Here is a 110569-nt window from a genome sequence, read left to right on the forward strand (position 1 = left end):
CTGTGCCGCTCGCGCCCGCCTGCTTGGGGGCACCGTATGCTGTGCCTCGCGGACAACGCCGGCTACGGTCCGGGATATTTAGCGCTTTGGCGGTTACACGAGTACGAAAACCAAAAAGACTTACACGCCAATGCGTTGTAAGCCTTTATCTGCTTGGTTGCGGGGGTAGGATTTGAACCTACGACCTTCGGGTTATGAGCCCGACGAGCTGCCAGACTGCTCCACCCCGCGTCCGTCGAAGAAAAGATTATAGAACAACGCCGAAGCCAATGCAATAGCTATTTAAGAACCGGCTCTACGTCGCACCTAGGGCACGCGGTAAATCGCTCGCGGCAATCCAAAGTCCAAACTTCCAGCCCGGGGCATGCATTAACCGCGCTGGCCCGCCTCACAAGCCCAAAGCCAAATGCCCCCACCAAACGCTGCGCTAGAATTCAGGTTCTCTTCACGCTCGCCGTCAAGCATTCACAAACAACGGACAGCGAGCGCTCCAACCCTCACCTTGCTCTGAACCCCCCATGGATATCGCTCACGACCTGCAGGTCATTGCCGCTCAGGAACAAGCGCTGGTGTTCCCTCAATTCGACGCCGACCGCGCCTGGCAAATCGGCGCCTATCTTCACGAGATCGCAAAGGCGCGTGGTATCGCCGCGGCCATCGACGTTCGCACCTTCGGTCAGCCGCTGTTCTTCAGTCTGCTCGGCGGCGCGACGCCCGACAACGTCGATTGGGCGCGTCGCAAGGGCAACACGGTCGCGCATTTCCGCCGCAGTTCGTATGCGATCGGCCTGAAGATGCAGCAGGCGGGCAGCACGCTCGCCGACAAGCACGGCCTGCCTGCCACGGAATACGCGTCGCACGGCGGCGCGTTTCCGTTGACGGTGGCAGGCGCGGGCGTCATTGGTTCGATCACGGTGTCCGGCCTGCCGCAGCGCGCCGATCATGAGCTGGTGGTGGAGGCGCTATGCGCGCATCTCGGCCACGACTACAGCAAGCTCGCGCTCGCAAAGGCCTGACGCGATGCGGGTGCCTTCCTATGCATTGCTCGCCATCTCCATCGTCGCCGAAGTGATTGCGACCTCGGCGATGCGGGCGTCGGACGGCTTCTCGCGACTGCTACCCTCAGCGGTTGTCGTGCTCGGCTACGGCGTCGCGTTCTATTGCCTGTCGCTCACGCTCAGGAGCATTCCGGTCGGCATCGTCTACGCCGTGTGGTCCGGCGCGGGCATCGTGTTGATCACGCTGGTCGCGCTGGTGCTCTACCGCCAGGTGCCGGACGTGCCCGCAATTATCGGGCTTGGACTGATCGTGGCCGGCGTCGCCGTGTTGAACATCTTTTCGAAGATGCAGGCGCATTGACGCGGCGTTCAGCCATGCGATGCGCCTGGCGCACGCTCACTTGCAGCGCACGATCATTGAACGGTTTTTCACGTTGGCCGATACGACGTTCGTGACGCTGCCGCCTGCCGTGCCGCCTTCGTCGTTATCTTTCGACACGATCTCGTAGCCGGTCGCGCCGCAGGCTTTGCCGGCCTGCACGTAGCAGGAAGCCCAGCTGGACGCCGCGTCGGCGCCGCTGCAATTCACCGCGAAGCCGGTCTGGCCGTTCGGCAGGTTGATCAACGACGTGGTGTTCGACGATGCGCAGCCGGCGAGGCCCGCGCCCAGCAGCACTGCAGCGGGCAGGGCGGCCGACAGGCCCATTCTGCGGACCAGGGCAAGCGCGGCACTGGAGCGCAAGGGGCCAGGGCGGCGCGGTCGCGTCATGAGATGCATCGTGGTAATTCCTTTCAGGTAGGTATATGGAGGCTTGCCGCTCGCGCGTGAGGTGCGCACCGAAGGCTAGGGTGGTTCGATCGTGATGCCGGCCGCGCCGACCTGGCGGCGGCTTTCCGCGCCGCTTTCGGTGGCTGCGTCTTCCCAGATGCTGATGGCTTTCGGAATGTCGATGCCGTGGCTTTCGGCGTACTCGAACCATACGTTCGCCGCATCCGGCTCGGGAAGTTGGCGGTTCTGCAGAAAATATTTTCCCATATTGCGCTCGCGGGTCTCGAAATGGCGTCTTGCGGCAGCACGGACCGTGCTGATCACCGGGTTCGACCGGCGCGGCGCAAGCAAGTGCAATCCGCTGCATGTCGTGCGTGGTGCGTCGGGGCAGAACTTATCCGCGCGCGGCGCGCCTTACTGACGTGTGGTTCGCCGCGAGTGCATGCGGGCGACCATGAATCGCAATGAGGAGAAAGACTATGGCTGAACGGGTCAGCGGCCCCTATCGCGGCTATTACATCAGCGCCGCCGCGCGCCTCGTGCCGGCAATCGACACGCCTGGTGCGGCCGCGGGCGGCACCTACGTCGGATCGGTAAGCCTCGCCGAACTCGGCCCGGACGATCCGCACCGGATCGAAACCTTGCTCGACCTCGGCGGCGAGCAGCGCTTCGGCGGTGAAGAGGAGGCGCTGCTGTTCGTCGAGCAGGCGGCGCGCGATTATGTCGATCGTCTGCTGGGCGGGCATTGATGGCGATGCGCGGCCCGCACAAATCCCCCGCCAGATGTGCTGACGAAAGCAGCCCATGCGCTGGACCGCGGTCCGGACGCGCGAGTACCATAGCGGGGTCGACGGCGGCGGGCTTGACGGCTCTCGCCGGCGCCGCTCTCCTGCACGAACCTTCTGATGAGGCGACCATGGAAATACGGTTTCCCGCGGACGCGCCTGCTTACCGCGGTTCCAATCTGACCGTTGTCTTTCCCGCGCTGGTGGACGGCGAGCCGGTGCCGTGCGCGATTTCAGTGGAAGCGCTCGAAGATCACTTCGGCGCCTACTCCGAGGACCGTGAAGGCTGGCTGCGCGCGTTCGACGCCGGGCGCACGCGCATCGAGGCGGTGGCGCGTGAGCACTTGCAGATCAGCAACGGTACGCCCGTGCTGCTGAAGAGCGGCCACTTTCCGCCCGGGAAGGTGGCGCGGCAGGTCGGGTCCGGCTAGTCCTGTTCGTCGGCTGGCGCACGTTTGTACGCGTGTGCGGCGACGATAAAGTCCCATCGAACAGCGTGGTTTGCGAAGATCGTTCGCCAACGTCCGCGAACCGCTAGCCCTCATTCAAGCCGTTTTCGCGGCGCTTCGCCCTGTGGCGCCACGAGCCGATGCCGCGCTGCGCGCGGCTTCGAAACAACGCCGGATCCCTTCCTCATACGGCGTTTTGACGATTGGACCAAGCAACTGCGTCAGCGCGGAGTCGTCGAGCACGAGCGGCTCGGTCATCAGGTAGTTCATCTCCACCAGTTCGCGCATCAACGGATTGAACAGGCCGAGTACGCGCAGCATGGTCTTGCCGGCCACCATCAGCTTCGGTTTGAGACCGGCCAGCGCGTAGGCCTGCGTCACCACCTCGCGTTGCGTGAGCGTGCCCGCGCCGGCGAGATGCCACCAGCGGCCGTACGCTTCGGGCGTGCGCGTGAGCGTCTCGACCACCGGCCCGGCATCCGGCAGGTAGATGAATTCGTGCGGCACATCCACCGGGCCGATCACCTGCGCGCGCTTTGCAGTAGCGGCGCCTTCGAACACACCATTCAGCAGACTGCGTTCGATCGCCGGCCCATAGAAGTCAGGCAGGCGCAGAACCAGCGTCGACAGGCCGTTGCGGCCTTGCGCGGCGAGGACGAGATTTTCCTGCGCGAGCCGCATCCGACCTTTGAACGTGTGCGGCTCACGCGGATGATTCTCGCTGACCGGATTGCCGCGCGCGCGGCCGTACGGATACACCGTGCCGATCAGAATGAAGCGTTCGACGCCCGCTGCCACGACGCCTGCGAGCGTTTTCTCCATCAGCGGCGGATGCTTGGCGAACTGGTCGTAGGGCACGCCGACCAGATAGATCACGGTCTGCAAACCGTCGGACGCCGCGCGGATCGACGCGGGATCGTCGGGATTCCATGTGACGATTTCCGCGCGCGGATCGTGGCCGAAGGCGGCCACGAGCGGGGCGCGCGAGCGGCCGACCACCCGGTAATCACGGCCCGCCGCGCTGAGCGCCGCCGCGATGGTCTGGCCCGCCGCGCCCGCGGCGCCGAATAAACCCACTTTTCCTGACGTTTCCACGGCAACTCCTTGAAAGAGCGCCACGTCGCGCCCTGGTGGTTTTGACGATTGAAAAATTAATGAACGCCGTTCAGTGAACAGTGTTCAGTTTAATTTGACTTTTCAGTTTGTCAAGCCGAGAATGCTGTGCATGGGAATCGTCGAACGTAAGAAACGCCAGAAACAGGCACTGCGCGAACGCATCCTCGATGCCGCGCGGCGCATCGTGGTGCGTGAAGGCTTCGCCGCGCTGTCCATGCGCAAGATTGCCGACGCCATCGAATATTCACCGGCCACGCTGTACCTGCATTTCGCGAGCCGCGACGAGATCGCGCGGGCGTTGTGCGCGGAGGGCTTTGCGCAATTGCTGGCGACCTTCGTGCCGCTCGCGGCGATCGCCGATCCGGCTGAACGGCTCAAGGCGCTCGGGCATGCGTATGTGGCGTTCGGCGTCGCGCATCCGCAAACGTATCGGCTGATCTTCATGGAAGATCCGAGTTACACCGGCGCGGCGTTGGACGGGGCGGCGGGTGCGTCAGGCGCAGGGCAAGGCGGCGCGCTCACGGACAAGGACGCGGCAACTGCGGCGATGGCCCCCGCGGTGAACACGACGGCTTCCGCAACGGCGGCGATATCGGCCGATCCGGCAACAAGCGATGCAGCGAGCCTTGCAGCAGGTGCCACCGCCGACGACCCAGGCACCGCCGCTTTGCACATCATGCTCGCCGCGCTCGAAGAGTTGCGCGCAGTTGGGCGCTTGCCGGCGTCGACGGATGTGGCCGTGTGGGCCGAGGCGTTCTGGGCAACGCTGCATGGAATCGTCGCACTGAATCTCACGTGTCCGGTGTTTCCAACTGCGCCGCTCGACACGGTGGTGGGTGTCGCACTCGATGCGTGGCTGGGTGTGCCGCAAGCCACACCACAACCAGCGAGCCGACGCGCCGCGCAACCACGCGGTATCACGAGCGCCGAGGGGGCACGCAAGAAAAAGCCTGCTGTCGACCACGCTGCACAGGCCTCGCAAGTCGAGTCGCCTGATAGGCCGGACAACGGCCCGCCGGCGCCATCACCGCACGCCAGCTCACCAAACGCGCTGCCCAAAAACCCCCTCAGCGCCGGCGCAAAACGCAAATCCACGACCACGTGATAACGTTCAAGTCCATTTCCACTCAACGCCGTCGTGTCTCGTTCTCCATGTCCATTTCCGCCTCGCCCGCCGTCAGCGACGAAGTCGCGACTTACGTAGCCAACCGCATCGGCTTCATCGAACTGGAGCGGCCGAAGGCGCTCAACGCGCTATCGACCGGCATGATTCGCGCGATGCACGCGGCGCTCGATCAGTGGCGTGAAAATCCCGACGTGCTCGCCGTCGTGGTGCGTAGCCAGCATCCGCGCGCGTTCTCCGCGGGCGGCGACATCCGCTTTCTGTACGAGTCGGCGCAACGCGGCGAGCATGAAGCGCGCGACGTGTTCTTCACCGAGGAGTACAGCCTCAATCACGCGATCTTCACCTATCCGAAGCCGTATATCGCGTTGATGAACGGCGTCGTGATGGGCGGCGGCATGGGCATTTCGCAGGGCGCGCATCGCACCGGCGGCCTGCGCGTCGTCACCAACTCGACGAAGATGGCGATGCCCGAAACGCGCATCGGACTCTTTCCCGATGTCGGCGCGAGCTGGTTTCTGGCGCGCACGCCCGGCGCGATCGGCCGCTATCTGGCGGTGACGGGCGAGGCGATCGGCGCGGCCGATGCGCTCTACGCAGGCTTGGCCGACGTCTATATCGACGACTCGGCGTTGCCCGCGCTGGTCGATACCTTGCGCAGCGAACACTTCGAGCGCGGCGCGGACGTGGTCGCCTGCATCATGCGCGAGGCGCTTGCGCATCATGTCGTGCCGCAGCCCGAGGCTTCGTCGCTGGCGAACTCGCGCGTGCTGATCGATCGGCATTTCGCGCTGCCGGACGTGGCGCGTATTCTCGCCTCGCTCGAACGCGAGCGCGCACATGCGGGCGATGCGGCGGAGTGGGCCGAGCAGACCATCGCGGTGTTGCGCGAACGCTCGCCGCTGTCGATGGCGGTGTCGCTGGAAGTGGTGACGCGCGCCGAGGGGTCGATGGCGGACGTGCTGCGCGGCGATCTCGATCTGACGCGTTCGAGCTTCGCCATCGGCGATACGATCGAAGGCATTCGCGCACGCATCATCGATAAGGACAACGCGCCGCGCTGGCGTTTCGCGCGCATCGAGGACGTGAGCGTGGCCGATGTCGAGAAGATGTTCGAAAGCCCGTGGCCGGCGAACGAACACCCGTTGCGCGATCTGCGCGGTTAAGAGCGCGCTTGAAGCGGAAGCGCTTAGGCCGTCGGAGCGGCCGGCATGCGCTTGCAACCAGGCCGCGGCAAAGCGGGCAAAGTTGTGAACCCGCTCAGTCTTCCTCTTCGCTCGCCATGAACGCGCGCATGAACACCAGGGCGCCCCAACCCCACATCGCATTGGCCGCGAAACCCACCGCGAGGCGCGGCAGTATGTTGCCGCTCGGCCAGATGCCGCGCAGCGGATCGATCACGAACACGCTCGCGGCGGTCAGCACGATGCCGCCGAACACGAAAGCTTCCACCCATGGCGCGCGCCGGTGCGGCGCGACCCGCAGCAGCCATGCCATCAGCACGGCCCAGAGCGCGCTCCAGATCGCATTCGCGATGAACTCAGGCAGCCCGAGCGGTAAAAACGGCGCAGTCGAAAAACCGGTTGGATCGATCATGCCGGCGGCGTGCATCAGCGCCAGCGTCGATTCGTGAAAGAACAGGGATGCCAGAAAACCGGCGACGAAAGGCAGGATGAGTTTTTGCATGCATTGCACCGCCAAAATACAGGCGGCGTGATTCGCGTGGCCTGTACCGGGTTATTGGAAACGTGCGCCATTATATCTAGGGGCACCCCGTTTCCCGCGTGCACAACGCGCAACACCCGTATGCTTTAGCGTCGGGCTAATCACGAAAGTGGAAAACCTAAGCTAAAAAAAATCGTTCAAAAGCCGCGGCCCGATCCATAGACTGTTTCTCCATGCAGACGGCGTTTGTCGCCGTCGCCCATTTAATCGAGCGCGTCACGCGCGCGTTCTGGTCGAGGGAAGCCGTCGCGATGTCCTGCCTGATGCCAATCTTCACCCGCCGTCTGGCGCACGCGCGCCGGTGCTTGCGCTGTCGTCCGTAGCCCGCGCCGACGGCGCTCATTTTTCTCAAGTCACTTTGATGTTGCATCGTCCGGCCGAGCGCCGGCTGGATGTGCGCGGCCGGCGTATACGCAGGGCTGCCATGCAGCGTCTTTCGTCAATTCAGTTTCGAATCAAGAGGAGCCGAAAATGAATGTGTTCTGGTTCATTCCGACTCACGGCGACAGCCGCTATCTCGGTACGTCGCAAGGCGCACGCGCAGCCGACTTCGACTACTTCCAGCAGATCGCCGTCGCCGCCGATACGCTCGGCTACGAAGGCGTGCTGCTGCCGACCGGCCGTTCGTGCGAAGACGCGTGGGTCGTCGCGTCGAGCCTGATTGGCGCGACCCGACACCTGAAGTTTCTGGTGGCGATCCGTCCGGGCATTTCGTCGCCGGGGCTCGCCGCGCGGATGGCGGCGACGTTCGACCGGCTATCGAATGGACGCTTGCTGATCAACGTCGTGACCGGCGGCGACGCGGCCGAACTGGAAGGTGACGGCGTGTTCGTCGATCACGACACGCGCTACGAAATCACCGATGAATTCCTGCATATCTGGCGCAAGCTGCTCACCGCTTCGCACACCAAAGACGCGATCGAGTTCAACGGCAAACATCTCACGTCGAAGGGCGGCAAGGCGTTGTTTCCGCCGGTGCAGCACCCGCATCCGCCGCTGTGGTTCGGCGGATCGTCGGCGGCCGCGCATGACATGGCGGGCGAGCACATCGATACGTACCTTACGTGGGGCGAGCCGCCCGAGGCGGTGGCGAAGAAGATCGCCGATATTCGCGCGCGCGCAGCAGCGCATGGCCGTCAGATCAAGTTCGGCATTCGGCTGCACGTGATCGTGCGCGAGACCGAAGATGAAGCATGGGCCGCCGCCGACAAGCTGATCAGCAAGCTGGACGACGACACCATCGCACGCGCGCAGACCTCTTTCTCGAAGATGGACTCCGAAGGCCAGCGCCGCATGGCCGCGCTGCACGGCGGCAAGCGCGGCGGGCGCGCCGAGCTCGAGGTCTATCCGAACCTGTGGGCGGGCGTGGGGCTCGTGCGAGGCGGCGCGGGCACGGCGCTGGTCGGCAATCCCGACCAGGTGGCCGCGCGCATGAACGAGTACGCGGAACTCGGCATCGACACCTTCATCCTGTCCGGCTATCCGCATCTCGAGGAGTCGTATCGCTTCGCCGAACTGGTGTTTCCGCTGCTGCCGAACCGGCGCAGCAAGGTTTCGAATGGACCGCTGTCGGGGCCGTTCGGCGAGATCGTCGGCAACAACTATCTGCCGAAGGCGGCGAGCGCGAGCTGAGTGGGGCGTAGCGCGCTCCAGGTTTTCGACGAGTAATAAGGAAAGCAATCATGACTCCATCCACTGTTAGTGCGCACAGCGATGTCAACGCGAGCGCCGGCGCGCGCGCGCTGCGCCGGATCGGCGCGCATCTCGCGCCGTGGCTCGCGCCGCTCGCGATTCTGCTGGCGTGGGAATTCGCCGCGCGCAGCGGCGTGCTGTCGACGCGCGTGCTGCCCGAACCGCTCGCGGTCGTGAAGGCGGCGTGGTCGCTGATCCAGTCCGGCGAAATGTGGGCGGACGTGAAGGTCAGCACGTGGCGCGCGGTGTCGGGGTTCGCGATCGGCGGCGGCATCGGACTCGTGCTCGGGCTCGCGACGGGCCTCTTCAAGGCCGCCGAAATCGCGCTCGACTCAACCGTGCAGATGGTCCGCAACATCCCGGCGCTGGCGATGATTCCGCTCGTGATCCTGTGGTTCGGCATCGAGGAGCAGGCAAAGGTGTTTCTCGTCGCGTTGGGCGTGTTCTTCCCGATCTACGTGAACACGTTCCACGGCATTCGTTCCGTGGACGCCAACCTGATCGAAATGGCACGCAGTTATGGCGTGAAGGGTTTCGCGCTGTACCGGCATGTGATCCTGCCCGGCGCGTTGCCGTCGATTCTCGTCGGCGTGCGCTTCGCGTTCGGGCTGATGTGGGTCACGCTGATCGTCGCCGAAACCATTTCCGCGCAATCGGGCATCGGCTACATGACGATGAACGCGCGCGAATTCCTGCAGACGGATGTGGTGGTGGTCGGCATTCTGCTGTACGCGGCGCTCGGCAAGCTCGCCGACGTGCTCGCGAAGAGCCTTGAGCGCGTGTCGCTGCGCTGGCATCCGGCTTATCAACGAGGAGCGAAAACATGAGCGCAACGACATTGTCGGCGTCGTTCGGCGGGGTCGCGGGGCGTGATCTGGAGGCTGAACCGGCGCAAGCGCGGAGCGTCGATCACGACGCGGACGCAGCCGCGGGCTTCGAGCAGGGCGAAGCGGCGCACGCTGCACAACGGGTCGCTACACGGTACGACGCACGCCGGCCGGACGGCATGCTCGCGCGCGACGATGCGCAACGCGCGGGCGGCGACGCGGCCGATTACTCGGTGCAATTGCGCGGCGTCGGCAAGCAGTACGGCGAACGTACCGTGTTGTCCGATTTCGATCTTTCGATCGAGCGCGGTAGTTTCGTCGCGATCGTCGGGCGCAGCGGCTGCGGGAAGTCGACCTTGCTGCGGCTCGTCGCCGGACTCGAAAAGTCCAGCTCGGGCGTGCTCGAAAAGCGTACGGCGGACGGCGGCCCGCTCGACACCCGCATCATGTTTCAGGACGCGCGCCTGCTGCCGTGGAAGAGCGTGCTGCACAACGTGATGCTCGGCCTGGGTCGCAGTGCCCGCGAAGAGGCGCGCGCCGTGCTCGCCGAAGTCGGTCTGCTCGAACGCGCCAACGATTGGCCCGCGCAGCTTTCCGGCGGTCAGCGTCAGCGTGTGGCGTTGGCGCGGGCGCTCGTGCATCGTCCGCAATTGCTTCTGCTCGATGAGCCGCTCGGCGCGCTCGACGCGTTGACGCGGATCGAAATGCACGCATTGATCGAACGGTTGTGGCGCGAGCATCGATTCACTGCGCTGCTCGTCACGCACGACGTGCATGAAGCAGTGGCGCTCGGCGACCGGATTCTGCTGATCGAGGAAGGGCGTATCGCGCTCGATCAGCCGGTGGCGCTTGCGCGTCCGCGCGCGCGAGCGTCGGCGGGCTTCGCCGCGCTGGAAGAACACGTGTTGCAACGCGTGCTGAAGACCGCGCCGAACGACGACGCGCTGTCTCATCGTGCGTTCGACGTGCGTGACGAAAGCCGCCCGACGCGGCCGACAGACGTCCGCTGGGCCGTCTGACATTGCTTGACTGACTGTTTTCAACCGCTTCTCTGGAGTCGCTCGCTATGACCATTACCGCAATCAACGTACGCAATCAGTTCAAAGGCCAGGTCAAGGAAATCATCCGCGGCTCGGTGGTGTCCGAAGTCGATGTGGAGACGCCGTTCGGCATCGTGACCTCGGTGATCACCACGCGCTCGGTCGACGAACTGGAACTGAAGGTCGGCTCGGAAGTCGTCGCGCTGGTGAAGTCGACGGAGGTGTCGATCGCGCGCCTGTGAGACTGGCTGTGAAGCCGGCGCTATTTCGCGTTCGCGCCGCTGGCAGGCGGCTCGTGCATCATCCTGTCGTTGGTCGGTTTGCGCGGGCGTTTGATCGGCATGTTGTCCGGATTGCTCGAGCCGCCTGAGCCGGAGGCCGACTCGGGCGGCTTCGCCATCGACGCGCTGCTGTCCTGCGGCGCTGTTTTTGCCGTTTGCGCGAATGCCGCCGTGCCGCTCGTCGCGGCCAGCGCGAGCGCGATGCTTGCGGCCAGCGTGGTCAGTGTGCTTCGGTTCATTTCGTCCTCCTTTGCGACTCCGCCTGCTGGTTTTGCTGCCTTTGCACATGTGGTGATAGACCTGAAGGCTTGCGGAAGATTCGCACGCGTTTGTGTAGCGCTGAGTCGAGCTTTGCCTCGCTGTGCCTGGCTGCGATGAAGGCGAAAGATGCGACGACGTCCGCGCGTCGCCGAGTCGGTTGTCGCGCTTTGTTGCTGCGTTGCTGCGGTGTTGCGGAGTTCAGGGCAGGGCGGCGCAGCGCCCACCGGCGCCCTCAGCCCTCAGCAGAGCACGCCCCGTGCCGGGACCCCGGCTATACGCGTTTCTTCAGACGCGCCATGTCAACTCAAATCACACACCGCAGGGGTCGACACGCGTCTGCATATGCCGCCGAAACTTGCTAGGATGAATTGAACATCCCGGCGGAGATGGCCATGTCGAAGTCATTGAGTCCCGAAGCGGTCGAAGGATTGCGGCGTCTGAACGACGTCGGCGTCGGACAGCAGGCGCCGAAACTGGCGCAATCCGTTTCGGCGGAACTGCTGGCGAGCGGTCTCGCCACCGAAGTGAGCGGCGGAGAGGTCGAGATCACCTGTAGCGGCCGACAATACCTTTCCGGCGATTGCGATTGATCGTCGGATAAGGCGAGGATGGGACGCGTCCCTGCATGCCGCGAGCGGTATCGACGCTCGCTGGGTCAACTTGGCCGCTGTCCTCTCATCAGCGACACCGGGAGGCGAACATGGAGCCGAAGGGCCTCGACATGGGGGATTACCAGGAGCGCTATCGGGACTACGACATCGAGGTCGCGGTCGAGCAGGTGCTCACGGGAGTCAAGGCGCATTTTCGGGTGCTGCAGGGCGACGCGGTGGTGGTCGACTGGCGGCTCGTGCATATCGACAGCTTGTGGTCGACTGAGCATGGCGCTGCCGAAGCGGGCTTTCACGCGGCGCGTGAATTGATCGATGCGGGCCTTCCGGCTTAGCCGCGAGTTTGGTTTGGGAGCGCTGCGGACGTGGGTAAGCGGATCGACTGCCGCGCCATGACTTGCTGCGGTGTTGCGGGCGGCACAACGAACCGATCTTGCGTGCAAATGCAGGGCTGCGCTGCTACGAGTCGCCAACGGAAGAACAGATAACGGTCGACGCAGCCGGGCGAGAGGCGAGCTTCGACGATCGCCGCGTGGCGCCGCCGTAAACGCAACCAGGCGCCGGCATCAGTACTGCATGCGCGGCGCCTGGTTGATCCGCTGCCCTCGCGGGCAGCAGATTCGACGGCAGGTGCTTAGTGGCCGAAGTAAACCGATTGCGGGCCCGAAGCCGGCTGACGCGTACCCGATTGCGACGACACGTTGTTCACGCCGCCGTATGCGTTCGATTCAGCGTTGGCACGTTCAGCGGCAACGGTTTGCGCGCTTTGACCTTGCTGCGAAGCCGGTGCGCCGACCGACGGACGATAGAACGGTGCCGGGCCATAGCCGCTTGCAAAAGCGGGGGCGGCGATCGAGGCAGAAGCGGCAACCAGCAGGGCGGCGATGAGCTTGGTCTTCATGGTGTGACTCCGATAACGTTTCGATTTCAGTTCAGGAAGGCGTCGCAGGGGCCGGTGAGGTGTTGTCTGCAACGTCGATGGGAGGCAGTGTATACCCCTACTATTAAAAATTTGTGTCGATAATCTGAAATTACTATTCCTGATTTCGGAATAATCCGTGAGACGTAGGCGGCGTGGGAACGAGCGGTGGTCCGGCCCTCATGGCCAAGCGTTTTTGGGAGCTAAAGCCCTGGATGACTTTGGGTTATCTGGGAGGGAGAGTCGAAGAGCGCGAATGATGTGCGCCGAAGAACGATCGAAGCGGTGAACACAAACAAAAACGGCGTTGTGAGAAATCACAGCGCCGTTTGCAATATCGTTACTTCTTGAATTCTTTGGGGTGGCTGATGGGGCTCGAAGCCTCGACAATCCAGCCGTCAAAACTCGTTCCAGCCAAGCCCATCAGGGGTTCCAGTTTCTGATTTCGGGACAAAACCGCATTTTCACCCCACGAGTTTATGCGGCTCTCAGGGCAAGAGCACGACTCATCGGCACTACGATCGCCGTAAGGTCAAAGCCTTCTTTAGACTGGTCGCGAAAGTACATCGGTGCGACGTCGGTCCTGAAGCGGTCGATCATGTCGGCGACAGAACCGGCAATGACTTGGCCGGCCTGGATGTCGAGCGCCTTGCGTTTTGCGGAGCGCTCGGCTTCTGCGGTAGCTGCCCGGGTCGCCGTGCGGCGCGGTCGTCAGCGTCTCGCTGCGGCCGTCCGGATACTTGTACCAGAACGAGATTTTGCGGGCGCCATACCGCTTGTAGCGTCGATCGACGCCCGTCGATTCATTTGTGGCGACGTGCTGCTCACGCGAAGGCTTGGAGGTTCGGGCCGGCATCGTATTTTGTAGACTTCGTGTCTGTAGAGAGCCCGAGCTTGCGGTCCCGATATTCACGGGCGACCTTAGGCAGTCCATCCTTGTCGACGACGAATCGCCACTGGTTGTCGGAGAGCCAGTGGGCCATCGCGGCGCGCTGGTTCGGTTTGCAGCCGACAAGGTCGGCCAGCTCGTGCGCTGATACGTAATCGCTCAATTCACACCCCAGCGTTTGCGCGTGGTTTCTATAATCCGTTGTGCTGCTGGTTCATTCTCGGATTTGTGTACACAAGGGGAGACGGATATGTCACGTCACATCATTGATCGAGATGAGCTGCTCAGAATCATCAATGAGCATCTCGAGTCTGTGCCGGCGTGCAGAAATCTTCATGTATCCGGTATCGGCGTTGATCCGACGCGGCAGCATGGAGGAAACTGGATCCCGACCGGTCTACGTCGATCGGGTGATGACCATGACGAGAACGCATGCTCCGACGAAATCAGGCAATTCATGGCGGATTTGCAAGCTCGCTATGACATCGCGACCTGACTACGTCTCGACAACGCGGCGCGATATTCATCGACCCGCTCGCCAATCTTCTCTGTCTCGCCTTCGTGACACAAGACGATCGAATGCAGCGTGCTGGCGTTGTCTTCGATCTCGATTGCCCACCGATACGGCGCTGCGTCGCGCGCGTCATCCGTCAGCGCCCGCTCCGTCTGTGCTGGCTGCGTCGCCGTGGCTTGCGGGGATGCGGCGCGGGGATGATGGCACTTACCCTCTGACCGGCATTGACCGGGCAGATCACATATCCGAACGAACACTCTGGATAAGGCGCGAGGATTGGTGAGACTTCCGCCCGCTCATCGTCCAGCACAACGGCAGATTCCGCGGGCCGGGATGATTGCGGGGCGGTAAGAAGAAGATTCAAGTGCGCCGCGATATAGAGATCACCCGGCCATGCCCTCGTTTTGAGCATGCTGATGCTGGTCTGGATTTCCTCAATATGCTCGTTGCTCAGAGCCACCGGTTTCCCCGATTGCGCTGGCGCGGCAGAGGATGCGGCGAGCATGGCAAGCACGTCGGCCTTAATCTCGCACCAAGTCACGTCATCGGGACCGAAGCAGCGCTTGCGCCAGTCTTTGAATCGCCGATACAGGCTCGTCACGATCGCATCGGGGTTCTCGTGGTCCGGCACCAGCTTCCAATTTTCGGGCACGACAGGCTTGCTTGCAGATAGCAGTTCGGAGAGCAAGTCGCGAATCACGTCGGCGTCTGCCGTATAGCCTTTTGTCACAGCGGCCTCGATTGCCCATTCAAGGGACGCGCGGCGCTCTCTCGTCAGTGCGGTCATAGTCGCTCCGTCGAGCTTGTTAGCGGGGGCGGTCATGCGCTCGGGCTCCATTCGATGAGCGGTTGGTCAGCGCGGACATACAGCGGATGGCGCGGCGAGCCGTCTTTCGTTGTGCCCAAGCACCACAGGCGCGCGCCAGCGCCACGCATGATGCAGGCGACGCAAGCGGCCCGTTTGGGCCTGGCGTTCGATCCCCATGCGCACACAACGTCGCCGCACGCGCGGGCGAAGTTCCACAGGTAGTCGTCGTTATCGGGACCGACCGGGTCAGGGTGCGTCCAGAGCGCCGCCGGGTTCGTCGAGCGCAACGCGTAGAGGTTTGCGACCGCGAGGCCGTTGCAGTCCCACAGCTTCGCGAAGCCGCGGCATCGGCGAATGGTCGGGTCGTCGAGCTGCGCATCAGCGGTGCTTGGGTTGAGCATGACGAACAGGGCCGTCGACTTCACCGGCGCCAACGATTCAGCGGCACGCGTCAGGCGATAGCGATACGTGCCGCAAGGGCTGATAACGGCGCTCATGCTAGGATTCCTTCAGGAGACCGACGGAGGCCGCTATGTGGACCTGTCGAAACTGCAATGTGACGTTCGACTTTGATCAGGTCGAACCGGAAGTCGATGACCAAGGATTCTTTTTCCTGTGTCCTGCCTGTGACTACCGGAACAAGCTCGTGGACGCAGGTCGAGACGCGACGGCGCGGCCAAAGCTTGTCCAGAGCGACGACGAGTAGAGCAATCGTCTGGAGACGGCCATGCGGTTTGCCTACAAGGAGTTCCACATAGACGCGTCGCCTCTCGATGAAGGTGGCCATTATTACGCTCGTGAAGATCTACCGGCGTGCCTCGGCGGGTGGCGATTTCGTCGAGGTGAAGTATTCGGGCGACCTCGGGGACTATCCCGCCGACGCGGACGCTTTCGAGGCGGCGCAGCGTTGGGCCATCCAGTGGTGCGACGAGCATGGCGCTTAGGCAGCGTGCTGCGATTTCTCGAAAATCACGATGGAGACAGCCATGTGGGACAAGATCGAACACAATGGATACGAAGTCTGGGTCCTACCGATCCTTGCATACGGTCCCCCGGCCCCGACCACCTTGTGGCATTACTCGGCCTACATCTGTCGCCACGGTTCCGACGCCCACCTCGCTGGGCAGAGCATTCGCTTCCAGGAACTTGTCGCCACTTTCCGCACTGAAGAAGCAGCCCGAGAGGCGGGGTATGTCGAAGGCAAGCGGCGCGTCGACATGATTCTCAAAGGCGGTTTGGGTGCCGGCAACGGCTGACCACAGCTCTAGTTGTTCAAAATGGAACTCTGGATTCAACCTTGCGCCGCGTGCGCGCACCTGTTTGGGCGGTCGGCGAGCAATGAGCCTGACGAGGCCCTGGCGCTCAACGGTAGGGGCGCGGTCGGAGATGACCGAGTAGAAGAACACTACACCTGCTTGCGATGCCGCGGCGTGTTTGCGCGGATTCTCGCCGGGCCGCCGGAGCGCCAGATTTGGGTGCTGCTGAATGCCGGGCAGCATTGATGGGGTGGTCACCTTCACCTCTCTTTCTATGACGGTTCCAGAAACCGGGAGAACACCATGACTCCGCGCGCGAAGTACTTGGACTACTGGTATGAGATCTCGGCCACGTCGACGGGGCCAGGTGGTTCGCCATGGCAGGGCGAATTGAGACTTGGAAGATCCGAGGCGGACGGAACCGAAGAGATGATTTTGGACCGGCACCTCGTACCAGGCCTCTTCGATACCGAGCCTCAGGCCCGAGACGCCGCCGACGCATATGCCCGCGTATACATCGATCAGCTCTGACCGAAAGGGAGTGACGGCTTGAGTGGTCACGGGGTGGCCTCGACAAGTCCGAGCGAACGCGAGTAGGCAAGGTAGTGCTCAACCTTTGCCACTTCGCAGCGATTGCTACGTGATCAGGCGCCCCGATGTCGAACCAGAATTCTCCGTTCGACAGTTCGCCGAGTCGGTGGGCCATCGCCAGCAAATCATTGATTTCGCCGTACATGCGCTCGGCATTAGTCTCCGGGCGCCCCGGCTGAATCTCGCTCAGTCTGAAGTGCGCTGCCTTCAGCGCGATCTGTGCGACTTCGGCGGCTTCCTCGGCGATCTTGATCAGGAAATACTGCTTGAGCGTCATCACGATCCCACCTCCTGATCCTCCGCAAAAGAAGCGGCGCATAATGTTGAGATTCCGTTGTCAGGACGCTGGAGGTAGATATGACTACTTTTGCTATAGACGCCATTCGCATCAACCCGGCGAACGACAGGATTACCCACGTGCGTTGGGCTCCCGTCGACCCGTTGACGCGTGAATGGTTGTCCCCCACGTCGATTGTCGAGGTCCCCGAAGTTCTCGCCGCGATCCGTCGGGGAGATGCTGTTTGGTCCCTTTTTACGCTTGGCGGCACACGGTATCTGGGGCCAAAAATTGTGACTGTCGCTCACACCGATGGACACGACGGGATTAACACGGATGTCCCTGGCGATCATGTCGAAAAATGCATTGACGATCTGCCGCACGTTTGACCGGATACGTTCAAGGCCGTCGGCGATCATCGTGCAGATCGTTTCTCGGCCGTCGCCAAAGTGGCACTTGTCGACCCATTCGCTCACGATCTCACCTCATATCCCTTGCAGATGAAGCAGGGGCGGCGGGCAGCGGCATCCAGTGCGTGATCTCATCGCCGTCGCCGCAAACCCTCTGATATGCATTGTCGAATTCGCCCCATGTATCCAACCCGCTTTCGAACCAGTCGGTCACTAGCCGGGTATCTTCGTCGTGCCCCGGACCAAGCTCGAACTCGTTTGCATATTCAGCAGCGAAAACATACGTTTGGCCGTCGCGAGCCCGCTTGCACGCCACGATCACACTAACCGTCGTTCCGTTTTCGGCGACTGGTAGGCGGTCGGCAACGCTAATCCATCCGGGCGCTGCATCGTCACCGATGCGGCCGGCAGGTGTTGCCCGCACTTCGGGAGTTGGGACGCGTCCATTCCACTTTTCAGTGTCGTCACTAGCGATCTCGAAGCCGCTCAGAATGCAATCGTTGGCGGGGTGAGGCGCTTGATCATTTCGGTGGTGCAGACGTGGCGCATGTCAGGCAGCCTCCATCGCGGTGGCGCGCACTGTGGAACCTTCAATCAAGAACGCTTCAATCCCTTCGGGGAGTGCCTTGGGCGGCTCTTTGAGGCTCATGAACAGCAATGCCGTGTCGATCAGGTTCGCGTAGGCGAGGTCGTCGAGCCAGTACAGCAGCCGGTCGCGCTCCTCGCCTCGGTCTTGTTCCAAACCCGAGTTAAGCGACCCAATAAATCTCTCCAAGCGTCGTCTGCCTGATCAAGATTCTTTGTGGTGCGCATGCGTTCCAAATCTTCTTGCGCATGCCGTAGTTCGTTGCGCGCAGCTGTCAGTTTTTTGCCCATGGCTCTTTCGCGTCGCAGTCCAGATTCCGAAAACAAAAAAGCCGTTCCGAATTTCATATTCCGGAACGGCTCTTAATGCTTAACTGCTTGATACTTCAGAATTCTTTGGGGTGGCTGATGGGGCTCGAACCCACGACAACAGGAATCACAATCCTGGACTCTACCAACTGAGCTACAGCCACCACTGACATCTGCTTGACTTGCCTAGAAACTTGGCTCGCCGATGAAGAAACGAGATTATACGAACAAGAATCCCGTTTGCCTAGTCCTTTATTCAAAAATTTCGACGGGCTCGCGCAGATGCTGTCTTGCCTCGTCGAAGATGCTCAGGTCGCGCGCGGCGAGGCGTTTGCTATCGGACAAAACACGACGCCATCCACGGGCACCGGCCTCGCCGCGGTAAAGACCGAGCGCGTGACGCGTGATCGCACCGAGATACGTGCCGCGCGCCATTTCAGCCGCGCAATATTCGATCAGCTTGGCTTCGACCTGCTCGCGAGTCAGCGGCGCTTGCGTGGACCCATAGAACCGCGCATCGACCTCCCCTAACACATACGGGTTGTGGTAAGCCTCGCGCCCGAGCATCACGCCATCGACGTGTTGAAGATGCAGGTCGACTTCATCGAGCGTCTTGATGCCGCCGTTGATGATGATCTCCAGTTCCGGAAAGTCGCGCTTCAACTGGTACGCGTAGTCGTATTTGAGCGGCGGAATCTCGCGATTCTCCTTCGGGCTCAAACCTTTGAGGATCGCATTGCGCGCGTGCACGATGAACACGTTGCAACCCGCGTCCGCGATCGTGCCGACGAAATCGCGCACGAAGCCGTATTCCTCGACCGCGTCGACGCCAATGCGATGCTTGACCGTGACCGGCACCGAGACCACATCGCGCATGGCCTTCACGCAGTCGGCGACGAGTTGCGGCTCGTTCATCAGGCATGCGCCGAATGCGCCGCGCTGCACGCGCTCCGACGGGCAGCCGCAGTTCAGATTGATTTCGTCGTAACCCCATTGCTCGCCGAGTCTGGCCGAGCGGGCGAGGTCGTCGGGTTCACTGCCGCCGAGTTGCAGCGCGACCGGCGCTTCGTCGGGCGTGAAGCCGAGATGGCGCGGCACATCGCCGTGCAGCAACGCGCCCGTCGTCACCATTTCCGTGTACAGCCACGTGCGGCGCGAGATCACGCGATGCAGCGAGCGACAGTGGCGATCGGTCCAGTCCATCATCGGCGCGACGGAAACGCGGCGCGGGCTGGGAGTTTGAGGTGAAGACATGGGACGGCCAGGCGGCTTGAATCAAAACATCGATTTTACCGCAAGGTGGGCAAGCGCCTGCTCGGGCTGAAGAAGTCAGGTCGGCGAGGCCTACAGTGCTACGTCGTACAACCGCGCTCAAGCCATCAACCGTCGACGGCCTCAATGCCCATGTCCACCATGTCCGCCGCCGCCGCCGCCGCTGCTCCACGTGCCGCCGTGTGATCCGCCATAACCGCCGCCGTGCCAGCCACCGCCATGCCAGCCGCCATGACCGTGCCAATGGCCGCCACCTCCATGGTAGTAATAACAGCATGGACCACCGCCCCAACCGCCCCAGATGCCGACCGTCCCGTAAGCCGGCACATACGGCGGCCCATACGCGTATCCATAGCCCGGGTAGTAGGGCTGCGCGTACGCATAGTCGTATCCCGGCGCGACCGCGCATCCGGTGAGACCTGCCGCCAGGATTATCAGGGCAATTGATGCAACGAGCCTGCTCACGATCTTCTCCTTCACATATAAGCATCAGAAAAATCGCGTGCGATGGAGTTCAGCAGCATTTGTGTCCGCGCATTACCGCATGTCGCGTGCCTGTACGCGTCGCTTATTTTGTTGAGGCGGCCGAACCCCATCGCCACCGACCACTGCGCGAGTCTTCCCGAGCCTTACCGATGCGCTGTGCTGTAACAGTTGGTTAACTATTCGAAAAGGAATTGTAGGGGGCGCTTGCTAATTTCTGTTCGGACAATTGCCTTTGAATCCGCACTCATGCTTGCACTGCCGCAGGACGAAAAAGAACGCCACACTCATTGCCAGGATCGCGCGACGCGAGACCTGCCCACCTCCGGCCGTCGATGAAGCACGATTCCCAGCCGGCTAGCGCATCGGCATGGCGCGCACAAGGCGATGCGAGCATCGTACGCGGCGACATCGCCGCCGCGCTGCAATGTTTCGAAGCCGGCCGCGCGCTCGCTCCCGACGACGCCGTCAACTACGAACGCCTCGCCGCGACGCTTGCCGCATTGAAGCGTTTTCCCGAAGCCGCCGGCCATTATCGCGAGGCGATTGTGCGCGATCCGTCCAACGCCGATTCGCATCACGGACTCGGCTGGACGCTCGAGCAGATGCAGCAACTCGAACCGGCGGTGGCAGCCTATCGCGAAGCGGTGCGCCGCAAGCCGGGTGCCGACGGTTCGAACAACAACATGGGCAACTGCCTGCAGGCACTCGGCCGTTTCGACGAAGCGCATGAAGCGTATCGCCGCGCGATCGACAGTGCGCCGCGCGTGCCGCTGTATTACCGCAACTTTGTGCAGACCGCGCGCCTTGCGGCCGACGACCCCGTGTTCGCGTCGCTGGAGCGGCTCGTCGGTGACGCCGCGTCGCTGGACGAGGCCGCTCAGGCGGAACTTCACTTCGCGTATGGTGAAGCGCTGTCCGGCCTGGGCCGCCATGATCCATCGTTCGATCATCTTCTGAAAGGCAACGCGTTGCAACGTGTCGGCCTGCGTTATAACGAAGCCGAATCGCTCCGCCTGTTCGCGCATTTGCCGCAGCTGCTGACTTCAGATGCGCTCGTGACTGCACGTGGCCTGGGTGATGCGTCGGCGGCGCCGATTTTTATCATTGGCATGCCGCGCTCCGGGTCGACGTTGATCGAGCAGATTCTCGCGAGCCACCCTCAGGTGTTCGGCGCGGGCGAGCGCACGGAATTCGGCGAGGCGCTGATGAAGTGCATCCAGCGCGATCCCGGCGATCCGTTGAGGATCAGTATCGACGCGTTGCACGAAGCCGGCGCGGCGCAATGGCGCACGCTCGGCGCCGACTATCTGCAACTGATGCACCGCGCGCTGCCGGAAATCGAGGGCGATGCGCGAGCGTCGATGGAACCTGAAGCACGACACAACGTGCAACGCAATGCGCGACACGAAGCACCGCACGAAGCACCGCGCTACACCCATTTCACCGACAAATATCCGTTCAACTTCATCAACGTCGGGCTGATCCATCTGGCGTTGCCGAACGCGCGCTTCATCCATAGCCGCCGTTCGCCATTGCAGACCTGCCTGTCGATCTTTTCGCGGATTTTTCGCGACGTGCCGTTCGGCTACGACCTCGGTGAACTCGGCCGCTACTATCGCGCCTACGATGCGCTGATGGCGCACTGGCGAAGCGTGCTGCCCGAGGGCGTGATGCTCGAGGTCGACTACGAGGAACTGGTCGGCGATCTGGAGGGCAATGTGCGCCGGATGCTCGCGCACTGTGGACTCGAATGGGATGAACGCTGTCTCGCGTTTCATCAGACGACGCGTCAGGTGATCACGGCCAGCTCGGCGCAGGTGCGCCGTCCGCTGTACAGGACCTCGCTGCAACGCTGGCAGCCGCGGCAGGCATTGCTCGCGCCGCTGCTCGATGCGCTGGGCCCGGAGTTGGGGGCGGCCGGCGGCCTGAACGAGCACGCGACTGGCGCGGTGGCGCAACGTGCGGAGTCGGGCGGGGAAGGCGAATCGTGACGTGCGCGTCGTCTGGCGTCGCGACGGCAGCGACGCCTTTATCCCGCGTTAATGCAGCGCGGCAGCAGAATGATGCAGCGCCGGGTACACGCCGATGATGAACGCCGCATAGATCGCGGCCATCGTCACGCCGGCTGCCGTGCCCCAGATATCGCGCGACGCGGCGCCCTGGCGAAAATGCAAGGGCAGTCCGACGATCACATAGCCGATCAGAAAAAAAACGATCACCGCGCGCACAGGCGAGAGATCGTGACCGAGAAAGTCCAGCAACGCGGACAGGCTGAATTCAGACATGGACAGGCAGGGCAGGCAAGGTCATATGCAAAGGCGCGTGCGGTTTTCGATCATTCGTGATCGCGCGACGACCTATGCCGATTAAAGTCCACGGGGCCGCGCGGTGCAAGAAAAATACTGTATAAATTTGTACGGGCTTACATGGCTTGCACGATGCCTGCGTCGCAACTTTCGTCCGGCTTGCCAGGGCTTCAGCCGGCTTTGATCGCGAGCACGTCAGCGCTTGCGCAAAGGCTCGAGCAGCGGCTTCAAACCGTTGTGATCGATCTCGTGCATCAACGCGAGCAGGCGGCCGATCTCACCCGGCGGAAAGCCCTGGCTCGCGAACCAGTTTAGATAGTGGCCCGGCAGGTCCGCAATCACGCGGCCTTTATATTTTCCGTAGGGCATCACACGCGTGACCAGCAGTTCGAGGTGTTCGGGATTCATCGCAGAAGAGGGGGTGCCAGGCTCATTGAGCGGGGGAAAGCGGACGGCCCGCCGCATCGGCATTCTAGCCTTGCTGCAGGCATCGCGCCGGCGTGGTAACTTCTGCGCTTTCCGATTACATTCGACAGGACAAACTAGATGGAATACCGCAGACTCGGCGACTCCGACGTGCAGGTTAGCCTGATTGGTCTGGGCACCATGACGTGGGGCGAGCAGAACACCGAACAGGAAGCGCACGCGCAGATCGACTACGCGCTCGATCACGGCGTCAACCTGATCGACACCGCGGAAATGTACCCGGTGCCGCCGCGCGCCGAAACACAAGGTTCGACGGAACGCTACATCGGCACGTGGCTCGCGCAGCATCGCAGCGCGCGAGAGAAAATCGTGCTCGCCACCAAGATCGCCGGACCAGCGCGTCAGCCGCACAACCCACGCCATATTCGCGGCGCAGGCAACCAGTTCGACCGCCAGAATCTGACCGAGGCGCTCAACGACAGCCTCAAGCGCCTGCAAACGGATTACGTCGATCTGTATCAGCTGCACTGGCCGGATCGCAGCACGATGACGTTCGGCCGTCCCGCGTATCCGTGGGTCGACGACGCGTACACGGTGCCGATCGAAGAAACGCTGTCGGTGCTCGCCGAGTTCGTGAAGGCGGGCAAGGTGCGCCACATCGGCGTGTCGAACGAAACGCCTTGGGGTGTCGCACAATTCCTGCGCGCCGCCGAAAAGCTCGGCTTGCCGCGCATCGTCAGCATCCAGAATCCGTACAGCCTGCTGAACCGCACCTATGAAGTGGGCCTGTCCGAGTACGCGCATCGCGACAACATCGGCTTGCTCGCCTATTCGCCGCTCGCGTTCGGTTGGCTGTCGGGCAAGTACGAAGGCGGCGCGCGTCCGGCCGGCGCCCGCATCACGCTGTTCGAGCGCTTCCAGCGCTACAGCAAGCCGCAAGCGGTGCAGGCGACCACGCGTTACGTCGAGCTGGCGAAGCGCCATGGCTTGTCGCCCGCGCAATTTGCGCTTGCGTTCGTCAATAGCAGGCCGTTCGTGACCAGCAATCTGATCGGCGCGACATCGCTCGATCAGTTGAAGGAAAACATCGCCACTGCCGAAGTGAAGCTGTCGCCGGGAGTGCTCGCGGAGATCGACGCGTTGCATGAATTGCAGCCGAATCCGGCGCCTTGATGCGATGGTCGCGCGGCCGTTTTCGAGTGCTTTGTTCGGCGCAATGTCGGATAGGGCTCAAGCCGCGCTTCAGTTTGTCCCGTCCCGGCCTTCACGCCGGGACAGCTGCAATGCATCCTCCGATGAGTTGCGCCAGTTTCACCAGCGTTGCGCAGCCCGCCTGCATCCTCAGCGGATCTTCAACTTCGCCCGCACCGCATCAAGCGCAAGCAGACTCTTCCCCGCGCAGAACATCAGATAAAAGCCCGGTGCGAGCCGGTTGCCGCTCGCGTCGATCAGCCACGTAATCACGAACGGCGCGAACCCGCCGAACACCATCACGCCGATGCGTTAAGGCTTCGTTCGGCCCGCGGCTCACGCGGCGTGAGCCGCAGGTGCCTTTGCGCGCGGCGAGTTCTCGCCGAGATCCCAAAACAACCCGGCCATCATTTGCAATCCCTCGCGCACCACCGGCCCGAGCAGGTGCTCGTTCGGCGCGTGCTGCGAGCAGGCCGGGTACGAGTGCGGTACCCAGATGGTCGGCAGACCGAGCGTGTCGGAGAACACTTCGTTCGGCAGCGTGCCGCCCAGATTCGGAAGCACCGCGGTCTTCTTGCCGGTGGTCTGTTCGAGCGACGCGACGGCCCATTTGACCCAGGGATCGTCCGGGTCCAGACGCGTGGCCGGTGCGCCGCGCTCGACGGCGATCTCCACCAGCGAGAAGCCATGCGCATCCAGATGCGTGCGCAGATGCTGTTCGAGGTGCGTCCAGTCGGTGCCGACCACGAAGCGCAACTGACAATGCGCGTACGCCGATGGCGGAATCGCGTTGACCGGGTTCTCCGGATTGCCGGCCTTGAAGGCCAGCACTTCGAAGCTGTTCCAGCCGAACACGCGCTCGGGCGCCGTGAGGCCTGGCTCCCCCCAGTTGTCGTCGATATCCGGGTCGCCGGGGCCGCCGCCTACCGTGAGGTCGGCGAGCGCGCGGCGCACGGCGTCGGGCAGCGGCGGCGGACGCAGGCCGTCGACGGCGATCACGCCGCGCGCATCGACGAGGCTCGCCAGCGCGTTCGCCAGCACCGTGGCCGGGTTGCGTAGCAGGCCCCCCCAGTTGCCAGAGTGATGCGCGCCGTCGCGCAGATTGAGCGACAGCTTGAAGTTCACCGCGCCGCGCGAGCCGAGGAACACGGTCGGCCGCCGCGCGGCGACACGCGGGCCGTCGGAGGCGATCAGCACGTCGGCCGCCAGCTCGTCGCGGTGCGCGCGGCAGATCGCGTCGAGTCCCGGCGAGCCGGTCTCTTCCCCCATCTCGATCAGCAGTTTCGCGTTGAAGCCGAGCCGGCCGCCGCGCGCTTCCAGCACGCTCGCCAGCGCGGCCAGGTTGATGGTGTGCTGGCCCTTGTTGTCGGCGGTGCCGCGGCCGAACCAGCGCTCGCCTTCGACCATCACGGCCCACGGCGTCAGCGGTGCGCGCCACTGGCTGTCGTAGCCGCGCACGACGTCGCCGTGGCCGTAGATCAGCACGGTCGGCAGATGGTCGCCCTCATGGCGGCTCGCGATCAGGAACGGCCCGAAGCCGCCCACCGGGTTGTCGACGATGTGTGTGCTGAAACCGAGGCGCGCGGCTTCGGGCGCGATCTCGTCGGTCAGATACGACAGCAGTACGGCGGCGCGATCGCCTTCCTGACTTTCGGTGCGAAAGCCGACGCGGCGGTTGAGGTCCTCCAGGAAGGCGCCTGATTCGAAATGCTGGGTCGCGTGTTCGATCGCCTGGGTGCGGCTCATGGGGTGTCTCCATTGCGGGGTGCGGGGGCGGTGGCGCGTGGCCGGATGCCCGCTCGGCATCGGCCTCTGGCCTATCGTGTCGAACCGATTCTAGGAGGCCGTTTTTTTTGTCACAATGATCGTGTTTCGAATCTTGCGTTGCCGAAAAGGCAAAGCTCAACGCGTGCAGGCGCGCTCGCGGATTTCAACGTGCGCTCGCGCCTCGCTGCACAAGGCGTCCCCATGGCACTTTCGCTACATGGCATTGCATTGCGCTACTTCGTAGAAGTCGCGCGCACCGGCTCGCTCAGCGACGCGTCGCAACGCCTGCATGTCGCCGTATCGGCAATCAGCCGGCAGGTTGCGCGGCTCGAAAGCGAACTCGGCGCGGCGCTGTTCGAGAGGCGTCCGCGCGGCATGGCGCTGTCCGAAGCCGGCGAGCGACTGCTGGCCTACGCGCAGCGCAGCCTGCTCGAAGCCGAGCATGTGATGAAGGAGATCGGCGGTATCGAGACCTTGCACGGCAGCATGATCAAGGTGGTCAGCTCGGAGGGGTTCGCCGCGGACTTCCTGCCCGCGGCTATGGCGAGTTTTCGCGGTCACTATCCGGGAATCGATTTCACGCTGTCCGTGGTGTCGCCGGGCGAAGCGACGCGCCGCGTGCGCGACGGCGACGCCGATCTCGCGTTGACCTTCAGCCTCGCGCCGGAGAAGGGCGTCAAGGTCGAGCACACCGAGCGCGCGCCGGTGCTGGCGCTGCTGCGCGCCGATCATCCGTTGGCCGCGCGCGCGAAGGTATCGCTTGCCGATGTACGGCACTATCCGCTGGTGCTGCCCGAGCCGGGCACGACGATCCGCCAGCTGATCGACATTACGTGCGCGCTCGAAGGCATCCTGCTCGAGCCCGAGCTCACGTGCAACAACAGCGGCGCAATGTATCGCTATGCGCAGAAGTCCGGCGCAATCATGTTCACAGGCCTGCTGTCCGTGCGCGATCGCTATGCGGGCGACGGCTTCGTCGTGATGCCGCTCACGCATCCACAGATGCGCCAGCGCAGCATTCAGGTGCAGACCATGGCGGGGCGTGAACTGCCGCCGTCGGTGCGGGCCTTCCGCGATCATCTGATCGCCGAGATCGGAGGTGCGAAGCCGGGCGAAGCGGGTGGGTCGAAGGCGGCGCGCAAGCGGAGCGCGCGGGTGCGCTAGCGTCGCGCGAGTAGCATTCGATATGGAAATTGGCCAGGGAGCGTCTGCGGAGGCATTGCGGCATACAACGGGCGGAGCGCGTGACGTTGATACCGTTCGTCACCAATCGGGAGGCAAATGTCCCTGCCGGAACCCGATTCGCGACCTAAACTGAGGTGGACGAGGAGACCGGGAAGAATAGCGCTGCGAGCGCCATGCCCGCGCATGCCCAAAGCACTGCACGGCTGGCGATGCTGCAACGCACACCAGTGGTACGATTCAGCCCGAAAAATGGAGCGCGGTGCGCAATCGACGCCGTGTGCCGTACACAACAGAGCGATAGGACCAAGGACATCGAATGGCCCAACAAAAAACCAACCCGAAACTCGAGCAGGCGCTGACGCGTGGGGATCTGGCAATCCGACAGGCGAACTCGGCGCGAGCGACAGCGTTGCTGCGCGCGCTGGCCAAGATGATCGTCGAGGCGTCGGCGACCATCGGCGTGGAAGCGTTCACGCTGATTCCCGATGGCGACAAGATTTACGATCCGGCCGACGGACTGTGGCCGCAGGAATTGCAGATCTCGCTCGACGGTCCCGTCGAGGAAGCCGATCCGGACGAAGTGCGCACGGTGCGTCTGATCGCCGACGATCCGGCCACGGTGTTCCGGGTTGAATGGCAGCGCGCCGATGGGAAGATCGGGCGTCAGGATGGCGGGCCGTTCGCGACGGTCGCGTTTATCTCCGACGTGGATATTCCGTGGACGGACGACGAGGACTGAAGCGGGTTGGTTGAGTGCGGGCGCGAGGTGTGGAGTGCCGGGCGCCTCGCGTGACGCAACTGCAACCGCGGCAGTAACTAAAAGAAGTTGCAGTGGGTTCGCTGCATGCCCGCTAGCCGTCTGCGGTTCCTCAAAGGCATTGACTTATTTCATCATCCGGCGGCGAAACAGAATCGCCGACACGATAAACCCGCCCACCGCATAAGCCGCCAGCACGGCCAGATGCAACACCGCGTGGTCGATGGGCCGCGCCAGCATCGCCGGGCGGATCAGATCGACCGAGTGAGCGAGCGGCAGCAAGCCGGTCACAAACCGTGCGGCGGCGGGCAGTTGCGATGCGGGAAAGAACACACCGGAGAGCAACAGCATCGGCGTCAAGACCAGCGTCTGGTAAAACATAAAAAAATCATACGAGGGCGCGAGCGCCGTCACCACCATCGCGATACTCGCGAACGCAAGCCCGGTCAGGATGATGACCGGCAACGCCAGCAGCATCGACGGGAAATTCGCATAGCCCAACACGCCGGCCACCAGCATGATCGCTGCGCCCGACAGCATCGACTTGCTGCCCGCCCACATCACCTCGCCGAGCACGATGTCGCCGAGCGTGAGCGGCGTGTGCATGATCGCTTCCCACGTGCGCTGTACGTGCATGCGCGAAAAGCCCGAATACGTCGACTCGAAACTCGCCGACATCATGACACTCGACGCCACCGTGCCCGCCGCCAGAAACGCGATGTACGACACGCCGTCGACATGCCCGACCATCAGCCCGAGTCCGAAGCCGAGGCCGAACAGATAGATCATCGGATCGGCGAGATTGCCGAACATCGACGCGAGCGCGAGCTTCTTCCACACCAGATAGTTGCGGCGCCATACCGCGATCCAGTTCACCGCGTTGGCCGGGAAGGCGCCGAAGGGCTCCTGCTTCGACGGCGTGTCGCCCGGGGCTTCGTAAGTGCGTGCGTCCATTGCGTGTCTCGTGCGGGGGCGTTGCTGTGGCGTGGCGGTTTCGTTGCGGTGGCGTTATAGCTAGCGAGAGGGTGCTCGCATCAATGCGCGCCTTCAATCCTGCATCTCGCGACCGGTGAGCCGCAGGAACACGTCTTCCAGATTCGCCGGCCGATGCAGATAGCGCAGATCGGCGCGTTGCTTGAGCCGCGCGTGCACCGGCTGCGCGTCGTTCACGTAGCAGAACAGCGTCTCGCCGCTGATTTCCGTGCGCTCGACCAGCGGCGCCAGTTCATCGCGCAACGCAAGCGGATCGGGTCCGAAGATCTCGATCACATCGCAGCCGATCTCGGAGGCGATCAGCGCGCTCGGCGCGCCTTCGGCGATCTTGCGTCCTTCCTCGATCACGCACAGCCGGTGACAAAGCCGTTCGGCTTCTTCCATGAAGTGCGTGGTCAGCAGGATGGTCTTGCCGCGCGTGAGCAACGACCGCAGCCGCTCCCAGATCAGATGCCGCGCCTGCGGATCGAGCCCGGTGGTCGGCTCGTCCATGATCAACACGTCGGGATCGTTGATGAGCGCGCGCGCCAGCGTGAGACGCCGCTTCATGCCGCCCGACAACTCGCTCACGCGGGAATCCGCCTTGCTCTCGAGGCGCGCGAATTCGAGCAGCGACGGCACCGCCGCGCGACATTGCGCGGCGCTCATGCCGAAGTAGCGGCCGAACACCAGCAGATTCTCGCGCACCGTGAAATCGGGATCGAGATTGTCGAACTGCGGCACCACGCCGACCCGAGCCCGTGCCACGCGCGCGCGGCCGGGGATCGGTTCGCCGCACAGCCGGATCGCGCCGGCGTCGGGCGCCGCGATGCCGAGCAGCATGCGCAGCGTGGTGGTTTTGCCCGCGCCGTTTGGGCCGAGCAGGCCGAAACATTCCCCGGCGTTCACATGAAACGACAGTCCGTCAACGACCGTCTTTTCGCCGTAGTTCTTTTTGACCTCGTGGAATTCAATGGCGGCTTCAGGCATAACTATCGATCGAGGCTCCGGAAAACGGCGTTGATGGCCGGGAAGGCCGCCTATTCTAGGCTATCGCCGGCTAACGTCGAGTGGCGGCGAGTCGTTTCAGCGAGCCTCTTTTGCACTGCGCCATTGGCCCGCAAAAGCATCGCGATGGACGACCAATGTAGCGCGCACCGGGTTAGGGCGCGCCAGTTGCACACTTAGCGTTTTCCATCCCTTGCCAGTTGAATTGCGGCGCACCATGATTGATTCAGACCGCGCTTTCCGCGCGAAGGGAGAAAACCATGGCGAGCTACCAAAAAATCCTGCTGTGCTACGACGGCTCGCGCGAAGGCCGTAAAGCCCTGCGTTGCGGCGCCGACCTCGCGTTGGATCTGAAGGCGGAAACGCATCTGCTGTCCGTGGTCGACATGCGCTCCAGCATTGCGCAAAGCGCGGGCCTGCTGACCGATGTGGCGTGCGGCAGTTTTGAAAAGACCGCGCGCGATATTCTGCAGGAAGGGGTGAACTGGCTCACCGAGCGGGGCGTGAATGCGCAAGGGCATTTCGCGTTCGGCCATCCGATCGACGAGATCGCCAACCTCGCCAATGAATTGCATGTCGACCTCGTGGTGGTCGGGCATCGCTGCCGCACCGGCTTGTCGAGGTGGTGGATGGGCGCGGGCAATACGCCTTTGCTCGACCGGGTGTCGTGCAGCATTCTGGTGGCCTGTTCTTCCGCGCAGGAGCAGCAGCAAGCCGCGGCTTGAGGCGGCTTACCGCTTGATGCCCGCTGTGCGCAAACGGGCAGTGCGTCGGTCGAGTGGCTGGCCGTCAGGGCCAGCCGATCACTCGTTCAGATTAATTGCGGCCAGCTTCCACGTGAACAGACCTTCGCGCCTGAAAATCGCCGAGTAATGCGCGGCGTCCTCGCCGCCACGCCGGTAGGTGACGACGAACTCGTTGAGGCTGCGATAACCCGCCGAGGTTTGCCGTTGCGCGGGAGCAGCGTTGCCATTGGCGCTGTTGTTGGCATCACCGGCGGCAGGCGACGCGGGTGTTTCCGCGGCCGTAGGCGGGGCATTGTTCGCGGCAGCCCCTTCGGGTGGGCGCTCGCCCGGGTCGCCGTGCGGCGGCATACCGTTCAGCAAGGCCGCGACGCCGTCCGGTGTCGCATAAGCGTCGACTAGCGGACCGATCAGCGTCACGCCGATCATTGCGCCGATGGTGGCGAGTTTGCTGTTGTTATCCGCGTCCAGCCGACGTGTCAGCAAGCCGGCGATCTGCAGCTTCAGGCTGTCGCGCAACGCGGGGAAATCCACATACTGATTGACGGTTTCAACGTCGCGCGCATCGGCCGCGCGTTTGAGATTGTTCAGTGCGATATACGGTGATGCGTAAGCAAACCCGAACACGGCGATCACCACAATCACGATCAGCGTGATGATCAGCGGCCGGGTGGCGCTGCCTTTGTTGCGTGTCGGAACTGTCATCGAGCGGGACTCCCCATCAGGTTTGATCTAACGTGGACCTCGGTCACGCAGAAACCATCCCATTCTAGGCAAATTCCGCTGGCTAGTCTGGAAAGGGCGAAACAGCGAACGATTACGTGCGATGCATCAGGCAACTGCTGGCGGGCTCAACACTTAGTCAAGACTCGAACACCGCGCCGTGGACATTGGCTTCGTCGGCAATGCATCGGTCGATCATGCGGCACACCGCGTCGACCGTGCCGACCATGATCAGCCGCGACGGCCCGTGATAGACCCGCACCGGCGCGCGACGCGCCGGCTCGGCCGTGTTCAACCCCGAGTTCAATGACACGCGAGCAAATGCGGGCAACGCAGAAGGCAGGCTCGCTGCCTCGGCGGGTGTGTCGAACAGCGACGCGGTATTCGCCGCGGCCGCTTCGATCAATGAGCAAGGCACCAGATTGCGCAAATGGCGCAGACGACCGAACTGGCGAAAAGGCAGCAGGCGGGCAAGGCGTTCCATGAGTCTCTCCAGGCGATGCAGCGTTGATGCAGTGTGAGTGTGGCCAATAGTTACAAGCGAGGCACAAGCGAGGCACAAGCGAGGCACAAGCGAGGCACAAGCGAGGCACAAGCGAGGCACAAGCGAGGCACAAGCGAGGCACAAGCGACGTATCTGCGACGTATCTGCGACGCCAAGGCGCCGCGCTTGCGGCTTAAAACTCGCCGGGACGAATCAGCCCCACGGCGATGCCTTCCAGCGCGAATTCCGCACTGCCGGTCTCAACGAAGATGTTCTCGTAATCCGGGTTCTCGGCGATCAGCTCGATGCCGTTGGACCGGCGCTTCAGGCGCTTGACCGTGACGTCGTCGCCGAGGCGGGCAATGATGATCTGGCCGTCTTTCGCTTCGCTCCTCTTTTGCACCGCGAGCAGATCGCCGTCGAAGATGCCCGCGTCGCGCATGGACAGCCCGCGCACCTTCAGCAGGTAGTCAGGCTTGCTCGAGAACAGCGCCGGGTCGCACGCGTAGTGCTGCGAGATATGTTCCTGCGCGAGGATCGGGCTGCCGGCTGCCACCCGGCCGATCAGCGGCAGTGACAGTTGCATGATGCTGGCATGCGGCAACGTGAACTGGTACGGAGCCTCGTCCGGGCCCGCCAGCAGGCGGATGCCGCGCGACGCGCCGGCCGCGAGTTCGATTACGCCCTTGCGAGCGAGCGCGCGCAGGTGTTCTTCTGCCGAGTTGGCCGAGCTGAAGCCCAATTCGGCGGCAATCTCCGCGCGGGTGGGCGGAAAACCAGTGCGTTCGATCGCCCGGCGGATCAGATCGAATACCTGCTGCTGTCGTGCGGTGAGTTTTGTCATGGCCACTGTATGAATGAACAGGTGACTGTATTTTTATACAGTATTCGGCGCAATTCAAGCTTTACTTTAAGTTCGCTGGCTGGGGTGGCGTTCCAGCGCCGCTCTGCGACGTCGAAACAGCCGTTTTCGTGCCGCAACGCCTTATCCAGCTGCCATTACCACTTTTGCGTATTAAAAAATGAAGAAACATTATTTTTAATGATGAAAGCGCTTCGATAGACTGGCCTCCGAGTTGGCGCTCATGTGCACGTGACCGCGACGCAAAACGACACCAGACGCTGTTTCAGCGGACCACAACGCGGAGAAGATCGAACATGAACCATCGACACACGGGGCTGGCGGGCAGGACCAGGCAACTCATCGCGGCGCTCGCGTTCGGCGCGGCCGGCGTGCTCGGCACAATCACCCAGGCGCACGCCGCCGACACTACGCTGCTGAACGTTTCCTACGATCCGACGCGCGAGTTGTATCAGGACGTCAACCAGGCGTTCGGCAAGGAATGGAAGGCCAAAACCGGCGAATCGATCACTTTCAAGCAGTCGCACGGCGGCTCAGGCGCGCAGGCGCGCTCGGTGCTGGACGGTTTGCAGGCTGACGTCGTGACGCTGGCGCTCGCCTACGACATCGACGCGCTCGCCAGCAAGGGCCTCGTCGACAAAGGCTGGCAAAAGCGCCTGCCGGACAACGCGGCGCCGTACACGTCGACCATCGTGTTCCTCGTGCGCAAGGGCAACCCGAAGCACATCAAGGACTGGGACGATCTGATCAAGCCGGGCGTGTCGATCGTCACGCCGAATCCGAAGACCTCGGGCGGCGCGCGCTGGAACTATCTGGCGGCGTGGGCGTATGCCGAACATCAGCCGGGCGGCAATGCGCAGAAGGCGAAGGAGTTCGTCGGCAAGCTGTACAGGAACGCGGGCGTGCTGGATTCGGGCGCGCGTGGCGCGACCACCAGCTTCGTGCAGCGCGGTATCGGCGACGTGTTGATCGCTTGGGAAAACGAGGCGTTCCTGTCGCTGAAGGAGTTTGGTCCGGAGAAGTTTGAAATCGTCGTGCCGTCGGTGAGCATTCTGGCCGAACCGCCGGTCGCGGTGGTCGACAAGGTCGTCGACAAGCACGGCACGCGCAAGCTCGCCGAAGCGTATCTGAACTTTCTGTACAGCGAAGAGGGCCAGGAGATCGCCGCGAAGAACTTCTACCGGCCGCGTTCGAACAAGGTGCCGGCCGACCTGACCGCGAAGTTTCCGAAGCTGAAGCTGTACACGGTGGACGATTCGTTCGGCGGCTGGGCGAACGCGCAGAAGACGCACTTTGCCGACGGCGGCGTGTTCGATTCGATCTACCAGCCACAGTAAGTCTGCCGATGCCTGCCTTGTTGTCCGGCATCGGCATCGGCATCGACGGCACGGCGCGGCAACGCGCCACTTTCGAGCGCGCCCCTGGGCGCGCTTTCGGCCAACCGGAATCCGGCGGCCGAAGATCGGTATCACAACGCAAGCATCAACCTGAAGAGTATCCAGCATGACGACGTTGACCTTCCGAAAACCGAGCGCGCTGCCCGGTTTTGGCCTGACACTCGGCATCACGGTGGCTTATCTGAGCCTCGTGGTGCTGATCCCGCTGGCGGCGACCTTTCTCAAGACCGCGACCCTCGACTGGGATCAGTTCGTGCGCGCCGTGACGTCGCCACGGGTGCTCGCGTCGTATCGCCTGACGTTCTTTTCCGCGCTCGGCGGCGCGCTGATCAACGCGGTGTTCGGCTTTCTGGTCGCGTGGGTGCTGGTGCGCTACACGTTTCCGTTCAAGCGCATCGTCGACGCCGTGGTCGATCTGCCGTTCGCGCTGCCCACGTCGGTGGCGGGCATTTCGCTCGCGGCGGTGTACTCGGGCAATGGCTGGATCGGGCAGTTTCTCGAACCGCTCGGCATCAAGATCGCGTTCACCCCAGCCGGCGTGCTGGTCGCGCTGACCTTCATCGGCTTGCCGTTCGTCGTGCGCACGGTGCAGCCGGTGCTCGAGGAGTTCGAGCGCGAGCAGGAAGAGGCGGCCGCGTGCCTCGGCGCATCGCGCTGGCTGACGTTTCGCCGCGTCGTGTTGCCGGCGGTGTTCCCGGCGCTGCTGACCGGCTTCGCGCTCGCGTTCGCGCGCGCGCTCGGCGAATACGGCTCGGTGATCTTCATTGCCGGTAACGTGCCGATGAAGTCGGAGATCACGTCGCTGCTGATCATCACCAAGCTGGAGCAATACGACTATGCGGGTGCGACCGCGCTGGCGGTGGTGATGCTGGTGGTGTCGTTTCTGATGCTGCTGTTCATCAATAGCTTGCAGTGGTATTTGCAGCGCCGCACGAGCCGCGGCGGCGCGGGGCCGGCGCCGGTTGCCGCAACGAGTGTCGTCGCGATCGGCGGAGGTGTGCAATGAGCCGCCAATCCGTGAACGACGCGAATCGCGCGGACCATGCGAATCGCGCGCATCACGCGAACAACAGCGCGGCCGTGGCGCTTGCGCCGCGTGCGCCACTGAACGTCGCGCGCCGGCCCGACCCGGTGACCGAACGGCCCGTGGTGCGCTGGCTGCTGACCGGCATCGCGCTGCTGTTTCTCGCGCTGTTTCTGGTCGTGCCGCTGGTCGCCGTGTTCTATCAGGCGTTGAACAAGGGCCTCGCTTTCTATTTCGAAGCGCTCGCCGATCCCGATGCGCTGGCCGCGATCAAGCTGACCGTGATCACCGCCGCGATCGCCGTGCCGCTGAATCTCGTGTTCGGCCTGGTGGCGTCGTGGTGTATCGCCAAGTTCGAATTCCGCGGCAAGGCGCTGCTGACCACGCTGATCGACCTGCCGTTTTCGGTGTCGCCAGTGATCTCGGGTTTGATCTACGTGCTGATGTTCGGTGCGCAGGGCTGGTTCGGTCCGTGGCTGCAGGACCATGACGTGCAGATCATCTTCGCGGTGCCGGGCATCGTGCTGGCGACGATCTTCGTCACGTTCCCGTTCGTCGCGCGCGAGCTGATTCCGCTGATGCAGGCGCAAGGCAACGACGAAGAGGAAGCCGCGCATGTGCTGGGCGCCTCGGGCTGGCAGATCTTCCGCCGCGTCACGCTGCCCAACGTCAAATGGGGCCTGCTGTACGGCGTGATCCTGTGCAACGCGCGGGCGATGGGCGAGTTCGGCGCGGTGTCGGTGGTGTCGGGCCATATTCGCGGCCAGACCGACACGATGCCGCTGCACGTCGAGATTCTCTACAACGAATACAACTTCTCGGCGGCGTTCGCCGTGGCGTCGGTGCTGGCCTTGCTCGCACTCGTGACGCTGGGCCTGAAGCTGCTCGCCGAGCGCCATATGTCGGCGGAGCTGTCGGCCGCGCGCGACGTGCCTGCGTATGCCGGGCCGCCCACGCAGCCCGCCGCTGCGCTGTCGGAAGCGCATGGCGCGGCACGTTCCGCATCACATTCGTTCTCGCAGTCCGTCAACGCGACACATGCGACGCCGCAACACCCGCTCAAGCAAGGAGAGCTGTAATGGGTATCACCGTTCGTAACCTGCAAAAGCGCTTCGGCGATTTCGTCGCGCTCGACAACGTCTCGCTCGACTTCCCGCCGGGCGAGCTGGTTGCGCTGCTCGGGCCGTCGGGCTGTGGCAAGACCACCTTGCTGCGCGTGATCGCCGGCCTCGAATACGCGGACGGCGGCCAGGTCGTGCTGCAAGGTCAGGACGTCGCGACGGTCGGCGCGCGTGAGCGCGAAGTGGGTTTCGTGTTCCAGCATTACGCGCTGTTTCGCCACATGACGGTGTTCGAGAACGTGGCGTTCGGTTTGCGCGTGAAGCCGCGCAAGGAGCGGCCCTCGGAAGCGGTGATCCGCGAGAAGGTGCATGAGCTGCTGAAGCTCGTGCAACTCGACTGGCTCGCGCAACGCTATCCGTCGGAATTGTCGGGCGGTCAGCGGCAACGGATCGCCTTGGCGCGCGCGCTGGCGGTCGAGCCGAAGGTGCTGCTGCTCGACGAACCGTTCGGCGCGCTCGATGCGAAGGTGCGCAAGGAGTTGCGCAGCTGGTTGCGGCGCCTGCACGACGATCTGCATATTTCGACGATCTTCGTCACGCACGATCAGGAAGAAGCGCTCGAAGTGGCCGACCGCATCGTCGTGCTCAATCGCGGCCATGTGGAGCAGGTCGGTAGTCCGCAGGACGTGTATGACCATCCGCAGACTTCGTTCGTCTACGAGTTTCTCGGCGCGGCCAACCGTTTGCACGGCAAGGTTGACGCAAGCGGCTTCGTGGTCGACGGCGCGGCGTTGCCGGTTGCGATCAGCGCGGATTTCCACGGTCCCGCATTCGCATATGTGCGGCCGCACGATCTGCAGTTGTATCCGCAGGCGTCGGGGCATCGCGAAGGGATTGTCGTCGACGTGCGGCGCGTGGTGACGCTGGGCGGCTCGGTGCGGGTCGAACTCGCGGGGCGCGAGGGCAATCTGCTCGAAGCCGAACTCGATCGCGAATCGTGGCGCGATCTGCAACTGGCCGTCGGTGATGGCGTGACGGCGGTGCCGCGCGCATTGCGCGTTTTTCCCGCGCAATAAGCTTTGCAATGTAACGTGTGAGCACCCAGCGTTCCAGTCGAATACCCAAATAACTCAACTCTGGCTGAACCGGAGACATACAGATGAATTTCCAGCAACTGCGCTTCGTGCGCGAGGCCGTGCGTCAGAACATGAATCTGACCGAAGTGGCGAACGTGCTGTACACGTCACAGTCGGGCGTGTCGAAACAGATCAAGGATCTGGAGGACGAACTCGGCGTGGACATTTTCGTGCGGCGCGGCAAGCGTCTGACGGGCCTGACGGAGCCGGGCAAGGCGGTGCATCAGCTGATCGAGCGGATGCTGCTCGATGCGGAGAATCTGCGCCGCGTCGCGCGTCAGTACGCCGATCAGGATAGCGGCCATCTGGTAGTGGCGACCACGCATACGCAGGCGCGCTATGCGCTGCCGAAGGTGGTCCGTCGCTTCACCGAGGTGTACCCGAAGGTGCATCTGGCGCTGCGCCAGGGCAGCCCGCAGCAGATCGCGCAGATGATCATCAACGGCGAAGCGGATATCGGCATCTCGACCGAAGCGCTCGACCGCTTCCCGGATATCGTCACGTTCCCGTGCTATTCGTGGCATCACGTGGTGGTCGTGCCGAAGGGGCACCCGCTGGTGGGGCGGCCGAATCTGACGCTCGACGAGATCGCCGAATTCCCGATCGTCACCTACGACCAGGACTTCACGGGCCGCTCGCACATCGACCAGGCGTTCGCGAAAGCGGGGGCGTTGCCCGATGTCGTGCTGACCGCGATCGACGCCGACGTGATCAAGACGTACGTCGAACTCGGCATGGGCATCGGCGTGGTCGCGGCAATGGCCTACGATCCCAAGCGCGACACCGAACTCGTCGCGCTCGACACGCAGCATCTGTTCGAAGCGAGCACGACGCGCGTCGGCCTGCGCAAGGGCGCGTTTTTGCGCGCGTACGCGTACCGTCTGATCGAGATGTTCGCGCCTCAGTTGAACGAGGCGGACATCGCGGCACAGTTGCGCGAAGCGGCTTGATGCAGATGCCGGACCTTCGGGTCCGGCATCTGAAGCGCGCATTGAAGGCGCGTTGACCGTGCATTGATACGCGCCGCGTTCGCGCGGACCCGGCGCGTATTTCAGGCGAACCCCGCAACCCACGGGCGGCCGTTTTTTCTTGCGTGGCGGCGCGCGGCGCATCGCTTACAATCGCCGCCATGAACACTTCAACTTCCTCTTCCGCGCCGCCTTCCGGGCAGGGCGCCACGCCTCCGCTGCCGCGCATCGCCGTGCTGGCGACCGGCGGCACGATCGCCGGGGCCGCCGCCGACGCCACCAATACGTCCGGCTATCAGGCGGGCGTCGTCGGCGTCGATCAATTGCTGGCGGTGGTGCCGGCCTTGTCCACCGTGGCGCGCATCGCGCCCGAGCAGATTGCCAGCGTCGACAGCAAGGACATGGCGATGCAGTTGTGGACCACGCTCGCGCAACGCATCAACACGCTGCTCGCAGCCGACGACATCGACGGCGTGGTGGTCACGCATGGCACCGACACGCTTGAAGAAACCGCGTACCTGCTGCATCTGACGATCAAATCGGACAAGCCGGTCGTGCTGACCGCGGCGATGCGCCCGGCGTCGGCACTATCCGCCGACGGACCGCTGAATCTGCTGAACGCGGTGACGGTTGCCGCGCATGCGGGCTTGCGCGGGCAGGGCGTGCTGGTGGCGTTCAACAACCGGATTCATAGCGCACGCGACGTGGTCAAGACGAGCACGTATGCGATCGATGCATTCCAGTCGCCCGAGATCGGCTCGCTCGGCTGGGTGCAGGACGGGCGCGTCGAATTCCAGCGCGGCGTGGTACGTGCGCATACGCTCGCGACCGAGTTCGTGATCGGACCGACATGGCCGCATGTGGAAATCGTTACGAGCTATGCGGGCGTGTCGCGCATCGCGGTCGACGCGCTGGTGGCCGCCGGCGTGCGCGGTATCGTCGTGGCGGGCACCGGCAATGGTTCGATTCACGCGTCGATGTTGCCAGCGCTCGCCGATGCCATTTCGCAGGGCGTGGCGGTGGTGCGCTCGTCGCGCGTGGGTTCAGGACACGTGATGCACAACGGCGCGGCCGCTGACGATGCGCTCGGTTTCATCAGCGCGGGCTCGCTGAATCCGTACAAGGCGCGGGTTCTGCTGATGCTGGCACTGGCCGCGGGTGGCACGGGACCGGTCGCGTTGCAGAAGGTGTTCGACACGTATTGATAATGATGCGGTAATGACCCACTCGCAGGCAGCACGTGTCTGTTCTGTGCGTGAAGGCTCAATGAAAAAACGCGGCGCCCAGTTTTCAATCCGGGTGCCGCGTTGTCGTTTTGGCGCGCGCGTTACAGCGGCGCGTGATGGTCTATCACACCAGAGCGCATCACTGCGGCGGGATCACCAGCACCTGGCCCGGATAAATCTTGTCCGGGCTTTTCAGCATCGGCGTGTTCGCCTGGAAGATCACATCGTTCTTCGCGCCGCTGCCGTAATACTTCTCGGCGATTTTCCACAAATTGTCGCCGGACACGACCGTGTGGAACTGTGTCGGCGCGGCGGCGGGCGTGGTGACGGTCAGTTGGTCGTCGACCTTGTCGACGTTGTGCACGTTGCCGGCGGCGACGAGGATCTTGTCCTTGGTCGGCTGGTCGGCTGCCTGGCCGGCGACGGTGACCGTGTGGCTGGTGCCGTCGTAGCTCACCTGCAGATTGGTGGCGTCGAGGCCCTGGCTGCGAATGTAGGTGGCGATCGCGTCGCCCGCGGTTTTATTCAGCGCGGCGAGGTCGGGCGCGGCGGGCGCGGCGGCCTGCGCGGAAGTAGACGCGGCGCCGAACAGCTTTTCGCCGGCTTCCTTGATGAAACTGAGAATACCCATCGATCACACTCCTGACGTAGTGGCACAAGAACAAGTTGAGCACGGGGTTGTGCACTGGCTGCGAGATCTCGCGAGAGATTTGAATCACACGCGCACGACATGCGGATGACACGCGTCGCGCGATGCAGGAAGCGATGCACGGCGCGCGTCGCGTTCGCAAACGTAACGAACGCAGCCAACCGGACTCAACGAGTTTAGGAGAAAAGCGCGCAGCGATGTGTCAAAAAAGGTGGGAAGACGGCGCGGAGTTGCAAGCAAATGCAAACGGACGTGCAAGCAGGCGGCATGCATGATTGCACCCGCTGCGAGAGGTTGGCGGAAAAAGCATGACGATGAATCCGACAGCCGGACACCCGACGACGACGTCTGACCGACCAAGGCTTCCCCGGCGTCGCCGGGTGCCGCTGCGGACCCCACTTGCCGCTCTCAGCCCAGAGCGGCACGATTTGCCCGTTGCGCCGCGCATGCTGCACGACGAACGGGCGCCCCACCTGTGCTTGCGATGATGCCGACGATGCGGCGATCACGGCAAACCGTATGACTGTCTGAAGTACTTTTTATGTGCCGCCGATGACACTTGCGGCACGCTCCCCGATTGGCCTGTCGCTGTTTCGCGTGATCTGTTGCGGCTCGCTGTTGCGCGTGTTCATACGACTCGCGCAGCAGCGGCGATTCGAAGCAGGCATGCTGCAACGAACCTGCACGGTCAACCCCGCAACCAGCTCACAAGATGACCCGCTTCAAGCCGCCTTCGCTTCGTTGCCCGGCGCTTGCGCGACCTCATGATTCCCCATGATTTCCAGCGCGCGCACCATCGCCGAGTGATCCCATGCCTTGCCGCCGTTCGCCGCGCACACGCTGAACAGTTGTTGCGCGCTCGCGGTATGCGGCAGCGCGATGCCCAGCTTGCGCGCGCCGTCGAGTGCGAGGTTCAGGTCCTTCTGATGCAATTCGATACGGAAGCCCGGATTGAACGTGCGTTTGGTCATGCGCTCGCCATGCACTTCGAGAATCCGCGACGACGCGAAGCCGCCCATCAAAGCCTTGCGCACGCGCTCCGGATCGGCACCCGAACGCGACGCGAACAGCAACGCTTCGGCCACCGCTTCGATGTTCAGCGCAACGATGATCTGATTGGCCACCTTGCAGGTCTGACCCGCGCCGTTCTCGCCGATCAGCGAGATGTTCTTGCCCATCAGTTCGAACAGCGGTTTCGCCGTTGCGAACGCTTTTTCCGGGCCGCCCACCATGATCGTCAGCGACGCTTCACGCGCGCCGACTTCGCCTCCGGACACCGGCGCATCGAGATAGTCGACGCCGAGCGCGTTGATCTTCTTCGCGAATGCCTGCGTGTCGAGCGGCGAGATCGAGCTCATGTCGATCATCAGCTTGCCCTTCGTGAGACCAGCGGCGACGCCGTCGTCGGCGAACAGCACGTTGGCGACGTCAGGCGTGTCCGGCACCATGATGATGACGATGTCGGCGGCCTGCGCGACAGCGGTCGAATTGGCGACCACGCTGGTCGTTTTGGCGAGGTCTTCCGGCACCGGGTAGGCGCCGTTCACAAACAGTGAATGACCGCCCTTGATGAGGTTGCGCGCCATGTGCGCGCCCATGATGCCGAGGCCGATGAAACCGATCTTTGCCATGTGTCTGAATCTCCAGAGTTGTTTGGGGTCCCCCAAGGGGACTTCCTTCGGGGCGCGAGGCGCGCGATATGCGCTGGCCCCGCTCGTTGCGCGTGACCGTGCCAGATGCGCTCCTTACACGACGCCCGTGCAGCCGCTCAAGCAGCCGCGTGCGCGGCGCCGCGCGCTTGCCCGGCCACGGTTTGCACCCAGCCGAGGCCGGCGGTGGTGCTCGTGCGGGGCTTGTACTCGCAGCCGACATAGCCGTCGTAGCCAAGCGAGTCCAGCAGCGCGAACAGGTACGGATAGTTGATCTCACCGGTGCCCGGTTCGTTACGGCCCGGGTTGTCGGCGAGCTGGATGTGCGCGATCTGCGGCAGGTTCTTCCTGATGGTCGCCGCGAGTTCGCCTTCCATCCGTTGCATGTGATAGATGTCGTATTGCAGGAACAGGTTGTCCGAGCCCACCGCGCGAATCACGTCGAGCCCTTCGCTCGAACGGTTCAGCGCGAAGCCGGGAATGTCGTACGCGTTACACGGCTCGACCAGCAGCTTGATGCCGGCCTTCTTCAATTCGCCCGCGGCGAAGCGCAGGTTGTCGACGATCGTCGCGCGCGCCTTGTCCGCATCGACGCCCGCCGTCGGAATGCCGACGAGGCAATTCACTTGCGGCACCTTGAGCGCGCTCGCGTATTCGATCGCACGGCCGACGCCTTCCTGAAACTCGCTCAGCCGATCCGGCAAGCACGCGATGCCGCGTTCGCCAGCTTCCCAGTTGCCCGCCGGCAGGTTGTGCAGCACCAGCTTCAGGCGGTTCTGCTGCAAACGCTCGCTCAACTCGGCGATCTGGTACGGATACGGGAACAGGAATTCGACGGCGTGAAAGCCCGCGTCCGCCGCGGCCGAAAAGCGCTCGAGGAACGGGACTTCGTTGAACAGCATGGTGAGATTCGCTGCGAATTTCGGCATGGTGCTTGTGTCTCTCTGGTCGGTCAGTGAAATAACTTCTTGAGGTAATTTCGTTCGTGGCGCGCATCTCACACGCGATCGGGCAGCGCTGCGTTGCGACGCTGCCCATCGTGCTCACGCGATGCAAAACTGGCGAGGCTCAGTCGAGCATGCTAATCGCGGTCGGTGCGTCTTCGCGCTTCGCGGCCAGTTCTTCGAACTCGTTGATCGCGTCGATCTCGGTGCCCATCGAAATGTTGGTCACACGTTCGAGAATCACTTCGACGATCACCGGCACGTTGAACTCGGAGAGCATCGACTGTGCCCTTTGCAGCGCGGGCTTCAGCTCTTCCGGCTTGAACACGCGGATCGCCTTGCAGCCCAGACCTTCGGCGACCGCGACGTGATCCACGCCATAACCGTTCGTCTCAGGCGAGTTGATGTTCTCGAAGCCGAGCTGAACGCAGAAGTCCATCTCGAACGCGCGCTGCGCCTGGCGGATCAGCCCGAGGTACGAGTTGTTCACCACCACATGCACATAGGGCAGCTTGAATTGCGCGCCGGCCGCGAGTTCTTCGATCATGAACTGGAAGTCGTAGTCACCCGAAAGCGCGACGATCGGACGTTGCGGGTCGGCGGCGCGCACACCCAGCGCTGCCGGAATCGTCCAGCCGAGCGGGCCCGCCTGGCCGCAGTTGATCCAGTTGCGCGCCTTGTACACATGCAGGAATTGCGCGCCGGCAATCTGCGACAGACCGATCGTGCTCACGTAGCAGGTATCGCGGCCGAACACCTGGTTCATCTCCTCGTACACGCGCTGCGGCTTCATCGGCACGTTGTCGAAGTGCGTCTTGCGCAGCATGGTGCGCTTGCGTTGCTGGCAGTCGGCGACCCATGCGCCGCGGTCCTTCAGCTTGCCGGCGGCCTTCCATTCGCGCGCCACTTCGACAAACAGTTCGAGTGCTGCCTTCGCGTCCGACACGATGCCCAGATCCGGACCGAACACGCGGCCGATTTGCGTCGGCTCGATGTCGACGTGCACGAACTTGCGGCCCTTCGTGTAGACCTCGATGCTGCCCGTGTGGCGGTTCGCCCAGCGGTTGCCGATGCCGAGCACGAAGTCCGACGCGAGCATCGTCGCGTTGCCGTAGCGGTGCGAAGTTTGCAAACCGACCATGCCGGCCATCAGCGGGTGGTCGTCGGGAATCGCGCCCCACGACATCAGCGTCGGGATCACCGGCACGCCGACGGTTTCGGCGAACGTCACCAGCAGGTCTTCAGCGGCCGCGTTCAGCACGCCGCCGCCCGAAACGATCAATGGCTTGTCGGCCTCGTTGAGCATCGTCAATGCAGCTTCGATCTGCTTGCGCGTCGCCTTCGGCTTGTAGACCGGCAGCGGCTCGTACGTGTCGATGTCGAATTCGATCTCCGCGAGCTGCACGTCGATCGGCAAGTCGACCAGCACCGGACCCGGGCGGCCCGAGCGCATCAGATGGAACGCCTGCTGGAACACGCGCGGCACCAGCGCCGGTTCGCGCACGGTCACGGCCCACTTGGTGACGGGCTTGGCGATCGATTCGATATCGACGGCCTGGAAGTCTTCCTTGTACAGACGCGCGCGGGGCGCCTGACCCGTGATAGCGAGAATAGGGATCGAGTCGGCCTGGGCGGAGTACAAACCGGTGATCATGTCGGTGCCGGCGGGGCCCGAGGTGCCGATGCACACGCCGATGTTGCCCGGCTGCGCCCGCGTGTAGCCCTCGGCCATGTGCGACGCGCCTTCGACGTGGCGCGCCAGCACGTGGCTGATGTTGCCGGCCTTGCGCATCGCCGAGTAGAACGGATTGATCGCGGCGCCCGGCACGCCGAACGCGGTGTCGATGCCTTCTTTTTCGAGCACCAGCACGGCTGCGTCGACGGCTCTCATCTTGGCCATGAATGTCTCCTGAATGTCTGGGGGATATCTGGAAATAGGCGAACCAAAGCTTGTTGAGGGCAACTGTAGGCCCGACCTAAACGTTTGATAAGATCAGTCGGGGTCGCTTATTTCGAGACAAAAAGTATGTAATGGCGCGAAGCTCGCAGGCGACCCGGAATGCGGCGTGGACTGCGACCCGGAGGAGACACAGATGGACCGCTTCAAACAGATCGAAACTTTCGTGCGCGTCGCCGACGCGGGCAGCCTCGCGGCGGCCGCGCTGGAAGAGGGCGTGTCGCCGGTGATTCTCGGGCGCCGCATCGACGCGCTGGAAAAGCGCCTCGGCGTGAAACTGATGTACCGCTCGACGCGGCGCCTCGTGGTCAGCGAAGACGGCGCCGCGTTTCTGGAGCGCTGCCGGGGGCTGCTCACCGAGTGGGACCAGGCGGAAAACGAACTGAGCGCCGGACGGCGCGCGGTCAACGGCCATCTGATCGTATCGGCGCCGGCCGCGTTCGGGCGCAAGCACGTCGCGCCGCTCGCGCCGGCTTTTCTCGCCGACAAGCCGGAGTTGCAGGTGTCGTTCAATCTCACCGACCGGGTCGTGGACCTGGTGCGCGAGGGCTACGACCTGTCGATCCGCATCGGCGGCGCGGTCGATCCGAACTTCGTCGCGGTGAAGCTGGCGTCGAACCGGCGCGTGGTGTGCGGCACGCCGGACTATTTCCGCCGGCACGGCAAGCCGAAAACGCTCGAGGATCTGCCGCGCCACAACTGTCTCGCGTTCAATCTGCAAGGCGGGCAGAACCGCGGCTGGTATTTCCGCCGCAACGGCAAGCTGGCGACGGTGCGCGTGGGCGGCACGCTCGACTGCAACGACGGCGAACTGCTGCATCGCTGGGTATCCGAAGGGCTCGGGCTCGGCTGGCGTTCGACGTGGGAAATCCAGCAGCAACTGGCGCGCGGCGAACTCGAAACCGTGCTCGACGAATACGCGCTGCCCGACTACGACATTCTTGCGGTCTACCCGCAGCAGCGCTATGTGCCCGCCAAGGTGCGTTACTTCATCGATTATCTGAAAGAGGTGTACGCGAGCGAGGATTACTGGAACCGGCCGGCGTACTAGCGAGCGGCTTTTCACGTTTTTTGCGCGCATATTGCCAATCCGGCGGCGACGGCGGGAATAAACTCGGCAGATGGCCGGTTATGCGGTGAGGGGAGCGTTACGACGCGCCGCACAGCATCGCCGCAATGCCTTGGAGGGCCGAGGTGGTCCAGACCGATTCAGATGCCGCCGCTCACGAGCGGCGCGAAACCGACGCAGCCAGGAGCCGCCGCTTCCAGCAGCTCGCGCTGCCGCACCTGGACGCCGCGTACAACCTCGCGCGCTGGTTGTGCGGCAACGCCAGCGACGCGGAAGACGTGGTGCAGGAAGCCTTCCTGCGCGCGTTCCGTTTCTTCGACACGTTTCGCGGCGACTCGGCGCGGCCATGGCTGCTGGCGATCGTGCGCCGCACCTGGTACACCGAATGGCGGCGGCGCGCGTCGCCCCAGGACATGCTCGAATTCGACGACACCATGGACGACGCCGTGTTCGACGGCTGGAGCGCGGGCGGCGCCGATCCGCAGGCGCTGCTGATCCGCGACGAGGACACGCGGCTGGTGCACGAGGCGCTCGCGCAGCTGCCAGTCGAATATCGCGAGGTGCTGATTCTGCGCGAACTCGAAGAGATGGGTTACCGGGAGATCGCCGCGGTGGCTGACCTGCCGATCGGTACGGTGATGTCGCGGCTCGCGCGGGGGCGGCGCAAGCTGGCGGCGCTGTTGAAGGCGACGCCGGGGGCGTCGGCCGGGAAAGACGCGTGCGGGTCCGCGCGTGGCCAGCCGGAGGGTCCGGAGCAGGCGCGGCATGGTCTTCCCGATTTGCCCGACAGCGCTCCGCGTATGGCCGCCGGCAAGCCGGCTACCGCGACGGTCATGCCGCTGCGGGCGTCCGCCAACGGGCGGCCGCTCAACATTCCCGGCGGCAACACCGCTGGTCCAGTCAGGGAGACGCCGGATGGACTGTAACGAAGCACGGCCGCTCCTCGATGCGAACGCCGATCATGAATTGCCCGCGCCGGATGCTAGGCGCGTCCAGCAGCATATCGAGAGCTGCGATGCTTGCCGGCGCGACAGCGAAAGCCTGCGGGCGCTGAGTGGGGCGCTGCGGGCGGCGCCATATCATCGCGCGCCGCAGTCATTGCGAGCGCGAATCGTGGCGGGATTGCCGGCGCTCGAGGATGCCTTGGCGATGTCTGGAGCGGCGGCTGGAGGAGATGCGGCTGCTGAGGCGGTTGGAGCAGGCGGGGCAAACGGAGAGGCGAGGACGGCTGGAGCGGCTGATGCAGATAGTGCGGCCGCAACGGTTGAGACCGCTGGAGCCCGCGTAAGGCCGGACTCGGCGCCAAAGACACGCCCACGCCAGCGCCGTTGGCCTGCCTGGCTGACCGGCTGGCGTATTCCGGAAGGCGGTTTTGGCCAACCGGTCGCCGCCGGCCGGGCGAACCGTGTGCTCACACCAGGCTGGCTGGCCGCATTCGCTGTCGCGTTGTGCGCGGCGACGGCGATCATCACGCTGAATCTGCGCCGTCCGGCCGACTTCACGCCGTTCGCCGACGAACTGGTGGAAAGCCACGTGCGGGCGCAGGTGTCGGGCCGCGACATCGACGTGATTTCGACCGACCGGCATACGGTCAAGCCATGGTTCAACGGCCGGCTCGACTATTCACCGCCCGTCGAGGACCTGGCGGCAAGCGGCTTCGCGCTGGAGGGCGGCCGCCTCGACTACATCGGGCATCAGCGGGTGGCCGTGCTGGTGTACCGCTATCGAAAGCACGTGATCGACGTCTACGTGTTCCCGCAGGCCGGCTCCGGTGGTGCACGTGCGGGCCGGGGCGCGGACGGCGCGGCGCCTACGGCTCTTGCGCACGAAGGCTATTCGATTGCGCGCTGGGACGTGGAAGGCATGACCTGGTGGGCCATCACCGACGCCGCGCCCGATGCACTGAGCGGCCTCGAAGCGGCGCTGAAGGCGCGCTTGCAAGGAGGCAGCGAGCGCAGCGAGGGCGGCTGACGGCCCGGCAAGTGCGCGGGGAGGCGGTGTGCAGAGTGCAGTGGCTCGGTGAGTAGCAGGACGCGGGCAAAAGGTGGGCCGGTCGCTGCGTGGAAGTGGGCAGAGGCGACCGGTAGAAGGGTCGCGCTCCTCCACTCAGTCCGCCTTGCATCACTCCGTCGCCCCTAAACCCTTGAAAACACACCCGATTCATGCGTCGCATCATCGGGATATCTTGCAACCCGGCCCCATTCGGGTTACACTCTTTGGCTTCTCACTTGCCACACCGGTTCCGACGCCCGGGTGGCTTTAATCCACAAGGAGTGTGTATGCGTCATTATGAAATCGTCTTTATCGTGCATCCCGATCAGAGCGAGCAAGTGCCCGCCATGATCGAGCGTTACAAGAGCACGATCACGTCGCACGGTGGCCAGATCCACCGTATTGAAGACTGGGGCCGTCGCCAACTGGCCTACATGATCGAGAAACTCGCGAAGGCTCACTACGTCTGCATGAACATCGAATGCGACCAGACCACGCTCGACGAGCTGGAACACGCGTTCAAGTTCAACGACGCTGTCCTGCGTCACCTGATCGTCAAGATGAAGAAGGCCGAAACCGGCCCGTCGCCGATGATGAAGGAAGTGCAGCGCGAAGAAGCCAAGAAGTCGGCTGCTACGCAACCGTCCGAAGCGCAGGCTTAAGACACACTATTTAAGCTACCAGAACAAGCGTCGCTCTCGCCAAAGGCTTCATGAACCGGCTGCAACTCACGGCCAGCGTCGTCGAACGCGAACCGGTGCGGTACACCCTCGCCGGCGTTCCGATTGCAGGCTGCACGTTGCACCACCGCACGGAAGTCGTCGAAGCCGGCATCGCCCGGCAAGTCGAACTGACCATGCAGGCGGTCGCCGCGGGCGAAGCGAGCGGTAAGCTGGAAAGCTGTCAGATGGGCGTGGAAACGCTCTTCACCGGCTTCCTGGCGAAAAAGCACCGCAACGCAAGAACTCTGGTATTTCACATCACAGCATTGCAGGACATTGGAAAGGACTGAACATGCCCCGCCCGACTGGTAAGAAATTCGACAAGCGTCGTCAGCAACAAAATCCGCTCTTCAAGCGCAAGAAGTTCTGCCGTTTCACGGCCGCTGGCGTCGATCACATCGACTACAAGGACCTCGAAACGCTGAAGGACTTCATCGGCGAAAACGGCAAGATCACGCCGGCGCGTCTGACGGGTACCAAGGCCCACTATCAACGCCAGTTGGACACGGCAATCAAGCGCGCACGTTTCCTCGCGCTGGTGCCGTACACCGACCAGCACAAGGCCTAACCCGACGACGCGATAAGGAGCATCCGAATGCAAATCATTCTTCTGGAAAAAGTCGTCAATCTGGGCAACCTGGGCGATATCGTGAAGGTCAAGGACGGTTACGCACGTAACTTCCTGATCCCGAACAAGCAAGCTCGCCGTGCAACGAAGGAAGCCCTGGCTGAATTCGAAGTGCGCCGCGCAGAACTCGAAAAGATCGCCGGTGAAAAGCTGGCAGCCGCTCAGGCTCAAGGCGAAAAGCTGGCAGGCTCGACGGTTCAGATCGGTCAAAAGGCTGGCGTCGACGGCCGTCTGTTCGGCTCGGTGACGAACGGCGACATCGCTGAAGCACTGGTCAAGCAAGGCTTCGTAGTGGAAAAGGCGCAAGTGCGTCTGCCGGAAGGCCCGCTGAAGACGGTCGGCGAGCACCCGGTTCAGGTCTCGCTGCACACCGACGTTCTCGTCGATGTGACGGTGGCTGTGATCGGCGAACACGTCTAAGCAGACCGCGTCTAAGCAGACCGCGTCTAAGCAGACCGCGTCTAAACGCATCAAGTTTTGGTTGCCAGGACGTTGCTGGCGAAGGGCAGGGGCCGGGTAACCGGCCCCTGCCTTTTTTGTGCCCGTTTTTTTCGCGGGCTTTTTCATTTTCCCGCTCGCCGCCGCCGCCCGATTACCCGATAATTCCTCTCCATGAACGCACCGTCCAAAGATCCCCAACTCGAGTCGCTGAAAGTCCCGCCGCATTCGATCGAAGCCGAGCAATCGGTGTTGGGCGGCTTGCTGCTCGACAATGCGGCATGGGACCGCATCGCCGACTTCCTCTCGCAGAGCGACTTCTACCGTTACGACCACCGAATCATCTTCGAGCATATCGGCAAGCTGATCGCGGCCACGCGTCCTGCCGATGTGATCACGGTGTACGAAGCGCTCGGCACGTCGGGCAAGGCGGAAGACGTCGGCGGTCTGGCTTACCTGAACGCGCTGGCGCAGAACACGCCAAGCGCGGCCAATATCCGCCGCTATGCGGAAATCGTGCGCGATCGCGCGGTGCTGCGCCGGCTGGTTTCCGTCGCGGACGAAATCTCCGCCGACGCATTCAACCCGCAGGGCAAGGAAGTCCGGCAGTTGCTGGACGAAGCCGAATCGAAGGTGTTTTCGATCGCCGAAGACGGCGCGCGTGGCACGCAGGGCTTCCTCGAAATCGGGCCACTGCTGACCGAGGTGGTCGAGCGGATCGACACGCTGTATCACACCGCCAATCCAAGCGACGTGACCGGCACGCCAACCGGCTTTGTCGATCTGGACCGCATGACTTCGGGTATGCACGGCGGCGAGTTGATCATCGTCGCGGGCCGTCCGTCGATGGGTAAGACGGCATTTTCGATGAACGTCGGCGAATACGTGGCGGTCGAGTATGGCCTGCCCGTGGCGGTGTTCTCGATGGAAATGCCGGGTTCGCAGCTCACCATGCGTATGCTCGGCTCGGTCGGCCGGCTGGACCAGCACCGCATGCGAACCGGGCGCCTGACCGACGAGGATTGGCCGAAGCTCACGCACGCGGTGCAGAAAATGAGCGAGGCGCAGATTTTCATCGACGAAACCGGCGGTCTGAACCCGATGGAATTACGCTCGCGCGCACGCCGGCTGTCGCGTCAATGCGGCAAGCTCGGGCTGATCATCATCGACTACCTTCAGCTGATGAGCGGGTCGTCATCCGGCGAAAACCGCGCGACCGAAATTTCGGAAATCTCGCGTTCGCTGAAGAGTCTCGCCAAGGAACTCGACGTGCCGGTGATCGCGTTGTCGCAGCTCAACCGGGGTCTCGAACAGCGTCCGAACAAGCGGCCGATCATGTCGGATCTGCGCGAATCCGGCGCTATCGAGCAGGATGCGGACGTGATTCTGTTCATTTACCGCGACGAAGTGTATAACCCGGACAGCCCGGACAAGGGCACTGCGGAAATTATCATCGGCAAACAGCGGAATGGTCCGATCGGACCCGTTCGACTCACGTTCCACGGACAATTCACGAAGTTCGACAATTTTGCCGGCGCGCAGAATTTCTACAGCGAGTAGAGGAACAAATTAAGTGCCTGTTGTAACGGCGCTTTCAAAAGTGCGACATCGGTCCCGCGACGGTACAATATGGCGGTTTTATGTCAGCCATTACATGACCAATTTTCGGGATCCCAATGTTCGGTCGATTCATGCCCACCGAGGGCAAGTTCTTTGAAATTTTCAATGCGCACGCAACGTGCATCGTCTCGGCGAGCCGCGAACTCGAGTTGCTGATCGACAATCTGCAAGACGCGGAAACCCACAAGCAAAACGTGCAAAAAGCCGAAAAGGCCGCTGACAAGCTCACGCACGAAACCATCGACCTGCTGCACAAGACCTTCATCACGCCGCTCGACCGCGACGAGATCCACAAGCTGATCACCACGATGGACGACATCCTCGACCTGATGGAGGACGTCGCCACGGCCATCTCGCTGTACGACGTGCAGGCGGTGACCTCGGAAGCCAGCCAGCTCGCGCACATCTGCACGGCGACCTCGGAGCGCGTGCAGTTCGCGGTCAGCCTGCTGTCGGACATGAAGCAGGCGAGCCAGATCCTGAAGGCTTGCGAGGAAATCGACCGACTGGAGTCGGAAGCCGACCGCGTGCTGCGCTCGGCCATGTCGAAACTGTTCCGCGAAGAAGACAACGTCAAGACCCTGATCAAGCTGAAAGCAATTTACGAATTGCTCGAAACGATCACCGACAAGTGTGAGGATGTAGCGAACATCATCGAAGGCATCGTGCTGGAAAACGCATAATGCAATCGATACAACTTGCTGTCTGGGTCGTCGCCGGCCTGGTTGCCGTCGCGCTGATTTTCGACTTCATGAACGGCTTTCACGACGCGGCGAATTCGATCGCCACAGTCGTTTCCACCGGTGTGCTGAAACCGCAGCAGGCGGTGGCATTTGCGGCGGCATTTAACGTCATCGCATATTTCGTGTTTCACCTGAAAGTGGCCGCGACCGTTGGACGGGGCACGATCGATCCCAACATCGTCGACCATTACGTGATTTTCGGCGCGCTGGTCGGTGCGATCGGGTGGAACGTCATCACGTGGCACTACGGCATTCCTTCCAGCTCGTCGCATGCGCTGATCGGCGGGCTCGTGGGCGCGGCCCTCGCCAAGTCCGGCTGGGGCTCGCTCAACATGGACGGCCTGATGAAGACGGTGGCTTTCATCTTCATCTCGCCGCTGCTCGGCTTCGTGCTTGGTTCCTTTTTCATGCTGGCGGTGTCGTGGCTTTACTTCCGCACGCCGCCCAGCAAGGTCGACCGGCGGTTCCGTCGTTTGCAGCTGCTGTCGGCGGGCTTGTACAGTCTTGGCCACGGCGGTAACGACGCGCAGAAAACCATCGGCATTATCTGGATGCTGCTGATCGCGACGGGGTTTGCGTCGTCGCTCGCAGACGCGCCGCCGCTGTGGGTGATCGGCGGCTGCTATCTGTCGATGGGTCTCGGCACGCTATTCGGCGGCTGGCGGATCGTCCGCACGATGGGCCAGAAAATTACCAAGCTCAAGCCGGTCGGCGGCTTCTGTGCGGAGTCCGGCGGAGCGATCACGCTATTCACCGCTTCGTGGCTCGGCATTCCGGTGTCCACCACGCATACGATCACCGGCGCGATCGTCGGGGTCGGCGCTACGCAGAAGCTCAGCGCGGTGCGCTGGGGCGTGGCCGGCAACATCGTATGGGCGTGGATTCTGACGATTCCGGCCTCCGCGGTGCTCTCCGCGGCGGGTTGGTGGTTTGGGCACCGTTTCCTGTAAGTAGGCGTCGCGAGTGCGGGGCAGCGCTGCCCGCACGCGGCCGCTGACGGCGCGCAGGAGTCGACTGTCGGGCTTTAGCGTGCTTTAACGCGCGTTTCGCCCAACCTGTACGCTGTCTCGCGCATCCACCGCCGCCCGCCGCTCAGATCAGCGGCGCGCTGCCGCCATCCATCGGGACGATCGCGCCCGTCACATAGCTCGCGCGGCGGCTCGCCAGAAACAGCGCGACGTCGGCAATCTCCTCCGGTTTGGCATAGCGTCCGAGCGGCACTTTGGCCTGCCCGCGCGCCAGCGCTTCCGCGTTCTCGACACCTTGCTGCGCGGCTTCCAGTTTGACCGCTTCCTCGACGCGCTCGGTCAGCGTCGCTCCGGGGTTGATCGCGTTGATGCGGATGCCGTAGCGCGCGTAGTAATGGGCGAGGCCGACGGTGGCCAGCATCAAGGCGGCATTCGCGGCGCCGCCGGCGATGTGGATATCGCTCGCGATCTTGCCACCCATGCCGATGATGTTGACGATCGTGCCCGGTTCGCCGCCCCCCGTCTTCGCCCGCTCTGCCATGCGGCGCAGCACTTCCTGCTGCGGATAGATGTAGGGGAAATACTTAGCTTCCATCGTCGCCTTGAACGCGTCGGCGTCGAGCGTCTCCGGGTCGTAGCGGCGCGCCGCGCCGGCGCTGTTGATCAGCACATCGATCGGGCCGACCGCGGTGCTGACTTCCTCGACGATATCGGCGGCGCTGTGCGGTTCGTGCAGATCGGCGCGAGTCCGGTGCACGTGGAAGCCTTCCTGTTTCAACTGTTCGTACGCGCGCGCGAGATTGGCGGGATCGCGCGAAACGATCGCGACTTTCGCGCCTTCTTGAGCGAACGCGCGGGCGCAGGCGAACCCGATCCCCTTGCTGCCGCCCGTTATCAACACCACCTTGCTTTTCAGCCCAAGATCCATCGTCGCCACCCGGTGTAGGAAGAATATCGTTGACGATAGCAGATCGGCGGTGTCGCTGTGCCGTGCTGTCCCTTTGATGCAGCAGGAAGGCGGCGCGGTTCGATAGAGCGAGGCGGCGCTACGGCGTCAGAAGTTGCCGTTCGCGAAGCGGGCGATCGGATCGTCGTTGGTCTGCGTGGGCGCGGGAATGCTGCGCGAGGCTGTCGAGGCCCGCATGATCTGCACGCCGCCATTCGTATCGGCGTGTTGTGCCTGCTGAGCCTGACGGGCGGCGACAGAAGCGGGCGGCGGCGGCTCGAACGCATCGGCGGCGGCGTCGATTGCGTCGGGCGCGCGAGCAGCCGGGCTTTGTGGTGCGGCGCGCGCGGCCGTTGCGGTCTGCTCCGCCGCGGCGGTGGGGGGCGCGTAGTCGCTTGCTTGAGCGGCTGGAGCCATGGTCGGCGCCACGGCGCCGGCTGCGCGTGCCTGCATCTGTGCGGAGGTCATGCCAGGCGGCGGCGGTTCGAACGGATCGGCTTGCGCTGCCGGCGAGCCTGCTGTAGTGACAGGTATGGCAGAAGTCGGCTGGGCCGCCTTGGTCAACGATGCGCGCGGCGGCGTCGCAACCCGGACTGCTGGCTGTTGCGATGACAATTGAGCTTGCGCAGAACCGGCCGCATAGCCCGCCGACTCGGACTCAACAATGCCAGTGCTCGCCGAAGACGCCTCGCTTGCCGTCACGGCCGCCATCCCGCCCGCGCCCGCATACGCCGGCGCCGCGCGCGTCACCACCGGCGCAACCCGTTCCGGCGACTGCGGCGCCGCAGCCTGATAGCTCGGCGTATCGAACGGCGCAGGTGCGGCAGCCGGCCCGGCCACACGGCGGATACCGTCGAAGCGCTTGGCCCAATAGGGATTGGTCAGATAGTCGAGCCGCACCGTGCCGCCGGTAGACGGCGCATTGACGAAGCGCAGCTTGCCCACGTAAATGCCGACGTGCGAATGGGCGCGTCCCGTCGTATTGAAGAAAATCAGGTCGCCCGGCGCGATTTCATCCGGTTCGATCGTCTCGCCGCGTCCGCTCATATCCGCCGTGGTGCGAGGCAGATTCACCGACGCCGCGCGCAGCACGACATAGCGAACCAGTCCGCTGCAATCGAAGCCGCTATCGGGCGTATTACCGCCCCAACGGTACGGAACGCCGACCAGGCTCATCGCCTGAATCGAGATTTCCTCGCGGCCAATGCTGTGGTCGACGAAATGCGGAAAGCCCGGCGGCGGTGCGTGATACGCGCCGTTCGCCACCACGATCGAGCCGCCGGACCCGCGCGAACTCTTCTGCGGCGCGCCGGCGCAGGCGGCGAGCAGCAGGACGGGCAGCAGCGAAAACGCGAGTCGGCGCATTGAAGGCGAGGCGAGCGTTAAACGCCCGCTTACGGGCGGATGATCTCCGGATGGTAGCCCGCGAGACATGGCTCGGGCAAGAATTGTTGATAAATTACTTGAGGTTCGTGCGCTAAGTGTTGTCCCTCCGGGACGTCGGGCAATAAAAAAGCCGCACCCGGAATCCCGGGTGCGGCTTCGTGGTGCAGCTAACTAGCTGAAACTTAAAGAATTTCCGACGCGTAGTCAGCAAGTCGCGAGCGCTCGCCACGCGCCAGCGTGACGTGCCCGCTGTGCGCCCAGCCTTTGAAGCGATCGACCACGTACGTCAAACCGGAACTACCTTCGGTCAGGTAAGGCGTATCGATCTGCGCAATATTGCCCAGACAGATGATCTTCGTGCCCGGACCCGCGCGCGTGACCAGCGTCTTCATCTGCTTTGGCGTCAGATTCTGCGCCTCGTCGATGATCAGATACTTGTCCACGAACGTACGTCCGCGCATGAAGTTCATGCTCTTGACCTTCAGCCGCGACCGGATCAACTCCTGAGTGGCGGCGCGGCCCCATTCGCCGGCGGCGTCGTCGGTCTTCTGCAGGACTTCGAGGTTGTCGTCGAATGCACCCATCCACGGCTGCATCTTTTCCTCTTCCGTACCCGGCAGAAAGCCGATGTCTTCGCCGACCGGCACCGTGGCGCGTGTCACGATGATCTCGTTGTAGCGTTTGTCGTCGAGCACCTGCGCGAGACCGGCGGCGAGCGCGACCAGCGTCTTGCCGGTGCCGGCCTGGCCCAGCAGCGTGACGAAGTCGATTTCCGGATTCATCAGCAGGTTCAGCGCGAAGTTCTGCTCGCGGTTGCGCGCGGTGATCCCCCACACGTTGTTCTTGTGGTGGCCGTAATCGCGCAGCGTTTGCAGCAGCGCCGTCTTGCCGTTCAACTCGCGCACCAGCGCATGAAACGCGGGCTCGCCGTTTTGCGGCTCCAGATAGACGAATTCGTTGACCAGCATCGATGCGCACAGCGGACCCGTCACGCGGTAGTACGTGGTGCCGGTCTTGGTGTCCTGCCAGCTCTCCATCCCCTTCGCGTGCCTGGTCCAGAAGTCCTGCGGCAGCGCGCGGATGCCCGAATACAGCAGATCGCTGTCTTCCAGCACCTGGTCGTTGAAATAATCTTCGGCGGGCAGGCCGAGCGCATGCGCCTTGATGCGCATGTTGATGTCTTTCGACACCAGCACGACCTGGCGATCCGCCCGGTCGCGCTGCAGTGCGCGCACCACGCCGAGGATCTGGTTGTCGGCCTTGCCTTCCGGCAGACCTTCGACCGGCTCGATCGCGGTGAGCTTGGTCTGGAAGTACAGACGCCCGGATGCCTCGCGGCTGCCCAGCCGCGCGAGCGAAATGCCGTCGGACATGTTGCCGGCGTTCGCCACCAGCGCGTCCAGCGTGCGGCTCACCTGACGCGCGTTACGCGCGACTTCCGACATGCCCTTCTTGTGGTTGTCGAGTTCTTCCAACGTCATCATCGGCAGATAGACGTCGTGTTCCTCGAAACGGAACAGACAGCTCGGATCGTGCATCAGCACGTTCGTGTCGAGCACGAAGAGCTTCTGGACTTCGACGGGCTCGGTGGTCGCGCCGCGTTTCCTGCTCGTGCCACGCGTGCTCGGTACGGCGGCGACAGGCGTGCTGGCCGCAGGCTGTTTCGCGCTCGGCGCGCGGGCGACGACCGGTTGCGGTTCATCTGCGGGTGTGGCCAGTTCAGCTTGCGGCCGCGTAGTCGGAACCGGCTGCAACAGCGCAGCGGTCTGCTTCGATTTACGCCCGCGCGCCGGGGCGGTTTGCGCGGCGGACGAATCGGCAGCGGCGGACGACGAAACCGGCACAGGCCGCAACGTGGTCGCGGCATTGGCGGCGTGCGCCATCGGCGTGGCGACGTTCGCGCGGCCGTAATCGGCCGACTCTGCGGATTCCCCAACGCCTGCCTGTTTCTTCGCGGCGGAGCGAGCCGGCGCGGCGGGTTTGGCCTTGTATTCGTCAGGTGGTAGAAGATTGCCGAGCTTGCTGGGGGGAGTAGGCAAAGGCATGGTTTCCCTCGAATTTATCGGGTCACATATCGTGCGCCGCCTGTCGCATTCTGCCGGTGCCAGTGGATGCGCACGCAGTTTGCGCCCGGAGGCGCGCATTCGGTCTAGAGATGCCGGTTCGCCTGGTCTTCGATCGGCTCCTTGATGCAAGTGCGCGGCCGAATGAACGAACGGTTGCGCGCAACTAAAAAAGCCGCCGCCCCGGCGTACGGGGCAAGCGGCTCGCCTTCGGTGCTCGCGTCGCGCCTCATGACTGGGACGGCCCCGGTAAATCCGGGAAAGCGGCCGTCAAGTCTGGCGCAGCGGAGGAAAATGTGGGGTGGACAGGCACTCATTGCAACCCAATATAACGCGCCTCAAAGCGCTTGTACAGCCACCAGAATATCGTCGACATGGCCGGGCACTTTCACGCCGCGCCACTCCTCGCGCAGCACGCCATCGGCGTCGATGAGGAACGTGGAGCGTTCAATCCCCCGTACTTCTTTGCCATACATTTTCTTCATTTTGATGACATTGAAGAGCGCGCACAGGTTTTCTTCCGGGTCCGAGATCAGCGGGAAGGGTAGTTCGAGCTTGGCCTTGAAATTGTCATGCGAACGCAGGCTGTCGCGCGACACGCCAATGATTTCCGCGCCGGCCTTTTTGAACTTCGGATACAGATCGCGGAATTGCAGACCTTCGGTCGTGCAGCCCGGCGTGTTGTCCTTCGGGTAAAAGTACAGCACCACCTTCTTGCCCCGCAGCTTGGACAGCGTGATCTCTCCGCCGGTAGCGGGGGCGGTGAAGTCGGGGATGGGTTGGTCGACTGCGATGGACACGAGGTTCTCCGGTTGTTATGGCCGGCGCCGCATTGCTGCTGCGGCGTCGGCCTGGCATCGAGGCTTATGGGGAGGTCGGCCCGTGCGCGGCGTGCTCTCGCGCGGCGGCCGGGTCGTCAAGGTTGGCGGCTGGCCGGCCAGTCAGGGCTGGACAATCAGTTCGCCGGAGCGCCCCGGAATTTCACCCCACGTAACAGGGTACGATGGCAGCGTGCTGCGGTCTAGCGTGGCGTAGTAATCACCCATCGTCGCGAAGGTATGGCCTTGCGCGCGCCAGCCTTCCAGCAGTTGTTCGAAGATCGGCGCGAGCTTTTGCCCTTCGAGTTCCGCGTGCAGCGTGAACACCTGGTCGTGCGGATTATTGGCGGTGTGCCTGAGCATCCATTGCGCGACCGTGTGCTCGTCGACACCGTCCACGCCGAGCACTTCGTCGAGCGTGGGCAGCGTGGTCGGCATCTGCACATGCGTGAGCGTCCTGCCGCCAACCACCGGCAGATAAGGCGAATGACCGCGCCCGTCGGACGCGTAACGCATGCCCCACGCGTCGATCTGCTCGAATGCGTGCCCGTTCATCTGCCAGCCCGCCGCGCCGTGCGTGACCGGCGGAGCGCCGAATACCTCGACAAAACGGTCGTGGCTTTTCTGCATCTGCGCAGTGGTCCACGCGCGGTCTTTCGAGCGCACATTGTCCTGCCAGTACACGTGATCCCACGTATGAATGCCGCATTCGAAGCCGGCTTCGTGGATCGCGCGCATCTCGGCGGCCGCCTTCGCGCCGATGTCCGGACCGGGCAGCAGCACGCCGTACATCAATTGCTTGACGCCGTAGTGTTCGACCACCGAGGTGCGCGACACCTTCTTCAGAAAGCCCGGCCGCAGCACGCGGCGCATCGCCCAGCCGGTGTGGTCGGGGCCGAGGCTGAAGAGGAAAGTGGCGCGCGCCTTGAAGCGGTCGAAGATGCGCGCGAGATTCGGCACGCCTTCGCGGGTGCCGCGCAGCGTGTCGACGTCGATCTTCAGAACGATACGGGCCAAGGATCAGCCCTTATTGCTGTTCGACGAGTGCGCGGGCGTCGCCGACATGGCCGCGATACGCTTCGAAAATCTTGCGCAGCGCTTCGTCGAAAGTCGACTTCGGCGCCCAGTTGAGTTCCTGCATCGTGTTGTCGATCTTCGGCACGCGGTTCTGCACGTCCTGGTAGCCCGCGCCGTAGTACGCGCCCGACGACGTTTCAACGAGCTGCACCTGCTTGGCCGTCGCCGCGTACTCCGGGAATTCGGCGGCGAGCTTCAACATCTTGTGCGCGAGTTCACGCACGGAGAAATTGTTGGTCGGGTTGCCGATGTTGTAGATCTTGCCCGTAGCGATGCCGTCCTTGTTCTCGATGATCTTCATCAGCGCGCCGATGCCGTCGTCGATATCCGTGAACGCGCGCTTTTGCGCGCCGCCGTCGACGAGGCTGATGTTCTCGCCGCGCACGATGTGGCCGAGGAACTGCGTGACCACGCGCGAGCTGCCTTCCTTCGGCGTGTAGATCGAGTCGAGGCCCGGGCCGATCCAGTTGAACGGACGGAACAGCGTGAAGTTGAGGCCCTCCATGCCGTAGCCCCAGATCACGCGGTCCATCAACTGCTTCGAGCACGCGTAGATCCAGCGCGGCTTGTTGATCGGGCCGTACGTCAGTTGCGATTCTTCCGGATCGAACTGCTCGTCCGTGCACATGCCGTAGACCTCGGACGTGGACGGAAACACCAGATGCTTGCCGTACTTGACGGCCGAACGCACGATCGGAAGGTTCGCTTCGAAGTCCAGTTCGAACACGCGCAGCGGCTGCTTCACGTATGTGGCGGGGGTGGCGATCGCGACCAGCGGCAGGATCACATCGCACTTCTTGATGTGATACTCGACCCACTCCTTGTTGATCGTGATGTCGCCTTCGAAGAAGTGCATCCGCTCATGATTGATGAGGTCGCCCAGACGTTCGGTCTGCATGTCCATCCCGAAGACTTCCCAGTCGGTCGTTTCGAGAATGCGTTTGGACAGGTGATGGCCGATGAAGCCGTTCACACCCAGAATCAGGACTTTTTTCATGAATGTCGGGGAGTTGGGATGAGCTGGGCGAATTCGGCCGGGGTGACGACAGTCTCGCTGCCGTCGTGCTGGTGCCGCAATTCGTGGATGGCGATGGCGCGGCCGTCGCCGCAGATCGCGAAAACGGCATTATCGCTTACGTGCAGGCCCGGCGGCAAATCCGAGCGTAGCGCGCCTGGCGCGGCCAGGCGTGCGCGGGCGACGATGAAACGGTGGCCGTCGAGGTCGGTGAAAGCGCCCGGGTAGGGCGGCGCAACCGCGCGGATCAGGTTGTAGACCTGCTGTGCGGGTTGCGTCCAGTCGATCCGGCCGTCTTCCGGTTTGCGCCCGCCGTAATAGCTGCCGTGCGCGAGGTCGTTCGGCAGATGCGGCGCTTCGCCCGCCAGCAACGCCGGCAGCACGCGCCACAGAGTTTGCTCGGCGGCGACCGTGACCTTGTCGAACACTTGCGCGGCGGTGTCGTCAGGCAGGATCGGCACCGGCGTTTGCGCGATGATCGCGCCCGCGTCGGGCTTGGCGGCCATCTCGTGCAGCGTCGCGCCGGTTTCGGTTTCGCCGTGGATCACCGCCCAGTTGGTCGGCACGCGGCCGCGGTATTTCGGCAGCAGCGAACCGTGCATGTTGTAAGCGCCCCGTGCGGCGAGCGCGAGCAGGTCGACCGGCAACATGTGGCGGTAGTAGAACGAGAAGATGAAGTCCGGCCGCGCGGCGCTGACCGCCGCGCGCAGTTCCGGACTCTTCGGATCGCCCGGCGTGACGACGGCAATGCCGTGTTCGGCGGCGACCGACGCCACGCTGCCGAACCAGATGTTTTCGCTCGGGTTGTCTTCGTGGGTGACCACCAGCGTCACGTCGACGCCGCGCGCGAGCAGCACCTGCAGGCAGCGCACGCCGACGTTGTGATACGCGAATACGACAGCGCGCGGTTTCATGGCGTCGGCCCCTGATTGGCCAGCGGCGCGGTTTGCACGGCCTGCACCACAGCCTGGCGGGGCGCTTCGGTGAAGGTCGTGCCGTCGCGCTGTTCGAGAATGGTCTGCACCAGATAGCGCGGCCGCGCGCGCACCTGTTGATAGATCCGCCCGATGTACTCGCCGAGCAGGCCGAGCGCGAAGATGATCACGCCGAGCAGGAAGAAGGTGATAGCAAACAGCGTGAACACACCTTGCACTTCCGCGCCGATGATGAAGCGGCGAATCAGCAGCAGTACGAACAGCGCCGCCGAGCCGAGCGACAGGATCACGCCGATGAACGACAGCCATTGCAGCGGCACCACCGAGAAGCCGGTGACGAGGTCGAAATTCAGGCGGATCAGCGAGTACAGCGAGTACTTCGATTCGCCGGCGAAACGCTCTTCGTGCGCGACTTCGATTTCGACCGGATTCTGCGCGAACGTGTAGGCTAGCGCCGGAATGAACGTGTTGATCTCGCCGCAGCGATTGATCGTGTCGATGATGTGCCGGCTGTACGCACGCAGCATGCAGCCCTGGTCGGTCATCTTGATGCGGGTGATGCGCTCGCGCAGCTGGTTCATCGCGCGCGACGCCTTGCGGCGCCACAGGCTGTCCTGGCGTTGCAGACGGATCGTGCCGACATAGTCGTAGCCTTCGCGCATCTTCGACACCAGCTTGCCGATTTCTTCGGGCGGATTCTGCAGGTCGGCGTCGAGCGTGATGACGATCTCGCCGCGCGATTGCTCGAAGCCCGCGAGAATCGCCATGTGCTGGCCGTAGTTGCCGTTCAGCAGGATCACGCGGGTCGTGTCGGGCCGCGCGCGGAACTGCTCGGCGAGCAGGGCGGCGGATTTGTCGCGGCTGCCGTCGTTGATGAAAATCACTTCATAACCGGTGCCGAGCGCGTCGAGCGCCGGATAAAGGCGCGCGAACAGCGCGGCCAGTCCGGCTTCCTCGTTGAACACCGGAATGATGATCGACACTTCCGGTGCGGCGGCGCGATGTTCCGAATAACTCATTTCCGCTTATTTTCCGTATTGTTCGCAAATTTCGTTGACCGCGCGGCACACGCGTTGCACGTCGCCTTCGTTCATCAGTGTGAACAGCGGCAGCGTGACGGTGCTCGCGCCGAAGCGCTCCGCATGCGGGAACATGCCTTCCTTGAAGCCGAGCGCGCGATACAGCGTGAACAGGTGGATCGCCGGGTAATGCATGCCCGAGCCGATGCCGCGCTCTTTCAACTGGCCCATGAAGCCGGCGCGGTCGAGCGAGAGTTTTTCGAGCGGCAGCGTGATCTGGAACATGTGCCAGTTGCTGTTCTCGAAGTCCGCAAACGGCAGGCCGACGCCCAGTTTCACCGCCGCGCCGCCTTCGAAGCCCGCGAAGTACGCGCGCACGAGCTTCCTGCGCTGCGCGAGGAAGCGCTCCAGATGCGGCAATTGGCCGAGGCCGACGCGTGCGGCGACGTCGGTCAGGTTGTACTTGCCGCCGAGCACGTCGCAGTCCATCCCGTCGAAGCCGGTGCGGGTGATGCCTTGCAGCCGGTACTTCTGGGCCAGCACGGCTTCTTCCTCGTTGTTCAGCACCAGGGCGCCGCCTTCGATCGAGGTCAGGTTCTTGTTCGCGTGGAAGCTGAACGACACGATGTCGCCCAGCTTGCCGATGCGCTCGCCGTGCCACGTCGAGCCGAACGCCTGCGCGGCGTCTTCGATCACGCGCAGCTTGTGCGCGCGGGCGATCGCGTAGAGCCGGTCCATGTCGACCGGCAGGCCGGACAGATACACCGGCAGGAGTGCCTTGGTGCGCGGTGTGATGGCTTTTTCGAGCAGGTCGAGGTCGATGTTGCGCGTGACCGGATCGATGTCGACAAACACCGGCGTCGCGCCGGTTTCGAGGATCACGTTGCTGGTCGAGACCCACGACGCGGGCGTCGTGATGACTTCGTCGCCCGCGCCCACGCCGGCGATGCGCAGCCCGATTTCCAGCGTCGCCGTGCCTGAGTTGAACGTGCGCACCGGACGGCCGCCACAGAACTCGGACAACGCCGCTTCGAACTTCTGGTTCTGCGGGCCGGTGGTGATCCAGCCGGAGCGCAGCACGTCGGCGACGCCCTGGATCGTTTCCTCATCGATCTCAGGTTTGACAAACGGCAAAAACGGGACTGTTGACTGGCTCATGAATGCTTGGCTCGATTGATAGGGGCGCAACCCGAAAGGGCGCGAAGTAAACCACAAACTACGCGCAAACCCAAGCCCGCGCTAAAAAGGAGCAACCGCACAGGATAGTACGGTCAACCTTATGTCATGCTTAGCCGGTTTGCTGGTTTTGCTTACGGCATCTTGTGCCGGCGCGCGCCGCGCCGGCCCGGTACGCACAATAAACGGCAATGAATCGTGTCCGGCGCTGCACTGCCGGGGACACCGCGTCTGGCTAGCTGCGCGCCAGCACCACCACGCCGATCAGGATGATGCCGATGCCGATCAGCTTCTGCAGCGACAGCACTTCGCCGAACAGATACCACGCCGCGAACGCGTTGACGACGTAGCCGAGCGACAGCATCGGATAGGCGATCGACACGTCCACCCGCGACAGCCCCACCACCCACACGACCACGCTGAGCACATAGCACGCGAGCCCGCCGATGATCGGCGGCTGGGTCGCGAGCCGCCAGCCGATGGGCAGGATGTTCGCACGGGTGAATTCGAAGTGTCCAACGGCATTGGTGCCGGCTTTGAGCAGCAACTGCGCGCCGGCGTTCAGCGTCACGCCGGCGAGGATGCAAAAGAGGGAAATCGGGTTCATCGAACGGTTGGATCCTGAGATGGGGTCATGGTTGCTGCTTTTCCACCGCGGCCGGCGCGTCGGACGTCGCGAGCGGCTTCATCACCACGACCCGGCGCGGGTCGCGCGCTATTACCTGCATCGGCAGGCCTTCCTTGACGAGCCGGTCGTAGGTCGGCGGCGGAATCAGCGCGAGCGCATAGCGGTCGGCCTTCCAGCGTTCGATCCATGCGTCGACGGAGGGCACCCATTTCTGCGGTTCGACGGACACGCCGAACGCCAGTTCGTCGGGATGCTCGACCATGATCATCGTGTGATCGACGTAGAACGGCAGCGTGTGGTCGAGCACGCCGACCGAGTAGAACGGCGTATCGGCCGGCAGCTTCGCGAGCTGGGCCTTGATCGCCGGGGCGAGGGGCGCGCCGGAGCTCAGGCGCCCGAACACGTCGTGACCCGTGCCGGCGATCGTGGCGAGCAGCAGCCACGCCGCGCCGAAGCAGGCGATCGCGCCAAGGCTGCCGCTCCGGCTGCGGCGGTTCAGCCACATCGCGGCGAGCGTCAGCAGGAACGCGACGCCGAGCGCGGCCAGCACCCACGTGCGGTACTCGGCATACAGCTCGGCGGGATTGCGCGCGCTGCCAAAGCGCGTCATGAAGAGCGCGGCGAACGCGGCGACGACCAGAAACAGCGCGTAGCCGGTCAGATGCCGACGCAACTGGTCGCGCGTGACGAGCGGCAGGTACATGCCGATCAGCAGCGCGATCGGCGGGGCGATCGGCAGCGTGTAGGACAGCAGTTTCGAGTGCGACGCGCTGAAGAACAGGAAGATGAAGACGGTCCACACCAGCATCAGCGTCACCGGCGCGAAGCCGTTCGGCTGGCGCGGCAGTCGCCACGCGTGCCGCACGCTTTGCAGCGTCACGGAGAGCCACGGCAGGAAGCCCACCAGCAGCACCGGCACGAAGTAATAGAACGGCCCGGGGCGATTCTGCTCGGCCGTCAGATAGCGCTTGAACTGTTGGACGATGAAGAAGAAGTTCAGGAATTCCGGATTGCGCTGCTGCACCAGCACGAACCACGGCGTGACGATCGCGAAGAACACGATCAGGCCGCCGATCAGGTGCAGGCGCTTCCACAGCGCCCAGTCGCGTGCGACCACCGTATAGAGCACCAGCACGGCACCCGGCAGGATCACGCCGACCAGTCCCTTGGACAACACCGCCAGCCCCATCGACGCCCAGCACACCCACATCCAGCCGCGCACGCACGAGGTCGGCAGGTTGGGGCGCTGCGCGAGCAGCAGCGCGCACAGCGTGAGCGCCATCCAGAACGACAGGCCCATGTCGAGCGTGTTGAAGTGGCCCATCAGGTTCCAGTATGGCGAGCACGCCAGCACGATCGCGGCGAACACGCCGGTCGCGGCATTGAACACGCGCGCGCCGGTGAAGCCAATCAGCAGCACGCCGGCGAAGCCCGTCAGCGCGGTGTACAGGCGCGCCTGCCATTCGCCGATGCCGAACCACGCGAACGTCAGCGCGTTCGCCCAGGTTTGCAGCGGCGGCTTCTCGAAATATTTGTAGCCGTTGTAGCGCGGCGTGATCCAGTCGCCGGTGACAAACATCTCGCGCGCCATTTCGGCGTAGCGGCCTTCGTCGCTCGGCAGCAGGTGGCGCCAGCCGAGCGGCACGAACCAGATCACGGCGAGGGCCAGCACCAGCAGCAGAATCGTGGTGCGATTGAGCGGTAGCCTCGACGGCGTATCGTTCATGGATTTCAACCTGTTGGGCGACGCCGCATGGGCGGCGAAGCGGTGTTGTCTGGAAATGGCGACCGGCTATCCGCGGGGCGGCCATTTGCGGGTTCTGCGGGCGCAGCTTCGGCGCCGAGCGAGCCGCGGGCGGCTTCGGCGGCCGGTCGCTAGTGCGTCGGTTGCCTGATGCCAGGCGGCGTAACGAGACCTGGGCGATTGACGCTCAGACTGGTGACGCACGCCCTGGCCGGGCTCGTCAGTACCGCACCGATGGCGCGCAGTGTACGTTATCAACCGTGACGCGGCCAGGGTGCGCGGGGCGACGCGGCGCCATGAGCGTCCGTTCGCACGTTCGCAAGGCGGCGCGGCAGCGTGCTGCCGCTGCGAAGCCGTTCCTGCCCGGGCGGCGCCACGGCCATACCGCAGCCGCACTCGCACGTCACGACGCCTGGGCCACTACGCTTCGATCAGCAATGCGGCCGCAACCTTGCGGCCTTCGGCCATCAGAATGTTGTAGGTGCGGCAGGCGGCCTTGAAATCCATCGTTTCGACGCCGATGCGCTTCGCGGTGAGCGCGGCAGTCAGGCGCGGATGCGGAAAGCGCAGCCGCTCGCCGCTGCCGAACACGACGACTTCGGGCGCGGCCTCGATCAGCATTGCAAAGTGCTCGGCGCTCAACTGGTCGAACGACGAGACGGGCCAGGGGATGACCGGTGCGTCCGGCAGCACGAGAATGCTGCCTGCATGACGCACCAGATTGATTTCGACATAGTCGGCGCCGTAGCCGGTCACGGTGTTGAGGGCGCCGCTGGAATCCTGATGTAATTTCAAATTGGTTTTCCGAAGTCGTCGTGAGACATCATGCGTGCGGACGGCCTGATCGGGCGGAGCGAAGCAGGGCGGTTCGACGCGAGTGGGCACGAAGGGGCCGAAAAGGCTTGCCGATGCGGTTGGTGCATTGCGGAAGTCGGCCAAAATCCGCTAAATTATAACTTTTTAGCCGCCTTGCGGCGCCCCTCGCTCATGTGCTGCCACAAGCCGTGCTGTGCGCAGCGGCGCGGCCCATCGGCTACCTGCCCTGGTTTTGCCCGCTTTCGTCGGATTTTTGCCGGGTTTTCGCTCGTGTTGGTCCGTTTTGACTGCTTGATCCTGCTTTATCCCGCTTCGCTGCTGCTCCGGCGCAATCCGCCGCAAGCGCTCATGGCGGGCGCGGCGGGCGAAGCAACGGGACGCGCAAGCGGCACTCGAGCAACACGAAAGCAAGCGGCACGAAAGCGTGCCCTGAAAGGCGCGCCAGCTGCGAACTGCAGCGGCGGTTCGACAGGGCGGTCCGATTTGCGTCTGGCGGCCGTCGCCGGCCCTGCGCACCCGAATTCCCCATATCGGCGAACTGGCCGGCCTGGCGTTTTAGCCAGTGCCGGTTCGCCCAAGCCATCAACAGGATGAAGTGCCCGCCGTGAAACCGATTCTCAAATCCAACAAGTTGCTGAATGTCTGCTATGACATTCGCGGGCCGGTCCTCGAACATGCGAAGCGGCTCGAAGAAGAGGGCCACCGCATCATCAAGCTGAACATCGGCAATCTCGCGCCGTTCGGCTTCGAAGCGCCCGACGAAATCATTCAGGACATGATCCTGAACCTGCCGGGCTCGTCCGGCTACTCCGATTCGAAGGGCGTGTTCGCTGCGCGCAAGGCGATCATGCATTACACGCAGCAAAAGGGTGTGCACGGCGTCGAGTTGGACGACATCTACATCGGCAACGGCGCGTCGGAGCTGATCGTGATGGCGTTGCAGGGGCTGCTGAACGACGGCGACGAAGTGCTGCTGCCGGCGCCCGACTATCCGCTGTGGACCGCCGGCGTGAGCCTCGCGGGCGGCACGCCGGTGCACTACATCTGCGACGAGTCGAACCGCTGGATGCCGGACCTGGACGACATCCGCGCGAAAATCACGCCGAACACGCGCGCGCTCGCGGTGATCAACCCGAACAATCCGACCGGCGCGCTGTACTCGGACGAACTGTTGCTCGGCCTGATCGAAATCGCGCGCCAGCACGGCCTGGTGATTTTCGCCGACGAGGTCTACGACAAGATCGTGTACGACGGCAAGAGCCATACGTCGATGGCGGCGCTTTCCGAAGACGTGCTCACAGTCACGTTCAACAGCCTGTCGAAGAGCTACCGCTCGTGCGGCTATCGCGCCGGCTGGATGTTCATCTCGGGCCTGACCGGCGAGAATCGCCGCAACGGCCGCGACTATTTCGAGGGGCTCGGCATCCTCGCGTCGATGCGGCTGTGCCCGAACGTGCCCGGCCAGTACGCGATCCAGACCGCGCTCGGCGGCTATCAGAGCATCAACGACCTGATCGTGCCGACCGGGCGCCTGTACAAACAGCGCGAACTCGCGTATGACATGCTGACGGCCATCCCCGGCGTGAGCTGCGTGAAGCCGGAAGCGGCGCTGTACATGTTCCCGCGCCTCGATCCGAAGGTGTATCCGATCCAGAACGACCAGCAGTTCATCCTCGACCTGCTGCTCGAAGAGCGTGTGCTGCTCGTGCAGGGCACCGGTTTCAACTGGAAGACGCCGGATCACTTTCGCGTCGTGTTCCTGCCGAACGTCGACGACCTCGCGGATTCGATCAACCGGATCGCGCGCTTCCTCGACGGCTACCGCAAACGTCATACGGCCTAGCGCACGAGGTGGCGCGCGGCGCGGCAGACCGCACTGGGCGCGCCACACCCGACACCCGTTTCCTTTCAATCATCTACTCGAAAACACACGCTGCATGGAACCGATCAAAGTTGGACTGCTGGGCTTCGGCACGGTAGGCAGCGGCACCTTCACGGTACTGCGCCGCAATCAGGAAGAAATCAAACGCCGCGCGGGCCGCGGCATCGAGATTGCGCGCATCGCCGTGCGCAATCCCGCGAAGGCGACCGCGGCGCTCGGCAGCGAAGCCGGCACGGTCGCGCTGACCGATGACTTCAACGCGGTGGTCGACGACCCGTCGATCGATATCGTGGCCGAAATGATCGGCGGCACCGGTGTGGCGCGCGATCTCGTGCTGCGCGCGATCAGGAACGGCAAGCATGTGGTCACCGCCAACAAGGCGCTGCTCGCGGTGCACGGCACCGAGATCTTCGAAGCGGCACGCGCCAATGGCGTGATGGTGTCGTTCGAGGCGGCGGTGGCGGGCGGCATTCCGATCATCAAGGCGCTGCGCGAAGGGCTGACGGCCAATCGCATCCAGTACATCGCGGGCATCATCAACGGCACCACGAACTACATCCTGTCGGAGATGCGCGACCGCGGGCTCGATTTCGCGACCGCGCTGAAAGCCGCGCAGGAGCTGGGTTACGCGGAAGCCGATCCGACCTTCGACATCGAAGGCGTGGACGCCGCGCACAAGGCGACCATCATGAGTGCGATCGCGTTTGGCGTGCCGGTGCAGTTCGACCGCGCGTATGTCGAAGGCATCAGCAAGCTCGCGGCGATCGACATCAAATACGCCGAGGAACTCGGCTACCGCATCAAGCTGCTCGGCATCGCGCGCCGTACCGACAAGGGCATCGAATTGCGCGTGCACCCCACGCTGATTCCGGAAAAGCGCCTGCTGGCGAACGTGGAAGGCGCGATGAACGCGGTGGTCGTGCATGGCGACGCGGTCGGCACCACGCTGTACTACGGCAAGGGCGCGGGCGCGGAGCCGACGGCATCGGCGGTAGTGGCCGATCTGGTCGACGTGACGCGCCTGCACACGGCCGACCCCGAGCATCGCGTGCCGCATCTGGCGTTCCAGCCGGACAGCCTGTCGAACACGCCGATCCTGCCGATCGACGAAGTGACGAGCGGCTACTACCTGCGTCTGCGGGTGGCGGACGTGACCGGTGTGCTGGCTGACATCACGCGCATTCTGGCGGACACCGGCATCTCGATCGACGCGCTCTTGCAGAAGGAATCGGAGCAGGTCGACGCGAACGGCAAGGGCGAAACCGACATCATCCTGATCACGCATGAGACGGTCGAAAAGCACGTCAACGCCGCGATCAAAACGATCGAAGCGCTGAAGACCGTTGTCTCGCAAGTCACGAAGCTGCGCATGGAAGCGCTGAACTAGGCCGAACTATGAACTACCTCTCCACGCGCGGCGCCGGAGCCGGCGAGCGCCACACCTTTTCGGACATCCTGCTGGGCGGTCTCGCGAAAGACGGCGGCCTGTACCTGCCCGCCGAATACCCGCGTGTCACGGCCGACGAACTGACGCGCTGGCGCACGCTGCCCTACGCGGACCTCGCCTTCGAGATCCTGTCGAAATTCAGCGACGACATTCCCGCCGAAGACCTGCGCGCACTCACGCGCAAAACCTACACGGCCGCGACGTACTGCAACGTGCGCGACGACGAAAGCGCCGCGCAGATCACGCCGCTGAAAACGCTGGGCGTCGAAAACGGCGCGCCGCTTTCGCTGCTGGAACTGTCGAACGGGCCGACGCTCGCGTTCAAGGACATGGCGATGCAGTTGATCGGCAATCTGTTCGAGTACGCGCTGGCCAAAAACGGCGAGACCCTGAACATTCTCGGCGCGACCTCGGGCGACACCGGCAGCGCCGCCGAATACGCGATGCGCGGCAAGAAGGGCATTAGCGTATTCATGCTGTCGCCGCACAAGAAGATGAGCGCGTTCCAGACCGCGCAGATGTACAGCCTGCAGGACCCGAACATCTTCAACGTCGCGGTTGAAGGCGTGTTCGACGACGCTCAGGACATCGTCAAGGCGGTGTCGAACGATCACGCGTTCAAGGCGAAGTACAAGATCGGCACGGTCAATTCGATCAACTGGGCACGCGTCGTCGCGCAGGTCGTGTACTACTTCAAGGGCTACTTCGCGGCGACGAAGTCGAACGACGAGCGCGTGTCGTTCACGGTGCCGTCGGGCAATTTCGGCAACGTCTGCGCGGGTCACATCGCGCGGATGATGGGGCTGCCGATCGAGAAGCTGGTCGTCGCGACGAACGAAAACGACGTGCTCGACGAGTTCTTCCGGACCGGCATCTACCGCGTGCGCAAGGCGGCCGAGACGTACCACACGAGCAGCCCGAGCATGGACATTTCGAAGGCGTCGAACTTCGAGCGCTTCGTGTTCGATCTGCTAGGCCGCGATCCGGCGCGGGTGCTGCAACTGTTCCGCGATGTCGAGGAAAAGGGTGGTTTCGACCTTGCGGCGAGCGGCGACTTTGCGCGCGTGAAGGAGTTCGGTTTCGTTTCGGGCAGCAGCAGCCATGACAGCCGGGTGGAGACGATCCGCGACGTGTTCGAGCGTTACGACGCGATGATCGACACGCACACGGCCGACGGCCTGAAGGTAGCGCGCGAACATCTGCAGCCGGGCATTCCGATGATCGTGCTGGAGACCGCGCAGCCGATCAAGTTCGGCGAGACGATTCGCGAAGCGCTGTTGCGCGAACCGGAGCGGCCGGCGGCGTTTTCCGGGCTGGAGTCGTTGCCGCAGCGCTTCGAAGTGCTGCCGGCGGATGCGCAGCGCGTGAAGGACTTTATCGTGGCGAACACGGGCGAGTGAGGGCTTGTTTTGCGCTGTGTGAGCCGGCTGGCTCACACAGCGCGGCGAGGGCGTGCCCGAGCGGCTGGACGCGGGTTGATGGGCTTCCAGGCGCGGCGATAGGAGTCGGGCCGGGCCGACAGGCGTTCAGCCGCATTTAGACGGGCCAATAGGCCCGCGGCAAAAGAGCGCTTGCCGCGCAGTTCGCTGAGCGCGCTAAAAAGCAACCTGCCGCCCTCACACAAAGCAGAACCCGCAAAACCCGCAAACCCGCAAAACTCTCCCATCACGCCGGGCCGCCCAGGCCGACGGCATCGACCGCTACAATGTTCTTTTAATCCGCGGCTTCGAAACCAGAGATGTCCACACCAACGCCCCGCGCTCCCATGCTCGCCACTGCCGAAGCGTTGGCGACCCTGCTTGGCGCCGCGAGTCCGATCGCCGGCACAGAATCCATTCCCACGCTGGACGCGCTGAATCGCGTGCTGTCGGCTGACGTCACGTCACCGCTCGACGTCCCGCCGATGAACACCAGCGCAATGGACGGTTACGCGATCCGCACCGCGGACCTGGCGCGCGCGGGCGGCAATCGCTTGCCGGTGTCGCAACGCATTCCGGCCGGCCACGCGCCCACGCCGCTGACGCCCGGCACCGCGGCGCGCATCTTCACCGGCGCAACGGTGCCGTCCGGCGCCGACGCGATCGTGATGCAGGAGCAAACCGAAGCCGCCGGCGCCGAAGTCACGATCCTCCACACCCCGCAAGCCGGTGAATGGATCACGGTGCAAGGCGCGGACATCCGCAGCGGCTCGATTATCCTGCCGGCGGGCACGCGGCTCACGCCGCAGGCGCTGGGGCTTGCCGCGTCGGTCGGCTGCGCGGAGCTTCCGGTGCGCCGCCGCGTCAAGGTGGCGGTGTTCTTCACCGGCGACGAGCTGACGATGCCGGGCGAGCCGCTGAAACCGGGCGCGATTTACAACTCGAACCGCTTCACGCTGCGCGGGCTGCTGGAAAAGCTCGGCTGCGAAGTGACCGACTACGGCATCGTGGCCGACAAGCTCGACGCGACCCGCGCGACGCTGCGTGAAGCCGCCGACGGGCACGATCTGATCCTGACTTGCGGCGGCGTATCGGTCGGCGAGGAAGATCACGTGAAGCCCGCCGTTGAGGCGGAAGGGCGTTTGTCGATGTGGCAGATCGCGATGAAGCCGGGCAAGCCGCTCGCCTTCGGCGCGGTGCGCCGCGCCGCCGCGCGCGCAAGTGCAGACGCATCGGCATCGGCCGAAACGTTCTTCATCGGCCTGCCCGGCAACCCGGTTTCCAGCTTCGCCACCTTCGTGCTGTTCGTGCGTCCGTTCGTGCTGAGTCTCGCCGGTGCGCGAACGGTCGCGCCGCGCACGCTGTCGCTGCGCGCGGACTTCACCCAGAGCAAGGCCGACCGCCGCAACGAATTTCTGCGCGCGCGGCTCAACGAGGCTGGCGGCCTCGATCTGTTCCCGAATCAGAGTTCCGCCGTGCTGACCTCGACGGTCTGGGGCGACGGCCTGATCGACAATCCGCCGAACCACGCGATCCGCGCGGGCGAGACCGTGCGCTTCATTCCCTTTTCCGAATTGCTGAACTGAGGCCGGCCACAGCCGGCGGCATCCCGATGAAGATTGAACTCCGCTATTTTGCGAGCGTGCGCGAAGCGCTCAACCTGGCCGACGAAACCGTCGAGCTGCCCGACGGCATCGCGACCGTCGGCGACGTGCGCGCGTGGCTGCGCGTGCGCGGCGGGGTCTGGGCCGACACGCTCGCCGAAGGCCGCGCGCTGCGCATGGCTTGCAACCACGTGATGACCGGCGCCAGCGCCCGGATCACGGATGGCTGCGAAGTCGCGTTCTTCCCGCCGGTCACGGGCGGCTAGGCGTCAGCTCCGCTAGATCGTCACCAGGGAGCCGCCCATGCCCGTTCGTGTCCAGACCGAAGATTTCGACCTCACTGCCGAGGTGGCCGCGTTGCGTGCGCGCAATCCGAAGATCGGCGCGGTTGCCTGCTTTGTCGGCACCGTGCGCGATCTGAACGACGGCAGCACCGTCGAAACGATGGAGCTCGAGCATTATCCCGGCATGACCGAGAAGTCGCTGGAAGCGATCATCGTGAGCGCGTGCGAGCGCTGGCCGGGCATCGAGGTGTTGATCGTGCATCGGGTCGGCAAGCTTTATCCGCTCGACCAGATCGTGCTGGTCGCGACCACGGCCGCGCATCGCGGCGACGCATTCGCGTCGTGTGAGTTCGTGATGGATTATTTGAAGACCCAGGCGCCGTTCTGGAAGAAAGAGAAGACCGAGGCCGGCGAACGCTGGGTCGACGCCCGAGTCACCGACGACGCCGCGCTCGCCCGCTGGGGCATTGAATTGGGGAATCGAACGCGGGAGTAGGGACGGGTCAGGCTGCTATGGAAGCGGCGTGCGACGTCAAGACGCATTGACGCGCGCAATGCACCCGAACGCACCCAAACACGCCCAACACCCGTTCACTCGTCGCGCGCGCGCCCGATGATCCGCGCCGGAAACGGCTCACCGGCCGGACGTGCCGCGTGAGGCGTACCGCCGTCATCCGGACGGCGCTTCGGCGCCACGCGCTCCAGCAGCGCCTGCTGTTCGGGCGGAATCTTGTAATCCCAGCCGAAGCGGCTCAATTGCAGGCTTTGCGCGATGCGCAGCGCCGGCTCCATGAAGCGCACCGCCGCGGCCGGCTGGTAGCGCGATTCGACCGTATCCAGAAACAGATACAGCCAGCGGCTGAAGTGCTGGGGCTCGACACCTTCCAGCGGCTGATGCGCCTGCTGCACGTTGCCGCGGTACTGCTTCGCGCCCAGCACCAGAGAGCCCCAGAACGTGCACATCTTCGGCAGATGGTCGTCCCAGCGGCCCGAGAGCTTCGCTTCGAAGACCGGGCCGAGCAGCGCGTCGGCGCGCACGCGGTCGTAAAAGCCGTAGACGAGTTCGCGGATATTCGCTTCGGTAGGCTCGGCGGCGCGCTCGACGACCGGCGCGGCGGGAAAGGACGGATTCATGCAGATTCCAGATAAATGCCGCGCAAGGCGGCGCGTCACACAGCGGCCGGCCGCCCGGAAAGCGGCCCTCAAATGCGTGCGGACGAAAAGAAGGCCGGGAATAACTCGCTTTTCGCGTGAATGGTTGACGCAGGAAACGTTACCATTACTACCCGAACACCGGCGCGAACACCAACACCCTCATCAGCGCAAAATTGGAAAACATGCGTATTCGCTGCATCTTATGGCGAAGCGGTGCGCCACGGCAACCCTAGCATCGACGCGGTTATCTCAGGGATCGCGGCTTGCGCTTATCGTGACCTGCATTATGAGACTGACCGATTTTACGGATTACTCACTACGCGTCCTGCTGTACCTCGCCGTCCGGGGCGATGGCCTGTCAACGATCCAGGACATTTCGCAGGCGTACGGAATTTCCAAGAACCACTTGATGAAAGTCGTGCAGCAACTCGCCGAGCGCGGCTGGATCGAGACCGTGCGCGGGCGCAACGGCGGCCTGCGGTTCCCCGAACAATCTCGCGCGTTAACCGTGGGCGAGGTGGTCCGTGTGATGGAAAGCGACTTCGCGCTGGTCGCCTGTCTGCCCGACCAGCACGGCGCGCACCGCTCCTGCGTGATCTCGCCGGCGTGCCGTCTGCGCGACGCGCTCGACGCGGCGGGCAAGGCCTTCCTCGCCGAACTCGACCGCTACACCATCGGCGAGGTCGCGCAGCCGCAGGGAGCGCTGGCTTCGCTGCTCGGGCTGGGCGGCGCCGTGATCCCGATCGTGCCGGTCGCCTCGGCGCCGTCGGCCTGAAACGGGGCACGGACAGTTCTTTCGCTCAAATGTTAAATACTCGCTGTTGAGCGCAAAAAAACGCTTGAAACCTGAATAAAACGCCTCATTTTGGTGGTAATCGAAATTGGAGGTCTCTTGATGAGAATCGACAAACTCACCACTAAATTCCAGGAAGCACTGGCGGATGCGCAGAGTCTGGCCGTCGGCCATGACAATCAATACATTGAACCGGTTCATGTGCTGTCGGCGCTCGTCGCGCAGCAGGATGGGGCGGCGCGCTCGCTGTTGTCGCGCGCCGGCGTGCACGTTCAGGCGCTGCAAACTGCGCTCGGCGACGCGATGACGCGTCTGCCGCAGGTGCAGGGCACCGACGGCAACGTGCAGATCGGCCGCGAGCTGACCGGCTTGCTGAATCAGGCGGACAAGGAAGCGCAGCAGCTGAACGACACGTTCATCGCCAGCGAGATGTTCCTGCTCGCGGTTGCCGACGACAAGGGTGAAGCCGGCCGCATCGCGCGTCAGCATGGCTTGTCGCGCAAGTCGCTGGAAAGCGCGATTGTGGCCGTGCGCGGCGGCTCGCAGGTGCATAGCCAGGACGCCGAAAGCCAGCGCGAGGCGCTCAAGAAGTACACCATTGACCTGACCGAGCGCGCGCGGGCCGGCAAGCTCGACCCGGTGATCGGCCGCGACGACGAAATCCGTCGTTCGATCCAGATCCTGCAACGCCGCACCAAGAACAATCCGGTGCTGATCGGCGAACCGGGCGTGGGCAAGACCGCGATCGTTGAAGGGCTCGCGCAGCGTATCGTCAACGGCGAAGTGCCGGAAACGCTGAAAGGCAAGCGCGTGTTGTCGCTCGACATGGCTGCTTTGCTGGCCGGCGCGAAGTATCGCGGCGAGTTCGAAGAGCGGCTGAAGGCGGTGCTCAACGATATCGCGAAGGACGAAGGGCAGACCATCGTCTTCATCGATGAAATCCATACGATGGTCGGCGCGGGCAAGGCCGAAGGCGCGATGGACGCGGGCAACATGCTCAAGCCGGCGCTCTCGCGCGGCGAACTGCATTGCGTGGGCGCCACCACGCTCGATGAGTATCGCAAGTACATCGAGAAGGATGCCGCGCTCGAACGCCGCTTCCAGAAGGTGCTGGTCGATGAACCGACGGTAGAGGCGACCATCGCGATCCTGCGCGGGCTGCAGGAAAGGTACGAACTGCATCATGGCGTCGACATCACCGATCCGGCCATCGTCGCGGCAGCGGAACTGTCGCATCGCTATATCACCGACCGCTTCCTGCCGGACAAGGCGATCGATCTGATTGACGAAGCCGCGTCCAAGATCAAGATGGAAATCGACTCGAAGCCGGAAGAGATGGACCGGCTCGACCGACGTCTGATCCAGTTGAAGATCGAACGCGAAGCCGTGAAGAAGGAAAAGGACGAAGCGTCGCAAAAGCGCCTGCAACTGATCGAGGAGGAAATCGAGCGGCTGAATCGCGAATATTCGGACCTCGAAGAAATCTGGACCGCGGAAAAAGCCGCGGTGCAGGGCAGCGCGCAACTGAAGGAAGAGATCGAGAAAACGCGCGCGGAAATCACACGCTTGCAGCGTGAAGGCAAGCTGGAGAAGGTCGCCGAGTTGCAGTACGGCAAGCTGCCGGGTCTCGAAGCGCAGTTGAAGGAAGTGACGCGCGCCGAGGCTGAGGAGCAGAGCAGTCCGCAGCGTCCGCGGCTGTTGCGCACGCAGGTCGGCGCGGAAGAAATCGCCGAAGTCGTGTCGCGGTCCACCGGCATTCCGGTCTCGCGGATGATGCAGGGCGAACGCGAAAAGCTGCTGCAGATCGAAGGGAAACTGCACGACCGCGTGGTCGGTCAGGACGAGGCGATCAATGCGGTGGCCGACGCGATTCGCCGTTCGCGCGCAGGCCTCTCGGACCCTAACCGTCCGTACGGTTCGTTCCTGTTCCTCGGGCCGACCGGCGTCGGCAAGACCGAACTGTGCAAGGCGCTGGCGGCATTCCTGTTCGATTCGGAAGATCATCTGATCCGTATCGACATGAGCGAATTCATGGAGAAGCACAGCGTCGCGCGGTTGATCGGTGCGCCGCCGGGCTACGTCGGTTATGAGGAAGGCGGTTATCTGACCGAGGCGGTGCGCCGCAAGCCGTATAGCGTGATCCTGCTCGACGAAATCGAGAAGGCGCATCCGGACGTGTTCAACGTGCTGCTGCAAGTGCTCGACGACGGTCGCATGACCGACGGCCAGGGTCGTACCGTCGACTTCAAGAACACGGTGATCGTGATGACCTCGAACCTCGGTTCGCAGGTGATCCAGGCGATGGTCGGCGAGCCGCAGGAAGCGGTCAAGGACGCGGTCTGGGAAGAGGTGAAGCTGCACTTCCGGCCCGAGTTCCTGAACCGGATCGACGACGTCGTGGTGTTCCATGCACTCGACCGCTCGAACATCCAGTCGATCGCGCGTATCCAGCTGCAGCGTCTGCATGAGCGGCTTGCGAAGCTCGACATGCAGCTGGTGGTGTCGGACGAGGCACTCGAGCACGTCGGCAAGGTCGGTTACGATCCGCTGTTCGGCGCACGGCCGTTGAAGCGCGCGATCCAGCAGGAGATCGAGAACCCGGTCGCCAAGCTGATCCTGGCCGGCAAGTTCGGCCCGAAGGATGTGATTCCGGTGGAACTGGAAGACGGCAAGCTGGTGTTCGAACGCGTCGTGCATTGAGCGAAACGCGGGTTCGGCGGCGAAAAGCGGCGGTAGTCGAGCCGCTGTCCCGCCGATGATAATAAGTAGCAACGGAAAAGCGGCAACGAAGGTGACTTCGTTGCCGCTTTTTTGTGTCCGCAGCGCCGCTCAGGCGAGGCTACCTGCGTCGTTACGCGTTGTTGTTCTTGCCGAACAGCGCCGACAGGCCGCCGAGCGCGCCGAGCACGGTGGTCGCGTTCAGCTTGCCCTCGGCCGGCACTTCGCCTTCCGGCGTCGCCGCATTGACGACGTGCGGCAGGATTTGCGACAGCAGGCCCGTCACCTGATCCGGCTCAACGCCGGCTTTCGCCGCGAGGTTCGTGACGGTCTCCGAGCCGAGCACGCTGTGCAGCGCATCGGGCGCGATCGGCTGGTTCTCGCCGTTGCTGACCCACGACGTCACGACGTCGCCGAGGCCCTTTTCCTTGAAGCGGTCGATCAGGCCGTTCAGGCCGCCCGGCTGGTTATTGACGAATTCGAGTGCGGCTGCGACCAGCGCTTGCTGGCCGCCGCCTTCAGGCGATTTGCCAAGTATGGAACCAATGGTGTCGAGTAGGCTCATGACGGTCTCTCTTGAAAGCCGGCACGTGCTTGACGGGCCGGCGGGTGAAAACGCCGCGCGGTTGCGCGGCGCAGTGGGAAGGCGGGCGGGCCACTTCGATAGGGGCATGGCGCGACGCTCATGCGTGTATCGATGAAGCTCGGCGATGCCGTCGCCCGCCCCGTTATGCGTCTGCTTATGCGTCCGTTTGTGCGTCTGCTTATGCGCCAGACGCTGCGGCGGCCGAAGCGGCTTTGCTCTTTTTCGCCTTCTTCGAAGCTTTGGCGCCGGACGCATCGGCGGGTGCATTCGCCGTGGGCGCTGCCGCCGGTGCGGAAGCCGCAGCCGCTTCGGAGGCAGCGGCCTTGCTCTTCTTCTTCGACTTCGACGCTTTGGTGCCCGATGCTTCCGCGGGCGCAGCGGTCGCCGTCGTGGCCGGCGCTGCGGTGGTCGCCGCAGGCGCGGCTGCCGGCGCCGCCTTGGTGCTCGCGGTGCCGCTTGACTTGGCGGCGGGCTTGGCACCGCTCGGCGGCGCGGATGAACCGTTGATCGTCAGGCCGGCCGCTTCGAGATTGGTGACCGATTTGGTGCCGATGCCCTTGACGCGGGCGGCGAGATCATCGGCATCCTTGAAGGGGCCATTTTTGGTGCGTTCGTCGATGATCGCCTTTGCGTGCGCCGGCCCGATACCCTTGACCGATTCGAGCGCCGCCTGATCGGCGGAATTCACTTCGACGGCCGCCGCAAATCCGGCCGACAGCGATAAAACCAAAGCAACGCAAAGCATTAAAAGCTTCTTCAGCATGGCAAGCACTCCATTGAGGGCAAAAATTAAGCCGGGAACGGACGACGCATCCTGTCAGCAGGCGCTGCGCTTAAGCATAGAACAATTCACGCGCCCTTATTTGCTAGCGCCGACGATTTATACCGACCGATTCATGACAAGTAAATCAGCGCGGACAATATTTAAACCTTTTGCATGCCGATTGGGCTCTTGCGAGTTTATCCATCAATATCGGCCGCCATAAAGAATGACAACGCAGACAAATGACAACGACGAGTGCTTGACTTAGAGTGCACTCGAAGTCCTAACCTGAGTCCGTCATGTCGAAACTCCCAACTGCACTCACCATCGGTCAGGTCGCCGAAACGATCGGCGTCTCGACGCATACGCTGCGTTACTACGGACAGGCCGGGCTGATTCGCCCGGTGGGGCGCACGCAGGCGGGGCATCGTCTGTATTCGCCGGCCGATCTCGACTGGCTGCTGTTCCTGATGCGTCTGAAGGCCACCGGCATGCCGATCGCCGGGATGCAGGCTTTCGCGGCGTTGCGCGCGCAAGGCCAGCCGACGATGGGCGCGCGCCGCGACCTGCTGGTGGCGCACCGGGATGCGGTTTTGGCGCGCATCGCCGAGTTGCAGAACAACCTCGGCGCGATCCTCGACAAGATCGCGTACTACGAAAAAGCGGCGGAGCAGAACGCCGTCGCGGGAAATCCGGCACGACAGATCGACGCAAGCTCAACGCATTCACATTCGGACGAGGACTCACCATGAACTACACACAAAACGACCGCTACACCCGAGGCCGGGACAAGCTGAAGGACATCGACGGCTCGGCCGGCGAACAGGTGATCGCCGCGCTCGCGCCGATCGCGCCAGATTTCGGCCGGCTGCTGATCGAATTCGGCTTCGGCGATATTTACAGCCGGCCGCAGCTCGATCTGCGTGCGCGCGAAATCGCGACCATTGCGTCGCTCGCGACGCTGGGCTGCGCGCAACCGCAGTTGAGGGTGCATATCGAGGCGGCGTTGAACGTCGGCTGCACGCGCGAGGAGATCGTCGAGGTGTTCATGCAGATGGCGCTCTATGCGGGCTTTCCGGCGGCGCTGAATGCGCTGTTTGCCGCGCGGGAGATTTTCGAGCGGCACGATCGGGAGGCGGAAATGGCGCAGCGGGACAGGGGAGGCGAGGTGGCGGAGGAAGCGCTCGTGGGTTGATCGGTTGGGCGTTGGGTTGGAAAGCGGTGGCCTCGCGGCGCCGCTTTTTCCTTCTGCTTCAATGCAACTAACAGTCTGTTTTCAAAGCAGACTTCGGAGAGGCGTGCGTGGTTACTCGTAACAGCCGTTTGGCAGGAACGGGGCAATGCCAAATATCATTGACATGCAAGCCAGCAACACGGTCAATTAGGGGGCCAGCCAAGCCGTCAGTCACGTAGCCAGTGGCCAGCGGCCAGCGGCCGGGTTGGCGGCCCGCCAGGCCAACCCGCCAATCCTCACCCCGCCGAATCCAGCGAAACCGCCGCACCGCCGCGCAAATACCGCTTGCTCACGGTCCGCCAGTACATCAGCAAACCAAGTCCGGCAATCGCCAGACTCGCGGTATTCGCGACCCAGAACCCACGCGCGCCGGTCAGCCATTGCGGCGTGACGCCGCTCACATCGAAACCGAGCAGATAGCCGCCGCCCAGTCCCACGCCCCACAACGCCACCGCATAGATGACGGTTGGCACGACCGCCACCCTGTACGCGCGCAGCACGAACGCGGTCGTGATCTGCAACGCGTCGAACAGGTGGTAGCACACGACGATCAGCACCAGCGGCATCGCCGCCGCCACGACCTGCGCATTCGGCGTATAGCCTTCGATGATGTACGGCCGCAGCACCAGCACGATCGCGCCATAACAGCAGGCGATCGCGACGGCCATCACGATGCCGTGACGCGACAGCGTGCGCGCCGCTTTCGGACGATGCGCGCCGAGCGCCTGCGCGACCAGCGTCGAAGAAGCAATGCCGATAGACAGCGGCGTCATGTACAGCACCGCGCCGATATTGCCGGCGATCTGATGGCCGGCGAGCGTCGTCGTGCCGAAACGCGCGATGAACAGCGCCATGAATGTATAGGACGTGACTTCGATCAGATACGACAGGCCCATCGGAATGCCCAGCCGCAACTGCGCGGCCTGGCGCCGCCACACCGGCCAGCAGAAGTGCGCGAAGATCGCGAACGGCCTGAACACGTCGACGCGCGTGAGCAGCACCATGCCGAGCACCGCAAGCCCCCAGTTGATCGCGGTGCTGGCGAGCGCGCACCCCGGACCGCCGAGCGCCGGCACGCCGAGTCCGCCGAAGATGAACCACGTGTTGAGCGGAAACTTGAGCAACAGCGCGCCGATCTGGAGGATCATCACGAGCCGCGGTTGGCCGACCGCATTGGTCACCGAACTGTAGACGCGAAATGCGAGGCCGGCAGGCAGGCCGAAGGCCAGAATCCGCAGATACGCGACCGTGCGTTCATGCAGCGCGTCGGGCACGCGCGCCAGATGCAGCACGGGCCCGGGGAAAAACAGAATCAGGAAGCCGATCACGGTCAGCGCCAGCGTGAGCCACAGCGACTGGCGCACTTCCTCGCCGATCTCGGCGTAGCGGCGAGCGCCGTAGAGCTGCCCGGCGATCGGCTGCAGTGCGGTCAGAATGCCGGTCAGCCCAATGTAGACGGAGATATAGATCGACGAGCCGAGGCCGAGCGCGGCCAGATCGACCGCCGAGTATCGGCCGACCATCGCCGTGTCGATCACGCCGAAGGCGATGATCGCCAGCTGGCCGATCAATACGGGCCACGCGAGCGCGGCGATTTTCCGTACGTCGGCGAACATGGTCAGTCGAGCTTCTTGTGCCAGTTGCGGCGTTTGACGACCGGCGGCTTCGGCCGGTCAATGCGTACGTACAGACGGAAGCGTTCATCGCGGTCGGCCACGCGGCGGCCTTCCCACACGAGTTTCCAGATGTAGTCGGGCATCGCGCTCGGGTCGCCATATTCCGTCGAGTCCTGACGCAGGATCACGTCGCAGTCCTGGTCGAACGAGAAGTGCATGTCGCCGAAATAGGCGAACGTGGCGATCTGCGCATTGCCCAGGCGAACCGGCGAAATGCAGGTGTAGTCGTCCGGCAGATGGCTTGCGATCTGTTGCGCGACGTCCTTGTAGGTCCGGCTGTAGTTGACGACGGGTAGCCACAGGGTCATCAGCAGCACCCACATCAGCGTCGTGCCGGCGCTCGAGAGCACCACGCTGCGCCATAAGACTTTCGGATGACGCGCAAGACGCCAGCGCACCAGCATGAACCAGCACACGGTCACGGCGACCGCGCAGACGAACGACAGAATCTTGAACTGCGGTGCGAAGCCTGGCGCGAGCCGCGCGAGATTGCGCGCAAGCGGATGCGGAAAGCCTGTCAGGCCCGCCACGTACACCAGCCAGACGAAGCTGCCGAGGATCGTGAAGCTTAGCAGCGCGAACCAGTCGATCGCGTTGATCGCGCCGCGTTTGAGCGTGGGCAGCGCAAAGGTGGCGAGCACCGCGAGCGGCGGCAGCAACAGCATATAGAGCCGGTTCGACTGATGGCTTTGCAGGATCACTAGCGCGAGCAGCGGCCCGATCACCGAGAGCGGAATCGCCACGTGCGGTGCGCGCCGCAAACCTTTCCAGCTGAACCACGACCACAGCGCGAGCGGCCATGCCGGCCACGTGAAGAGCGGCAGGTTCTTCAGCGCATAGGCGGCGACCGAGCCCGGCGGCCCGGCAAACGAACTCAGGCTGACGTGTACCCATTGATTCAGGTACCAGACGGCGTCGTCGGGAAAGGCGGCGAGCGCGGCGATCGGCCACGACACCGACACGACGAGCGCGACCGGCAGACCGGCGAGCAGCAGCCAGCGGGAACGCGCTTCGCGCACGATCAGCGACATCGCCAGCGTGCCGACCAGCAGCGCGCCGACCAGCACCGGGCTGCTCGCGAGCGTGACGAGGCCGAGTGCGAGGCCCCAGGTCAGCGCGCCTTGAATCGGCTTGTCGATCATCCGCACGAGCCCGTACACGAGCATCGCGATGCCGACGAACTGCGCCAGTTGCGGCGTGGTTTCGTGACCGCGTTCGGCAAGGCCGAAGCAGGCGAGCAGAATCAGCAGCGCGCCGTCGGCGAGCGTGCGGCCATAGTCGCGCGGTTCCGGCTCGCCGCCGAATGCGTACTTGAACGGCTGAACTTCGGCGCCCCGGCCCAGCAGGTAGGCGGCATACCAGACGAACGCGCACCCCGCGCAAAACAGCAGGCCGGTGAACACGCGCGACGCGTTGCTCGCATCGACCCACGGCGCGAGCGCGCGGATCGCGCTGGCGCCGAGCCAGTAGCCGAGCGGGCCGTCCTCGGTCAGGTATTTGCCGACCAGATTCGGCAGCAGCCAGTCGTGGGCGCCGCCGTTCGCCATGGTCCACATGACACCGAAGCCGGCTGCGTCCTCGTTCTTCCACGGATCGCGGCCGAACAGCCCGAACGATGCGTAGACGATACAGATGGTCAGCAGCAGCCAGCGCGGCAGCGCACTGGTCGCAGAGGCAGTGAGGCGAACGACAGGTCTCATGCGGTGTGTGGAAATTGGATAAGCGGGGCGGCCATGACCGGGCTATGCGTCCGGCCGGGATGGCCCATCTGGAGCATCCGGCATTGTAGTCGTGCCGTGCGCTGCGCGTCACGGCTGGTAACGGTCCGCAACGTCGTTGTGAAGCCTGTAACACGCGCATTGCGAGCGCAGCTGCGGCGGGTGCGAGTACGGCATCGGCGATGGATGAGCCCACGCATGAGGCCGCGAACGGGGCAACCAACGAGGCCGCAAACAAGGCCGCAAACAAGCCGACGGCCTAGGTGACAAAAAAAGGGCAGCTCGCGCTGCCCTTTTTTTGCTGCGTCGCTGCCGGCCAAAGCCAGCGACGAGGCGGGTATTACTTCGCTGCTGCCTTGCCGGTAGCGCGTGCGCCGAACTTCTTGTTGAACTTCTCGACGCGGCCTGCCGTGTCCATGATCTTTTGCTGGCCGGTGTAGAACGGATGCGATTCCGACGACACTTCGATCTTGGCGAGCGGGTAGGTCTTGCCGTTGAATTCGGCGGTTTCACGCGTCTGGATGGTCGAGCGCGTCACAAACTTGAAGTCGTTCGACATGTCGATGAACAGGACTTCGCGGTAATCCGGGTGAATGCCTTCTTTCATGGTCTTTCCTTTAATCTGGCGGTAGCCAACCCGCGTGCAGCCACAAAGCGCGGACTGCATCTAGGCGCGAGCCACTTGCCTATGGTCGAAAAACGGCGATTATGCCAGAAAATCAGTCGCTTGACGACTTTTCCGCCAGCTTTTTGACAGCAGTCAAAAGGGGCATTTCCGCGGCGCCAGGGCCGGCCAGCGCAGCTTGCGCGGATTCTTGGCTTCGGGCCATGTTCAGCCGACCTGAGGCATAACGGTGGGAGACGCGTGCTGTCAGGCCGGCGTGAACGCCACTCCGACGCGCGCCGGGTCCTGCCGGTAATAACGCGCGAGCAGCCGGTAAAGCTCCGGATAGTCCGCTTCGAACGCCCGCGGCGTGACAAACAGCGCCTCGCTGCACACGGCAAAAAATTCCGACGGATGATCCGCCGCGTACGGATCGATCAGCGACTCGCGCTCGAAACGCGCCCAGCGACGCTCCGGCACTGCATCGACGCGGGCGCAGAACTGGTCGTACGCAGAGTCGAACACGTCGGCCCACGCCTGCGAGTCGAGCGGCGCGTGCCAGCGGCGCATCAGGGGCGGGTGGCCGTCCGCTTCGCCGTTCAGCATGTCGATCTTGTGCGCAAATTCGTGAATCACGACGTTGTACGCGTCCGTGTCGTCCGTCATCTGCGCGTCTTCCCACGACAGCACTACCGGGCCGCCTTCCCACGCTTCGCCGCTCGCATCGTGCTCGACCTCGTGCACCACGCCGTCCTCGTCCTCGACGGTCTTGCTGATCACGAACTCGCCCGGATAGACGATCACCCCGACCCAGCCGCGATAGAGGTCGAGACTCAGGTTCAGCACCGGCAAACACGCCTGCGCGGCGATCGCCACGGTCATCGCGTCGGTCAGTTCCAGTTCGTGCGCGGTCGAGAATTCCTTTTGCGCGATGAACAGGCTGGTCAGCTCGCGCAGCCGCGCGAGGTCCGGCGCGTCGAGATGCGCGAGAAACGGCAGGCCGTCGAGCGTGGCTTGCCACAACGCGTCGTCGATCGCGTAGTCGCGCAGCGCGCGGTCGCGGCGGCGCGAGCCCAGCCATTGAGTGAGTTTCGAAAGCATCGCCTGATGAACCTTAGTCGATCTGTTTTTGCCACGCGGCGAAAATGCCGCCGCATATCGCTACGCCGATTAGAAAGTAGAACCCGTCCAGCGAAGCCAGAAAGCTTGCCTGCTGCGCGACCGTCCGGCTGATTTCGACGAGCGCCAGCGAGTACGCCTCGGATGCCGGGCGACCTGCTGCGGCGAAGCCGTGCGTCAATGTGGCGAGCGAGTTCTGGAACACAGGATTGTACGGATTCACGAGCTCCGCGAGGCGAGTTTGATGCAATGCCTGCCGATGTTGCTCGACGATGATCACCGACGCTGTGGCGAACGAGATCGTCAACTGCCGAACGATGTTTTTCAGCCGGTAGCCGTGCGTGAATTCCTCGATCGCGAAGATTCTGAATGTCAGATTGGCGACCGGCAGCACGATGAACAGCAACAGTAGTCCGCGCAGCAGCAACGGCACGATGAGCGCCGCTTCGCCGACACCCGGCGACATACGTGTGATCCATGCGGCGGTGAACGCCGCCACCGCGAAGCCCGGCACGATGATCCACTTCTTGCGCGGCAGCAGCTTCGCATAACGCAGATAGACGAACAGCGCGCTCGCGGAAATCAGCGAGGTCACGCCGACTAGCCGCCCGGTGTTCTCGACCGGAAAGCCGAGGCCGCCTTCGAGAAAGCGCGAGATCAGATAGCTGAACACCGTCGAGATGTAGTAGTAGAACATGTACAGCACGAGCCCGACCTGGAAAACCTTTTCGCGCAGCGCATGCAGACGCATCAGCGGCGCGGGATGGTGCCACTGCTGATACGCGAACCAGCCCAGCGCGACGAGGCCGGCGACCGTCAGCAGAATCAGCCCCGGCGACGCGCTGAACAACTGGAAGCGCACCTGCTGCATGACGATTTGCAGCGCCCCTTGGGCGAACGCGAAGATCAGATACGGCCAGAAATGCGCCGACCCGCGCTCTTCGGGCAGGCGGTTGCCGGACTCGGGTAGCGCGAGCAAGGCCAGTACCGCGAACAGCACGCCCAGTGGCGCGGTGCAAGCGAACAGCGCCCGCCAGTCGAAATGCGCGACCAGTTGGCCGCCGATCAAAGGCGCGAGCGCGCTGCTCAACACGATCAGCACGAGAAATGCGCGCGTGGCCGCTGGCCGATGCTGCGGCGTGAAACTCATCTGGATCAGGATGCGGCAGGTGCCCATCATCGGGCCGATGAAGTAGCCCTGAAAGCCGCGCGCCAAGGCGAGTTCGATCGACGATTCGCAGAGCGCGGCGGCCATCGCGCCGGCGGAATAGAGCAGCATGCAGCCGGCCACGTAGCGCCGGTAGCCGAAGCGCTCGACCCACCATTGCTGCTGCAGGATGCCGAGCACCGCCGCGACCGCGTAGGCGCTTGAGGCCCACACCAGTTCATCGGGCGACGCATTGATGCCGCCGGCGATATAGCTCGTGAAAAACGAGAAGATCGAATTGTCGAAGTAGTCGAGGCCGGTGACGACCGCCAATACCCAAGGGAAGAAATCGCCGCGCAGCTTTTCGACGCTGAATAGCGCGACGCGGGACGCCGCCGCGCTCATGACGATTCGTCCGGCGCGGCGGGTCGTGTTTTTCTTGCGCGCTTTGCCGAAGGAGCTTGTGCCGCGCTCGTCGTGTTTGCCGCTTTGGCAAGCGCGCTGCGGCGTTGCGCGAGCAGCGCGTCGGCATTCTCGCCGGCGAGGCGTCGTTCGAGATAGTCGAGGTCGGGGCTCAGCTCGGCGCGCAGCTTCTGTGCTTCCTTGAGTTCGCGGCGCATCGTTTCGATGCGGGCGTCGAGCGCTTCGACCTGTTGCGCTATGGCGTCGCGAATCTGTTGCAGCGATTCGGTCGAAAAGCGGTGCCCGCCGTCGACGGGCTCCAGCGGACGCTTGAGCATTTCGGTGATGCCGTGCAGCGAGAAGCCGAGCGAGCGCAAACGCAGAATGCGGCCGAAGCGCTTGAGGTCTTCTTCGTCATAGAGCCGGTAACGGCCCTCGCTGCGCGTGGGCGAGACGAGGCCGCGTTCCTCGTAGTACTTGAGCGTGCGCGGCGTGACGCCGAGGCGTTCGGCGGCGTCACGCACGGTCAGCAGCGCGGATGAGTCCTTCGACATGAGCAGTGGCGGGTATGACGTAGTGGTCGCATTGTACTCCAACGTGTACGTTCACGTTCAGGTTGGGTGACTGGACTCCGCCGGACCCGAAAGGCGAAGTGGGCGGACGAAAAAAAACCGCTCGTTTGTGGCGAGCGGCTTTTGCGGTGCGGCTGATGCGGCTGAACTGGCGTGAGGCTTTAGCTGCCGCCGCCGCGACGCATCATGTCGAAGAACTCGGAGTTGCTCTTGGTCTGACGGATTTTGTCGAGAAGGAATTCCATCGACTCGACTTCGTCCATGTCGTGGATGAACTTGCGCAGCACCCAGATCTTTTGCAGGACTTCGGGCTTGATCAGCAGTTCTTCGCGGCGTGTGCCGGACTTGTTCAGGTTGATCGACGGATAAACGCGCTTCTCGGCGAGACGGCGCTCCAGGTGCACTTCCATGTTGCCGGTGCCCTTGAATTCTTCGTAGATCACGTCGTCCATGCGGCTGCCGGTTTCGATCAGCGCCGTGCCGATGATGGTCAGCGAACCGCCTTCTTCGATATTGCGCGCCGCGCCGAAGAAGCGCTTCGGGCGTTGCAGCGCGTTGGCGTCGACACCGCCCGTCAACACCTTGCCGGAAGCCGGCACGACGGTGTTGTATGCGCGCGCGAGGCGCGTGATCGAGTCGAGCAGAATCACCACGTCGTTCTTCATTTCGACGAGGCGCTTGGCTTTCTCGATCACCATTTCGGCGACCTGCACGTGACGCGCGGCGGGTTCGTCGAACGTGGAGGCGATCACTTCGCCGGCCACCGAACGCTGCATTTCGGTCACTTCTTCGGGGCGTTCGTCGATCAGCAGCACGAACAGCACGACGTCGGGATGGTTCTGCTTGATGGCGTGCGCGATGTGCTGAAGCATCACGGTCTTGCCGGACTTCGGCGACGCGACCAGCAGGCCGCGCTGGCCTTTGCCGATCGGCGCGATCATGTCGATGATGCGGCCCGTGACGTTTTCCTCGCCGCGCATTTCACGCTCGAGCAGCAGCACCTTGTTCGGGTGCAGCGGCGTCAGGTTTTCGAACATGATCTTGTGCTTCGAGGCTTCCGGCGGCTGGCCGTTGACCTTGTCCACCTTTACCAGCGCGAAATAGCGTTCGCCGTCTTTCGGCGTACGCACTTCACCTTCGATCGTGTCGCCCGTATGCAGATTGAAGCGGCGGATTTGCGACGGGCTGATGTAGATGTCATCCGTGCTGGCGAGGTACGAGGTTTCCGGCGAGCGCAGGAAGCCGAAGCCGTCCGGCAGCACTTCGAGCGTGCCGTCGCCGAAGATCGTGTCGCCCGTTTTGGCTCGTTTTTTTAGAATGGCGAACATCAGTTCCTGCTTGCGCAGGCGGTTCGCACTTTCGATCTCGAGGCCGTTGGCCATCTCGATCAATTCGGACACGTGCAGAGTCTTAAGCTCGGATAAATGCATACGGAGAACCCGCAGGAGAAGGTGCGACGAAATGAAATCTGGGAGGAGAGTGAGCGGAACCGCTCAAGGACTTACACGTCTTTTCGACGTTTTGCGGATTCTAGCATAGCACACGCCAATTTCCGCCAGTGCAGCGGCATGGCATCTTTCTTGTTGGGTGTGTTGCCGGTTGACAACACGCCCACAATACGTCCGTTCAGGCGCGCTCGCGAGTCTCGCGGACTCCCGGCGCCCCGATATGCGCCGTTTTACAGGTTGCCGTCGAGGAACGCGGTGAGCTGCGACTTCGACAATGCGCCGACCTTCTGCGCGGCGACAGCGCCGTTCTTGAACAGGATCAGCGTGGGGATGCCGCGCACGCCAAACTTGACCGGCGTCGATTGGTGCTCGTCGACATTGATCTTGGCGATCTGCAGACGATCTGCGTAATCCTTCGCGACTTCGTCGAGGATCGGCGCGATCATCTTGCACGGACCGCACCATTCGGCCCAGAAATCGAGCAGCACGGGTTTGTCGGATTTCACGACGTCCTGTTCGAACGATGCGTCGCTAATATGCTTGATTTGTTCGCTCATTGTATGAATACCTCTATCGGTTCGAGGCCCGCCTGAATTGCTCGCCACGATACGTCAAAACCTAAGGAAACTTCCGTTCGCTTTGCCGCACTCGGGGCCTTGCCGACACACACCGAAAAGTTGATGCCTTATCCTGAATGTGCGGAAGGCTCGCGCATGCGGGTCATCCGTATGGCAGTTTAGCTTAATTCGCTATGCGTTGCCGGGGGCGATAGTACTCGTCAGGGGCAGTGGGGCCAACGGCTGCCGGTGAAGGGCCACTACGTTCCAGGCGCGTTCCAACCACGTTCAATAACTGTGACGCAACCTATTTGGTGGCTGGCTACGCGAACTCAAGTGCCTCGCCGGCGTCCGTTTGAGGATCCCTCTCTATAGTGTGAAGAGCCTGATTCGGCGCGTCGATGTCCCTTTGCTCGTATTAACAGTCGCACGATGGGCCAAGCGATGATAGAATGTTTCGTGACGGGCCTCCTCGCATGGAGGGATGGTCAACCTGGTCAGGTCGGGAACGAAGCAGCCACAGCCGTTTTCCACCAGTGCCGAGGGTCGGGCTCGTCACCTTCCTTTTTCTGTCTTTCTTCTGTTTGTCTCCGCGGGTTCTGCTGCGATATTCCCCAACTCGGGTTTTACCCTTAGCGTCGCCTTCTCGGGTGCATGCGGTTGTGCTGCGGTCGTATTTCGCGCGCTTCATCCATTTTTTTCTATCGGTCCGTTAGCCTCTTTCAATGAAGCGGTGACACGCGTTCGCGCGTCGTTTCGATTCGGTTTTGCGCGGCATCGTTACTGATACAATTTCCGGATGACCTATCAAGTTCTCGCACGCAAATGGCGGCCGAAGGATTTCGCTTCGCTCGTCGGACAGGAGCACGTGGTGCGCGCGCTCACGCACGCGCTCGACGGTGGCCGTCTGCATCATGCCTATCTGTTTACCGGTACACGCGGCGTCGGCAAAACTACGCTGTCGCGCATCTTCGCCAAGGCGCTCAATTGCGAGACTGGCGTGACTTCCACGCCGTGCGGCGTGTGCCGTGCGTGCCGTGAGATCGACGAAGGGCGCTTCGTCGATTATGTCGAGATGGACGCGGCGAGCAATCGCGGCGTCGACGAAATGGCGGCGCTGCTGGAGCGCGCGGTGTATGCGCCGGTCGACGCGCGCTTCAAGGTCTACATGATCGACGAAGTGCACATGCTCACCAACCATGCGTTCAATGCGATGCTGAAGACGCTGGAAGAGCCGCCGTCGCACGTCAAGTTCATCCTCGCCACCACCGATCCGCAAAAGATTCCGGTCACAGTGCTGTCGCGCTGTTTGCAGTTCAATCTGAAGCAGATGCCCGCCGGCCACATCGTGTCGCATCTCGAGCACATTCTCGGCGAAGAGAAGGTGCCGTACGACGCGCAGGCGCTGCGCCTGCTCGCGCGCGCAGCCGACGGCTCGATGCGCGACGCGCTGTCGCTGACCGATCAGGCCATCGCCTATTCGGCCAATCAGGTCAATGAAGAGGCGGTGCGCGGGATGCTCGGCGCACTCGATCAGAGCTATCTGATCCGTCTGCTCGACGCGCTCGCGGACGGCGACGGCGCCGCGGTGCTGGCGGTCGCCGACGAGATGGCGTTGCGCAGCCTGTCGTTTTCGGCGGCCTTGCAAGATCTGGCGAGTTTGCTGCACCGGATTGCGTGGGCGCAGTTCGCACCATCGTCGGTGCTGGACGAGTGGCCGGAGGCCGGCGATCTGCGCCGCTTTGCCGAAACGCTGAGCGCAGAGCAGGTGCAATTGTTCTACCAGATCGCGACGATCGGCCGAAGCGAACTGGGTCTCGCGCCGGACGAATATGCCGGCTTCACGATGACGCTGCTGCGGATGCTGGCGTTCGAACCGGCGCCGACTGGCGGTGACGGTACGGCGGGTGGCGCGCGTGCTGCTGGTCAGGCGGGTGCGGCGGGTGCGAAGCGTACTGGTGCGCCGACGGTGGCCGCGTTGCGGGCCTTGTCGGGCTCGACCGTGACAGCTGCCGCTGCGCCGGCGAGCGCACGCGAAACAGTCAGCGCTGCCACGCCGCTGCGCGAAGCGCAGGGTGGCGACGCGTTGGCGAACAAGGGCGCTGCATCGGGCGGGACGGCTGGAACCGCGCCGTCCGCTGCGCAGGAAGGCGCCGATGCAATGGGCGTGCGTCCGGCTTCGGTTGATTCCGCGCCGGACGCCGCAGCATCGCAATCATCCAGCGCCGTAGCGGTAAACACAGTCGAGTCGATGCAGGCTGCCGATGAAGTAAAGTCAGCGGCCGCGGCGGCAACGGCTAGCGCAGCACCTGCATTGGCTCCGTGGGACGACGCGCCCGCCGATGCCGTTTCGAACGCAGTCGCCGCGAACGCAGGCCTCGACAGCGCGTCCGCAAACGACGTTTCCATCGAACCCACTGCTCTCGGTACGGCAGCGCCCGCGTCACCTCTCACCGCACCGGCCACCGCCGCGCTCGCGCGTACGGAGCAGGTGGCTGCCTCGCAACAACAGCCGCCAACCTCAGCCGAAACCGCGCCACGCCGCGCAGGCGGCGCGAGCGCAGCGCTCGATGTGTTGCGCAGCGCTGGCCTGAAGGTCTCGTCGGATCGTGGCCGCGCCACCGCAGCATCGGCTGCGAAGCCTGCCGCGCCGGCAGCGCCGAAACCCCCCGCCGCGCCGCGCGTGGTCGTCCCGGTGCCGACGCCCGGTGCTGCGCGCCGCGCGCCGCAACAGGATGCCGCGCCGGCCGGCCGCGTCGCTTCGTCGCCTGCCGCACGCAACAGCGCGGAGCAGGGCGGCTCGTCGGTTCCGCCTTGGGACGACATGCCGCCCGATGACTACGTGCCGATCTCGGCATCGGACGACGGCTATTTCGGCCCGCCGGACGACGACTACATGCCCGTTTTCGACCGCGGCCCGGACGATGTCCGCATGAACGCCACGGCCACGGCTGCCGCCGCATCGGCGCCGGTGGCCGATTCGCGCCCGCTGCCGCCCGCCGTGCCGCTCGATCCGCTCGGCTTCAAAGGCGACTGGCCCGCGCTCGCCGTCGATTTGCCGCTCAAGGGCATTTCGTATCAGCTCGCGTTCAACAGCGAACTCATGGTGCTCGAAGGCAACACGCTCAAGCTGAACGTGCCGGTGCCGCAGTACGCGGAAGCGTCGCAGGTCGCTAAACTGAAGAGCGCGCTCGCCGAAAGGCTCGGCCAGAATGTCGACGTGCTGGTCGAAGTCGGTGCGGCGCGCCGCACCGCTGCCGCGCACGACGCCGCGCTGCGCGCGCAGCGTCAGCAGGATGCGGAGCGCGAGATCGGCGCCGATCCGTTTGTGCAGTCGCTGATCCGCGAGTTCGGCGCGAGCATCGTGCCCGGCTCGATTCGCCCGATTACCCCGGACGCCGCCGCGAACGGCGCGTCGTCGGTCCACTGATTCGCCGCGTTATCCGCTCTAGCGCGCCTGATTTCCAGATTTCACGCTATCAAGAAGGAGCATGTCCATGATGAAAGGCCAACTCGCCGGGCTGATGAAGCAAGCCCAGCAGATGCAGGAAAACATGAAGAAGATGCAGGAGCAACTCGCGCAGATCGAAGTCGAGGGGCAGTCGGGCGCCGGTCTCGTGAAGGTGACGATGACCTGCAAGAACGACGTGCGCCGCGTGTCGATCGACCCGAGCCTGCTTGCCGACGACAAGGACATGCTGGAAGACCTCGTCGCCGCCGCGTTCAACGACGCCGTGCGCAAGGCCGAAGCCACCGCCCAGGAAAAGATGGGTGGCATGACCTCGGGCCTGCCGCTGCCGCCGGGCTTCAAGCTGCCGTTCTGAACCACGCCGCGAGGTGGGCGAGCGCCGCGGCGGCCGTCGCCGTGGCGTGAGCGGAACGCGCCGGCCGGGCTCGCGAATGGAATGCGCGGCTCGAACGCATCGCGCTACCTGCACGTGCATTCCCATTCGCTTCAGTTCGTGCCGCTTCACGCCAGCCCGAACTGCCCGGTAAACGCAGGTATTCACGCCGCAGCCGCAGCGACGCCGACATTTGCCTGACCGAACCCGCCCCATCGCCACCCGCCTGAACGGGCACTACACACTTCGACGCCGATCCGCATGAAACAACCTTCCGCTTTGTCGGCGCTCGTCGAAGCGCTGCGCGCGCTGCCCGGAGTCGGGCCGAAGTCCGCGCAACGCATGGCGTATCACCTGATGCAGCACGACCGCGAGGGCGCCGAGAAACTCGGCCGCTCGCTGCTGTTCGCGACCGAGCATCTGCAGCACTGCGAGAAGTGCAACACCTTTACCGAAGCGCAGATCTGCGAAGTGTGCCTCGATGACGAGCGCGACCCGACGCTGCTATGTGTCGTCGAAACCCCTGCCGACCAGATCATGCTCGAACAGACCATGACCTATCGCGGCCTCTATTTCGTGCTGATGGGGCGGCTGAGTCCGCTCGACGGCATCGGCCCGAAGGAGATCCATTTCGACCGGCTGGTCAAGCGCGCGTCGGATGGCGTCGTCAAGGAAGTCGTGCTCGCGACCAATTTCACCAACGAAGGCGAGGCCACCGCGCATTACCTCGGGCAGACGCTCAAGGCGCGCGGTCTCGCCGTTACACGTCTCGCGCGCGGTGTGCCGGTGGGCGGCGAACTCGAGTATGTCGACGCCGGCACGATCGCCCGCGCGATGCTCGACCGCCGTTCGATGTAGCGCGGCGTCGGCAGGCGGCTGAGCAGACCGCCGCGCACATCCGGACCCGATACGTCACGACCGCCCACGTCAAGACCAGAAACAAGGAGACCCATGAGCGCCACCCCTGAATCAGGCGCGAGCGCCGCGCCCCAAGGCCCGCTCGCCGGCGTCAAGGTGCTGGAACTCGGCACGCTGATCGCCGGGCCGTTCGCCGCGCGTTTTCTCGGCGAGTTCGGCGCCGACGTCATCAAGATCGAAGACCCCAAAGGCGGCGACCCGCTGCGCAAATGGCGCAAGCTGTATCCGGAAGTCGGCGGCACGTCGCTGTGGTGGGCCGTGCAGGCGCGCAACAAAAAGTCCGTCACGATCAATCTGAAAGCCGAAGAGGGCAAGGAGATCGTGCGGCGTCTGGCGAAAGAAGCGGATATCGTCGTCGAAAATTTCCGGCCGGGTTTGCTGGAAAAACTTGGGCTCGGTTACGACGTGCTGTCCGCGGAAAACCCCGGCCTCGTGATGGTGCGTTTATCCGGCTACGGCCAGAGCGGCCCGTATCGCGACCGGCCCGGCTTCGGCGCGATCGCCGAATCAATGGGCGGCTTGCGCCATATCACCGGCTACCCGGATTTGCCGCCGCCACGCATCGGCATTTCGATCGGCGATTCGATCGCCGCGTTGCACGGCGTGATCGGCGCGCTGATGGCCCTGCATCACAAGCAGGTGAACGGCGGCAAGGGGCAGGTCGTCGACGTCGCGCTGTACGAGGCCGTTTTCAACATGATGGAAAGCGTGGTGCCCGAGTACGGCGTGTACGGCATGGTGCGCGAGCGCACCGGCGCATCGCTGCCGGGCATCGTGCCGTCGAACACCTATCCGTGCCGCGACGGCAGCATCGTGATCGGCGGCAATAGCGATCCGATCTTCAAGCGTCTGATGGTGGCGATCGAGCGCGACGATCTCGCGAACGATCCGGGGCTCGCGCATAACGACGGACGTGTGCCGCGCACCCAGGAAATCGACGGCGCGATCGCCGCGTGGCTCGCCACGCGCACCATCGACGAGGCGCTCGCGGTGCTGAATGCGGCCGACGTGCCGGTTGGCCGCATCTACAGCGTGGCGGACATGTTCACCGATCCGCAGTTCATCGCGCGCCAGATGATTCAGCGCTTCAAGTGGCAGGACGGCCAGGAAATCACGCTGCCGGCGGTCACACCGAAGCTATCGGCAACGCCCGGCGAGACGCGCTGGCTCGGTCCCGAACTGGGTGAACATACCGATGAAGTCCTGCAATCGCTAGGTTATGATGCAGGGCACATCGCACGGTTGCACGCGCAACAGATCGTGTGAAGCGCGGCGCCCACTAGCGCGGCGCCCACTAGCGCCGCGGCAAAAAACAGAGCAGCGATAAAACAGCTGCAAAACAAGCTAAAAGAAAGCTGAAAAAAAGCCGGACAACAAAAGTTTGGAGACAACAGACCATGCAACGCAGAACCTTTCTCGCCGGTGGCGCCGCGCTCGCAGGCGCCACGCTCGCGGCCGCGCCGCTCGCTTTCGCGCAGGGCAAACCTGAAACCACCAAGGTGGCGATCGCGGTCGGCGGCAAGAACCTGTTCTATTACCTGCCGCTCACCATTGCCGAGCGTCGCAATTACTTCAAGGACGAAGGGCTCGAAGTCGAGATCTCGGATTTCGCCGGCGGCTCGCAAGCGTTGAAGGCGGCGGTTGGCGGCAGCGCGGATGTGGTCTCTGGCGCGTTTGAGCACACGCTGCTGTTGCAGGCGCAGAAGCAGATGTTCCGCGAATTCGTGCTGCAAGGGCGCGCGCCGCAGATCGTGCTGGCGGTGTCGAAGAAGACCATGCCGAACTACAAGTCGATCGCCGATCTGAAGGGCAAGAAGATCGGCGTGACCGCGCCGGGTTCGTCGACCTCGATCATGGCGAGCTTCGTGCTCGCGAAGGCAGGGCTGAGCGCGAAAGACGTCGCGTTCATCGGCGTGGGTGCGGGCGCGGGCGCGATCGCCGCGCTGCAGTCCGGACAGATCGACGCGATCGCCAATCTCGATCCCGTGATGACCAAGCTCGAACGCACGGGCGAGATCCGCGTCGTGTCGGACACGCGCACGCTCGCCGATACGCGCAGCGTGTTCGGCGGCGACATGCCGGCAGGCTGCCTGTATGCGTCGCAAAGCTTCATCACGAAGAACCCGAACACCACACAGGCGCTGACCAACGCGATGGTGCGCGCGCTCAAGTGGCTGCAGGCGTCGACTGGCAGCGAGCTGATCAACACGGTGCCGGAAGGCTATCTGCTCGGTGACCGCGCGGTGTATCTGGACGCGTGGCAGCATGTGAAGGAAGCGATGTCGCCTGACGGCCTGATGCCCGCGGATGGTCCCGCGACGTCGCTGAAGACGTTGCAGGCATTCGATCCCCATGTGCAGGGCAAACCGATCGATCTGTCGAAGACGTGGACCAACGACTTCGTGAAGAAAGCGCTGACCACCGTGAAGGTGTGAAGCGGGCGTAAACCGGGCGTAGAGCGCGGACATGAAACGCGGGCGTGAAGCGCAACGCGAACGCCTCGCCCACGCGCGCCACACCAACACCCCTCCCGAAACCGATCTTCGAAGAAGCGAGCCGAACGATGACCGTTGCCGCTCTGGCGCTCGAAAACATCACCTGCACGTTCGCCGCACGCGACATCCGCGCGCAGCGCTACACGGCGGTCAAGGACACCACGCTGCGCATCGCGCCCGGCGAGTTGGTCTCGGTGGTCGGCCCGACCGGCTGCGGTAAGTCCACGCTGCTGAACATCGGCGCGGGCTTGCTGGCGCCGTCGTCGGGCACGGTCAGCGTGTTCGGCGAGCCGCTCGACGGCATCAACCGGCGCGCCGGCTACATGTTCCAGGCCGACGCGTTGATGCCGTGGCGCTCGGCCATCGACAACGTGATCGCCGGCCTCGCGTTTCGCGGCGTGCCGGCCGAGCAAGCGCGCGTCAAAGCCGACGAGTGGTTAAAGCGCGTCGGCCTCGGCGGCTTCGGCGACCGTTATCCGCATCAACTGTCGGGCGGCATGCGCAAGCGCGTCGCGATGGCGCAGACGCTGATTCTCGACCCCGACATCATCCTGATGGACGAGCCGTTTTCGGCCTTGGATATCCAGACGCGTCAGCTGATGGAAAACGAATTGCTCGACCTGTGGGCCGCCAAACGCAAGGCGGTGTTGTTCATCACGCACGATCTAGACGAAGCAATTGCGATGTCCGATCGCGTGGTGGTGTTGTCGGCGGGACCGGGCACGCATCCGATCGGCGAATTCACGATCGACCTGCCACGTCCGCGCGACGTCGCCGAAATTCGCGCGCATCCACGCTTCGTCGAGTTGCATGCGCAGATCTGGAGCGTGCTGCGCGATGAAGTGCTCAAGGGCTACCAGCAGCAACTGAGCGCGGTTTAACCGCGTCGATCCAATCGTCCAAGGCAAACCGAGTCATGTGGAAGACGTTACGCCCGAGGCGGGCGAATCTGGTGATCTGGCAATGGCTGCTGCTCGTGCTGTGCTTCGTGCTCTGGTACGCGCTGACCAGTCCAACGCTGCTGCCGGCGTTCTATTTCGACGATCCTAACAAGGCCGCGTTCTTCTTCGGCGAGCCGCAGAAGGTGCTGCAGCGGATCTGGGAATGGTTCACGGGCGGCGAGATCTATCTGCATCTGTGGATCACGCTGGTCGAGACCGTGCTTGCGTTCGTGCTGGGCACGGCGCTCGGACTCGGCGTCGGGCTGTGGCTCGCGCTCGCGCCGCTCGCGAGCGCGTTGTTCGATCCGTATGTGAAAGCGGCCAACTCGATGCCGCGCGTGATTCTCGCGCCGATCTTCGGCGTCTGGTTCGGTCTGGGGATCTGGTCGAAGGTGGCGTTGGGTGTGACGCTGGTGTTCTTCATCGTGTTCTTCAACGTCTATCAGGGCGTGAAGGAAGTGAGTCCCGTCGTGCTCGCAAACGCACGGATGCTCGGCGCGAACCGCAAGCAACTGCTGCGCTTCGTCTATTTGCCGAGCGCGATGAGCTGGGTGTTTTCCAGCTTGCATACGTCGGTGGGGCTGGCGTTCGTCGGCTCCGTGGTGGGGGAGTATCTCGGCTCGGCGCGCGGCGTCGGCTATCTGATTCTGCAAGCCGAGGGCACCTTCGATATCAACACCGTGTTCGCCGGGATTCTGGTGTTGACCGCGTTCGCGCTGGTGCTCGATGCGGTGGTCGGCATGGGCGAGCGGCGTTTGATGAAGTGGCAGCCGAAGAGTGGGGACACCGAGAAACTGTAGGCGCGCGTAGGTGCGGGCGCTCAAAAAAAACGGCGTGCGGTTGATAAAACCGCACGCCGTTTTGCTTTTGCTGGCCGTTCGATCAAGCACCAAACAGGCATCGATCAAGCACGCAACGACTAGGGCGTAATCACCACCTTCCCGATCACGCGACGCTCGGCCATATCGCGCAATGCGCGGCCAGTGTCCTCGAGCGAATAACGCGCGGACACGTACGGCTTGAGCTTGCCTTCACCGATCCAGTCGGTCATCTGCTGGAACGCGGCGTGATTGCGCTGCGGCTCGCGCTTCGCGAAATCGCCCCAGAATACGCCGACCACACTCGCGCCTTTGAGCAGTGTCAGATTGAGCGGCAACTTCGGAATTTCGCCGTTCGCGAAACCGACCACCAGATAACGCCCGCGCCAGCCGATGCTGCGAAACGCCGGCTCCGCATACACGCCGCCGACTGGATCGTAGATGACGTCCGGACCTTTGCCGTCGGTGAGCGCCTTGATGCGTTCGCGAAGATCTTCGGTGCTGTAGTTGATGGTGGCGTCCGCGCCATGCGCGACGCAGGTGGCGAGCTTTGCGTCGCTCGATGCCGCCGCAATCACGCGCGCGCCTAGCGCCTTGCCGATCTCGACCGCGGCTAGTCCCACGCCGCCGGCCGCGCCCAGCACCAGCATCGTCTCGCCGGCCTGCAAGGCGCCGCGATCGACCACCGCGTGATGCGAGGTGCCATACGCGAGCGTGAATGCCGCGGCCAGTTCGAACTCGACGCCGTCGGCGAGCGGCACGCAGGCCGCGGCCGGCGCCAGCGCCTGTTCGGCGAAACCGCCCGAACCGGTGAACGCGACCACACGCGAGCCTGGCTTGAACTGCGTGACGCCGGCGCCGACCGCGCGCACGACGCCCGCCACTTCCGAGCCGGGCGTGAAGGGCAGCGGTGGCTTGAACTGGTATTTGTTTTCGATGATCAGCACGTCGGGGAAGTTGACGGCTGCGGCTTTGACGTCGATCACCACGTGGCCGGGCTGCGGTTCGAGCTCCGGCAGGTTTTCGACGACCAGGCTCTCGGGCGGCCCGTATTGATTACAGCGAATCGCGCGCATCGTGTCTCCATATCGATCAGGGTTCGCAAGCATTTCGGAGTGTAGAGCAATTCGCACGGTCGTGCGTTTATTTTGCGCGGCACATTTTGGCACTTTCGCGGCACCTGCGCGGCCGCGACGCGACAGCAGCACGACAACCGCACGATAGTCGCACGGCACGCAGACAACGCAGCAACGGCAAGCGGCCCGCGCGGCATCGCCACCCACCTCGCGCGTACGCCTTGCATGCTACGCGCGCGGGGCCGCCGTGTCGTTCGCGTGCCATCTTTCCTCGGTTACAATCGCCGCATGCGAATCCTACTCAGCAATGACGACGGTTATCTGGCGCCAGGCCTTGCCGCGCTTCACGAAGCGCTCAAGCCGATCGCGGACGTCACCGTGATGGCCCCCGAACAGAATTGCAGCGGCGCGTCGAATTCCCTGACGCTGTCGCGGCCGCTCTCGGTTCTGCGCTCGGCCAACGGCTTCTATTACGTGAACGGCACGCCCACCGACTCGGTGCACATCGCGCTGACCGGCATGCTCGACCATACACCGGACCTGGTGGTGTCGGGCATCAACAACGGTCAGAACATGGGCGAAGATACGCTCTACTCGGGCACCGTCGCGGCCGCCACGGAAGGCATCATGTTCGGCGTGCCCGCCATCGCGTTTTCACTGGTCGACAAGGACTGGGCGCATCTTGAAGACGCGGTGCGGGTCGCCGCGGAAATCGTCAAGCATTATCTCGAGCAGCCGCTGCCCGGCCATCCGTTGCTGAATGTCAATATTCCGAACCTGGCGTACGAGCAACTCGACGGTTGGCAGATCACGCGTCTCGGCAAGCGGCATCCGTCGCAGCCGGTGATCCGCCAGACCAACCCGCGCGGCGAGCCGATCTACTGGATCGGTCCGTCGGGCAGCGCGCGCGACGCGAGCGAAGGCACGGACTTCCACGCGGTCGCCAACGGGCGTGTGTCGATCACGCCGCTGCAGCTCGATCTGACCCACACGCAAATGCTGCCCGCGGCGCGCGACTGGGCGCGCGCCGGCAGCGGCGCTTCATGAGCAGCGAGCGCGGCAAGCGCTTTCCGCTCGGCCTCGAGGACCTGGTGCGCGAACCGCGCCGGCCCGAAGGACGCCCGGGCGAAGTGCGCGCGGCGGCGCTCGCCGCGAGCGCGGCGCTCAATGCGCGTCAACAGCCCGCCAAATATGCGCCGGGTGGCGCCGCGGGCAAGTCGCAGTCCAGAGCGCCGGGCCACGCGCAGACCGTGGTGCAGGCCAAGCCGCAACCGAAGCCTCAAGCCATTACGCTGCCGAAGCCGCAGGCCGCGCCGTCGCTGATGCAGTTGCAAGCGAAGCCGCAGTCGCAATCGGCCAAGGCACAGCCCAAGCTGTCGACATCCGCATCGGGCGCGGCCGCGCGCGGCGCGCCGCAATCGACCTCATCCGCCAGATCCGCCGCCCGTTCCAACGAACGCACGACCGCGCCGAACGTCGCGTTGAGCGGCGCGTTGGCGCTGACTTCGGAACGGGTTCGCGAACGGATGGTCGAACGCCTGCGTGCGAATGGCGTGACCGATCAGCGCGTGTTGAACGCGATGTCGGTGGTGCCGCGCCACATGTTCGTCGACCCGGGCCTCGCGGCTCAGGCCTACGAAGATGCGGCGTTGCCGATCGGCCATCACCAGACGATCTCCAAGCCCTCGGTGGTCGCACGGATGATCGAACTGGCGGCGGCCGGCCGCGCACTCGGCAACGTGCTCGAAATCGGCACCGGCTGCGGTTATCAGGCGGCGGTGCTGAGTCAGGTGGCGCGCGAGGTCTATTCGATCGAACGCATCAAGCCGTTGTCCGAACGCGCGAAGATCAATCTGCGGCCGCTGCGTATTCCGAATATCCGGCTGCACTATGGCGACGGACGACTCGGCCTGCCGTCCGCGGCGCCGTTCGACGCGATCCTGATCGCCGCGGCGGGGCTCGACGTGCCGCAGGCATTGCTTGAACAACTCGCGATCGGCGGCCGTCTGGTTGCGCCGGTCGGCTCGCAGGACGGCCAGAACCAGGTGCTGACGCTGGTCGAGCGCCTCGGGCCCGCGCAGTGGCGCGAGTCGCGGCTTGATCGCGTTTTCTTTGTACCCTTAAAATCCGGAGTGATTTGACACCGATGAGTATGTTGCGCGCGATGCAGAGAACCAGCCTGAATGTCCCAATGACCGTAACCCAGCGTAGCGTGTGCGTGCTCGCCTTGTCCCTGTTGATGACGGCCTGTGCATCCCGGCTCGATCAGGCGCCCGTCGTCGATCGTTCCGGCGGCAGCCCGCTCAGTACGCAAGCTGCGCAGCCGCCTGTGCCGCTCGGGCCGCCGCCGCCGGGCTACTATCGCGTGAAGCCGGGCGACACGCTGTATCGGATCGCATTGGAGAACGGCCAGAACTATCGCGATATTTCGGCGTGGAATAATCTCACCAACCCGAATCAGATCGAAGTCGACCAGTTGCTACGCGTGGTGCCGCCGGGTGCGAATACGGCCGCGCTGACGCCGGGCGTGTCGACCGCGCCGATCGGCGGCGGCGGGGCGGTGCAAAGTGCGCCGCTCGGCAGCACGTCGCCGTCCGCCGCCGCCGCTGCGGGCGTCGCGGCGCCGCCGCTGTATGGCCCGGCCGCGAACAGCAACGCTGCGTTGACGCCGCCGGCCGCTGCGGGCGCCGCGAGCGACTCGAGCGCCGGCGCGTCGGGTAATGTCGCATTCGCGTGGCCCGTGCACGGACCGCTTCTCGGCACGTTCAACGATTCGACCAACAAGGGTGTCAACATTGGCGGTGCCGCGGGCGATGCAGTGAAGGCTTCCGCGGATGGTCGCGTGGTCTATGCGGGAAATGGGCTGCGTGGTTACGGCAATCTCATTATCATCAAGCATGATGCAACTTATCTCACCGCGTATGCACACAACCGTGCTTTGATGGTAAAAGAGGGAGACGCGGTAACGAAGGGGCAGAAGATCGCTGAGATGGGGAATAGCGATTCCGACCGTGTGATGTTGCATTTCGAAGTTCGCCGTCAGGGTAAACCTGTCGACCCACTGAAGTATTTGCCGCCGCAATAAGCGATACGACCATGCCGAAATCGAAGCGCCGCCCGCCGCAAGCCGAGTCTGAAACGATCAGCCAGGTTTCGTCCGCCGCAGTGGACGAGAGCGGCGCTTCGGAAGTCGAAGAAGAGATCGCGGAAGAGCACGATCTCGACGAACGTCAGAGCGGCGCGGACGAACCCGGCGACGCGCGCGAAGTCGTGAGCGAAGCGGCGCCGGACGCGGACGATTTTCGCGCACTGCTGCAAGCCGAACTGACGGCCGACACGATCCAGCATTATCTGAATCGCATCAGTGTGAAGCCGCTACTCACGGTCGAAGAGGAGCAGAAGTATTCGCGTCTTGCCAAGGCCGGCGAGTTCGACGCGCGCCAGGTGATGATCGAGCGCAATCTGCGGCTCGTCGTCAGCATCGCGAAGGGTTATCTGAATCGCGGCGTGCCGCTGCTCGATCTGATCGAAGAGGGCAACCTCGGCCTGATGCACGCGATCGAAAAATTCGATCCGACGCGTGGCTTCCGCTTTTCGACTTATGCGACCTGGTGGATCCGCCAGAGCATCGAGCGCGCGATCATGAACCAGGCGCGCACCGTGCGCTTGCCGGTGCACGTGATTCGTGAGCTCAACCAGGTGTTGCGCGCCAAGCGCCACCTCGAAAAGAACTCGATGAATTCCGGCGAAGCGGCCGAGCGCCGCGACGCCAGCATCGACGACATCGCCTATCTGACCGGCAAGACCACCGACGAAGTCACCGACATTCTCGCGCTGAACGAGCACACGGCCTCGCTGGACGCGCCGCTCGATCTCGATCCGGCGAGCAGCCTGCTCGATCTGCTGTCCGACGACCAGAGCCAGTCGCCGGATGCCGAAGTGCAGCACCGCGAGCTGGAAACGCTTACACGCGCGTGGCTTGCGCGCCTGTCGGACAAGCATCGGCATGTGATCGAGCGCCGCTTCGGGCTCAATCACATCGAACCCGCCACGCTCGAAGAGCTGGCCGACGAAATGGGCCTCACGCGCGAGCGTGTGCGCCAGATCCAACAGGAAGCGCTGGTCCGGTTGAAGCGCTTCTTCGCCTCCAACGGTGTTCGGAAGGACGCCGTTCTATAAGCTAATGACACCGATTCTTGTTTTCGACATCGAGACGATTCCCGATGTCGCCGGCATTCGCCGCCTTGAAGATTTGCCTGTCACGATGAGCGACGCCGAAGTCGCCGAGCATGCGTTCGCCCAGCGTCGTGAAAAGACCGGCGGTGATTTCCTGCCGCATCACCTGCAGCGGATCGCGGCGATCTCCTGCGTGTTCCGCGACAACAACGGTTTCCGGGTGCGCTCGCTCGGCACGCTGGAAGACGGCGAGGCGGCGCTGGTGCAGTCGTTCTATCGCGTGATCGAGAAGTACACGCCGCAGCTCGTGTCATGGAACGGCGGGGGTTTCGACCTGCCGGTGCTGAACTACCGGGCGCTCGTCAACGGCATTCCCGCGAGCCGTTTCTGGGATCTCGGCGAGGACGACCGCGAGTTCAAGTGGAACAACTACATCAGCCGCTATCACGCGCGTCACACGGATCTGATGGACGTGCTCGCGATGTACCAGGCGCGCGCCAACGCGCCACTCGACGCGCTCGCCAAGATGTGCGGCTTCCCCGGCAAGATGGGCATGGACGGCAGCCAGGTGTGGCATGCGTATCAGGAAGGCCGCATCGAGGAAATTCGCAATTACTGCGAGACGGACGTCGTCAATACCTACCTGCTGTATTGCCGTTTTCAGCTGATTCGCGGCGCGTTTTCGGCGGCGGAGTATGCTGACGAGATCAACCTGGTCAAGAATGCGCTGGCGCTGGAAATCGCGCCGCAATGGGCCGAGTACCTGGCGGCGTTCGAAGAATAGTTTTCCGTTGGCCGGCTCGACAGCTGGCTGAGGCGGCGTCGCGCCGAACCTCGGCAAGCGCGGCGCTTCGTCTACAATCTCGCCTTTCCCCAAGTCTGTCAGGAAGTCGCAGGTGTCCCGAACTGCCCCCCATCGTCGCTCGCCGAAGCGCCATTCGAAATACCACAAGGCGCCCGCTGCGGCGCCAGCGCTCGTCATCACCGGCAACGAGCCGGTCGTCGAAATCGTTTCGCTCGATATGGAAGCGCGCGGCGTCGGCCGCATCGAGAGCGAAGACGGCACGTCCGGCAAGGTGATTTTCGTCGAAGGCGCATTGCCCGGCGAACGTGTCAGCTACTCGACGCATCGCAGCAAGCCGAAATTCGAGCAGGCCGAAGTCGTCCAGGTGTTCCGCGAAAGCGTGATGCGCACCAAGCCGAAGTGCAGCTACTTCGATATCTGCGGCGGCTGTTCGATGCAGCATCTCGACGTGCGCGCGCAGGTCGCCGTCAAGCAGCGCGTGCTCGAGGACAACCTGCAGCATCTGGCGAAGCTGCGCCCCGAAACGGTGTTCCGGCCAATTCACGGGCCGACCTGGGGTTATCGCTATCGTGCGCGCCTGGGCGTGCGCTATCTGCCGGAGAAGGGCGGCATGCGCATCGGCTTTCACGAGAAGAAGAGCAGCTACATCGCGGATATGAAAACCTGCGAAGTTCTGCCGCCGCACGTGTCGGCGATGCTGATGCCGCTGCGCTTCATGGTCCGCAAGCTGTCGATCTACGACCGCCTGCCGCAGCTCGAACTGGCGGTGGGTTCGTCGGTCACAGCGCTGGTGGTGCGCAACCTCGAACCGATCACCGCTGCCGACGAACAGGTGCTGCGCGATTTCGCCGACGAGCACAAGGTGCAGTTCTGGCTGCAGCCGGGCGGCCCGGATACGGTCACGCCGTTCTATCCGCTCGACGTGCAGCTCGACTACACGTTGCCGGAATACGGCATCCGCATGCCGTTCAAGCCGACCGACTTCACCCAGGTCAATCACGAGATCAACCGCGTGCTGGTGAGCCGCGCATTGCGCTTGCTGGCGCCGGCGCGCACCGATCGTGTGCTCGATCTGTTCTGCGGGATCGGCAATTTCACGCTGCCGCTCGCGCGGATCGCGCAGGAGGTCGTGGGGATCGAGGGCAGCGAGGTGCTGACCTCGCGCGCGCTCGCCAATGCCGAGCTGAACGGTGTGGCGGGGCATACGTCGTTCGCGTGCCGCAATCTGTTCGAAGTCACCGCCGACGACATGCGCGCGCTCGGTCACTTCGACAAATTCCTCGTCGATCCGCCGCGCGAAGGCGCGCTCGCCGTCGCGAAGGCGCTGGCGGAGATCGCGCAAAGCGGCAATGGACCGCTGCCGAAGCGGATCGTCTACGTGTCGTGCAATCCGGCGACGCTCGCCCGCGATTCGGGCCTGCTGGTGCACGAGGCCGGGTATCGGCTGGTGGGCGCGGGCGTGGTGAACATGTTCCCGCATACGTCGCATGTGGAGTCGATCGCGTTGTTCGAGCGGGACTGAGGCCTGGTTGATTGACGCGAGGCCGGCTGCGTGGGCTTCGCACAAACAGAAACGCCACGACCGAGGTCGTGGCGTTTCTGTTTGCAGCGGTTTGTCAGAGCCTGGCGTGCGTTAGAACTGCCACCACGACTTCTGCGCGCCCGGCCGCGGGCGACCCGTGATGTACGGGCTGTCCGGGAAGGTGCCGGCCAGCACGCGCTTGGTGTCGTCGGCCAGTTGCGGCTGGTTCAGCTTCTGGTACGACAGCATCATGATGTGCAGCGCGTCTTCGATTGCCGGTGCGTTCTTGTACTCACGCAGCGCCAGTTGCGCGCGGTTGATTGCGGCGACATAAGCGCCGCGGCGGTAGTAGTAATCGGCCGCGTGGACTTCGTGCGACGCCAGCGCGTTCACGATGTAGCGCATGCGTTGCGCGGCGTCCGGTGCGTACTTGCTGTTCGGGTAGCGGTCGACCACGATCTTGAACGCGTCATACGACTCGCGCAGCGACTTCGGATCGCGCTCGCTCATGTCCTGACCGGAGAAGCGGCCGAACAGACCGAGGTCGTCGTTGAAGTGAATCATGCCCTTCAGATAGTACGCGTAAGCAATGTCCGGATGATCCGGGTGCAGTTGGATGAAGCGGTCGATCGCCTGGTCGGCGGCGGCGTTTTCGTTGTCTTTCCAGTTGCAGTACGCGACGTTGATCTGCGCCTGCTGCGCGAAATGGCCGAACGGGTCGCGGCCTTCGAGCATTTCGAAGTACTTCGCGCACTTGCCGAAATCACCACCGGTCAGGGCGTCGTTCGCCTCCGTATATAATTTGTTGTTATTCCACGTTGCCGTTTCGTCGGTCTTTTCCGGCAGGCCGTGGCAAGCCGCGATAACGGTGACGGCCGCGGCGCATGCAATGTATCCGGCCACTTTCCGGGCCGCCTTCTTGATGGCCGCCAAATTGATCGCCGCTTCAGTGATGGTGTTCAAGGCTCGCATTTTCCAGTCTAGCTTTACGTCCAGGTGACCCAGACTCAATGACCCGCTCAAATACTCCAGGCGCCGCAACCGGTGCCGGGAATAGCAACGAAGATTATAGCGTAAGCGCCGACCCCTCCGACGCGTTGGGCGTCGATTCCCTCGACGACGATCTCGCCAGCGACGCACTCTCCGCCGCAGCCGCGCCGGCCATGGTGCCGACCGTGGCGAGCCGCGTGGCGGACGAGAGTCCGCGCAATGTCGTCGTGCCGGACGAACTGGCGGGCGAGCGCCTCGACAAGGTGCTCGCCCGCGTGTTTCCCGAGTTCTCGCGCAACCGTCTGCAAAGCTGGATCGAATCCGAGCGTGTGCGGGTCGACGGCAAGCCGGCGAAGATCCGCCAGCCGGTGCCGCTCGGCGCGACCATCGAACTCGTGCCCGATCTGCTGCCGGAGCAGCTCGCGTTCACGCCTGAACCTGTGCCGCTCGACATCGTCTACGAGGACGACACGCTCGTGGTCATCAACAAGCCGGCCGGGATGGTCGTGCATCCGGCGGCCGGCAACTGGAGCGGCACGGTGCTTAACGGCCTGCTGTACCGCTATGGCGACGCCGCGGCGGGGTTGCCGCGCGCGGGCATCGTGCACCGGCTCGACAAGGAAACCTCCGGCCTGATGGTGGTGGCGCGCACGCTCGAGGCGCAGACCGACCTCGTGCGCCAGTTGCAGGCCCGCACGGTGAAGCGCCGCTATCTCGCGCTGGTGTGGGGCAACATGCCGGAGGAAGGCACGATCGACGCGCCGATCGGCCGCGATCCGCGCGAGCGCACCCGCATGGCGGTGGTGACGAGCGCGGCGGGCAAGCCGGCGCGCACCCATTTTCGCCGCGTCGACTCGGCGATCTGGCAACGTCAACCGGTCACGGCGATTCACTGCGATCTGGAAACCGGCCGCACCCATCAGATTCGCGTGCATTGCGCGCACATCGGCCATCCGCTGCTCGGCGATCCGGTGTACGGCCGCGCGCGCGGCAAGCGCTCGGTCACGCCGCTGCCCGGCGGCTTCGCGCGGCAAGCGCTGCATGCGTGGCGGCTCGGACTGATTCATCCGCAAACCGGGCGCACTATGCAATGGCGCGCCGATGTGCCGGAAGACATCGAGGCGCTGTCGGCAGCGCTCGGTCTGGGGCGCGACGAAGCGGGCGAGTTCGACGAGACGTACTATGAGGAAGACGGCTACGACGCGTCGTTGGACGACGATGCCGACGAAGACGGCGCGCTCGATCACGACGACGCGGACGACAGCGATGACGCCGACAACCCGAGGGACGATCACGCATGAGCGCGAGTTTGCCTGAGCTGAGCTTTGCCGATGTCGTGCAACCCGCATGGAACGTATCGCCACGCGTGCGCGCGCTCGTGACCACGCGCAACGGCGGCGTGAGCCAGCCGCCGTTCGGCCGCTGGCAGGCCGGCGCGGATCAACCCGGCGGCCTGAACCTGGGCTTCAAAGCTGGTGACGATCCGGCCGCGGTCGCGCAGAACCGCGAACGCTTGCTGGGCCTCGCCGGCGTCAGCGAGGCCGCGTGGCTCGAACAGATTCACGGCGCGGGCATCGTACGCGCCGAGGATGTGCTCGCGCAGGCGCACGCTAACGGCACCCCCACGCGTGCCGACGCGAGCGTCACCGATCGTCCCGGCACCGTGTGTGTCGTGATGGTGGCCGATTGCATGCCGGTGCTGTTGTGCGATGAAGCAGGCCGCGCGGTCGGTGCGGCGCATGCGGGGTGGCGCGGGCTGGCGGCGGGCATCGTCGAACAGACTGCGCAGCGCGTCGCGCAACTCGCGGGCGTCGAGCCCGGTGGATTGCATGCGTACCTCGGACCATCGATCGGTCCCGGCGCGTTCGAAGTCGGAGCTGATGTGCGTGACGCCTTCATGAACGGTGTCGACCGCGCGCAACGCGATGCCACTGCGAACGCATTCGTCGCGCATCCGGACCATGCGGGCAAATATCTCGCCGATCTGCCGGCGCTGGCGCGCTTGCGTCTGCAAGCGCTCGGCGTCACGCGGATCGTCGGCGGCGATCTGTGCACGGTCACGCAACGCGATCATTTCTATTCCTATCGACGCGACCGCGAGACCGGCCGCATGGCCGCGCTGATCTGGCTCGACGCTCACGCGCAGACGCTTGCGAACTAGCGCGCCGCGCGGCTCGATCCTGCGTCAGAGGAAAACGCACGCCCGCATGTTGACGCTTCGCCCGCCGGGTGCCGGTGTACGCGATTGCGTCGGCATGCGGGCGTGTCGCATGCGTGTCGAGAGTGCGAGCTGCGCGTGGGCGCAAGCAGCGTATGCTGGTCGTACGCGGGCCGTATGCGGGTTATTCCGAGGCGCGCAGCGCGTTTTTGCTGCGGTGCCGGAATTCTTCGCGAGAGCGTAAATCTGCCGCGAAAAGTGTCTGTGCACGCACCGATAAATGCACATAAACCCATGCAATATGGGAGCTTTTTTCGCTCGACCGGTTCATTAGTCATACGTGCTTCAAAAGCGCGATCTGCTACACAGGGAAAACGATAATTAAAAAACTATCGCACTGCGGCAAAATCGGGAACAAGCATTGACATGCCTTGCGATGGGGAGCAAGAATGTTCCTCACGAGCTCCTCGTACATGGGACAGGGCGTGACGAGGTCGCGAGCAATCGCACACGTGCGCACGAACCTGCCTCTCCAACCCGTCCGCAAGGACTTACCGGTCAAAAGCAGGTATGGCAGCTTCATATTCCTCAGCTTCCCCCAGCACGGACTCCTCGACGGAGCATACGCAGCAGGCCGGTATGAGCGGCGCAACGTCCGCCGCAGGCATGCAGCAATTCGTCGACGCATGGATGAACGCATGGCGTTCGCTCGGTACGCCTCCGGGTGCCACCGGCATGCCTTTTCAGATGCCGCAGATGCCCCAGGTGCCGGGCATGCCGCAAATCGGTTTCCCCCAGATCCCGTCGTTTCCCGGCATGCCGGACTTCAGCAAACTGGCGGCGGGGGCGTTACCTTCCATGCCTTCGTTCGCAGGTCTGAACATACCCGCCGCCGCGATTCCCGCCGAACGTCTGCAGAAACTGCAGGCGGATTATTCGCGCGATGCGATGGAGTTGATCCAGCAGGCAGCCACGTCGGTTTCGAAGGGGCCCGAACTCAAGGACCGCCGCTTCAGTTCCGAAGCGTGGAGCACGACCCCGGCCTATGCGTTCACCGCCGCGTGGTATCTGCTGAACGCGCGCTATCTGCAGGAGATGGTCGACGCGCTCGACACCGAACCGAAGGTGCGCGAGCGCATCCGCTTCGCGGTCCAGCAATGGACCGCGGCTGCTTCGCCGAGCAACTTCTTCGCGTTGAATCCGGAAGCGCAAAAAACCCTCCTCGACAGCAAGGGCGAGAGTCTGCGGCAAGGCGTGATGAACCTGCTCGCCGACCTGCAGCGCGGCAAGATTTCGCAGACCGACGAATCGCGCTTCGTGGTCGGTGAGAACCTCGCCAACACCGAAGGCTCAGTGGTGTTCGAGAACGACCTGCTGCAATTGATCCAGTACAAGCCGCGCACGGCGACCGTGCGCGAGCGGCCGCTCCTGATCGTGCCGCCGTGCATCAACAAGTTCTACATTCTCGACCTG

Annotated in this window: 115 protein-coding genes, 2 tRNA genes, 1 other RNA gene and 2 pseudogenes (1 of these 120 cut by a window edge); 65 read left to right on the forward strand and 55 right to left on the reverse strand. The window is 63.8% G+C overall.

The window, feature by feature from the left end; genetic code table 11:
* Positions 1-154: 154 nt before the first annotated feature.
* Positions 155-231: transfer RNA gene (locus tag P0D89_RS17575), tRNA-Met, on the reverse strand.
* Positions 232-518: 287 nt separating this feature from the next.
* On the opposite strand from P0D89_RS17575, the gene P0D89_RS17580 reads away from it, so the two are divergent.
* Entirely contained in the window at positions 519-1016 is a 498-nt protein-coding gene (locus tag P0D89_RS17580; RefSeq protein WP_408359295.1) for a heme-degrading domain-containing protein, read from the forward strand.
* A gap of 10 nt (positions 1017-1026) precedes the next feature.
* Positions 1027-1359 (forward strand): DMT family transporter, encoded by a 333-nt coding sequence (locus tag P0D89_RS17585; protein WP_408359491.1) that lies wholly within the window; start codon positions 1027-1029, stop codon positions 1357-1359.
* 36 nt (positions 1360-1395) lie between these two features.
* Here P0D89_RS17585 and P0D89_RS17590 read toward each other — a convergent pair whose 3' ends face one another.
* Both P0D89_RS17590 and P0D89_RS17595 read right to left on the reverse strand, forming a co-directional pair.
* Positions 1396-1776: a hypothetical protein gene (locus P0D89_RS17590; RefSeq protein ID WP_408359297.1), complete on the reverse strand. Its 381-nt coding sequence runs from the start codon at positions 1774-1776 to the stop codon at positions 1396-1398.
* 66 nt (positions 1777-1842) lie between these two features.
* A complete protein-coding gene (locus tag P0D89_RS17595) occupies positions 1843-2034 on the reverse strand; it encodes a hypothetical protein (RefSeq protein ID WP_408359493.1) in 192 nt (63 codons plus the stop codon).
* Between the two features lie 212 nt (positions 2035-2246).
* Here P0D89_RS17595 and P0D89_RS17600 point away from each other — a divergent pair, with 212 nt between their 5' ends.
* Together P0D89_RS17600 and P0D89_RS17605 are read left to right on the forward strand one after the other, a co-directional pair.
* A complete protein-coding gene (locus P0D89_RS17600) occupies positions 2247-2516 on the forward strand; it encodes a hypothetical protein (RefSeq protein WP_408359298.1) in 270 nt (89 codons plus the stop codon).
* 167 nt (positions 2517-2683) lie between these two features.
* Entirely contained in the window at positions 2684-2983 is a 300-nt protein-coding gene (locus P0D89_RS17605) for a DUF1488 family protein (protein WP_408359300.1), read from the forward strand.
* A gap of 114 nt (positions 2984-3097) precedes the next feature.
* Here the strand turns inward: P0D89_RS17605 and P0D89_RS17610 are convergent, their stop codons facing one another.
* The gene (locus tag P0D89_RS17610) at positions 3098-4096 is read right to left on the reverse strand and encodes an NAD-dependent epimerase/dehydratase family protein (RefSeq protein WP_408359302.1); all 999 of its coding nucleotides are present in this window, start codon (positions 4094-4096) and stop codon (positions 3098-3100) included.
* Between the two features lie 130 nt (positions 4097-4226).
* On the opposite strand from P0D89_RS17610, the gene P0D89_RS17615 reads away from it, so the two are divergent.
* Both P0D89_RS17615 and P0D89_RS17620 read left to right on the forward strand, forming a co-directional pair.
* Positions 4227-5222 carry a TetR/AcrR family transcriptional regulator gene (locus P0D89_RS17615; protein ID WP_408359304.1) on the forward strand — a complete coding sequence of 332 codons (996 nt, stop codon included), beginning with the start codon at positions 4227-4229 and terminating at the stop codon, positions 5220-5222.
* Positions 5223-5269: 47 nt separating this feature from the next.
* The gene (locus P0D89_RS17620; RefSeq protein ID WP_408359306.1) at positions 5270-6406 is read left to right on the forward strand and encodes an enoyl-CoA hydratase/isomerase family protein; all 1137 of its coding nucleotides are present in this window, start codon (positions 5270-5272) and stop codon (positions 6404-6406) included.
* 94 nt (positions 6407-6500) lie between these two features.
* On the opposite strand, the gene P0D89_RS17625 is transcribed toward P0D89_RS17620, so the two are convergent.
* Together P0D89_RS17625 and P0D89_RS17630 are read right to left on the reverse strand one after the other, a co-directional pair.
* Complete coding sequence (locus tag P0D89_RS17625; protein ID WP_408359308.1) at positions 6501-6926, reverse strand: hypothetical protein; 426 nt, start codon at positions 6924-6926, stop codon at positions 6501-6503.
* Between the two features lie 157 nt (positions 6927-7083).
* Entirely contained in the window at positions 7084-7308 is a 225-nt protein-coding gene (locus P0D89_RS17630) for a hypothetical protein (protein ID WP_408359310.1), read from the reverse strand.
* Between the two features lie 128 nt (positions 7309-7436).
* Here P0D89_RS17630 and ssuD point away from each other — a divergent pair, with 128 nt between their 5' ends.
* The 4 genes from ssuD to P0D89_RS17650 are packed head-to-tail and all read left to right on the forward strand — an operon-like array spanning position 7437 to position 10766.
* Entirely contained in the window at positions 7437-8597 is a 1161-nt protein-coding gene (ssuD, locus tag P0D89_RS17635; protein WP_408359312.1) for an FMNH2-dependent alkanesulfonate monooxygenase, read from the forward strand.
* Positions 8598-8647: 50 nt separating this feature from the next.
* Entirely contained in the window at positions 8648-9484 is an 837-nt protein-coding gene (gene ssuC, locus P0D89_RS17640) for an aliphatic sulfonate ABC transporter permease SsuC (protein WP_408376947.1), read from the forward strand.
* Positions 9481-10503: an ATP-binding cassette domain-containing protein gene (locus tag P0D89_RS17645; RefSeq protein WP_408359316.1), complete on the forward strand. Its 1023-nt coding sequence runs from the start codon at positions 9481-9483 to the stop codon at positions 10501-10503. Before ssuC ends, P0D89_RS17645 begins: the two co-directional genes overlap by 4 nt.
* 47 nt (positions 10504-10550) lie before the next feature.
* On the forward strand, positions 10551-10766 hold the full coding sequence (locus P0D89_RS17650) for a TOBE domain-containing protein (RefSeq protein WP_408359318.1): 216 nt from the start codon (positions 10551-10553) through the stop codon (positions 10764-10766).
* Positions 10767-10786: 20 nt separating this feature from the next.
* On the opposite strand, the gene P0D89_RS17655 is transcribed toward P0D89_RS17650, so the two are convergent.
* Positions 10787-11044 carry a hypothetical protein gene (locus P0D89_RS17655; protein WP_408359320.1) on the reverse strand — a complete coding sequence of 86 codons (258 nt, stop codon included), beginning with the start codon at positions 11042-11044 and terminating at the stop codon, positions 10787-10789.
* Positions 11045-11458: 414 nt separating this feature from the next.
* Between P0D89_RS17655 and P0D89_RS17660 the strand changes: the two genes are divergently transcribed.
* Together P0D89_RS17660 and P0D89_RS17665 are read left to right on the forward strand one after the other, a co-directional pair.
* Complete coding sequence (locus tag P0D89_RS17660; RefSeq protein ID WP_408359322.1) at positions 11459-11656, forward strand: hypothetical protein; 198 nt, start codon at positions 11459-11461, stop codon at positions 11654-11656.
* Positions 11657-11766: 110 nt separating this feature from the next.
* On the forward strand, positions 11767-12009 hold the full coding sequence (locus P0D89_RS17665; protein ID WP_149675244.1) for a DUF6566 family protein: 243 nt from the start codon (positions 11767-11769) through the stop codon (positions 12007-12009).
* A 299-nt stretch (positions 12010-12308) separates the two neighbouring features.
* On the opposite strand, the gene P0D89_RS17670 is transcribed toward P0D89_RS17665, so the two are convergent.
* Positions 12309-12575 (reverse strand): hypothetical protein, encoded by a 267-nt coding sequence (locus P0D89_RS17670; protein WP_408359325.1) that lies wholly within the window; start codon positions 12573-12575, stop codon positions 12309-12311.
* A gap of 842 nt (positions 12576-13417) precedes the next feature.
* Entirely contained in the window at positions 13418-13645 is a 228-nt protein-coding gene (locus P0D89_RS17675) for a DUF4224 domain-containing protein (RefSeq protein WP_408359328.1), read from the reverse strand.
* Between the two features lie 87 nt (positions 13646-13732).
* On the opposite strand from P0D89_RS17675, the gene P0D89_RS17680 reads away from it, so the two are divergent.
* Positions 13733-13978, forward strand: a complete 246-nt coding sequence (locus P0D89_RS17680; RefSeq protein ID WP_408359330.1) for a hypothetical protein — start codon at positions 13733-13735, stop codon at positions 13976-13978.
* A 154-nt stretch (positions 13979-14132) separates the two neighbouring features.
* On the opposite strand, the gene P0D89_RS17685 is transcribed toward P0D89_RS17680, so the two are convergent.
* The 3 genes from P0D89_RS17685 to P0D89_RS17695 are packed head-to-tail and all read right to left on the reverse strand — an operon-like array spanning position 14133 to position 15591.
* Positions 14133-14783 carry a hypothetical protein gene (locus P0D89_RS17685; RefSeq protein WP_408359332.1) on the reverse strand — a complete coding sequence of 217 codons (651 nt, stop codon included), beginning with the start codon at positions 14781-14783 and terminating at the stop codon, positions 14133-14135.
* A 32-nt stretch (positions 14784-14815) separates the two neighbouring features.
* Positions 14816-15301, reverse strand: coding sequence for a DUF1643 domain-containing protein (locus tag P0D89_RS17690; RefSeq protein WP_408359334.1), 486 nt, complete (start codon positions 15299-15301; stop codon positions 14816-14818).
* Positions 15298-15591, reverse strand: coding sequence for a hypothetical protein (locus P0D89_RS17695; RefSeq protein WP_408376960.1), 294 nt, complete (start codon positions 15589-15591; stop codon positions 15298-15300). The genes P0D89_RS17690 and P0D89_RS17695 overlap by 4 nt, the downstream gene beginning before the upstream one ends.
* Here P0D89_RS17695 and P0D89_RS17700 point away from each other — a divergent pair.
* The 4 genes and pseudogenes from P0D89_RS17700 (at position 15532) to P0D89_RS17715 (ending at position 17317) form a co-directional block, all read left to right on the forward strand.
* Positions 15532-15748, forward strand: a pseudogene (locus tag P0D89_RS17700) (hypothetical protein). The gene P0D89_RS17695 and the pseudogene P0D89_RS17700 sit on opposite strands and share 60 nt — an antisense overlap.
* A 42-nt stretch (positions 15749-15790) precedes the next feature.
* Positions 15791-16060 (forward strand): hypothetical protein, encoded by a 270-nt coding sequence (locus P0D89_RS17705; RefSeq protein WP_408359336.1) that lies wholly within the window; start codon positions 15791-15793, stop codon positions 16058-16060.
* Between the two features lie 640 nt (positions 16061-16700).
* Complete coding sequence (locus P0D89_RS17710; protein ID WP_408359338.1) at positions 16701-16946, forward strand: hypothetical protein; 246 nt, start codon at positions 16701-16703, stop codon at positions 16944-16946.
* A gap of 62 nt (positions 16947-17008) precedes the next feature.
* On the forward strand, positions 17009-17317 hold the full coding sequence (locus P0D89_RS17715) for a hypothetical protein (RefSeq protein WP_408359340.1): 309 nt from the start codon (positions 17009-17011) through the stop codon (positions 17315-17317).
* 91 nt (positions 17318-17408) lie between these two features.
* Here the strand turns inward: P0D89_RS17715 and P0D89_RS17720 are convergent, their stop codons facing one another.
* From P0D89_RS17720 to P0D89_RS17740, 5 genes are all read right to left on the reverse strand, one after another.
* The gene (locus P0D89_RS17720) at positions 17409-17762 is read right to left on the reverse strand and encodes a DUF551 domain-containing protein (protein ID WP_408359342.1); all 354 of its coding nucleotides are present in this window, start codon (positions 17760-17762) and stop codon (positions 17409-17411) included.
* A 126-nt stretch (positions 17763-17888) separates the two neighbouring features.
* Positions 17889-18113 (reverse strand): hypothetical protein, encoded by a 225-nt coding sequence (locus tag P0D89_RS17725; protein WP_408359344.1) that lies wholly within the window; start codon positions 18111-18113, stop codon positions 17889-17891.
* Positions 18114-18320: 207 nt separating this feature from the next.
* Positions 18321-18396 (reverse strand) — tRNA-His (locus P0D89_RS17730).
* Positions 18397-18484: 88 nt separating this feature from the next.
* Complete coding sequence (dusA, locus tag P0D89_RS17735; RefSeq protein ID WP_408359346.1) at positions 18485-19486, reverse strand: tRNA dihydrouridine(20/20a) synthase DusA; 1002 nt, start codon at positions 19484-19486, stop codon at positions 18485-18487.
* A 141-nt stretch (positions 19487-19627) separates the two neighbouring features.
* Positions 19628-19969: a hypothetical protein gene (locus P0D89_RS17740; RefSeq protein WP_408359348.1), complete on the reverse strand. Its 342-nt coding sequence runs from the start codon at positions 19967-19969 to the stop codon at positions 19628-19630.
* A gap of 353 nt (positions 19970-20322) precedes the next feature.
* Here P0D89_RS17740 and P0D89_RS17745 point away from each other — a divergent pair, with 353 nt between their 5' ends.
* A complete protein-coding gene (locus P0D89_RS17745) occupies positions 20323-21981 on the forward strand; it encodes a tetratricopeptide repeat-containing sulfotransferase family protein (protein WP_408376949.1) in 1659 nt (552 codons plus the stop codon).
* Between the two features lie 48 nt (positions 21982-22029).
* On the opposite strand, the gene P0D89_RS17750 is transcribed toward P0D89_RS17745, so the two are convergent.
* Positions 22030-22275, reverse strand: a complete 246-nt coding sequence (locus tag P0D89_RS17750; RefSeq protein WP_408359352.1) for a hypothetical protein — start codon at positions 22273-22275, stop codon at positions 22030-22032.
* Between the two features lie 216 nt (positions 22276-22491).
* Positions 22492-22704 carry a DUF3820 family protein gene (locus tag P0D89_RS17755; protein ID WP_408359354.1) on the reverse strand — a complete coding sequence of 71 codons (213 nt, stop codon included), beginning with the start codon at positions 22702-22704 and terminating at the stop codon, positions 22492-22494.
* A 138-nt stretch (positions 22705-22842) separates the two neighbouring features.
* Between P0D89_RS17755 and P0D89_RS17760 the strand changes: the two genes are divergently transcribed.
* The gene (locus tag P0D89_RS17760) at positions 22843-23895 is read left to right on the forward strand and encodes an NADP(H)-dependent aldo-keto reductase (protein ID WP_408359356.1); all 1053 of its coding nucleotides are present in this window, start codon (positions 22843-22845) and stop codon (positions 23893-23895) included.
* Positions 23896-24063: 168 nt separating this feature from the next.
* Here P0D89_RS17760 and P0D89_RS17765 read toward each other — a convergent pair.
* Both P0D89_RS17765 and P0D89_RS17770 read right to left on the reverse strand, forming a co-directional pair.
* A pseudogene (locus P0D89_RS17765) lies at positions 24064-24219 on the reverse strand (MFS transporter); the annotation flags it as partial.
* A gap of 30 nt (positions 24220-24249) precedes the next feature.
* Entirely contained in the window at positions 24250-25659 is a 1410-nt protein-coding gene (locus P0D89_RS17770; RefSeq protein ID WP_408376950.1) for a M20 family metallopeptidase, read from the reverse strand.
* Positions 25660-25881: 222 nt separating this feature from the next.
* Here P0D89_RS17770 and P0D89_RS17775 point away from each other — a divergent pair, with 222 nt between their 5' ends.
* Positions 25882-26844 carry a LysR family transcriptional regulator gene (locus P0D89_RS17775; RefSeq protein WP_408359360.1) on the forward strand — a complete coding sequence of 321 codons (963 nt, stop codon included), beginning with the start codon at positions 25882-25884 and terminating at the stop codon, positions 26842-26844.
* Positions 26845-27181: 337 nt separating this feature from the next.
* Positions 27182-27604, forward strand: coding sequence for a hypothetical protein (locus P0D89_RS17780; RefSeq protein WP_408231346.1), 423 nt, complete (start codon positions 27182-27184; stop codon positions 27602-27604).
* A 144-nt stretch (positions 27605-27748) separates the two neighbouring features.
* Here P0D89_RS17780 and P0D89_RS17785 read toward each other — a convergent pair whose 3' ends face one another.
* Positions 27749-28576 carry an ABC transporter permease gene (locus P0D89_RS17785; RefSeq protein WP_408359362.1) on the reverse strand — a complete coding sequence of 276 codons (828 nt, stop codon included), beginning with the start codon at positions 28574-28576 and terminating at the stop codon, positions 27749-27751.
* 93 nt (positions 28577-28669) lie between these two features.
* A complete protein-coding gene (gene nodI, locus P0D89_RS17790) occupies positions 28670-29584 on the reverse strand; it encodes a nodulation factor ABC transporter ATP-binding protein NodI (protein WP_408359364.1) in 915 nt (304 codons plus the stop codon).
* A 278-nt stretch (positions 29585-29862) separates the two neighbouring features.
* On the opposite strand from nodI, the gene P0D89_RS17795 reads away from it, so the two are divergent.
* The gene (locus P0D89_RS17795) at positions 29863-30327 is read left to right on the forward strand and encodes a universal stress protein (protein WP_408359366.1); all 465 of its coding nucleotides are present in this window, start codon (positions 29863-29865) and stop codon (positions 30325-30327) included.
* 78 nt (positions 30328-30405) lie between these two features.
* On the opposite strand, the gene P0D89_RS17800 is transcribed toward P0D89_RS17795, so the two are convergent.
* From P0D89_RS17800 to lexA, 3 genes are all read right to left on the reverse strand, one after another.
* Positions 30406-31050, reverse strand: coding sequence for a DUF2939 domain-containing protein (locus tag P0D89_RS17800; protein ID WP_408359368.1), 645 nt, complete (start codon positions 31048-31050; stop codon positions 30406-30408).
* A 157-nt stretch (positions 31051-31207) separates the two neighbouring features.
* Entirely contained in the window at positions 31208-31552 is a 345-nt protein-coding gene (locus P0D89_RS17805; RefSeq protein ID WP_408231357.1) for a hypothetical protein, read from the reverse strand.
* Positions 31553-31745: 193 nt separating this feature from the next.
* Positions 31746-32396 carry a transcriptional repressor LexA gene (gene lexA / locus P0D89_RS17810; protein WP_408359370.1) on the reverse strand — a complete coding sequence of 217 codons (651 nt, stop codon included), beginning with the start codon at positions 32394-32396 and terminating at the stop codon, positions 31746-31748.
* A gap of 314 nt (positions 32397-32710) precedes the next feature.
* Between lexA and P0D89_RS17815 the strand changes: the two genes are divergently transcribed.
* From P0D89_RS17815 to P0D89_RS17840, 6 genes are all read left to right on the forward strand, one after another.
* Positions 32711-33751: a sulfate ABC transporter substrate-binding protein gene (locus P0D89_RS17815; protein ID WP_408359372.1), complete on the forward strand. Its 1041-nt coding sequence runs from the start codon at positions 32711-32713 to the stop codon at positions 33749-33751.
* Between the two features lie 166 nt (positions 33752-33917).
* Positions 33918-34817 (forward strand): sulfate ABC transporter permease subunit CysT, encoded by a 900-nt coding sequence (gene cysT, locus P0D89_RS17820; RefSeq protein ID WP_408359374.1) that lies wholly within the window; start codon positions 33918-33920, stop codon positions 34815-34817.
* Positions 34814-35914 carry a sulfate ABC transporter permease subunit CysW gene (gene cysW, locus P0D89_RS17825; RefSeq protein ID WP_408359376.1) on the forward strand — a complete coding sequence of 367 codons (1101 nt, stop codon included), beginning with the start codon at positions 34814-34816 and terminating at the stop codon, positions 35912-35914. The genes cysT and cysW overlap by 4 nt, the downstream gene beginning before the upstream one ends.
* A complete protein-coding gene (locus P0D89_RS17830; protein WP_408359378.1) occupies positions 35914-36972 on the forward strand; it encodes a sulfate/molybdate ABC transporter ATP-binding protein in 1059 nt (352 codons plus the stop codon). Before cysW ends, P0D89_RS17830 begins: the two co-directional genes overlap by 1 nt.
* Positions 36973-37055: 83 nt before the next feature.
* Positions 37056-37982 (forward strand): CysB family HTH-type transcriptional regulator, encoded by a 927-nt coding sequence (locus tag P0D89_RS17835; protein WP_408359380.1) that lies wholly within the window; start codon positions 37056-37058, stop codon positions 37980-37982.
* A 179-nt stretch (positions 37983-38161) separates the two neighbouring features.
* Positions 38162-39205, forward strand: coding sequence for an asparaginase (locus P0D89_RS17840; protein ID WP_408359382.1), 1044 nt, complete (start codon positions 38162-38164; stop codon positions 39203-39205).
* A gap of 160 nt (positions 39206-39365) precedes the next feature.
* Here the strand turns inward: P0D89_RS17840 and lysM are convergent, their stop codons facing one another.
* From lysM to gcl, 4 genes are all read right to left on the reverse strand, one after another.
* Positions 39366-39857 (reverse strand): peptidoglycan-binding protein LysM, encoded by a 492-nt coding sequence (gene lysM / locus P0D89_RS17845; RefSeq protein WP_408376951.1) that lies wholly within the window; start codon positions 39855-39857, stop codon positions 39366-39368.
* Between the two features lie 740 nt (positions 39858-40597).
* Entirely contained in the window at positions 40598-41506 is a 909-nt protein-coding gene (locus P0D89_RS17850) for a 2-hydroxy-3-oxopropionate reductase (RefSeq protein ID WP_408359386.1), read from the reverse strand.
* A 137-nt stretch (positions 41507-41643) separates the two neighbouring features.
* Positions 41644-42453 carry a hydroxypyruvate isomerase gene (hyi, locus tag P0D89_RS17855; protein WP_408359388.1) on the reverse strand — a complete coding sequence of 270 codons (810 nt, stop codon included), beginning with the start codon at positions 42451-42453 and terminating at the stop codon, positions 41644-41646.
* A gap of 139 nt (positions 42454-42592) precedes the next feature.
* Positions 42593-44368 carry a glyoxylate carboligase gene (gene gcl / locus P0D89_RS17860; RefSeq protein ID WP_408359390.1) on the reverse strand — a complete coding sequence of 592 codons (1776 nt, stop codon included), beginning with the start codon at positions 44366-44368 and terminating at the stop codon, positions 42593-42595.
* A gap of 193 nt (positions 44369-44561) precedes the next feature.
* Here gcl and P0D89_RS17865 point away from each other — a divergent pair, with 193 nt between their 5' ends.
* The 10 genes from P0D89_RS17865 (at position 44562) to P0D89_RS17910 (ending at position 52587) form a co-directional block, all read left to right on the forward strand.
* The gene (locus tag P0D89_RS17865) at positions 44562-45476 is read left to right on the forward strand and encodes a LysR family transcriptional regulator (protein ID WP_408359392.1); all 915 of its coding nucleotides are present in this window, start codon (positions 44562-44564) and stop codon (positions 45474-45476) included.
* Positions 45477-45619: 143 nt separating this feature from the next.
* On the forward strand, positions 45620-46420 hold the full coding sequence (locus P0D89_RS17870) for an RNA polymerase sigma factor (protein ID WP_408359394.1): 801 nt from the start codon (positions 45620-45622) through the stop codon (positions 46418-46420).
* Positions 46410-47465: an anti-sigma factor family protein gene (locus tag P0D89_RS17875; RefSeq protein WP_408359396.1), complete on the forward strand. Its 1056-nt coding sequence runs from the start codon at positions 46410-46412 to the stop codon at positions 47463-47465. The genes P0D89_RS17870 and P0D89_RS17875 overlap by 11 nt, the downstream gene beginning before the upstream one ends.
* A 308-nt stretch (positions 47466-47773) precedes the next feature.
* Positions 47774-48148 (forward strand): 30S ribosomal protein S6, encoded by a 375-nt coding sequence (gene rpsF, locus P0D89_RS17880; RefSeq protein WP_006048823.1) that lies wholly within the window; start codon positions 47774-47776, stop codon positions 48146-48148.
* A gap of 50 nt (positions 48149-48198) precedes the next feature.
* Positions 48199-48498 carry a primosomal replication protein N gene (priB, locus tag P0D89_RS17885; RefSeq protein ID WP_408376953.1) on the forward strand — a complete coding sequence of 100 codons (300 nt, stop codon included), beginning with the start codon at positions 48199-48201 and terminating at the stop codon, positions 48496-48498.
* 2 nt (positions 48499-48500) lie between these two features.
* Positions 48501-48776, forward strand: a complete 276-nt coding sequence (gene rpsR, locus P0D89_RS17890) for a 30S ribosomal protein S18 (RefSeq protein ID WP_149673187.1) — start codon at positions 48501-48503, stop codon at positions 48774-48776.
* Positions 48777-48803: 27 nt separating this feature from the next.
* Complete coding sequence (gene rplI, locus P0D89_RS17895; RefSeq protein WP_408231402.1) at positions 48804-49256, forward strand: 50S ribosomal protein L9; 453 nt, start codon at positions 48804-48806, stop codon at positions 49254-49256.
* Between the two features lie 192 nt (positions 49257-49448).
* Positions 49449-50834: a replicative DNA helicase gene (locus P0D89_RS17900; protein ID WP_408359398.1), complete on the forward strand. Its 1386-nt coding sequence runs from the start codon at positions 49449-49451 to the stop codon at positions 50832-50834.
* 116 nt (positions 50835-50950) lie between these two features.
* Entirely contained in the window at positions 50951-51577 is a 627-nt protein-coding gene (locus P0D89_RS17905; protein WP_007182106.1) for a DUF47 domain-containing protein, read from the forward strand.
* Positions 51577-52587: an inorganic phosphate transporter gene (locus P0D89_RS17910; RefSeq protein WP_408359400.1), complete on the forward strand. Its 1011-nt coding sequence runs from the start codon at positions 51577-51579 to the stop codon at positions 52585-52587. Before P0D89_RS17905 ends, P0D89_RS17910 begins: the two co-directional genes overlap by 1 nt.
* Positions 52588-52729: 142 nt before the next feature.
* On the opposite strand, the gene P0D89_RS17915 is transcribed toward P0D89_RS17910, so the two are convergent.
* The 12 genes from P0D89_RS17915 to P0D89_RS17970 all read right to left on the reverse strand — a co-directional run bounded on the left by P0D89_RS17915 (position 52730) and on the right by P0D89_RS17970 (position 66207).
* A complete protein-coding gene (locus tag P0D89_RS17915; protein ID WP_408359402.1) occupies positions 52730-53533 on the reverse strand; it encodes an SDR family NAD(P)-dependent oxidoreductase in 804 nt (267 codons plus the stop codon).
* 126 nt (positions 53534-53659) lie between these two features.
* Positions 53660-54916, reverse strand: a complete 1257-nt coding sequence (locus tag P0D89_RS17920; RefSeq protein ID WP_408359404.1) for a C40 family peptidase — start codon at positions 54914-54916, stop codon at positions 53660-53662.
* 203 nt (positions 54917-55119) lie between these two features.
* Positions 55120-56982 (reverse strand): PhoH family protein, encoded by a 1863-nt coding sequence (locus tag P0D89_RS17925; RefSeq protein WP_408359406.1) that lies wholly within the window; start codon positions 56980-56982, stop codon positions 55120-55122.
* A gap of 356 nt (positions 56983-57338) precedes the next feature.
* Complete coding sequence (locus P0D89_RS17930) at positions 57339-57800, reverse strand: peroxiredoxin (RefSeq protein ID WP_408359408.1); 462 nt, start codon at positions 57798-57800, stop codon at positions 57339-57341.
* Positions 57801-57941: 141 nt separating this feature from the next.
* A complete protein-coding gene (locus P0D89_RS17935) occupies positions 57942-58835 on the reverse strand; it encodes a polysaccharide deacetylase family protein (protein ID WP_408359410.1) in 894 nt (297 codons plus the stop codon).
* Between the two features lie 10 nt (positions 58836-58845).
* On the reverse strand, positions 58846-59892 hold the full coding sequence (locus tag P0D89_RS17940) for a bifunctional UDP-4-keto-pentose/UDP-xylose synthase (protein ID WP_408359412.1): 1047 nt from the start codon (positions 59890-59892) through the stop codon (positions 58846-58848).
* Entirely contained in the window at positions 59889-60824 is a 936-nt protein-coding gene (locus P0D89_RS17945; RefSeq protein ID WP_408359414.1) for a formyltransferase, read from the reverse strand. The genes P0D89_RS17940 and P0D89_RS17945 overlap by 4 nt, the downstream gene beginning before the upstream one ends.
* Complete coding sequence (locus P0D89_RS17950) at positions 60821-61864, reverse strand: glycosyltransferase (protein ID WP_408359416.1); 1044 nt, start codon at positions 61862-61864, stop codon at positions 60821-60823. The genes P0D89_RS17945 and P0D89_RS17950 overlap by 4 nt, the downstream gene beginning before the upstream one ends.
* Positions 61865-61870: 6 nt before the next feature.
* Entirely contained in the window at positions 61871-63022 is a 1152-nt protein-coding gene (locus P0D89_RS17955) for a DegT/DnrJ/EryC1/StrS family aminotransferase (protein ID WP_408359418.1), read from the reverse strand.
* A gap of 253 nt (positions 63023-63275) precedes the next feature.
* Positions 63276-63647, reverse strand: a complete 372-nt coding sequence (locus tag P0D89_RS17960) for an SMR family transporter (protein WP_408359420.1) — start codon at positions 63645-63647, stop codon at positions 63276-63278.
* A gap of 25 nt (positions 63648-63672) precedes the next feature.
* Complete coding sequence (locus P0D89_RS17965; RefSeq protein ID WP_408359422.1) at positions 63673-65394, reverse strand: glycosyltransferase family 39 protein; 1722 nt, start codon at positions 65392-65394, stop codon at positions 63673-63675.
* Positions 65395-65832: 438 nt separating this feature from the next.
* The gene (locus tag P0D89_RS17970) at positions 65833-66207 is read right to left on the reverse strand and encodes an Mth938-like domain-containing protein (protein WP_149673172.1); all 375 of its coding nucleotides are present in this window, start codon (positions 66205-66207) and stop codon (positions 65833-65835) included.
* A gap of 616 nt (positions 66208-66823) precedes the next feature.
* Here P0D89_RS17970 and P0D89_RS17975 point away from each other — a divergent pair.
* From P0D89_RS17975 to P0D89_RS18000, 6 genes are all read left to right on the forward strand, one after another.
* Positions 66824-68071, forward strand: a complete 1248-nt coding sequence (locus P0D89_RS17975) for a pyridoxal phosphate-dependent aminotransferase (RefSeq protein ID WP_408359425.1) — start codon at positions 66824-66826, stop codon at positions 68069-68071.
* A 94-nt stretch (positions 68072-68165) separates the two neighbouring features.
* Complete coding sequence (locus tag P0D89_RS17980) at positions 68166-69497, forward strand: homoserine dehydrogenase (protein WP_408359427.1); 1332 nt, start codon at positions 68166-68168, stop codon at positions 69495-69497.
* Between the two features lie 8 nt (positions 69498-69505).
* A complete protein-coding gene (gene thrC / locus P0D89_RS17985; protein ID WP_408359429.1) occupies positions 69506-70957 on the forward strand; it encodes a threonine synthase in 1452 nt (483 codons plus the stop codon).
* Between the two features lie 365 nt (positions 70958-71322).
* Positions 71323-72561 carry a molybdopterin molybdotransferase MoeA gene (locus tag P0D89_RS17990; RefSeq protein WP_408359495.1) on the forward strand — a complete coding sequence of 413 codons (1239 nt, stop codon included), beginning with the start codon at positions 71323-71325 and terminating at the stop codon, positions 72559-72561.
* Positions 72562-72587: 26 nt separating this feature from the next.
* Complete coding sequence (gene moaD, locus P0D89_RS17995) at positions 72588-72845, forward strand: molybdopterin converting factor subunit 1 (protein ID WP_408359431.1); 258 nt, start codon at positions 72588-72590, stop codon at positions 72843-72845.
* 37 nt (positions 72846-72882) lie between these two features.
* A complete protein-coding gene (locus P0D89_RS18000) occupies positions 72883-73359 on the forward strand; it encodes a molybdenum cofactor biosynthesis protein MoaE (RefSeq protein ID WP_408359433.1) in 477 nt (158 codons plus the stop codon).
* 95 nt (positions 73360-73454) lie between these two features.
* On the opposite strand, the gene P0D89_RS18005 is transcribed toward P0D89_RS18000, so the two are convergent.
* Positions 73455-73997 (reverse strand): group III truncated hemoglobin, encoded by a 543-nt coding sequence (locus tag P0D89_RS18005; RefSeq protein WP_408359435.1) that lies wholly within the window; start codon positions 73995-73997, stop codon positions 73455-73457.
* Between the two features lie 307 nt (positions 73998-74304).
* Here P0D89_RS18005 and P0D89_RS18010 point away from each other — a divergent pair, with 307 nt between their 5' ends.
* Both P0D89_RS18010 and clpB read left to right on the forward strand, forming a co-directional pair.
* The gene (locus P0D89_RS18010) at positions 74305-74793 is read left to right on the forward strand and encodes an Rrf2 family transcriptional regulator (RefSeq protein WP_408359437.1); all 489 of its coding nucleotides are present in this window, start codon (positions 74305-74307) and stop codon (positions 74791-74793) included.
* A gap of 120 nt (positions 74794-74913) precedes the next feature.
* A complete protein-coding gene (gene clpB, locus P0D89_RS18015; protein WP_408359439.1) occupies positions 74914-77511 on the forward strand; it encodes an ATP-dependent chaperone ClpB in 2598 nt (865 codons plus the stop codon).
* Positions 77512-77662: 151 nt separating this feature from the next.
* Here the strand turns inward: clpB and P0D89_RS54805 are convergent, their stop codons facing one another.
* Both P0D89_RS54805 and P0D89_RS18025 read right to left on the reverse strand, forming a co-directional pair.
* Positions 77663-78382, reverse strand: a complete 720-nt coding sequence (locus tag P0D89_RS54805) for a YidB family protein (RefSeq protein ID WP_494478160.1) — start codon at positions 78380-78382, stop codon at positions 77663-77665.
* Entirely contained in the window at positions 78294-78878 is a 585-nt protein-coding gene (locus tag P0D89_RS18025; RefSeq protein ID WP_408359443.1) for a ComEA family DNA-binding protein, read from the reverse strand. Before P0D89_RS18025 ends, P0D89_RS54805 begins: the two co-directional genes overlap by 89 nt.
* Before the next feature lie 299 nt (positions 78879-79177).
* On the opposite strand from P0D89_RS18025, the gene P0D89_RS18030 reads away from it, so the two are divergent.
* Positions 79178-79630: a MerR family transcriptional regulator gene (locus P0D89_RS18030; protein WP_408359445.1), complete on the forward strand. Its 453-nt coding sequence runs from the start codon at positions 79178-79180 to the stop codon at positions 79628-79630.
* The gene (locus tag P0D89_RS18035; RefSeq protein WP_408359447.1) at positions 79627-80073 is read left to right on the forward strand and encodes a carboxymuconolactone decarboxylase family protein; all 447 of its coding nucleotides are present in this window, start codon (positions 79627-79629) and stop codon (positions 80071-80073) included. Before P0D89_RS18030 ends, P0D89_RS18035 begins: the two co-directional genes overlap by 4 nt.
* 275 nt (positions 80074-80348) lie before the next feature.
* Here P0D89_RS18035 and P0D89_RS18040 read toward each other — a convergent pair whose 3' ends face one another.
* The 8 genes from P0D89_RS18040 to trxA form a co-directional block, all read right to left on the reverse strand.
* Entirely contained in the window at positions 80349-81728 is a 1380-nt protein-coding gene (locus P0D89_RS18040; protein WP_408359449.1) for an MATE family efflux transporter, read from the reverse strand.
* Between the two features lie 2 nt (positions 81729-81730).
* Positions 81731-83488: an ArnT family glycosyltransferase gene (locus P0D89_RS18045; RefSeq protein WP_408376955.1), complete on the reverse strand. Its 1758-nt coding sequence runs from the start codon at positions 83486-83488 to the stop codon at positions 81731-81733.
* 358 nt (positions 83489-83846) lie between these two features.
* Positions 83847-84113 carry a type B 50S ribosomal protein L31 gene (locus P0D89_RS18050; protein WP_149673157.1) on the reverse strand — a complete coding sequence of 89 codons (267 nt, stop codon included), beginning with the start codon at positions 84111-84113 and terminating at the stop codon, positions 83847-83849.
* Positions 84114-84377: 264 nt separating this feature from the next.
* The gene (locus tag P0D89_RS18055; protein WP_408376956.1) at positions 84378-85211 is read right to left on the reverse strand and encodes a M90 family metallopeptidase; all 834 of its coding nucleotides are present in this window, start codon (positions 85209-85211) and stop codon (positions 84378-84380) included.
* 13 nt (positions 85212-85224) lie between these two features.
* Entirely contained in the window at positions 85225-86781 is a 1557-nt protein-coding gene (locus tag P0D89_RS18060) for an MFS transporter (RefSeq protein ID WP_408359455.1), read from the reverse strand.
* Entirely contained in the window at positions 86778-87332 is a 555-nt protein-coding gene (locus P0D89_RS18065; RefSeq protein ID WP_408359457.1) for a MerR family transcriptional regulator, read from the reverse strand. Before P0D89_RS18065 ends, P0D89_RS18060 begins: the two co-directional genes overlap by 4 nt.
* A gap of 179 nt (positions 87333-87511) precedes the next feature.
* The gene (gene rho, locus P0D89_RS18070; protein WP_006048863.1) at positions 87512-88780 is read right to left on the reverse strand and encodes a transcription termination factor Rho; all 1269 of its coding nucleotides are present in this window, start codon (positions 88778-88780) and stop codon (positions 87512-87514) included.
* 248 nt (positions 88781-89028) lie between these two features.
* Complete coding sequence (trxA, locus tag P0D89_RS18075) at positions 89029-89355, reverse strand: thioredoxin TrxA (protein WP_006048864.1); 327 nt, start codon at positions 89353-89355, stop codon at positions 89029-89031.
* A 461-nt stretch (positions 89356-89816) separates the two neighbouring features.
* On the opposite strand from trxA, the gene ffs reads away from it, so the two are divergent.
* From ffs to P0D89_RS18115, 8 genes are all read left to right on the forward strand, one after another.
* Positions 89817-89915, forward strand: an RNA gene (gene ffs, locus P0D89_RS18080) — signal recognition particle sRNA small type.
* 239 nt (positions 89916-90154) lie between these two features.
* A complete protein-coding gene (locus tag P0D89_RS18085; protein ID WP_408359459.1) occupies positions 90155-92785 on the forward strand; it encodes a DNA polymerase III subunit gamma/tau in 2631 nt (876 codons plus the stop codon).
* 67 nt (positions 92786-92852) lie between these two features.
* On the forward strand, positions 92853-93179 hold the full coding sequence (locus P0D89_RS18090; protein WP_006048866.1) for a YbaB/EbfC family nucleoid-associated protein: 327 nt from the start codon (positions 92853-92855) through the stop codon (positions 93177-93179).
* A gap of 279 nt (positions 93180-93458) precedes the next feature.
* Positions 93459-94055, forward strand: coding sequence for a recombination mediator RecR (gene recR / locus P0D89_RS18095; protein WP_408359461.1), 597 nt, complete (start codon positions 93459-93461; stop codon positions 94053-94055).
* Positions 94056-94148: 93 nt separating this feature from the next.
* Complete coding sequence (locus P0D89_RS18100; RefSeq protein ID WP_408359463.1) at positions 94149-95381, forward strand: CaiB/BaiF CoA transferase family protein; 1233 nt, start codon at positions 94149-94151, stop codon at positions 95379-95381.
* A 131-nt stretch (positions 95382-95512) separates the two neighbouring features.
* Positions 95513-96550 (forward strand): ABC transporter substrate-binding protein, encoded by a 1038-nt coding sequence (locus P0D89_RS18105; RefSeq protein WP_408359465.1) that lies wholly within the window; start codon positions 95513-95515, stop codon positions 96548-96550.
* A gap of 128 nt (positions 96551-96678) precedes the next feature.
* Positions 96679-97491, forward strand: a complete 813-nt coding sequence (locus tag P0D89_RS18110) for an ABC transporter ATP-binding protein (protein ID WP_408359467.1) — start codon at positions 96679-96681, stop codon at positions 97489-97491.
* A gap of 35 nt (positions 97492-97526) precedes the next feature.
* Entirely contained in the window at positions 97527-98351 is an 825-nt protein-coding gene (locus P0D89_RS18115) for an ABC transporter permease (RefSeq protein WP_408359469.1), read from the forward strand.
* 119 nt (positions 98352-98470) lie between these two features.
* Here the strand turns inward: P0D89_RS18115 and P0D89_RS18120 are convergent, their stop codons facing one another.
* On the reverse strand, positions 98471-99445 hold the full coding sequence (locus P0D89_RS18120; protein WP_408359471.1) for an NADPH:quinone oxidoreductase family protein: 975 nt from the start codon (positions 99443-99445) through the stop codon (positions 98471-98473).
* 288 nt (positions 99446-99733) lie between these two features.
* Here P0D89_RS18120 and surE point away from each other — a divergent pair, with 288 nt between their 5' ends.
* The 6 genes from surE to rlmD all read left to right on the forward strand — a co-directional run bounded on the left by surE (position 99734) and on the right by rlmD (position 105948).
* On the forward strand, positions 99734-100492 hold the full coding sequence (surE, locus tag P0D89_RS18125) for a 5'/3'-nucleotidase SurE (protein ID WP_408359473.1): 759 nt from the start codon (positions 99734-99736) through the stop codon (positions 100490-100492).
* The gene (locus P0D89_RS18130; protein WP_408359475.1) at positions 100489-101586 is read left to right on the forward strand and encodes a protein-L-isoaspartate(D-aspartate) O-methyltransferase; all 1098 of its coding nucleotides are present in this window, start codon (positions 100489-100491) and stop codon (positions 101584-101586) included. The genes surE and P0D89_RS18130 overlap by 4 nt, the downstream gene beginning before the upstream one ends.
* A 5-nt stretch (positions 101587-101591) precedes the next feature.
* The gene (locus tag P0D89_RS18135; protein WP_408376958.1) at positions 101592-102530 is read left to right on the forward strand and encodes a peptidoglycan DD-metalloendopeptidase family protein; all 939 of its coding nucleotides are present in this window, start codon (positions 101592-101594) and stop codon (positions 102528-102530) included.
* An 11-nt stretch (positions 102531-102541) separates the two neighbouring features.
* Positions 102542-103624, forward strand: a complete 1083-nt coding sequence (rpoS, locus tag P0D89_RS18140; protein ID WP_408359479.1) for an RNA polymerase sigma factor RpoS — start codon at positions 102542-102544, stop codon at positions 103622-103624.
* Between the two features lie 4 nt (positions 103625-103628).
* Positions 103629-104405 (forward strand): 3'-5' exonuclease, encoded by a 777-nt coding sequence (locus P0D89_RS18145; protein ID WP_408359481.1) that lies wholly within the window; start codon positions 103629-103631, stop codon positions 104403-104405.
* A 112-nt stretch (positions 104406-104517) separates the two neighbouring features.
* Positions 104518-105948 (forward strand): 23S rRNA (uracil(1939)-C(5))-methyltransferase RlmD, encoded by a 1431-nt coding sequence (rlmD, locus tag P0D89_RS18150; protein ID WP_408359483.1) that lies wholly within the window; start codon positions 104518-104520, stop codon positions 105946-105948.
* Positions 105949-106059: 111 nt separating this feature from the next.
* Here rlmD and P0D89_RS18155 read toward each other — a convergent pair whose 3' ends face one another.
* On the reverse strand, positions 106060-106920 hold the full coding sequence (locus tag P0D89_RS18155; RefSeq protein WP_408359485.1) for an outer membrane protein assembly factor BamD: 861 nt from the start codon (positions 106918-106920) through the stop codon (positions 106060-106062).
* A 38-nt stretch (positions 106921-106958) separates the two neighbouring features.
* Between P0D89_RS18155 and P0D89_RS18160 the strand changes: the two genes are divergently transcribed.
* The 3 genes from P0D89_RS18160 to phaC form a co-directional block, all read left to right on the forward strand.
* Entirely contained in the window at positions 106959-108239 is a 1281-nt protein-coding gene (locus tag P0D89_RS18160; RefSeq protein WP_408359487.1) for an RluA family pseudouridine synthase, read from the forward strand.
* Complete coding sequence (pgeF, locus tag P0D89_RS18165) at positions 108236-109099, forward strand: peptidoglycan editing factor PgeF (protein WP_408359489.1); 864 nt, start codon at positions 108236-108238, stop codon at positions 109097-109099. Before P0D89_RS18160 ends, pgeF begins: the two co-directional genes overlap by 4 nt.
* Positions 109100-109762: 663 nt before the next feature.
* Positions 109763-110569: the 5' end (the start) of a class I poly(R)-hydroxyalkanoic acid synthase gene (gene phaC / locus P0D89_RS18170; RefSeq protein WP_408359497.1), read on the forward strand. Its footprint extends 1017 nt past the window's final position; the window shows 807 of its 1824 coding nt (coding positions 1-807); it begins with the start codon at positions 109763-109765; its stop codon lies beyond the right edge, outside the window.

This window comes from Paraburkholderia sp. RL18-085-BIA-A (assembly GCF_046027075.1).
Classification (GTDB): domain Bacteria; phylum Pseudomonadota; class Gammaproteobacteria; order Burkholderiales; family Burkholderiaceae; genus Paraburkholderia.

Excerpts from the sequence above, each read along its gene's own strand:
- P0D89_RS17580 (WP_408359295.1), top strand. The coding sequence starts at position 519 with ATGGATATCGCTCACGACCTGCAGGTCATTGCCGCTCAGGAACAAGCG.
- P0D89_RS17590 (WP_408359297.1), bottom strand. The coding sequence starts at position 1,776 with ATGCATCTCATGACGCGACCGCGCCGCCCTGGCCCCTTGCGCTCCAGT.
- P0D89_RS17595 (WP_408359493.1), bottom strand. The coding sequence starts at position 2,034 with ATGGGAAAATATTTTCTGCAGAACCGCCAACTTCCCGAGCCGGATGCG.
- P0D89_RS17600 (WP_408359298.1), top strand. The coding sequence starts at position 2,247 with ATGGCTGAACGGGTCAGCGGCCCCTATCGCGGCTATTACATCAGCGCC.
- P0D89_RS17605 (WP_408359300.1), top strand. The coding sequence starts at position 2,684 with ATGGAAATACGGTTTCCCGCGGACGCGCCTGCTTACCGCGGTTCCAAT.
- P0D89_RS17615 (WP_408359304.1), top strand. The coding sequence starts at position 4,227 with ATGGGAATCGTCGAACGTAAGAAACGCCAGAAACAGGCACTGCGCGAA.
- P0D89_RS17620 (WP_408359306.1), top strand. The coding sequence starts at position 5,270 with ATGTCCATTTCCGCCTCGCCCGCCGTCAGCGACGAAGTCGCGACTTAC.
- P0D89_RS17625 (WP_408359308.1), bottom strand. The coding sequence starts at position 6,926 with ATGCAAAAACTCATCCTGCCTTTCGTCGCCGGTTTTCTGGCATCCCTG.
- P0D89_RS17630 (WP_408359310.1), bottom strand. The coding sequence starts at position 7,308 with ATGAGCGCCGTCGGCGCGGGCTACGGACGACAGCGCAAGCACCGGCGC.
- ssuD (WP_408359312.1), top strand. The coding sequence starts at position 7,437 with ATGAATGTGTTCTGGTTCATTCCGACTCACGGCGACAGCCGCTATCTC.
- ssuC (WP_408376947.1), top strand. The coding sequence starts at position 8,648 with ATGACTCCATCCACTGTTAGTGCGCACAGCGATGTCAACGCGAGCGCC.
- P0D89_RS17645 (WP_408359316.1), top strand. The coding sequence starts at position 9,481 with ATGAGCGCAACGACATTGTCGGCGTCGTTCGGCGGGGTCGCGGGGCGT.
- P0D89_RS17650 (WP_408359318.1), top strand. The coding sequence starts at position 10,551 with ATGACCATTACCGCAATCAACGTACGCAATCAGTTCAAAGGCCAGGTC.
- P0D89_RS17655 (WP_408359320.1), bottom strand. The coding sequence starts at position 11,044 with ATGAACCGAAGCACACTGACCACGCTGGCCGCAAGCATCGCGCTCGCG.
- P0D89_RS17660 (WP_408359322.1), top strand. The coding sequence starts at position 11,459 with ATGTCGAAGTCATTGAGTCCCGAAGCGGTCGAAGGATTGCGGCGTCTG.
- P0D89_RS17665 (WP_149675244.1), top strand. The coding sequence starts at position 11,767 with ATGGAGCCGAAGGGCCTCGACATGGGGGATTACCAGGAGCGCTATCGG.
- P0D89_RS17670 (WP_408359325.1), bottom strand. The coding sequence starts at position 12,575 with ATGAAGACCAAGCTCATCGCCGCCCTGCTGGTTGCCGCTTCTGCCTCG.
- P0D89_RS17680 (WP_408359330.1), top strand. The coding sequence starts at position 13,733 with ATGTCACGTCACATCATTGATCGAGATGAGCTGCTCAGAATCATCAAT.
- P0D89_RS17685 (WP_408359332.1), bottom strand. The coding sequence starts at position 14,783 with ATGACCGCACTGACGAGAGAGCGCCGCGCGTCCCTTGAATGGGCAATC.
- P0D89_RS17690 (WP_408359334.1), bottom strand. The coding sequence starts at position 15,301 with ATGAGCGCCGTTATCAGCCCTTGCGGCACGTATCGCTATCGCCTGACG.
- P0D89_RS17695 (WP_408376960.1), bottom strand. The coding sequence starts at position 15,591 with ATGGCCACCTTCATCGAGAGGCGACGCGTCTATGTGGAACTCCTTGTA.
- P0D89_RS17705 (WP_408359336.1), top strand. The coding sequence starts at position 15,791 with ATGTGGGACAAGATCGAACACAATGGATACGAAGTCTGGGTCCTACCG.
- P0D89_RS17715 (WP_408359340.1), top strand. The coding sequence starts at position 17,009 with ATGACTACTTTTGCTATAGACGCCATTCGCATCAACCCGGCGAACGAC.
- dusA (WP_408359346.1), bottom strand. The coding sequence starts at position 19,486 with ATGTCTTCACCTCAAACTCCCAGCCCGCGCCGCGTTTCCGTCGCGCCG.
- P0D89_RS17745 (WP_408376949.1), top strand. The coding sequence starts at position 20,323 with ATGAAGCACGATTCCCAGCCGGCTAGCGCATCGGCATGGCGCGCACAA.
- P0D89_RS17750 (WP_408359352.1), bottom strand. The coding sequence starts at position 22,275 with ATGTCTGAATTCAGCCTGTCCGCGTTGCTGGACTTTCTCGGTCACGAT.
- P0D89_RS17755 (WP_408359354.1), bottom strand. The coding sequence starts at position 22,704 with ATGAATCCCGAACACCTCGAACTGCTGGTCACGCGTGTGATGCCCTAC.
- P0D89_RS17760 (WP_408359356.1), top strand. The coding sequence starts at position 22,843 with ATGGAATACCGCAGACTCGGCGACTCCGACGTGCAGGTTAGCCTGATT.
- P0D89_RS17770 (WP_408376950.1), bottom strand. The coding sequence starts at position 25,659 with ATGAGCCGCACCCAGGCGATCGAACACGCGACCCAGCATTTCGAATCA.
- P0D89_RS17775 (WP_408359360.1), top strand. The coding sequence starts at position 25,882 with ATGGCACTTTCGCTACATGGCATTGCATTGCGCTACTTCGTAGAAGTC.
- P0D89_RS17780 (WP_408231346.1), top strand. The coding sequence starts at position 27,182 with ATGGCCCAACAAAAAACCAACCCGAAACTCGAGCAGGCGCTGACGCGT.
- P0D89_RS17785 (WP_408359362.1), bottom strand. The coding sequence starts at position 28,576 with ATGGACGCACGCACTTACGAAGCCCCGGGCGACACGCCGTCGAAGCAG.
- nodI (WP_408359364.1), bottom strand. The coding sequence starts at position 29,584 with ATGCCTGAAGCCGCCATTGAATTCCACGAGGTCAAAAAGAACTACGGC.
- P0D89_RS17795 (WP_408359366.1), top strand. The coding sequence starts at position 29,863 with ATGGCGAGCTACCAAAAAATCCTGCTGTGCTACGACGGCTCGCGCGAA.
- P0D89_RS17800 (WP_408359368.1), bottom strand. The coding sequence starts at position 31,050 with ATGACAGTTCCGACACGCAACAAAGGCAGCGCCACCCGGCCGCTGATC.
- P0D89_RS17805 (WP_408231357.1), bottom strand. The coding sequence starts at position 31,552 with ATGGAACGCCTTGCCCGCCTGCTGCCTTTTCGCCAGTTCGGTCGTCTG.
- lexA (WP_408359370.1), bottom strand. The coding sequence starts at position 32,396 with ATGACAAAACTCACCGCACGACAGCAGCAGGTATTCGATCTGATCCGC.
- P0D89_RS17815 (WP_408359372.1), top strand. The coding sequence starts at position 32,711 with ATGAACCATCGACACACGGGGCTGGCGGGCAGGACCAGGCAACTCATC.
- cysT (WP_408359374.1), top strand. The coding sequence starts at position 33,918 with ATGACGACGTTGACCTTCCGAAAACCGAGCGCGCTGCCCGGTTTTGGC.
- cysW (WP_408359376.1), top strand. The coding sequence starts at position 34,814 with ATGAGCCGCCAATCCGTGAACGACGCGAATCGCGCGGACCATGCGAAT.
- P0D89_RS17830 (WP_408359378.1), top strand. The coding sequence starts at position 35,914 with ATGGGTATCACCGTTCGTAACCTGCAAAAGCGCTTCGGCGATTTCGTC.
- P0D89_RS17835 (WP_408359380.1), top strand. The coding sequence starts at position 37,056 with ATGAATTTCCAGCAACTGCGCTTCGTGCGCGAGGCCGTGCGTCAGAAC.
- P0D89_RS17840 (WP_408359382.1), top strand. The coding sequence starts at position 38,162 with ATGAACACTTCAACTTCCTCTTCCGCGCCGCCTTCCGGGCAGGGCGCC.
- lysM (WP_408376951.1), bottom strand. The coding sequence starts at position 39,857 with ATGGGTATTCTCAGTTTCATCAAGGAAGCCGGCGAAAAGCTGTTCGGC.
- P0D89_RS17850 (WP_408359386.1), bottom strand. The coding sequence starts at position 41,506 with ATGGCAAAGATCGGTTTCATCGGCCTCGGCATCATGGGCGCGCACATG.
- hyi (WP_408359388.1), bottom strand. The coding sequence starts at position 42,453 with ATGCCGAAATTCGCAGCGAATCTCACCATGCTGTTCAACGAAGTCCCG.
- gcl (WP_408359390.1), bottom strand. The coding sequence starts at position 44,368 with ATGGCCAAGATGAGAGCCGTCGACGCAGCCGTGCTGGTGCTCGAAAAA.
- P0D89_RS17865 (WP_408359392.1), top strand. The coding sequence starts at position 44,562 with ATGGACCGCTTCAAACAGATCGAAACTTTCGTGCGCGTCGCCGACGCG.
- P0D89_RS17875 (WP_408359396.1), top strand. The coding sequence starts at position 46,410 with ATGGACTGTAACGAAGCACGGCCGCTCCTCGATGCGAACGCCGATCAT.
- rpsF (WP_006048823.1), top strand. The coding sequence starts at position 47,774 with ATGCGTCATTATGAAATCGTCTTTATCGTGCATCCCGATCAGAGCGAG.
- priB (WP_408376953.1), top strand. The coding sequence starts at position 48,199 with ATGAACCGGCTGCAACTCACGGCCAGCGTCGTCGAACGCGAACCGGTG.
- rpsR (WP_149673187.1), top strand. The coding sequence starts at position 48,501 with ATGCCCCGCCCGACTGGTAAGAAATTCGACAAGCGTCGTCAGCAACAA.
- rplI (WP_408231402.1), top strand. The coding sequence starts at position 48,804 with ATGCAAATCATTCTTCTGGAAAAAGTCGTCAATCTGGGCAACCTGGGC.
- P0D89_RS17900 (WP_408359398.1), top strand. The coding sequence starts at position 49,449 with ATGAACGCACCGTCCAAAGATCCCCAACTCGAGTCGCTGAAAGTCCCG.
- P0D89_RS17905 (WP_007182106.1), top strand. The coding sequence starts at position 50,951 with ATGTTCGGTCGATTCATGCCCACCGAGGGCAAGTTCTTTGAAATTTTC.
- P0D89_RS17910 (WP_408359400.1), top strand. The coding sequence starts at position 51,577 with ATGCAATCGATACAACTTGCTGTCTGGGTCGTCGCCGGCCTGGTTGCC.
- P0D89_RS17915 (WP_408359402.1), bottom strand. The coding sequence starts at position 53,533 with ATGGATCTTGGGCTGAAAAGCAAGGTGGTGTTGATAACGGGCGGCAGC.
- P0D89_RS17920 (WP_408359404.1), bottom strand. The coding sequence starts at position 54,916 with ATGCGCCGACTCGCGTTTTCGCTGCTGCCCGTCCTGCTGCTCGCCGCC.
- P0D89_RS17925 (WP_408359406.1), bottom strand. The coding sequence starts at position 56,982 with ATGCCTTTGCCTACTCCCCCCAGCAAGCTCGGCAATCTTCTACCACCT.
- P0D89_RS17940 (WP_408359412.1), bottom strand. The coding sequence starts at position 59,892 with ATGAAAAAAGTCCTGATTCTGGGTGTGAACGGCTTCATCGGCCATCAC.
- P0D89_RS17945 (WP_408359414.1), bottom strand. The coding sequence starts at position 60,824 with ATGAAACCGCGCGCTGTCGTATTCGCGTATCACAACGTCGGCGTGCGC.
- P0D89_RS17950 (WP_408359416.1), bottom strand. The coding sequence starts at position 61,864 with ATGAGTTATTCGGAACATCGCGCCGCCGCACCGGAAGTGTCGATCATC.
- P0D89_RS17955 (WP_408359418.1), bottom strand. The coding sequence starts at position 63,022 with ATGAGCCAGTCAACAGTCCCGTTTTTGCCGTTTGTCAAACCTGAGATC.
- P0D89_RS17960 (WP_408359420.1), bottom strand. The coding sequence starts at position 63,647 with ATGAACCCGATTTCCCTCTTTTGCATCCTCGCCGGCGTGACGCTGAAC.
- P0D89_RS17965 (WP_408359422.1), bottom strand. The coding sequence starts at position 65,394 with ATGAACGATACGCCGTCGAGGCTACCGCTCAATCGCACCACGATTCTG.
- P0D89_RS17980 (WP_408359427.1), top strand. The coding sequence starts at position 68,166 with ATGGAACCGATCAAAGTTGGACTGCTGGGCTTCGGCACGGTAGGCAGC.
- thrC (WP_408359429.1), top strand. The coding sequence starts at position 69,506 with ATGAACTACCTCTCCACGCGCGGCGCCGGAGCCGGCGAGCGCCACACC.
- P0D89_RS17990 (WP_408359495.1), top strand. The coding sequence starts at position 71,323 with ATGCTCGCCACTGCCGAAGCGTTGGCGACCCTGCTTGGCGCCGCGAGT.
- moaD (WP_408359431.1), top strand. The coding sequence starts at position 72,588 with ATGAAGATTGAACTCCGCTATTTTGCGAGCGTGCGCGAAGCGCTCAAC.
- P0D89_RS18000 (WP_408359433.1), top strand. The coding sequence starts at position 72,883 with ATGCCCGTTCGTGTCCAGACCGAAGATTTCGACCTCACTGCCGAGGTG.
- P0D89_RS18005 (WP_408359435.1), bottom strand. The coding sequence starts at position 73,997 with ATGAATCCGTCCTTTCCCGCCGCGCCGGTCGTCGAGCGCGCCGCCGAG.
- P0D89_RS18010 (WP_408359437.1), top strand. The coding sequence starts at position 74,305 with ATGAGACTGACCGATTTTACGGATTACTCACTACGCGTCCTGCTGTAC.
- clpB (WP_408359439.1), top strand. The coding sequence starts at position 74,914 with ATGAGAATCGACAAACTCACCACTAAATTCCAGGAAGCACTGGCGGAT.
- P0D89_RS54805 (WP_494478160.1), bottom strand. The coding sequence starts at position 78,382 with ATGCACCCGCCGATGCGTCCGGCGCCAAAGCTTCGAAGAAGGCGAAAA.
- P0D89_RS18025 (WP_408359443.1), bottom strand. The coding sequence starts at position 78,878 with ATGCTGAAGAAGCTTTTAATGCTTTGCGTTGCTTTGGTTTTATCGCTG.
- P0D89_RS18030 (WP_408359445.1), top strand. The coding sequence starts at position 79,178 with ATGTCGAAACTCCCAACTGCACTCACCATCGGTCAGGTCGCCGAAACG.
- P0D89_RS18035 (WP_408359447.1), top strand. The coding sequence starts at position 79,627 with ATGAACTACACACAAAACGACCGCTACACCCGAGGCCGGGACAAGCTG.
- P0D89_RS18040 (WP_408359449.1), bottom strand. The coding sequence starts at position 81,728 with ATGTTCGCCGACGTACGGAAAATCGCCGCGCTCGCGTGGCCCGTATTG.
- P0D89_RS18045 (WP_408376955.1), bottom strand. The coding sequence starts at position 83,488 with ATGAGACCTGTCGTTCGCCTCACTGCCTCTGCGACCAGTGCGCTGCCG.
- P0D89_RS18050 (WP_149673157.1), bottom strand. The coding sequence starts at position 84,113 with ATGAAAGAAGGCATTCACCCGGATTACCGCGAAGTCCTGTTCATCGAC.
- P0D89_RS18055 (WP_408376956.1), bottom strand. The coding sequence starts at position 85,211 with ATGCTTTCGAAACTCACTCAATGGCTGGGCTCGCGCCGCCGCGACCGC.
- P0D89_RS18060 (WP_408359455.1), bottom strand. The coding sequence starts at position 86,781 with ATGAGCGCGGCGGCGTCCCGCGTCGCGCTATTCAGCGTCGAAAAGCTG.
- P0D89_RS18065 (WP_408359457.1), bottom strand. The coding sequence starts at position 87,332 with ATGTCGAAGGACTCATCCGCGCTGCTGACCGTGCGTGACGCCGCCGAA.
- rho (WP_006048863.1), bottom strand. The coding sequence starts at position 88,780 with ATGCATTTATCCGAGCTTAAGACTCTGCACGTGTCCGAATTGATCGAG.
- trxA (WP_006048864.1), bottom strand. The coding sequence starts at position 89,355 with ATGAGCGAACAAATCAAGCATATTAGCGACGCATCGTTCGAACAGGAC.
- P0D89_RS18085 (WP_408359459.1), top strand. The coding sequence starts at position 90,155 with ATGACCTATCAAGTTCTCGCACGCAAATGGCGGCCGAAGGATTTCGCT.
- P0D89_RS18090 (WP_006048866.1), top strand. The coding sequence starts at position 92,853 with ATGATGAAAGGCCAACTCGCCGGGCTGATGAAGCAAGCCCAGCAGATG.
- recR (WP_408359461.1), top strand. The coding sequence starts at position 93,459 with ATGAAACAACCTTCCGCTTTGTCGGCGCTCGTCGAAGCGCTGCGCGCG.
- P0D89_RS18100 (WP_408359463.1), top strand. The coding sequence starts at position 94,149 with ATGAGCGCCACCCCTGAATCAGGCGCGAGCGCCGCGCCCCAAGGCCCG.
- P0D89_RS18105 (WP_408359465.1), top strand. The coding sequence starts at position 95,513 with ATGCAACGCAGAACCTTTCTCGCCGGTGGCGCCGCGCTCGCAGGCGCC.
- P0D89_RS18110 (WP_408359467.1), top strand. The coding sequence starts at position 96,679 with ATGACCGTTGCCGCTCTGGCGCTCGAAAACATCACCTGCACGTTCGCC.
- P0D89_RS18115 (WP_408359469.1), top strand. The coding sequence starts at position 97,527 with ATGTGGAAGACGTTACGCCCGAGGCGGGCGAATCTGGTGATCTGGCAA.
- P0D89_RS18120 (WP_408359471.1), bottom strand. The coding sequence starts at position 99,445 with ATGCGCGCGATTCGCTGTAATCAATACGGGCCGCCCGAGAGCCTGGTC.
- surE (WP_408359473.1), top strand. The coding sequence starts at position 99,734 with ATGCGAATCCTACTCAGCAATGACGACGGTTATCTGGCGCCAGGCCTT.
- P0D89_RS18130 (WP_408359475.1), top strand. The coding sequence starts at position 100,489 with ATGAGCAGCGAGCGCGGCAAGCGCTTTCCGCTCGGCCTCGAGGACCTG.
- P0D89_RS18135 (WP_408376958.1), top strand. The coding sequence starts at position 101,592 with ATGAGTATGTTGCGCGCGATGCAGAGAACCAGCCTGAATGTCCCAATG.
- rpoS (WP_408359479.1), top strand. The coding sequence starts at position 102,542 with ATGCCGAAATCGAAGCGCCGCCCGCCGCAAGCCGAGTCTGAAACGATC.
- P0D89_RS18145 (WP_408359481.1), top strand. The coding sequence starts at position 103,629 with ATGACACCGATTCTTGTTTTCGACATCGAGACGATTCCCGATGTCGCC.
- P0D89_RS18155 (WP_408359485.1), bottom strand. The coding sequence starts at position 106,920 with ATGCGAGCCTTGAACACCATCACTGAAGCGGCGATCAATTTGGCGGCC.
- P0D89_RS18160 (WP_408359487.1), top strand. The coding sequence starts at position 106,959 with ATGACCCGCTCAAATACTCCAGGCGCCGCAACCGGTGCCGGGAATAGC.
- pgeF (WP_408359489.1), top strand. The coding sequence starts at position 108,236 with ATGAGCGCGAGTTTGCCTGAGCTGAGCTTTGCCGATGTCGTGCAACCC.